This window comes from Sorangium sp. So ce119 (assembly GCF_051524405.1).
In the GTDB taxonomy this organism is placed as follows: Bacteria; Myxococcota_A; Polyangia; order Polyangiales; family Polyangiaceae; genus Sorangium; species Sorangium cellulosum_G.
Genome location: NZ_CP150310.1, coordinates 2,203,308 through 2,302,500, shown reverse-complemented (window position 1 = coordinate 2,302,500; position 99,193 = coordinate 2,203,308). Strand labels below are relative to the sequence as shown.

Below are 99,193 nucleotides of genomic sequence, written 5' to 3'. Positions count from 1 at the left end.
GATTTGACCGGGAACCGGCGGGGATGCGGGGATGGTGAGCAACGAGAAGCGGGCCGAGGGCCACGGCCGAACCGCTGCTCAGCGCAGCATCATCACGACCGCCCCCAGGACGGCGAAGACGATCAGGACGAGCAACTGCCGGACGGCGCGATGAGTGAGCCGCCGTCCGCCAGCCGTGTGCCTGCGTCCGCGGGCGACGGCGACCCCGGAGGCGGCCGTGATCAGCGCGACGGCGCAGGCCACGGCGACCGCCTGGGCCAGGAGGGCGCGATCGGGGTCCCGGACGCGCCACGCGAGCACGAGGATGGCCAGGCTCACGAGCGCGCCGAACGCGACCACCGCCGCGGCGAGCGGGGGCAGATGGGCCCGGGCCTGGAGGAGGGGGGCGTCCGGGTCCGGCTCCTGCGGGCGCCGCACGTCCCACCGATCGCGCCAGGAGAGCGCGAAGATGCCCCAGGCGATCGCGCCGATCGCCGCGCGGACCGGGTCGAGGCGCGACGGCTGGAGGGACGGCGACGCGAGCAGCCAGGTCAGCGTGGCGAGCGCCAGGAAGGCAGAGATGCCGAGGTGCCGCGCGAGGCGGCGGTGGGTCGCGGCGAGCAGCGGCGCAGCGGCGCCGCAGAGAAAGGCGAGCGTGGCGGCGATGCTGGCGGAAGTCGGCGCGCCGCGGCCGAAGGCGGCCGGCGCGACCGTGATCATCCACGCGACGATCGCCGCGAGCAGCGCCTGCGGAGCGCGGCCGGCGCCGAGACCCAGATCGAAGCGCCCTGCCCCGGGCTGCGCGGTCTCGGGGCCCTCCGAGCTCGACGGCCCCTCGACCCCGCGCGCCGGCCTCCCGCCGCGTCCGCCAGCGGCCGTGGCGGACGACTCCGCTTCGCGCGGAGCGCCGATCGAGATCGCACCGGGGGCGTCCGTGCTCATCGGCGAGCCGCTAGGCCAGGTTCCTCAGCAGGTTGCTGACGGGCAGCACCTCCTGCGCCGGCGCACGTGCGCCGGTGTCGTCGCCGCTCGCGCCCCCCTCCTCCCGGGCGACCTCGAGCCCGAGCCGCTTCCAGAGGCCCGTGTCGAACAGGTGGCTCGGACGCACGTTGCCGAGGGCGGCGAGCATGTTCTGCCGCGCCCCGGGGTGACGCGCGTCGAGCTCCGCGAGGAGCCGGCTCACCGCCTTGCGCTGGAGGTTCTCCTGAGATCCACACAGGTCGCACGGGATGATGGGGAAGCGCTCCTCCGCCGCGAACGCGGCGAGCTCGTCCTCGGCGCAGTAGATCAGCGGGCGGATCACGACGTTGTCGCCGTCATCGGAGACGAGCTTCGGCGGCATGGACTTGAGCTGGCCTGCGAAGATCAGGTTCAGCAGCAGCGTCGTCACGGCGTCGTCTCGGTGGTGGCCGAGGGCGATCTTCGAGCAGCCGAGCTCGCGCGCGATGCGGTAGATGATGCCGCGCCGCAGGCGGGAGCAGAGGGAGCAGTACGTCTTGTTCTCGGGGATCTTCTCGGTGACGATCGAGTAGGTGTCCTCGGAGATCATCCGGAACTCGTGGCCGCCCGCGGCCATGTAGTCCGCCAGGAGGTGTCCGGGGTAGCCAGGGTGCCCCTGGTCGATGTTGACCGCGATCACGCTGAACCGGACCGGCGCGCGGCGCGCGAGGTCCACGAGGAGCGCGTGCATCGCGTAGCTGTCCTTGCCCCCCGAGACAGCGCAGAGGATCCGATCGCCGTCGGCGATCATGTCGAAGTCGGTGATGGCGCGGCCCATGGCGCGCGCGAGCTTGCGGCGGAGTTGCACGATTTAACCGGTGAAGCCTTCGATGAGGCGGAGGAAGGTAAGCACGCCGTGGCCCGTCCCGCCCTTGGAGACGATGCCGTACGGCTTGCTCGCCATCGACGGGCCGGCGATGTCGACGTGGACCCAGGGGACATCGCCCACGAACTCGCGCAGGAACAGGGCCGCGGTGATGGCCCCTCCCCAGCGGTCGGCCGTGTGCTTGATGTCGGCCCAGTCGCTCTTCAGGCCCTCGCGGAGCTCCTCGACCAGCGGCATCTGCCACATCGACTCGCCGGTGGCCTTCGCGGCGCTCCGCACGCGCTCCGCGAGCTCCTCGCGGTTCGAGAAGAAGCCCGACACCGTCGGGCCGAGCGCCACCATGCAGGCGCCCGTGAGGGTGGCGTTGTCGACGATGAAGTCCGGCTTCAGCGCGCGCGCGTAAGCGAGGCAGTCCGCGAGGACGAGGCGCCCCTCCGCGTCGGTGTTGATGATCTCCACCGTCCTGCCGTCCAGGGAGCCGAAGATGTCTCCGGGGCGGTACGCCGCGCCATCGGGCATGTTCTCTGCAGAACCGATGATGCCGTGCACCTCGACGTTCGGCCTGGCGGCCGCGACGGCGGCCATCAGCGCGATCACGTTCGCGGCCCCGCCCATGTCCCCCTTCATCTCCTCCATGCCCGGAGCCGGCTTGATGCAGAGACCGCCGCTGTCGAAGGTCAGCCCCTTGCCCACGAAGACGAGCTTCCCCTTCGGCTTGCCGGAAGGAGTGTAGACCATGTGGATCAGCCGGGGCTCGCGCGCGCTCCCCTGCCCCACCGCCATGATGAGCTTCATGCCCCGCTTGATCAGCGCGGCCTTGTCGAACACCGTCACCTTGAGCCCGTGCTGCTTGCCGATGCCGGCGGCGACGCGCGCCAGGGCCTCGGGGTAGAGCTCGTTGGGCGGCTCGTTGACGAGATCGCGCGCGACGCAGATCGCCTCGCCGACCTGCTGGCCGAGCGCGACCGCGTCGCGCGCCGCCTTGCCCGGCTTGCCCTCGACGAGCACGGTGCCGCGCGAGAGCGCGAATTTGGGCACGCGATCGCCCGTGAAGTACCGGGTGAACCGGTAGGCCCCGAGCACGAGGCCCTCCGCGACGGACCGCTCCGCGCGCTCGACGCCGGGCGGCACCGCCACCGCGACGCTCTCGGCGCGCACGCCGTTCGCGAAGCGCGCGCCCTTCGCCGCGAGCACCCGGCACTCAACGTCGGTGACCTTGCCCGACCCGAGGCCGAGCAGCAGCACGCGGCCCGGCTTCAGCGCGCCGTTCGTCGCGAAGTCGATGCTCTGATCCTTCTTCCCCGTGAAGTCGTCCCGCTTGACCTGGTGGGCCACGTGCTCGCCCAGGGCCTCCACGAGCCTCGCGAGCACGCCCTCACCCGTCGAAGCGCCTTCCGGCACGCCGATGACGACGACGTCGACGGCGAGGCTCAGCGGGTCTGACGAGGCGAGGTTCACTTTGATCGGCATGCGGTCTCCTGAGCCCGGACGTGGAGGGTTTCCAGCGCGGCATCTAATCACGAAGGGCTAACCCCGTCGATGTGGACGATGCCCGCGAGCGGTCGGCCCGAGGCGCGGCAGGGAGAGCGCTTCCCACGCGACAGCGACGCGGCGCGCAGCGGCGCTCAGGTCCGCTCGGGCCTCGTCGTCGGCAGAAGGCTGGCGTGGGCGGGCGCCGCGGCCTCGACAGGCGCCATTGCGGCGGAGCGCCGAGGCGATGCCTCGCCGGACCAGGGCCCCCGCGTCCCCGCCCCGAACACCCGGTCGAGGGGCGTCAGCGCGCGGACCGGTAGATCTGGATCACGTCGGCGAGGAGCTTCAACGCCTCGGCGCGAGGACGCTGGAACGCGTTCCGCCCCATGATCGAACCGAAGGAGCCGCCCGCGGCCATCTCGCGCACGTCATCGAGCACGGCCTCGGTCGACCTCGACTCGCCGCCGGAGAAGATCACCACGCGTTTGCCGTTGAAGGTCGCCTGCACGACATGGCGGGTCCGGTCGGCGAGCGTCTGGATCGGGATGCTGTACTTCTCGTACATCTTCTTCGCCTCCTCCTGCTCGACATGAGCCGTCGGCGGCTTGACCTTGATGATGTGCGCGCCGAGCTGGGCCGCGATCGTCGCGGCATACGCGCAGACGTCGATGGCCGTCTCGCCCTGCTTGGACAGCCCGGCGCCGCGCGGATAGCTCCAGACGATGACGACCAGGCCCTTGCGCCTGGCCTCCAGGGTGATCTCGCGAAGGTCCTCGTACATGCGGTTCCTCGCGCCGGACCCGGGGTAGATCGTGTAGCCGACGCCGACGCAGCCGAGCCGGAGCGCGTCCTCGACCGAGCCGGTCACCGCCGAGATTGGCTGCTCCACCTTTGCCAGCGTGTCGCTGTTGTTGAGCTTCAGGATCAGCGGCACCTGGCCCGCGAACCTGGCCGCGCCCGCCTGCAGCGACCCGATCGGCGCCGCGTAGGCGCTGCACCCGGAGTCGATCGCGAGCTGAAAGTGGTAGTCGGGATCATAGGCCTCGGGGTTCGGAGCGAACGATCGCACAGGACCGTGCTCGAAGCCCTGATCCACGGGCAGGATCACCAGCTTGCCGGTGCCCGCGAGCGCTCCGTGGTCGAGCAACCGCACGAGGTTGGTCAGCGTGCCGGGGTTCTCGGAGGAGTACCAGGAGAGGATCTGCTCGACACGGGTCGTGAGCGCCATGAATCACTCCGTCGATGGTGTTGCAGTGAGGAACGCATGGCCCCCGAGGGCGCGAACCTGCCCCTCCCGATGCGCGCGTAGCAGCGCATACGGGCGGGCGAGCTCGGGCCGCATCGTCAGGAGTTGGACGAACGTGTCCAGCCAAACGCCCCCGAGGCCCGGTGCCCGGTGGATGTTGTACGGAGCCAGGGGATACGCAATTCTCGAAGCCGCGCCGGTCGGCTCTCGGGGGCAGCGGCAGCAGTCAGAGGCGCGAGCAGGCGGCGGGGCGGCGACGTCCATGGCCAACAACGCGGAGGGATCATGTCGCTCTCATCGGACCAACGGAACCTGAGCTGGAAGCCGCCGGAGGCCCAGTCACGGATCGGGATCACGCTCGAGACGTACATCCTCGAGGGAATGCTCGGGTTCCCCGCGGCGACGGGGGCGTTCACCTCGCTCCTGAACCAGTTCGGCCTGGCGGCGAAGCTCGTCACGTCCAAGGTCCGCCGGGCCGGCCTCGCCAATGTCCTCGGGTACACGGGACAGACCAACGTGCAGGGCGAGATCGTGCAGAAGCTCGACGAGGTCGCCAACGAGACGCTGCTCAGCGCGCTCGGGCGGCGCGGGCACTGCGCGGCCGTGGTCAGCGAGGAGCTCGGCGAGATGAGGCTCCTCTCCACGGACCCGCGCGCCAAGTACATCGTCGTCGTGGACCCGCTCGACGGCTCGTCCAACATCGACGTGAACATCTCGATCGGCACGATCTTCGGCGTGCTCCGCAAGAGCGACGCCAAGCTGGGCGCCGATCCCTCGGATTTCCTGCGCCCCGGCCGCGACCTCGTCGCGGCGGGCTACGTGCTCTACGGGTCGTCGACGCTGCTCGTCATCACGACCGGCCTCGGCGGCGTTCACGGGTTCACCTACGACCCGACCGTGGGTGAATTTTTCCTTTCCCACGAGAACATCCGTATCCCGGAGCGCGGCTCGACGTACTCCATCAACGAGGGCCACAGCGCGCGGTGGCCCGAGGAGGTGCGCCGCTGGAACGCCTGGATCAAGGAGGACAGCAAGCACGAGGGGAGGCCCTACGGCGCGCGGTACGTGGGATCGCTGGTCGCGGACGCGCACCGGACGCTCCTCAAGGGCGGCATCTTCGCCTACCCGGCCGATCGAGGCGGCCAGGGCAAGCTGCGGCTGCTCTACGAGGCGAACCCGTTCGCGTTCATCTTCGAGGCGGCCGGCGGCAAGGCGAGCACAGGGTCCCACCGCATCCTGGATCTGGTCCCGAAGTCGCTGCACGAGCGCGTGCCGCTCGTCCTCGGCTCGCCCCGCGACGTCGAGGACTACGAGCAGTTTCTGCGCGGCGAGCGCTGAGGCGGCGAGATCACGGCGCCGCCCCCTGCCCCGACGGGCCGCGGAGGGGGCGGCCCGCCGGTCAGACCCCCTGCGCGTCAGCGCCCCAGATCACCTTGTGGAGCTGGACCTGCACCCGGACGCGGAGGCCGTCGTCGAGCACCCACTGGACGAGATCTCTCGTCGAGAGCTTGCCCCAGACGCACGACGCGAGCAGCGTCACGCCGCGCACGTCGAGGCGCCGCTCGCGGATGGTGCCCCGCATCCACTCGTAGTCCGCCCGGTCGGCGAGCACGAACTTGATCTCGTCGCGCGGCGTGAGGTGGTCGAGGTTCGACCAGCGGTTCCGGTGGGACTCCCCCGAGCCGGGCGCCTTCAGGTCCATGATCTTGTGCACGCGCGGATCCACGCGCGAGACGTCGGCCTCGCCGCTGGTCTCGACGAGGACCGTGCGGCCGGCGTCGCAGAGCTCCGCGAGGAGCGGGAACGACGCGGGTTGCAGGAGCGGCTCTCCTCCGGTGAGCTCGACCAGCGGCGTGCCGAAGGCCAGCGCGCGCTCGAGGACGTCGCCGCGGCGGATCCGCTTGCCGCCGTGGAAGGCCTGCGTCGTGTCGCACCAGGTGCAGCGCAGGTTGCACCCGGTGAGCCGGACGAACGTGCATGGAAGCCCGGCGAACGTCGATTCGCCCTGCACGCTGGCGTAGATTTCGTGGACGACGAGGGTGTCTTCTTTCAAGGAAGCGACGCCTCCGAGGAGCCAGGTCGGCCTGGCAAGCTCCGCGCTGCCAGCGACCCGCGATGGGCGCAAGCTTTGGCCGCGCGGCGCGCGCAACGCAAGCGGCGCGAGGCGCTCAGCCGGAAGTGACGCTGACCTCGCCCGCCGCCACCGCCCGGAGGACGCCATCCGCGCCGCGGACCAGGAGGTGCCCCTCGGCGTCGATGCCCGCCGCGACGCCGGCCACGCCCGCCACCTCGACGCGGCGGTCGCGCAGCCAGTCCATGCGGTCGAGATCCTCGGCGAAGGGGGCGAGCCGCCCGGCCTCGAACCTCGCCGCCGCGTCGCCGATCGCCTGGAGCAGCTCCGCGGCGAGGACCTCGCGCGGGACGTCGTCGATCCCGAGCATCGCCAGCGACGTGGCCCGCGCCGAGAGCTCCGGCGGGAAGCGCGACGTGTGGACGTTCAGCCCGACGCCGACGATCACGCTGCTCACGGAGTCGCCGCGGAGCTGGGCCTCGACGAGGATGCCGGCCAGCTTGCGGCCCCCGACCAGCACGTCGTTCGGCCACTTGAGCCGCACCTCGGCCGGCGGGCCGCCGCCGGGCGCGCCGAGGCGCGCCGAGGACGCCAGCCGCCGCTCGACGACGGACGCCACGGCGAGCCCCATGACGAGGGCGATCGGCGCCACGCTGCTCGCCGGCAGGCTGGGGCGCAGCACCACCGAGAGGTAGAGGTTCTCCCCGGGCGGGGAGTGCCAGGAGCGCCCGCCGCGCCCGCGCCCCTGCGTCTGCGCGTCGGCGAGGAACGCAGCGCCGTGCGGCGCGCCGGCGGCGGCCGCGCTCCGCGCGTCGTCGTTCGTCGACGCGGTCTCCGCCGCCACGGCCAGCGGGCTGCCGAGCGACGCGCCGAGGCGCGAGAGCTCGCGCTCGATGGCCCGCGCGTCGAGCGGCCTCACAGCGAGAGATCCAGCGCGATGTCGGCCGCCCGCGCCGAGTGCGTCAGCGCCCCGACGCTGATGACGTCGATGCCCGCCGCCGCCAGCTCGGGGATGCGCTCCAGCGTGATGCCGCCGGAGACCTCCAGGAGAGGCCGGCCGCGCTGCGACGACCGCGCGCGCGCGGAGGCGGTCTTGACGTCGGCGAGCGTGAAGTTGTCGAGCATGATGATGTCCGCGCCCGCGGCCATCGCCTCGTCGAGCTCCTGGAGCGAGGCGACCTCGACCTCGACCTTCGTCGTGTGCGGGGCGCGCGCCCGCGCGCGGGCGATGGCCGTCGTGATGCCGCCCGCCGCGATGATGTGGTTGTCCTTGATCATCACCGCGCTCCCGAGGTTGTCTCGGTGGTTGTGCGCGCCGCCGACGCGCACCGCGTAGCGCTCCAGGGCGCGGAGGCCGGGCGTCGTCTTGCGGGTGTCGGTGATGCGCACGCCGGACCCGGCCGGGATCGCCGCGGCGTAGCGGCGCGCCTCGGAGGCCACGCCGCTCATCCGCTGCGCCAGGTTCAGCGCGGTCCGCTCCGCGCTGAGGAGCGTGCGCGCCGCGCCGCGCACCGTCCAGAGCACGGCGCCTGTGTCGACGGAGGTGCCGTCCGGGACGAGCACCTCGCCCTCCACCGCCGGATCCAGGCGCTCGAAGACGCGGAGGAACACGGCCCCCCCGCACGCGACGAGCGGCTTGCGCGCGACCGCCTTCGCGGTCGCGCGCGCGGAGGCCTCGACACAGGCCTCGGTGGTGAGATCGCCCCCCGCGAGATCTTCTTCCAGAGCGCGATCGATCAAGGCATCGAGCAACGGCGCAGCCAGCACAGGCATCTCCCTCAGCGCCGCCCCCTGGCGGCGCCCCCAGGTATACCCGCTCCAACGCGCGCGCATCGCGCCGTCGTACCGTCAAGGCCTCACAATGACGCACAGCGTTATGGCCAACCCCTGGGCCGGGGTTGCGACCTCGGCGGTATGGCTGCCCTGGACGGGACCCGGACGGGACGGATAGGGCTTGCGTCGCCGAAAAAACGGTGCCGATCGCGACCACCGCGACCTTGTGTCGCACAAATGGGGCTGACGTTCGTCTACCAGCCTGTGAGACTCTCCGAGCAACTCCAGCCCCAGCGCCCTCAACGGAGATCGATGCGTCCGCAGGCAGGCCAGGTCATCAACAACAAGTACCGACTCGTGCGCATCATCGGCGACGGCGGCATGGGGAGCGTCTACGAAGCCCGCCACGAGGTGCTGGGGACGACGGTCGCCCTCAAGTTTCTCCACCCCGAGCTGTCCCGCCGCTCGGGCCTGGTGCAGCGCTTCCTGCAGGAGGCGCGCGTCTCCGCGCAGATCCAGAGCGCGCACGTGGTCCGCGTGGTCGACGTCGACCAGACGACCTCCGGCCTGGCGTTCATCGTGATGGAGTACCTGGAGGGGAAGACGCTCCAGGCCCTCTACGAGGAGCTGTACCGGGCGGGCGTCCGGCTCGCGTACGCCGACGCGCTCGAGTACGCGATGCAGATGCTCGAGGGCGTCGAGGCCGCCCACCGCGCGGGCGTCGTCCACCGGGACCTCAAGCCGGACAACGTGATCATCACGAGGACGGCCAAGGGGGAGCCGCTCATCAAGCTGCTCGACTTCGGCATCGCCAAGCTGAAGGTCACGGGGGAGCTCGATCGCGGGCTCACGCGCCCCGGCGTGATCATGGGCACGCCCGAGTACATGGCCCCGGAGCAGGCGTACTCGGCGGACTCCGTGGACGCGCGCGCCGACATCTTCTCGCTGGGCGTCATCATCTTCGAGATGCTGGCCGGCCGCCGGCCCGTCGGCGGCGATGAGCCCCAGCAGATCGCGGGCGCCTACCTGTCGGGCCAGATATCGCGGCTCTCGGACCTCGCCCCCGAGATCGCGCCCGCCCTCTGCGCCGCCGTCCACCGCGCGATGGCGGCCTCGCCGCCCGATCGGTTCGCGACCACCGCCGAGTTCCGCAGCGCGCTCGAGCCGTTCGCCCGGGCCGCCCGCGCCCCCTCGGCGCTCACGCCCTCGCCCTCCGAGGTCAGCCTGGCGCGGTCGTCCGCGTCTGCCCTGCCGGCGGCCCTCGCGGCGCCCGGGGTGGCCTCGCCCTCCGCGCTGGCGCCCGCGACCAACCCGATGGGCGACGGCCGCATCAGCGCCGTGCCCAAGACGATCCCGCCGGAGGACGACGGGGCGCAGCGCGCCGTGAGCGGCCCCCCGGGAGCGCCCGGGGCCTCGACCCCCATGGGGGGCTTCTCGTCGGACGCCCGGGGCCCCTCCGCGTCGGCCCCGGGGTTCACGCCCAGGCCGGAACCCTCGTCGGGCCCGTACTTCGCCCAGGGGGGCTACCCTCCGGTCGGGCAGCCGGCGACGGTGAACGCCGCGCCGTACATGCCGCCGCACGGGATGCCCGGCGTGCCGGCCACGAGCCACGAGCCTGGGCCGTTCGACGTGTCGCCGCGCCCGGGCGGGACGGCGGTCGGAAACGCGCCTCCTTTCATGGGCCGGAGCTCGGCGGCGCCCGCGGGCGCGTTCAACGGCGGCCCGGCGCCCGGCTACGGAGGACCCTACGGCGGCGGCCCACAAGGGTACCTCCCCGGGACGGCGCCGATGGAGCCGCTGCCCGGGACCACGCACGGCGGCTCGGCGCACCGGGCGCAGCCGCCTCGGCGCGGGACGTCGGTGTTCACCATCCTGCTGCTCGCCACGGGGATCACCGGCGCCGTCGTGGGCGGCCTGTACATCGCCAACGAGGTCAACCGCGGGAGGCAGGCGGACGCGGTGCCCACCATGCCGACGCTCCAGCCGGCCATCACGGTCCCCTCGGATCCCGGCCCCGCCGTCACGACGCCGCCCGCCACGACGCCCCCCGCCGTGACGTCGCCCCCGGTCGAGCCGCCGCCGGTCGTCGCCAAGCCTCAGCCCAGGCCGCCCTCGACCTCGACCTCGAAGCCCCCGACGACGCCGAGCGCGACGGGGACACAGACACCGCCGACGCGCCCGAGCGGGACGACGATCATCCCCACGCTGCCGCCCCTCGTCATCCCCTCGACGTTCCCCCCGTTCCCGTTCCCTGGGTCGACCAGCGCACAGCCTCCGACCAGCCCGCCGACGACCACCACGCCGAACCCGCCGACGACCAGCCCGCCGACGACCACCACGCCCACCACGCCGTCCGAAAGGCCTCGACGACGCGTGATCATCGTACCGAACAACTGACTCGCCCGGCGCGCACGGTAGGATGCGATCCCGATGAGCAACCAGAATAGCGGTCCGCCGCCCGGATGGCCTGCGCCCCCGAGCGGCATGTACGGCCCTGGCAAGACCGTGCCCGGCGAGCCTCCGGTCGCAGGGCTCAACTCGCCTCAGGGCACCTTCCCCGTGTCTCCCGGCGCCGCGCCGCAGGACCCAGGAGCCGCAGGCGCGAGCGTCCCGCGAACCATCGTCGAGGGCGGGAGCAACAGCGCCCCGCCGCCCGGCGCGTACGGCGCTCCTCCGGGCGCTTACGGCGCTCCTCCGGGCGCTTACGGCGCAGGGCCGGCAGGTGGGGCCGGACCGTATGGCCCTGGTGCAACGGCGACGTACGACGGCCCCCCCGGAGCCGGGGGCGCTTACGGGCAACCGCCCCAGCCGCCCGCCGCCCCATTCGGCGGCTCGCCGTTCGGCGCACCCGGCGGACCCGGGGCTGCCGGCGCGCCGGGGTATCCTGCGGGGGGCGCTCACCAGATGCCGGGCGGCGCCCCGCCGTACGCGGCGCCGATGCCCGCGCGGCCTCGCCCGAAGAGCTCCGGCCTACCGCTCGCCTTGATCGGGCTCGGTGCGTTCGTGGTCTTCGGGGGCGGCGCGACCGCCTACTTCATGGCGCGCAGCGGCAGCTCGTCCGACGACGCCGCGCTGCCCGCGGTCGATGCGCCCCCGCCGACCCCCGTGTCGGTCGCCGGTGACGCGCCGCCGCCCCCGCCCGCGACCACCACGCCCGAGCCACCCCCGCCGGATCCGGTCCCCGTGGCAGCCCCGAAGCCGCCGCCGAAGACGCAACCCAAGCCGGCGTCGACGCCCAGCGCGGGCGCCACGACCACGCCTCCGGCGACCACGCCCACCGCGACCACGCCTCCGGTGACCCCGACGACGCCGTCCGCGACGACCCCCACGCCCTCCACGTCCTCGTCCGGCCGGCGGAGGATCGTGCTGCCCGGCAGGAACTGAGCGGATCCGCGCCGCCCGCGCCATCGCCGACAGCGGCGCGGCGGGCGCGATCCGGGCTCCCCCTGAGCCCGCTTGACATGGCGGTCAGGGTGAGCAGGTTCCGATGCCATGAGCAAATCCGGGATCGCCGCAGTCCTCTCGTTCCTTGTTCCGGGCGTTGGGCAGCTCTACAACGGCGCGTTTCTGCGCTGCATCTTCTGGCTGATCATCACGCCCGGCATGTGGATCGGCACGGGCGGTTGGCTCGGCTGGATCTGCCACCTGATCTCCGCGTACACCGCGTACCAGTACGCGAAACGCTCCGACGCCTGACCCGCGCCCCCGAGGCGAGCGCGCCCCCCGACGCGCTCGCTCAGGTCGCCTTCGCGAAGATCCTCTTCAGCACCTCGCCCGTCGCCGTCGCCTGACGCGCCACCTCGCGCGGGGTTCCCTCGGCCACGATACGTCCCCCGCCCGCGCCGCCCTCCGGGCCCAGCTCCACCACGTGATCCGCGCACGCGATGACCGCGGGGTGGTGCTCGATGATCACGAGCGTGTCGCCGCGCTCGACCAGGCGATCGAGCACGCGGACCAGCCGCGTCACGTCCGCCAGGTGCAGGCCGGTCGTGGGCTCGTCGAGCACGTAGAGCGTGGGCTTGGGGCGCGCGCCGGCCGTCAGCTCCGCCGCGAGCTTGAGCCGCTGGGCCTCGCCGCCCGAGAGCGTGTGCGAGCCCTGGCCGATGTGGAGGTAGCCGACGCCGAGATCGCACATGGTCGCGAGCGGCGCGCGGATCCGCGGGTGCGCCGCGAAGACCTCGACCGCCTCCTCGGCGGTGAGATCCAGGATCTCGCCGACGGACAGGCCGAGGTAGCGGACGTCGAGCGTCGCCGGCTCGAAGCGCGCGCCGCCGCACGCCTCACAGGGCGTGGTCACGTCGGGCAGGAACGACATCTCGTGCGCGATGACGCCCTGGCCCTCGCACGCGGGGCACCGCCCGCCGGAGGCCGTGTTGAAGGAGAACCGCGCCGGGCCGTAGCCGCGCACCTGCGCGTCGGGGCACGCGGCGTAGAGCTTGCGGACCTCGTCCCAGACGCCCAGGAACGTCGCCGGGACCGAGCGCGGCGTCCGCCCGATGGGCGACTGGTCGACGGCCACCGCCCGCAGGATGCTCTTCGGCAGCTTGAGGGCCTTGTGCGGGCCCGGCTCGGGCGCCTCGAGCTTCAGCGCGCGGCGCGCGGCGGGGTAGAGCACCTTCTGGATCAGCGTGCTCTTCCCCGAGCCCGACACCCCGGCGACCACCGTCATCCGGCCCGCGGGGATCCGGAGCGCGTCCCCCTGGAGGTTGTGCGCGCGCGCCCCGAGCAGCTCGATCTGCTCGCGCGCCGGAGGGCGCGCCGGGCGCGCGCTGAGCAGGGCGTCCTCGCCGGCGAGCGCGCGGGCCGTCGGTGAGTCGGGGTTCGCGAGCACCTCGCGCGCCGCGCCCGCCGCGACGATCCTGCCGCCCTTGCGCCCGCCCGAGGGGCCGAGGTCGATCAGGTGATCCGCGGCGCGGATCGTGTCGGCGTCGTGCTCCACCATGAGCACGGTGCTCCCCATGGCGGCGAGCCGCCGCAGGTTGTCGAGCAGCCGATCGGTGTCGCGCGGGTGCAGGCCGATCGTCGGCTCGTCGAGCACGTACAGCGCGCCGGTGAGGCCGCTGCCGAGCTGCGCCGCGAGGCGCAGGCGCTGCATCTCGCCGCCCGAGAGCGTGGACGCGCGCCGGTCGAGCGTCAGGTAGCCGAGGCCCACCTGGCAGACGAAGTCGAGCCGGCGGCAGAGCTCCTTGTGCGGCGCCTCGGCGATCAGCGCGCGATCGCCCGTGAAGCGCAGCCCCTTCGCCCACGCGGCCGCGGCGGCGACCGACCGGCCGGACGCCTGGTGGTACCGCTCGCCGGCGAGGCGCACGGCGCGCGGGATCGGCGCGAGGCGCGAGCCCCCGCAGGCCTCGCACGGATCGGGCGTCGCGAGCGCGTCGTCGTCGAAGTCCGAGGCGCCCGTCCCCTCGCACGCCTCGCAGCGGCCCTGCTTCGTGTTGAACGAGAACCAGCGCGGATCGAGCTCCGGGACGCCGACGCCGCAGCGCGGGCAGGTGCGCGTCGTGGAGAGGAGCTGCTCGCCGCCGCGGCCGCCGGCGAGCTTCACCGCCCCGCGCCCGAAGGCGAGGGCGCGATCGAAGAGCGCGCGATCGAGGCCGTCCATGCGCCCCTCGTACATCACGAGGTCGATCGAGTGCTCGCGGCGCTTGTCGAGGCGCGGCGGGCTGTCGGTCGCGCACGGCTCGCCGTCGGCGAGCGCGCGGGTGATGCCGGCGCGGGCGGCGGCGGTGAACACGTCGAGGTACGTCCCCTTGCGCGCCACGACCGCGGGCGCGAGGAGCGTCCGCGCGCCGCGCGTCGCGAGGAGCGCGCGGTAGACCTCGTCCGGCGAGCGCGCCTCGATCGGCACGTCGCAGTCCGGGCACCGCGCCTCGCCGACCTTGGCGTAGAGCAGCCGCAGGTAGTGCGCGATCTCGGTCACGGTCGCGACGGTCGAGTTGGCGCCGGAGCGCGTGGTGCGCTGCTCGAGCGCGATCGACGGCGGCACGCCGGTGACGCGGTCCACGTCCGGCCGCGGCAGCGTGGGGAGGAACTGGCGCGCGTAGGGGGTGAGCGTCTCGAGGAAGCGCCGCTGGCCCTCGGCGAAGACGACGTCAAAGGCGAGCGTGCTCTTGCCGGAGCCGCTCGGGCCCGTGACGACGACGATCTGGCCGTGCGGGATCACGGTCGAGACCTCGGCGAGGTTGTGCTCGCGCGCGCCCTCCACCTCGATCCGTCCCCGGTCGAGCGGCGCGCGCGCGGCGCCGTTACCGCCGCGCCTGGCGGGCTTCGGGGCGGCGGTCGCCGCGGCCGCCGCGCCGCGCCGAGGTCGCCGCGCTGCGCCCTCGCCGCGCTGCGCGAACCAGTCGGCGAGCGAGCTGCCGGTCCGCCCCGTCGTCCTGGCCACCTGCTCGGGCGTCCCTTCGGCCACGACGCGCCCGCCCTCGCTGCCCGCGCCCGGCCCGAGGTCGATGACCCAGTCGGCCGCCGCGATGACGTCGAGATCGTGATCGACGACGATCACCGAGGCGCCCTCGGCCACGAGCACGGAGAGCGCGGCGTTGAGGTGCTTTACCTCCTCCGGGTGCAGCCCGGCGCTCGGCTCGTCGAGGAGGAAGAGCGCGCCCGCGCACGGCTCGCCGAGCGCGCGCGCGATCTTGAGCCGCTGCGCCTCGCCGCCCGAGAGCGTCGAGAGCGGCTGGCCGAGCGTGAGGTAGCCGAGGCCGAGCTGCTTGAGCGGCGCGAGCGCCCGCCGGACGGCGGGCTCCCGCGCGAAGGCGTCGAACGCCTCGTCGATCGAGAGATCGAGCACGTCGGCGACCGAGCGGCCGTCGAGCTTCACCTCGAGCACCTCGTCGCGGAACCGCTTGCCCTTGCAGGTCGGGCAGGTCAGCGACACGTCGGCCAGGAACTGCATCTCGATCGTCTCGCTCCCCTCGCCCGAGCACGCCTCGCAGCGCCCGAGCGCGACGTTGAACGAGAAGTGGCCGGGCCCGAGGTCCCGCGCCGCTGCCTCCGGCTGCTCCGCGAAGAGCGCGCGGACGCGGTTCCAGGCGCCGGTGTAGGTCGCGGGGTTGCCCCGGGAGGTGCGCCCGAGCGGCGCCTGATCGACGAGCGTGATCGTGCGGATGTCGGCCGTGCCCTCGATGCGCCTGTACAGGCCGGGCGCCTCGACGTCCTTGTAGCCGCGCGCCCGCGCGACGTGCCGGTAGAGCACGTCATTCACCAGCGTGCTCTTGCCCGAGCCGCTCGGCCCCGTGATCGCCGCGACGACGCCGAGCGGGATGTCGACGGTGACGTCGCGGAGGTTGTTCTCGCGCGCGCCGTGGATCGAGATCTTGCCGGTCGGCGCGCGGCGCTCCGCGCGCGCCGCGACCAGCGGGCTGCGCGCGGCGAGCCCCTCGGGCGGGCCGTCGAAGGTGACGCGCCCGCCCTGCTTGCCCGCGCCGGGGCCCAGCTCGACGACGCGATCGCTCGCCCGGATGACGAGGGGCTCGTGCTCGATGACGAGCACGGCGTTGCCGCGGTCAGCGAGCTCGCGCATGGCCGCGATGAGCGGCGGGATGTCCGTCGGGTGCAGGCCGACGGTCGGCTCGTCGAGCACGAAGAGCGCGCCCGTCAGCGAGGTGCCGAGCGCCGCGGTGAGCGCGACGCGCTGCGCCTCGCCGCCCGAGAGCGTGCGCGCCTGGCGAGAGAGCGAGAGGTAGCCGAGCCCGACCCGCTCGAGGTAGCCGAGCCGCGCGATGAGCTCGCGGCGCGCCATCTCCCCCTGGCCGGTCTGGGGGCGCTCGGCCTCGAGCCGCGCGCGGGCGTCGCGGAGCTCTAGCTCGTGCCACGCGGCGAGATCGAGGCCGCCGACGCGGTAGAGGAGCGACTCGGGGGAGAGCCGCTTGCCGCTGCACGCGCCGCAGACGTCGTAGGTGCGGTAGCGCGCGAGCAGCACGCGGACGTGCATCTTGTAGGTGCGCGTCTCGAGCCAGCGGAACCAGGCCTTCACGCCGGGGTACTTCCCCTGGTTCCACGTGCCCTCGCCCTCGAGCACGAGCGCGCGCTGCGCCTCGGAGAGCTCGCGCCACGGCCGGTCGGTGCGGATCCCGTTCCGCTCGCAGAACGCGCGGAGCACCTTCCGCTCCCAGGTGGTCGAGCGGCCGTTCCAGGGGCGGATCGCGCCGCCCGCGATCGATTTGGCCGGGTCCGGGATCACCTTGTCGTAGTCGATGCCGAGGGTGCGGCCGAAGCCGCGGCACGAGGTGCACGCGCCGGTCGGGGACTGGTACGAGAACAGCCCCGGGCGCGGCGGATCGAAGGCGCGCGCGCACGAGGGACAGGCGAGCCCGCGCACGAGCCGGAGCCGCGTCGACCCCGCCCCGTTGCCGTTCGGCTCCTCGCTCTTGCGGTGCAGGTGGAGCGACGCGTCGCCGCCGCCGCCCTTCCACGCCTCCTCGATGGCGGCGCCGAGGCGCCGGCGCTCCCGGGGGGCGACGCGGACGCGATCGACGATGACCTCGACCTTGTCCGTGCCGCTCAGCGCCTCGGAGGGCGCCACGCTGTCGATGTCGCGCGCCTCCCCGCGGACGAGCAGGCGGCGGTAGCCGGCGGAGAGCAGCGACTCGCGCACGTCGAGGAAGCGCTCGGCGCCCGCGACGGGGATCGGGTACGTGACGAGCGCGGTCGCCCCCTCGTGCGCGCTCGCGGCGAGGTCGGCCGCGCGCGCGGGGTCGGTCCGCGCGGCGGGCGCGTCGCACGAGGGGCAGACGGGCACCGCCTCGCGCGCGAAGAGCGCGCAGAAGTACGGCTCGAGATCGGCCATGGTGGCGACGGTCGACCGCGAGCTCTTGACCGGCGCGCGGCGATCGACGGCGACGCCGGCCGCCACGGGCTCGAGCGCGTCGATCGGCGGCCGCTCGAGCCGCTCGAGGAACTGGCGCGCGTACGGGCTGAAGCTCTCGACGAACCTGCGTTGTCCTTCGGAGTAGAGCGTGTCGAGCGCGAGCGAGGATTTTCCGGCGCCGGACACGCCGGCGATGGCCACGAGCTCGCCGGGCCGGAAGTCGAGGTCGATGCCCTGGAGGTTGTGCGTGCGGGCGCCGCGGAGACAGATCGATTGCATAGAGGCGCGGAAGGGTGGGCCCCGCGGGGATGGCGTCCGGAGCGGACAGGCCCGCGTGAAACCGCGAGTGTTTAGCCCCCTTTCAGCCGAGCGTCCAAGCGTCGCGGACGATCGTGCGTGGGCGGCGCACCGGCGCACGCGCGCCGCGGCCTTGCGTTCTAGGGCGCGAAATTATCGCATGTCGTGCCGAGTCCGTGCGCTCACCGCACGCGAGCAAGGCGCACGTGCTCGTGTCTGTCCGGTTCGATCGGAACAGCGCGGGCAGCGAGCACTTGAACGACGCGGATCGCGAGGGCCTGGCGGACGAGAGCGGCTAGGCGCCGTTGACGAGGAGGACCGTGAGGTAGCCGTAGTCGTTGCTGACCCAGTTCGCGCTGAAGGTCTGGCCGCACATCCCGATGTTGTAGGTGCCCGCGGTGAGGCCGGTGATCACGGCGCTGAGCCCGAAGGACACGCGCGTGCGCGCCGGGACACGACCTCCCGTCATGCCGAGGCCGGCCACGCGCACCTCCTCGAGGACCGGGCCGGACGGCCCTGAGCGGTACCGCTGGTAGCACATGTACAGGTTGAGGTTGTCCGCCGGCAGGGTCTCCGCTCCCAGGTATCGATGGGCGGTCGCGTGGATCGCCTGGCTCGTCGACGAGATCTCGACCGAGGCCGTGGGCCCGAAGAAAGCGACAGGCATCCCGGCCGGCAGCGTGTCGTGCGGGCCGATCCCGTGGACCATCAATGACAGCACGACGCCTTGTGGCCCGGCCGGACCAGCGGGACCGGTCAGACCACGGGGCCCCTGCGCTCCCTGCGGCCCGGTGGGGCCCGCCGGGCCGACCGCGCCGTCGAGCCCAGGAGGTCCCTCCGGACCCATCAGACCTTCCGGCCCCGTCGGGCCGATCGGACCTGCTGGCCCCATCGGGCCGATCGGGCCCTCCGGCCCCCTCGGCCCCACCGGGCCGATCTGGCCCTCGGGTCCCATCGGGCCTTCTGGCCCCCTGGGCCCCGCGGCACCAGCGGGCCCGGTCGGGCCTTCCGGACCCCTCGGTCCGACCGGACCTGCCGGACCCATGGGCCCGGTCGGTCCCACCGGCCCGGCGGGCCCGATGGCTCCCGCTGGCCCTGCCGACCCCTCCGGGCCTTCCGGCCCCCTCGGCCCGACCGGGCCGGTGGCGCCGGCCGGCCCTGTCGGCCCCGCCTGGCCTGGCGCCCCTGCCGGCCCCGTCGCTCCGGTGGGGCCTTCCGGACCGGCCGGCCCCGCTGGCCCCTCCGGCCCCTGAAGCCCCGTCGGCGAGCCGACCCACTGCCCGTTCTCGTCGATCACCAGGGTGCCGTTCACCGCGACCCCGCTCTGGTCGATCAGCACCGTGCTGCCGTTCGAGGTGTTCACCGTGACCGAGCTCGGCGTGATGTCGCCGCTCACGTTGCCGGCGAGGAGCGCATACGGCACGCTCGCGACCGTCGCGCGCGGCTTCAGCTCGACGTCGTCGCCGACGGTGATGCCGAGGTAACGCTCGGCGCCGTCGAAGATCGCGCCCTGGAACGGGACGATCGAGCCGAGGCGCACCGAGAAGAAGCCGTCCTCGAACGTGATCGCATGGGCCTCGCTCCAGAGGGGCGTCGACGCATCGCGATCGTCGTAGAGGGCGAAGACGACCTCGATCGTCTCGTTGATGGGCGCGCCCTCCGCGTCGTAGAGCCGGCCCTGGTGGGTGATGGTCGACGGCACCGCCGCGGCCGCGGTCCCCGCGCCCGCGATCGCGCCCGCCGCCAGGGCGGAAGCCGTCATGTACCGCGCGATCGCCGATGCCCTCATCGCCTGGTCCTCTTCATGGCGAGCTCCCGTTGGCCCCGATGAGCCCGCCCTGCATCCGATATCGGGGTGATGTCGTCGTCTCCTGGTTCTGCGCCGGCTGGCCGAGCGTGAACACCATCCGGTAGCGCGCGCTCTTCGCGACCTCGCCGGCGGTCACCGTCTCGCTCGCCCCGATGGGCGCGCCCCCACCCTGCCCCTCGCCGCCGCTGCCCGAGCCCGCGGCCGCGTCGCGGCCGCCATCGCCGCCGGCCCCATCGCCGCTCGCGATCGGAGGATCCACCATCCCCGGGTCGGCGGCGCAGCTACACGCGGGGGTCGACGCAGCGATCACCACCGCTCCGAGCCAGGCGGAAAAGCGCAATCCGCGGTTCACTGAGTCCTCCGGCCCGACGGCGAGTCGTGCTCAAGATGCATTGGACGAGCGACGGCGATCGGCGTCAAGCGACGACCCCGCCGCCGCGCGGCAGCGGCGCCGCGCCCCGCGGGAGCGGCGCGCTCCGCCGGCCCGGCGGGGGCGCGGTGAGACGGTGGACAGGCGGCGGCGCGCGCGCTATGCGGCCGCGTGAGCCGCGCTGACAAAGAGAAGGAACGAGAGGGAGAGAAGCTCATCGTGCGCAACAAGCGCGCGACCTTCGACTACACGCTCGAGGACCGGTACGAGGCGGGGCTGGTCCTGCTCGGCAGCGAGGTGAAGATGCTCCGCGACGGCGCGGCCGAGCTGACGGACAGCTGGTGCGCCATCGAGAACGGCGAGGTGTTCCTGAAGGGGGTCAACATCCCCGTGATGCCCCAGGCGGCGTTCGGGCACGAGCCGAAGCGCGCGCGCAAGCTGCTGCTCCACGAGAGCGAGATCGAGGCGATCCGCAAGGGCGTGGAGCGCGAGGGCATGACGGTGATCGCGACCCGCCTCTACTTCAAGAACGGCCGCGTGAAGGTGGAGATCGCCCTCGCCAAGGGGAAGAAGACCGTCGACAAGCGCGAGAGCCTGAAGGAGAAGGACGCCGCGCGTGAAGCGCGCGCGGCCATCGAGCGGGCCCGCGGCGGAGGTGGGCGCGGCGCCCCGCCCCGCGCGGCGCGCAGCGAGAACCGCGCCCGCCCGCGGAGGCCGGAATGACGCCGCACCTCACCTGGTCCAAGGGCGGCGAGGCCGAGCTCATCGAGATCGACGGCGACCGTGTGCGGCTCCGCTCGACCGCATCCTCGGCCCCCGGCGCGCGCGTGGAGGGCTCGCTCTCGACCGGGACGGCGATCCGGGTGAAGGTGGCCCGCTGTCGCCTGCTCGCCCCCCACGCGCCGGACGATCCGACACCGGCCGAGCGCGTCTATGAGCTGGAAGGCCGGCTCATCGACGCGACGCGTGACGTCCGCGCCGAGCTCGCACGGCTCGTCGCCGACGAGCGTCCGAGCTGAGCTACTCCGCGGAGCGGCGGATGTTGCGGTGATCCACGGCGACATTTACGCTGGTTTCCATGAAAATTACGTCGCGCCCTCGTGTAATTCTGCGGCGCTGCTCGACGTATGATGTGGCGAAGATCCGCGACATCGTGCGCAGCGGCCTCGAGGAGCTGTCGCTCCGCCCGCACGGCCGGACGCTGATCAAGCCGAACGTCGTCGCCTCCGGCGCGCACTTCCCGCACGCCTATACGCGGCCCGAGTTCATCGAGGGGGTGATCGGCGCGCTCAAGGATCGCGACGACGGACGCGTGACCGAGCTCGCCGTGGGGGAGCGGTGCGGCATCACGCTCCCGACCCGCATGACGTACGAGGGCGGCGGCTACTACCCCATGTTCCGCCGAACCGGGGTCAAGCACTACCACTTCGAGGAAGAGCAGCAGGTCGAGATCCCGCTCACGCACGAGGGCCGGCTGCGCGATTACGTGTTCACGCCGGAGCCCGTCGCGAAGGCCGACTTCTTCGTGAACTGCCCCAAGTTCAAGTCGCACCCCTGGACCACGGTGACCTTCTCGATGAAGAACTACATCGGGATCCAGGACGATCGCCACCGCCTCATCGATCACGATCACCGGCTGAACGAGAAGGTCGCCGACCTCCAGTACATCGTGCAGCCGCAGTTCATCGCGATCGACGCCATCACCGCGGGCGAGGGCCGGATGCTCACGCCGTCGCCGTTCGATCTGGGCCTCATCATCATGGGGAACAACCAGGTCGCGTTCGACGCGGTCTGCTGTCAGATCATCGGCGTCGATCCGCGCAGCGTCGAGCACATCCGCCTGGCCTCGGAGCGCGGGTTCGGTCCGATGGATCTCGGCGAGATCGAGATCACGGGGGACGTGACGCTCGACGAGGCGCAGCAGAAGGCGAAGGGGTTCAAGGTGGGCCTCGTCCGCGTCGAGAAGTACTTCGAGGGCACCAACATCACGGCCTACGCGGGGTCGCCGCCCGAGCCCGAGCGCACCGACTACTGCTGGGGCGGCTGTCCGGGGGCGATCGAGGAGGCGATCGAGATCCTGCGCGAGTACGACAAGGAGTGCGACGCGAAGATGCCGCGGATGCACGTCGTGTTCGGCGCCTACGAGGGGCCCATCGACGCGAAGCCGGGCGAGAAGGTCGTCTTCATCGGCGACTGCGCGACGTACAAGGGCAAGATCGGCGATCAGCTCATCAGCATCGACAGCCTGTACCGCGAGCGGAGCGCGCGGGACCCGTACACCGCGAAGCACGATGACGTCCTCGCGAAGATGGTGAAGGTGACGACCAAGCTCGCGATGGCCCGCAACGAGACCGTCATCCGTCTCGAGGGCTGCCCCGTGAGCGTGGCGGAGCAGGTGCTCACGCTGGTCACGCTGGGCAAGACGAAGAACCCGTACTTCGCCGCCGATCAGGTGCTCGAGTTCAACAAGGCGTACGTCGCCTGGCGCGGGGCCTCGCTCGCGAAGCGGCTCTCCGGCAAGCCCTACCAGGTCCACGGGGCGTGCTCGCGCGGCGCGGCGGCCCCCGAGCTCCCGTCGGAGCCGCCTAGCCCGCCGGCCGCAGAGTGAGCCCGAAGAGGATCTCGAGCTCGTCGCGCACCTTGAACGCCCCGAGCGGCCCCTTGACCTCGCGCACGCCGAGCGCGGCCATCGAGAGCTGACAGCCCCCCGCCACCCCGACGGCACCCTCGCCGCGATCGCTCGCGGAGAGGCGGGTCGCCAGCGCGGCGCTCCCCGAGGCGATCTGGACGCGCACCTCGGCGCGATCCCGCGCGATCCCGGAGGCGCGGACCTCCACGACCTCGGTGCCCCGGAGCACCTCTTCCCGGATGCGCCGCTCGATGTCGCGACGATCTCCGTCCGAGAGCGCGTCCGGGTCGAGGCGGTCGCCGCGCAGGACCCCCGCCACACGGAGCCCGGCCGCGGGGATCGAGAGCTCGGCCGTCCAGGCGTCGCCGTCGAGCCGCGCCCGGCCGCGCAGCTCGGACGCGGCGATCTCGAGGTCGTGCGCCAGGCGCGCGAGCATCCCGACGGCGCGGGTGCGGATCGTCAGGCTGGACGCGGCGGGGTCGAGGTGCAGCTCGTTCAAGGGACGAAGCTCCTTGTCGCCAGGAGGCGGAAGACCGGAGTCAACTGCGAGACCGGAGGCATGCGGGAGACCGGAGAGAGCGCCGTCAGCGGCGCCTGGAGCGACGCGGTCCGTCGGGGACGAGCACGTAGCGGCTCGATGTGGGCTCGGGCTGCCGGAGGAGCTCGGCGCGGAGCAGCGCCTCGGCGAGCCGCGCCTCGATGACCTCGTCGGTGACGCCCGGCTCCAGGGTGACCACCGCGGCCTGGATGTCGCGCGCCAGCGCGTCGAACTCCGCGCTGTCGAAGGCGTAGATGTCGTCGGGGAACAGCAGCGCGAGCGGCTTTCGCTCCACGGCCGTGTTCGTCAGCGCCGCGAGATCGCTCTCGACGATGAGCATGACGCGGGCCCGCAAGCACATCCCCCTGCACCGGGCCGCCAGCTCCTCCGCCGAACCGACGAGCAGGACCGAACGAGGCGTGTTGACCGCCTTGGTGGCCTCGTCGTCGCCGTGAGTCATTCCTCGGAGAGTACGTGAACGCGCCGATGAAGGCATCCCCTTGCGGCATCGCGGAGGAGGTCAGGCGGCCGGTCGCGGCAGAGCTGGGCCGAGCGCCCCGCCGCCCCGGCACGCAGCGCTACTCCCTGCACCGAGCCGCGGCGGCGAGCGCCAGAAGGAGCGCGCTGAGCGCGAGCAGGCCAGCGCTCGCGGAGTGCCCGAGCCCGAGCGGCGAGGGCCCGCCGAGGAGGTTCATCGCGTTGCCCCGCGGCAAGAGCGCGCCCGCCACGCCGGCCGAGCCCCCGAGCAGGAAGTCGGCCACGAGCGGCACGAAGCGGCCGCGGCCGCGCCGCAGAAAGGTGGCGCCGAGCGAGAACCATCCGGCGTAGGCGGCGCCGGTGAGCGCGCCGATCCACCCACTGATGAGCACGTCTCGGACAAATGGCGCGGCGCCGGGACCGTGGGCGAGCGCGACGACGACGACGGCGAGCAACGCACCCACCACCGCGGACGACAGGAGCGCGGCGAGGGCGATGCCCAGCGCGACGTGGTGGGACGAGGCACCGAAGCGAGCCGCCGGCCAGGCGGCCTCGCGCAGCGCGGTCCGATCGGCGGCGTCGGCGGCGAGGGCGAAGATCGTGAGCGGCGTGACGAGGCGGAACGTCGCGAGCAGCGCCCGGTCCACGGCCCCGGAGGAGCCGAACGCGACCTCGATCACCGCGGCCGCGACCGCGAGCGCGACGCCGAGCCCGAGCGCCAGCAGCGGGCGCCGCGCGAAGAGGCGGCTCAGCGCCAGCTCCACGCCGAGCCGGACGGCCAGGAGCGCGGTCGCGCTCCGCTCGGGGCGCCCACCGCCGGGAGCCAGCGGCTGGACTGCAGCGCTCGGAGCGCGCTCACCGAGCATCGTGGGGTCCTGTCTCCTCGACGTGCGCCGCACCGTCGGCCAGCGATGGATCGGCCGCGGGCGGTCCGCCGGAAGCGCCGCCGTCGGGGGGCGATGGCAGCGCGCCGGCGGGCGACGGGCCAGAGGGCGGTGGGGCAGGCGGCGCCGGGCCGGGCGGCGCCGGCGCGCCGAACGCCGCCACGGCGACCGGCTCCTGGGGCGGCGCGCTGGGCGGAAGCGCGGCGCCGGGCGGCGGCGCGGCGTCGCCGACGGGCGCGCCGAACGGCCGGCGCGGGCGCACGGCGGCCAGGTGCAGCGCGGTCGCCGCCCTCACGTCGTGCATCGACGGCGCCGACGACGAGATCGCGGCGAGCGTGACGTCCTCCCGCGCGGCTGCATCCAGGATCGCGAGCGCCGCCGCCTCCCTGTCCGCGGTCCGGATCCGCAGCGTCGACGATGCGCCCGCCGGCCCCTGCTCCCACGATCCGGCGCGCACGGCGGGAGAGGCCGCGAGCGCCGCGACGAGCGCGCGAGCGCCGGGCGCGTCGGGCCCCCGCTCGTGGAGGAGCACGTGGAGCTCGACCTCGGGCCGCGCTGCGCCCGGCGCGGCCGGGATCGGGGCGCCGGCGAGGCGCTCGCCGTCGCCGGGCTCGGTCCGGGCGATGACGCCGCGATCGAGCACGTGGATGCGCTCGGCGAGGGCCCTCGCGTCGACGGTCGAGGACGTGATCAGCACGACACAGGCGCCGCCGTCCGAGAGCGCGCGGAGGCGCTCGCGGACCAGCTCCGGCGACGGCACGGCGACGTCGGCGAACGGCTCGAAGAGGCAGAGCAGCAGCGGCTGCGGCACGCCCAGGGCGAGCGACAGCTCGACGGACCGGGCCTCGGCGAAGCTCAGCGAAGCCGTGCGGCGGGCGAGGAGCGGCGCGACGCCGAGCGGATCGAGCAACGCCGCGGCGCTGCTCGGGGGCGCGCCGCGGGCGCGGAGCGCCACGGACATGGAGGACGCCACCGAGACGCCGTCGGGCAGCTCCGGGGCGACGGAGAGCACGCCGATCCGCGCCCGCGTGGCCGCGCTCCGGAACGGGTCGCGGCCCGCCACGAGGACGCGGCCCGCGAGGGGCGCGGCGCGCCCCGCGAGCAGCTCGGCGAGCGCCAGCGTCCCGTCCTCCGGCGCGCCGAGGACGGCGTGCACGCCCGGGCCGAGCGCCGCCGTCACGCCGAAGAGGCTCCCGCGGGGGCGCCCCGCCTCGCCGGCGCTGTCGCGCGCGCGCACGCCCTCGAGCACCACGATGGGCGCGCCGGGGCTCATCCGACCGGGCCCCCCGCCGAGCGGGCCGCGAACGTGAGGAACGCGCCGAGCGCGCCCGGGATCGACCACCGCGCGTCGCCGGCGAGATCGGCGAGCGCCCAGGGGATGAGGATCAGCGAGAGGAACAGGGCGCGCCCCCGCGGCCCGGCGACGCGGCCGCTCGCCGCGGCGAGGCCGCCGAGCGTCACGCCGGAGACGACGCCGAAGAGGACGAGCGCCGCGCCGAAGGCGAGGTGCTGCAAGGCGAGCAGCGCGGGGCCGGAGAGCAGCGCCGCGAGCACCGAGAGCGCGGCCAGCGGGAGCGCGATGACCCGCGCGACCTCGAGCATCGCGGCGAGGCTGCGCGCGCCGTGGAGCGACGCCCGCGAGATCCCGCGCGCGGCGGCGAGCGCCTCGATGCCGTCGCGGCGGTCGGCCGCGGGCCGATCGTGCGCCGCGGCGAGGGCGATGGGGCCAGCGGCCACCCACGCGAGCCCGCGCGCCGCGGACCCGAGCAGCCCCTCCAGCGACGTCGTCCCGTCGTCCAGCCGGAGCACGAGCGCCATGGCGCCGTACCCCAGCGAGATCAACGCGGCCATGGCGAGGCCGAGCCGCCCACCGCGCGCGCCGCGGAGCCGCGCACAGCCCAGCGCGACCGCGGCGCGCAGCGCCCTCCGGACCGCCGCGCCCCGCCGCCCGAGGTCGTCCGGGCGCCTGCTCGGCGCATCGCGCGGTTCGGGATCGTGCGGGCGGGTCATCGGGGAGGCGTACGGACGGTGCGCAGGCAGCGCGCGAGCTGAGCAGCGACGGGGCGCGCCGCTAGCGCTGCCCTTCCAGGCGCGCGGGCGCAAGGCCAATGTGCCATGGTCGAGCGCGCCCCCGGGATGTGGTTGCCGCCGCGGCCCGGCGCCACCCCCTCTGCGGCCCCGGAGCCCGGCGGCCTCGGCGATCGCCGCGACGCCGGGCGACTAGTCGTACGAGAGCCCGCGGCGGCCCTTGTGCTTGCGCTTGCGCTCCTTGTCGGCGACGCCGATCTTCCCCCACTCGTACGTGACGCGGCGACGGAAGGCGCCCAGCGCGTCGCCGCCATAGAGCAGGAGCTCGCGCGGGGAGTCCGTCTCCCCGAGCGTCGGCTCCCAGAGGTCGGACGGGACGAACGCGAGCAGCATCGGCGCGCTGAAGCGCATCCGGGCGATGATGAGCCCGCACGTCGCTCCGTCGCCCGGGCGCGCGCGCTTCGCGCGCTTGCCGCGCCCGCGCGCCTCCGTCTTCGCGCCGCCCGGGCGCGCGCAGCCGCCGCCGAGCACGAGCTCCTCGTTGCCGCGGGGGTGCCAGGTCCACGTGCGATCCACCTTGAACGCGTCCTCGGCCGGCACGGGCCCGGCTGCGGCGCGCACCTCCTCCGGCGCGAGCAGCGAGAGCTGCGCCGCGACGCGCGCGTCGACGAGCGACTCCAGCCGGAGCGGGCGATCGCGCGTCACCTGGAGCACCACCTCGAAGCTGTTCACCTCCCCGGCGCAGCAGCGCACGCCGACCTCGGGGCGGCGCGTGTCGGGCTTGACGCCGCGCCCGTGGGCGCAGCGCCCCACGAGATCGCCCGTCGGCCCGTTGCCCCCGCGCAGCGTGACGAGCCCCGGCTTGCTGCTGTCCCGCAGCCACTGGCTCGAGGTCCAGGTCCACACGCCGCCGTGGAGATCGTGCACGCCGAACCCGCTCACGCACCCGGCGTTCACCCCGTTGGGCGTCAGCACCCGGCTCTGCCCGGTCGCGCACGCAGAGGCCTTGTACGTGTCGCCGTACTCGTACGTGGTGTTCACCGGCCCCTTGCAGGCCCGCTCGATCTCGAGCTCCGTGCAGAGGCGCTTGCCCTGCGCCTCGCAGAGCGCGCGCGCCTCGTCCTGCGTGACGTTCGTGGTCGGGATCGCGCCGACCTCGTTGGGGTACGAGTAAAGGTCGATGTAGAAGCCGTGCATCACGACCTGCGCGCCCGCCATCTCCTCGTCGGCGATGCGCGGCAGCCGGTCCGGCGGCGTGCCCGCGATGAGCACGCCCTTCGGGATCCACGCCATGCCCGGGCGCGGCTCCGGCTCGTTCAGGCCCACGTCCCAGGGCGGCGCGGCGTCGAGATCGGCGTCCGTGCTCGGCGACGCGCCGCCGCGATCGCAGCCGAGAGAGGCAACGAGGAGCCCTGCGAGCGACACGGCGGCGGCGAAGGCCTTCCCCCTCGGCGCGCGGTCGGAGCGGTGCTCTCCAGGGACCACGAGCTCACTCGGGGTCGCGCTCGCGCAGGTTCAGCTCCTTCATCTTGAGCTGGAGACCCTTGCGCGAGATCTTGAGGAGCCGCGCGGCGTGCGTGACGTTGCCGTGCGTCTGCTTGAGGGCGCGCTCGATGAGATCGCGCTCGAGCTTGCTCATCGCCGCCTTGACCTGCTCCTTGAGCCCGTCGGGCGTCGACGGGGCGAGGGCAGGGTCCGCGATCGCGGCCACGAGCGGCAGCGACGCGCCGGTCGACGAGCTGGGGCCGCTGCGGATCTCCTCCGGCAGATCGTCGAGGCGGATGCGCGAGCCGTCGGCGAAGAGCAGCGCTCGCTCGACGACGTTCTCGAGCTCGCGGATGTTCCCCGGCCACCCGTGCGACGACAGGCGCTCGAGCGCCTCGGGCTCGATGCCCTCGATGCTCTTCTTCAGGCGCGCGTTGAACTTCGCGACGAAGTGGGCGCAGAGGTGGGGGATGTCGCTCCTCCGCTCCCGCAGCGCGGGGAGCGCGATCGGGACGACGTTGAGCCGGTAGAAGAGGTCCTCCCGGAAGGTGCCCGCCGCGATCTCCCGCTTCAGATCGCGGTTCGTGGCGGCGACGAGGCGGACGTCGACGTGGATGGTCTTGATGCCGCCGACCCGCTCGAACTCGCTCTCCTGGAGCACGCGCAGGAGCTTCACCTGCATCTCGGTCGGGATCTCGCCGATCTCGTCGAGGAAGAGCGTCCCGCCGGAGGCGAGCTCGAAGCGCCCCGGCTTGGACGCGACCGCGCCGGTGAAGGCGCCGCGCTCGTAGCCGAAGAGCTCCGACTCCATGAGATCCTTCGGGATGGCCGCGCAGTTGACCTTGATGAACGGCCGGTCGCGCCGGCTGGAGTTCTCGTGCAACGCCCGCGCGACGAGCTCCTTGCCGGTGCCGCTCTCGCCGCTGATGAGCACCGTCGTCGGCGTGTCGGCGACCCGCTCGAGGATCGCGTAGAGCTCCTGGATGGGCGGGCTCTCGCCGATGATGCCGAACCGGTCGGAGCCGCCGCGGGGCTGCGCCGCGGAGACGTCGCGCGTGGCGTCCGCGCTCGCGAGATCGCGGGTGCGGAGGGCCTTCTTCACGACGACGCGGACCTCGTTCTGATCGAACGGCTTCGTGATGTAGTCGAACGCGCCGGTCTTGAGCGCCTCGACGGCGTTGTCGACCGTCCCGTGGGCCGTGAGGAGCACGACCGGCCGCGAGGGGTCGTCGCGGAGCGCGGCGCGGAGCAGATCCATGCCGTCGACCTTGGGCATGCGGAGATCCGTGATCACCAGGTCGATGTGGTGCTCCTTCAGGAACGCGAGGCCTTCCTCGCCGTCCTCGGCGGTGTGGACCTCATAGCCATCCCGGCCGAGCTGGGCGCTGAGGACCCGCCGGAGGTTCGCCTCGTCATCCACGACGAGGATCTGCTTCTTTTCGGGGAGCATCACCGGGCGAGACTAGCAGAACCGGCCGCCTGGCAAGCGCCGTGACCGCCCGTGCAGCCGCGCCAGCGCCCCGAGCGCGCTTCGGCGCGCCGTGACGCCGCGCCAGCGCCCCGAGCGCGCTTCGGCGCGCCGTGACGCCGCGCCGACGTGCTGTACGGCGGCGAGCTTCCCCGGCGGTCGCCCGGCTCGGCCGCTCGGCCCGCCGGGCCGGCAGGGCGACCGCATTGCCTCGAAGTCCGCCCTGATTCCTTTTTCTCGCTGCCGGCGAGACGGATCAGTATGCTGCGCCCACTTCTCGTGGAGGGCGGCTCGGATGCGTGTGCTTCGGACTTGGCTGGTCGGTCTCGGCGCGGGGATGTTCCTCGCTGCGGGGTTGGCCCTAGCAGGAGATCCGGCCATCGAGTACCCCGAGTGCAACAGGACGGCGACGCCGGCCGACCTCGAAGGCGCCAAGGGCGCGCACAAGGCGGCGACGCAGTTCTACGAGCGGGCTGACTACGACCGCGCCATCCAGTACTGGAAGGACGCCTACCAGCTCGACTGCACGGCGCACGGCGTGCTCATCAACATCGCCAACGCCTACGAGAAGAAGGGCGACCGCGCCGAGGCGGTCACCGCGCTCGAGACGTACCTGGCCCGCACGCCGGACGCGAGCGACGCGCAGACGTTCCGGGACAAGATCCAGAACCTCAAGAACTCCATCCGGCCGACGCCGACGCCGACAGCGAGCGAGTCCGCGTCGGCGCCCGTGCCGCCCCCGCCGGTCCCCACCGCCTCGGCGGTCCCGAGCCACCCCGTGGAGGCGCCTCCGCCGCAGCCCCCGCACGGCTACGCGCCGTGGATCGCCACGGGCGCCGGCGTCGTCACGCTGCTCGTCGGCGGCATCCTCACCTCGAGCGGCTTCGCGGACATCAGCGCCGCCGAGGAGAGCTGTCCGACGCGGATCGACTGCGAGCCGGACGTGGCCGACCAGGGCAACCAGGGCCGCACGCAGGCGACCGTCGGCGGCGTGCTCCTCGGGCTGGGCGCAGCGGGCATCGCGGGTGGCCTCATCTGGGAGTTCGGGTTCAACCAGCCCCGGACGCCCTCCGGCCTGCTCGCGCCCGCCGCCAAGCTCCGTGTGACCCCGGTCGCCGGGCCGGGCACGGCTGGCATCGGCGTGTCCGGCCGCTTCTGACGGCAGGCTAGCTGGTGACCCGCTGCCGGCTCGGGCGCGGGAGCAACGTGAGCTGCCCTCCCGGCCTGCCGGGGCGCGCCGGCGCGGGCATGCAAGCAAGCGGGCGCCCGCCGGCGCATCGTTTACTCTTCCATCGTGCGTCTCAGCTCCTCCGCCCGCTTCCTCCTGACACGGTCCTGTCTGAACAGAGTTGCGATCCCCGGCGCGCTCGCGATCGCCGCGACGGCGGTGCTCGCCGACGCCGGCGAGAGCCCTGCCCCGGCGATCGCGCGGGTCGGCCGGCTCCTCGTGCCCGCGGCCCTTGCGGCGCCCAACCCGAGCGCCGCCTCCACGAGGGTGGCGATCCTCGCGACCTACCCGGGGGCAGCCCTGACCACGCTCCACATCGCCTCCCTCGGCGGGGCCAAGGCCGGGCCCGCGCTCGCCACGCTCCGGCACCTGAGCGACGCGGTCGTCCGCGCCCGCGTCGTGCCGCGGACGCCGATCGTCCTCGCGACCGCCGACACGAGCCCGTCCCGCGATCGCTCGTTCAACGCGAGCCTCTTCCGGATCGAGCCGCACGCGGCGCCCGTCGCGCTCTGCGACGGCGTGGTGCACGCGAGCCGCCCGCTGGTCACCGCCGGCGGGCGCGTCTTCGTCTCGCGCGGCGTCGCCGGACCGGAGCCGCCGCCCGACGGCGACCTCGCGCGGCTGCGGGTCGACGCGCTGACGATCGACGAGGTCGATCTCGCCACCGGCGCGACCCGCGCCGTGCACAGGCACACGGGCTACCTCGCCTTCCTCGCCGGGGCGTGGGACGACGAGCTCGTCGTCTATCGCGTCGCGCCGCGGTCGGCCGACATCGTCCTCGTGAATCCCGACACCGGCGCGACGCGCGTGATCGCCCCGTCGATCCCGCCGTTTGCACGCGATTTTTCCATCGACGCGGCGGCGGGCGCGCTCGTGTACCAGGGGCGGCACGAGGTCGACCCGGGCACGTGGGTCATCGAGCGGCTCGATCTGAAGACCGGCAAGCGCACCCGGATCGAGACGAGCGCGAGCAACGGCCTCGCCCCGCACGCCTGGCCGGGCGGCGGGCTCGCGTACACGCCGGATCGCAGGACCGGGCTCGTCCTGGTCGGCGCCCGCGCCGCGCTCCGCGGCCCGCTCGGCGCTGGCGTCGACGCCGTGCAGGCCGTCTCGCCGGACGCAGCGTGGGTGGCCGCGCTGCACACGAACCCGTCCGCGTTCCCCGTGCCGTTCGCGATCCACGCGGAGAGCGGCGAGGTCGCCGCGATCCCCGCGCCATCCGGCGCGCGCATCGCCGTCGCCGGCTTCACCACCGCGAAGGAGGAGCCGCGATGAGCCGCTGCCTCCTGAGCGCCGCGACGATCTCCGCGGCCGTGCTGCTCGCGCCGGCCGCCCGCGCGGCGTACTGCCCCTGCTACACCGCGTCGAGCGCCTACAACGATCGCGGCTGCGCGATCGACGCGGTGCCGGGGACCAACCCCTCGATCGCGGAGTGGAACGCCATCTTCGATCGCGTCTCGCGGGGCCCCGCGGTCTGGGGGGAGGCCGGCCCCGCGCCCTTCGATCTTCGCCAGGGCTGCGACGTGCCCGAGGCGCCGCGCGAGGTCCCAGCCACCTTCCCCTGCGAGCTGCTGAAGGCGATCGGCATGCAGGAGTCGGGATGGCAGCAGTTCTGCGCGCCGGACCGACCGATGGACCTGGCAGGGGTGAGCTCGCGGACGATCATCTCGTTCGATTGCGGCTACGGCGCCTCGCAGATCACGAGCGGCATGCGCAACGGCGACAGCCCGGATTTCGATCCGCGCCGCGTGGCCGCCGATCCGGCCTACAACGCGGCCACCGGCGCGCACATCCTGGCCATGAAGTGGAAGGCCACACGCTGCGTCGGCGACCGGCAGCCGTCGGTCATCGAGCACTGGTACAGCGCCCTGTGGGCCTACAACGGCCTGTCGTACGTCAACAACCCGAACAACCCGAACCACGACGCGGGCCGCGGCGTCTACGATCCGGCGATCGGCGGCGCCGCTCCGTACCAGGAGCGGGTGCTCGGCCGGATGGAGCACACCGGGGAGCGCTGGGAGCGGACCGAGGTCGCCTACCCGGCCCTGGGCGAGATCGGCGGCGACAGGAGCCCGAGCGCGCTCCCGGATCCGCGCTGCGCTTCGCCGACGGACTGCACGCGCACGCGGCCGCTCCATGTCACGCGCTGCGCTGACGAGGGCGGCGAGACGGGCGGCGGCGGCGCAGGCGGAGCCGGCGGTGCAGGTGGAAGCGGCGGTGAGGGCGGTGCTGGCGGTGCTGGCGGAACCGGCGGCGAGGGCGGAGCTGGCGGAACGAACGGCGACGCGGGAAGCGGGGCCGTCACCGCGGGGCAAGGGGGCGCCGGGGCCAACCCGGGTCACGAAGGCAACGACGACGAGACCACCTCGACGACGGTGGGCGTCTACGGCCGTTGCACCTGCGACGCGCCCGGGAGCGGCGCCGCGGCCGGCGCGGCGTCCTGGCTGGCGCTCGGCGCCGGCGCGCTCGCCGCGGCGTGGCGGCGGAGGCTTCCGGGGCGTCGCCGCGCCGACTAACCTCGCCGACCATGCCACCCCCGCCCGGATCCGAGCGCATCGCCGCGTGGGCTGCCCGGCGAGGCCTTGCGTTCACGCCGCGCCCCGACGAGGCCTGGTTCCGCCGCTGGGAGCCGTACGACACGATCGCGCCGCCCTCCGCTTACCTCTCCGCGTGCACGTGGACGGCGAACCCCGGGCACGCGGTGATCGTCGAGCCCTGGTACGCGGACGGCGAGGCCGAGCCGATCGAGCGGTCGCTGCTCGGCTTCGCGACGCACCCGGCGCTCCCGCGCCGCGCCGCGATGCGCGTGGGCGAGCACTTCCTCACGCGGGTCGCGTTCATCGAGAGCCCTCCCCCGCCCAGGGTCGCGCTCGGAGACGCGCTCTGGGACGCGCACGTGACGACCTTCGCCGCCTCCCCGAGCGACGCCGCCGCGGCCTTCCATCCGCGCCTGCGCAAGCTCCTCGCCCGCCGCGGCTTCCAGGGCCACCTCGAGCTGCGGCGCGGCGGGCTCGTGGTCCACTGCGCCGGCCTGCGGCCCGTCCCGGAGCACTACGAGAGGCTGCTCGGCGTGCTGCGCGAGATCGTCAACGCGGCGATCACGTGAGCGCGTGATCACCTGAACCGGCGCGAACCGGCGCGAACCGGCGTGAACCGACGCGACCACGCACGCTGACGTGACATGACGCGGCGCAACGCGCGGCGCGACGGCCGCCCCCGCCGGCCTGCCCTGTCGACGCGTCCGCCGCGCCGTTCTAGGCTCCCCGACCATGGCCAAGGTTCTGGTCGTCGAGGATGAGCCGGCGATCGCCGAGTCCATCGCCTACTTCCTGCGGCGCGACGGGTTCGCGGCCACCGTCGCCACCACGCTCGCGACCGCGGAGCGGGAGATCGACAAGGCGGACCTCATCATCCTCGACCTGATGCTCCCCGACGGCAGCGGCTTCGACCTCATCGGCCAGGTGCGGCGGAGCGCGGCGCGCGCCGCGATCATCGTCCTGTCGAGCCGCGACAGCGAGGCCGACCGCGTCGCCGCGCTCGAGACCGGCGCCGACGATTACGTCACCAAGCCGTTCTCGCCCCGGGAGATCGTGGCGCGCGTGCGGGCCGTCCTGCGCCGCGCCGCGCGGCCCGCGCTGACCAGCGACGCCCCCGCGCCGCTGCCGCTCGCGGTCGACGAGGCCACGCGGCGCGCGCACGTCAACGGCCAGAAGGTCGATCTCACCCGCGTCGAGTTCGATCTCCTCGCCTGCATGCTCGCCGCGCCGGGCCGGGTCTTCACGCGCGCGCAGCTCATCGACCGGGTCTGGGGCGACGGGTTCGCGATCACCGACCGGACCATCGACTCGCACGTGAAGGGGCTCCGGAAGAAGGTCGTCGAGGCCGGCGGCGACGCCGACCTCATCGAGACGGTGCGCGGCGTCGGCTACCGCGTCACGGACCGGCCGGGCCCCAGGGAAGGCGGAGACTGACCCATGCTGCGCCTCGTCGTCACCGCGGCGGCGGCGGTCTCGATCATCCTGCTCGTCGCGCTGTTCGCCTCGCGGCTCGTCCGCGCCCGGACGGCCGGCATGAGCATCCGGATGCAGATCTTCATCGCGCTCGGCGGCATCGTCGGCGCGTTCGCGTTCGGGCTCGGGCTGCTCGTCATCGATCGCATCGAGGCGCGCGCGACGCTGCTCGCCGAGGGCAGCGCGCGCGACGAGGCCGCCGCGTTCGCCGCCGTCGCCGCGATGGAGATGGAGGTCCGCGGCGTCGACCTCGCGGCCGTGCGCGCGCTCGACGGCGAGGCAGAGAGCCCCGCCGCGCAGAGCATCGCCCTGCTCGACCCGGAGGGCCGCGTGCTCCGGGCGCGCGGCGCCTCGCCGGGCGAGCCCGGGACGGTCTTCGTGACCGCGCCCATCGAGGTCCGCGGCCGGCGCGTCGGGAGCGTGCAGGTCGTCAAGCCGACCATCGTGGTGCAGCGCATGGTCGCCGACTTCGCCCCGCCGATCCTCGTGATCAGCACGGTGCTCGGCGCCGCGGCGGCGCTCTCGTCGTTCCTGATCGGCCGCACCATCGCGACGCCCATCGAGGCGCTCACCGAGTTCGCGGTGCGCGTGAGCGAGGGGGAGGTCCGCGCGGCGCCGCCGCCGGCCCAGGGCCGCGAGGTCCAGCGGCTGACGCGCGCGATCGACTCGATGCGCCGCCAGCTCGAGGGCCGCCCCTTCGTCGAGACGTTCGCCGCGGATCTCTCGCACGAGCTCAAGAACCCGGTCGCCGCGATCCGCGCCAGCGCCGAGGTGCTCGCCGAGGGGGCGCTCGACGACCCCGAGGAGGCGGCCCGCTTCGTCGCGCGCATCCGCGAGGCGATCACGCGCATCGAGGCGCTCCTCGGCGAGCTCCTGTCTCTCGCGCGCCTCGAGGCGCGCGGCGTGGAGCAGGCCGCGGTGGTCGACCTCGTCGCGATCGCGCAGAGCGCCGCGGCGCGGGCGCGCGAGCGCGGCAGCCGCGTCGAGCTCGACGCGCCGGGCTCGGCGGCCGTGCGCGGCGACGAGCAGTGGCTGTCGCGCGCGCTCGACAACCTGCTCGACAACGCGCGCACGCACGGCGACGTGGCCGCCCCGATCCGGATCGCGCTGTCCCGCGTGGGCGGACAGGTCGCGATCTCGATCCGTAACCGCGGCGAGATCGGGCGGCACGTCGCGGGCCGCCTGTTTCGCCGGTTCGTGACGACCCGCGCCGACCGGGGCGGCACCGGCCTCGGCCTCGCGATCGTCAAAGCGATCGCCGAGGCCCACAGCGGCTCGGCCGAGTGCACCCACCGCGGACCGCCCGAGGTCGAGTTCAAGATCTCGCTGCCGGGAGCCTGATCCGGCCACCTGAGCTCCCCCGCCTTCCCGCACCTCCCCGCGCTCATCCTGGTTTCCGGACGGTTTCCTCCATTTGACACCGCGCACGATCGGTGGTTGCGAAGGCGCGGCTGACGGTCGGGCGAGGCGATCTGCGTCGCGCGCGGCGCGTCGCGCGCGGCGCGTCACGCGTCGATTCCCTTGAGCTCTCCCGCGCCATCCTCCACAGAACCTCCACAATCGCATCACCGTCGTCCCCCCCACCGCGCCCATCCTCGGCGCACAGTGCGTCGTCCCCACCCAGGAAAGCCCATGACGTCCAGCACTCTCCCGAAGCACGTCGCGATCATCCTCGATGGCAATGGCCGCTGGGCAGCGGCTCGGGGCCTGCCCCGCATGCAGGGGCACCAGCACGGCGCGCAGGCCGTGCGCCTCTCGGTGCGCGCCTGCCGCGATCGGGGCATCCCGTACCTCACGCTCTACGCGTTCAGCGTCGCGAACTGGTCGCGGCCGAAGGACGAGATCGACGCGCTGATGCGCATCTGCCAGGAGTTCGCCGAGGGGGAGCACGACGAGCTGATCCGGCGCGGCATCGCGGTGCAGGTGGTCGGCGATCTCGAGGAGATCCCGACCCCGACGCGGCGCGCGATGGAGAAGCTCGTCGAGGACACCGCGGGGGGCACCGAGATGACCCTGGCGCTCGCGCTCAGCTACGGCGGCCGCCGCGACATGGCGAACGCGATGCGCGCGCTCGCCGTCCGCGCGCGGGCCGGGCTGGTCATCCCGGAGGAGATCAACGAGCACTCGCTGCGGAACTTCCTGACCACCAGCGCGATGCCGGATCCGGATCTCATCATCCGCACCGGCGGCGAGAAGCGCCTCAGCGACTTCCTGCTCTTCGAGGCCGCGTACGCGGAGCTGTTCTTCACGGACACGCTCTGGCCCGACTTCACCGAGGCGACCTTCGACGAGGCGGTCGCGACCTACAGCCGGCGACAGCGGCGGTACGGCCGGACCGGCGAGCAGGTCCGGCGCCTCGCGGCGTCGACCTGAACGGAGACGGCGGTGCCGCGGCGCTCTCGCGCGCGCCCCACGCCCGCGGCCCTCGTCACGCGTGCGCCACGCCGCGCGCGTGACGCTCGATTCCGGGGCCGCGATGCAGTACGAGAGATGCGCTTGTCGTCCCAAGCGCCCGTAGCTCAGCTGGATAGAGCAGCGGCCTTCTAAGCCGCGGGTCGCAGGTTCGAATCCTGCCGGGCGTGCCGAAACGTCCTCGGAGCGTCGCTTGACGGTGCCGCCTGCCGCGGACCACCATGTCCCTGGCGCATGAACAACAAGGTCGTGCTCGTGCTGGGCGGTCTGGTGCTGGGCGCGGCCTGTGCGCTCGCGACAGGGCGGGTGCGCGCGCAGGGGATCGCCCCGCCCGCGCCGAGCGCGCCGGCGCCCCGGTGGGAGCAGGACTGCGAGCAGACGCACGGCATCGAGGAGGCGCGCGCTGTCGCGAAGGCTCGAGGCGAGGGCGGCTGGGAGCTCGTGGCGCTCGACGCCGGCGTGATGTGCTTCAAGCGGCTGGCCCCGGCGCCGCCGAAGCCGGCCGAGCCCTGGCCGGGCTACTGACGGCGGGCGGATCGACGCCCGCGCGCGCTGCGCCTCCGCCCCTCCGCGCTCGGATCGCGCGCGCACGGGCGCGGGCGCTTCCCCATACCGCCTGCGCGCGCGCCGGTGTAAGCGGATCGGCATGAGCGGAGAGCCCCTGTCGGAGCGAGAGTTCGACGCCGTGGCCGATCGGTCGTTGCGCGCGCTGGATCGAGCGATCAACGAGATCCCCGACGGCGTGGAGGCCGATCTGCAGAGCGGCATCCTCACGCTGGAGTTCGAGGACGGCAGCAAGTACGTCGTCAACAGCCACCGCGCGGCGCGGCAGATCTGGATGGCCGCCGAGCGCGCGGCGTGGCACTTCGACTACCAGCCCTCCGAGGGCCGCTGGGTGGCGCAGCGGACCGGCGAGGAGCTCTGGAACACGGTCGATGCCGTGCTGTCCCGGAAGCTCGGCCGCGCCGTGAAGCTCGAGCGCTGAGCCGCTGCGGTCAGAGGGCGACGCGCATGCCGAGCCCTCCGAGCAGGCCCGTCACGGAGGCGCCGACCCTGAGGTCGAAGGCGACGCGATCCCACGGGCGGAGCGCGAGGCCGATCTCGGGCAGCAAGAGCCACGGGTAGACGACCGGCTTCAGGCCCTGCGGCCTGCCGCTGGGGCGGGTGAACCAGCTCGGCTCGACGTAGCCGGGGTAGTGGTCCGCGTCGTAGTCGAGCTGGTTGCAGTACCGGAAGCTCCCCGCCGGGTCGTTCGGCCCGCGGCACTTCTTGTAGCGGTACGGGTCCCCCGGCACGAAGGAGCTCGGGTCGCCGGGGACGGCGTCGGCCGGGTAAGCCTGCGTCCGGTAGAGGTCGCCAAGGAACGTCCAGCCCACGCCGATGCCCGCGCCGAGGCGGAAGGCGAACACCTCTTCACGATCGAGCGGGATGTTCCAGACCAGGCGGGCGCCCGCCTGGAGCGCCTGGAGATCGCTCTCGACGATCTCGTAATCGGTGTCGGGGTGTCCCTTCGGCTTGAAGGGCGTCTCTGGCATCTGGAAGCGCGCGTACGCGACCGAAAAGACGAGGTCGAACCGCCCCCCGAGCCTCGTGGAGAGCGCGATCTCTCCGCCGGGAACGAGGACGTTCCGCCCCCCTTCCCCGAGGAGCTGGAACGCGATCTGGGGGATGAAGAAGCCCTGGAAGCCGGCGCCGAGCCACACGTCGCGCTGCCTGCGCCGCGGAGGGGGCGTCGGCTCGGGCATCTCCACGGGGCGCTCCGCCACCTCGCCCGCGCCTGCCTTGCCCTCGGCCGCTTGCTCCGGCGGCTTCGTCGCCACCGGCTTCGGCGCCGGCTTCTTCTCCGGCGGCTTCGTCGCCACCGGCTTCGGCGCCGGCTTCTTCTCCGGCGGCTTCGTCGCCACCGGCTTCGGCGGCGGCTTCTTCTCCGGCGGCTTCGTCGCCACCGGCTTCGGCGGCGGCTTCTTCTCCGGCGGCTTCGTCGCGGCCGGCTTCGGCTTCAGACGCAGCTTGATCTCGCGCCGCTGCTTCTCCTTCAGCGTGATCTTCTGCGAGCTCTCCTCGTGGCCCTCGGCCCTGGCGACGACGACCAGCTGCACGCCCGGATCGAACCGTTGCGGCGTCGATGGATCGCCGATCGCCTCCCCGTTGATCTCGACCACGAGCCCCTCGTAGGGCTCGACCGGCTTCACCACGAGCGTCGGGATACGCGCGTCGATCTGAGCCGCCTTCTTCTTTGCAGATGTGATGGCGGCGACATCTCGCGCGCTGTACCCGGGCTCCTTCTTCTCGCTTGCGACGGTGTGGTAGATCTCGCTCGCCTTCAGCAGCTCGCCTTGCTTCGCGTAACAGTCGGCGAGCGGGACCGCAGAGCTCGGGCGATGCCGCTGGCTCTCGGCGGATTCGAGGAGCGGGATCGCCCTCTTGCAGAAGCCGCCCTTGGCCGCATTGATGCCCTGGTTCGCCTCCTTGTCGCCCGGCGCGGCGAGCGCCGAATGAGCGAAAAGCACGGCCAGGAGGCCCACGAGAGAAGCGATCGGAAGACGCAAGAGGCGCTCAGTCTACCACCTCGCCCGCTCGACGCGCGGGCCGGACGTGACGCGGACGCGGATGTCGCGAACGGCACGCCCTGACGAGGAGCGCGGAGCGCTGCCCACATTGGCTCCTGGCTTACCCGACAGCCACCTCGACGGAGCGAGCCGGTCCTGGACGGCCCGCCGAGCACCCACCCCGCAACGCGCCCGGAACGCGTCCAGAACGCGCCCCGAACGTCAGGGTACGACAGACGAAAAGCTCGACGCGCTCCGCTTTACACCTTCGACGCTGGACGAGAGCCCCTGTAAGCTCCCCCGGAATGGCTTCCGGCGCAGGTATCGAAGAACCGCACGGGCTGGGCGAGAGCACCAGCGCAGAGGGATCGGGCGGCGGCGTTTTGTCCGTGCCCGTGCGGCGTACATTGAAAGCAGGCGAGATCCCGAACACGCTGATCGAGTGCTCGCACTCGGTCGAGTGCGCGGGCTGTCCGCTCATCGCGGGCGATTACGCTGAGCAGCTCGGCACGAAGCGCGCGCGGGTCGTGTCCGCGGCGGCGCACTACCCGTCGCTCGAGCTGCTCCAGACGAGCCCGGTCATCCCGGCCGATCCGATCACCGGCTATCGCGGCCGAGCGAAGCTGATCGTCGCCCCCTCCGGCGCGATCGGGCTGTACGGCCGCACAGGGCATCACGAGGTCGTCGACATCCCGGGCTGCCGGGTCCTCGCCCCGGCGCTCGCCGCGGTGACCTCGCGGCTCCGCGAGCTGATCGCGTCGCCGCCGCCCGAGGTCCGGCCGCTGCTCCTGCCGTACGATCCGGCGCGGGGCGGCGTGCTCCGCGCGCTCGATCTGCGCGAGGTCCACCTCGCGCCGGGGACGCCGCTCTTCGCGGAGATGGGCGCGACCGAGGACAACCCGGCGTTCGTGCTGATCACGTTCGTCCTCCAGCGCGAGCGCGCGTGCACGCGCGACGAGCTGCGCGAGGCCGGCCGCGCGATCCGCCCGATGCTCCCCCGCGTCATCGGCGTCGCGGCGAACTTCCACGACGCGGAGGCGCCCCAGATCCTCGGCCCCGAGACGATCGTGCTCGACGGCGTCTCGCACGCGGAGGATCGGATCGGGCAGACCTACCACATCGCCGCGTTCGGCTCGTTCGTGCAGGCGCACCGGGCGCAGGCCGCGCGCGTGCACGCCCTCCTCTTGCGCGAGATCGCCTCGCTCGAGAACGACGGGCCCGTGATCGAGGGCGAGGCCGCGATGGGCCCGGCCTCCCGGCGCAAGGAGCCGCCGCGCATCCTCGACCTGTACGGCGGCTCGGGCGCGATCTCGCTCGCCCTGGCGCAGGGGGGCAACCGCGCGCTGATGGTCGAGTCGTTCGCGCCCGCGGCCTCGAACGCCCGCGCCGCGGCCGAGGCCCAGGGGCTGAGCCAGCGCGTCGAGGTGCGCACCGGCGACGTCGCGGAGATCGTCGCCTCCCTCGTCAACAGCTCGGAGAAGTTCGACGGCATCGTGGTGAACCCGCCGCGCCGCGGCGTCTCCCCGACGGCGCGCGAGGCGATCGCGCGGCTCGGCGCGCCGCTGCTCGTCTACGTCTCGTGCGACCCCGACACGCTCGCGCGCGACCTCGATCACTTCTGCCGGCTCGGGTACTCGTCGACGGAGCTCACGCCGCTCGACATGATCCCGCTCACGGAGGAGATCGAGACGATCGCCGCGCTCCGGCGGACGCCCCCGCCGGCGCCGAAGGTCATCTACGACGACGACGGCGTGCTGGTGGTCGAGAAGGGCCCGCACGAGCCGGTGGCCTCGCAGGCGGAGTACCTCGGCTCGCTGCTCACCCGCTGCGCCCGCATCCCGGGCGTCACCTCGACGCCCGTCATCGTGCACGCGCTCGACCCGGGCACGAGCGGCCTGGTCATGCTCGCGCGCAACGAGGAGGCGGCCGCGCGCTGGACCGAGGCGCTCACGAAGACGGGTCGCCTCATCTACCTGGCGGCGGCCAAGGGCGTCACCCCGGGCAAGGGCGCGATCACGCGCGACCTCCGGGAAGGCACGCGCACGTACACGGCGCGCACGCGGTACCGCCGCCTCGCGGTCGCGTCGGGCCACTCGATCCTCCGCGTCATCCCGGACGGCGGGCGCACGCACCAGATCCGGCGGCACCTCGCCGCGATCGGCCACCCGATCCTCGGCGACGAGCGCTACGGCCACGTGCCGACCAACCGGTACTTCGAGGAGAAGCACGGGCTCGATCGATCGTTCGTGCACCTCGTGCGCATCGAGATCGAGCACCCCCGCACCGGGGTGAAGATGATCATCGAGTCGACGCTGCCCGGCGATCTGCGGTCCGCGCTCGAGCGGTCGACCGGCCCCTCGGTCCTCCGCTTCCTCGAGCAGAAGCACGCGCTCGGCGAGCAGCGCGCCGTGGCCGTGACGAGCACCGCCACGGACGAGCCGGCGCCGAGCAGCAGGATGATCCCGCTGCGCACCGACGACTCCGAGTCCGCGCCGCCGCCCTCGATCCGCAGCCCCGGGCCCATCTCGATCCGCGTCCCGGATCTGGACGAGTCGCCCCGGACCATCCGGCACCCGATCATCTCGACCGGCGACGAGGACTGAGCGGCCGCACGGCTGTGCCCGCCTGCGGCACGGCGGCCGGCCGCGCCCGGCCCTGCCGGTGCGCTCTCGCGCCGGTCTTCCCCTCCCCGCTCCCCGCGACATCTCGCCCGCGCCGCGGCACCAGGCCCGCGGCGGAGCGTCGTGACCCCGGCACCACCGGCGGGGCGCGGGGCCTCGCGCTACGCCGAGGCGCGGGTCGGCTCGCGTGCCCGACCTGATCCCACCTTGGATCGATGAGCAGCGGGCGGATCTGGTAGGCTTGCCGGCGGCATGTCCACGTTTCCAGAAGACCGCCCTCGCATCCTCGTCGTGGACGACGAGAAGGTGATCCGCGACATGCTGGCCGACTTCCTCGGCATGGAGGGCTACTACGTCCGCACGGCGGAGGACGGCACCAGCGCGCTGAACGAGCTCACGAAGGGCCATTACGACCTCGTGATCAGCGACCTCAAGATGCCGCGGATGGGCGGCATCGCGCTGCTCGACGAGATCGGCAAGACGGCGCCGAACGCGCTCACGGTCATCATGACGGGCTTCGGCACCGTCGAGACCGCGATCGACGCGATGAAGCGGGGCGCCTACGACTACGTGCTCAAGCCGTTCAAGCTGGACGAGGTGGTGCACGTCGTCCAGCGCGGGATCGAGAAGCAGCGGATGGCCGCGGAGAACATCCGCCTGCGCGAGGCGGTGTCGCTCTACAAGGTGAGCGAGGCCATCGCGGCGAGCCTCTCGCTCGACCAGGTGCTCGAGACCGTCGCCGATAGCTGCCTGCACGAGGTGCGCGGCGATCTCATCTCGACGTGGCTCGACGACGGCGAGGGGAGCTTCTTCGAGCGGCAGCACCTCCGCGGCGCGTCGGTCCCCGCCGACGCCGACCTCGGCCGGCTCGACCCGACGCTCGTGCTCGAGCACTTCCGCCCGGACGCGCTGCTCCTCGAGCAGGGCATGAAGGGGCTCAGGTTCTTCGCGGCCGAGCCGGCGCTGCCGCTGCAGTCGCTGGTCGCGGTGCCGCTCCGGATCCAGAAGCGCCTCATGGGCTTCATCTCCGTCGCGTCGTTCACGCGGACGAAGCGCTTCGACGAGGGGCAGCGCAAGCTGCTCAGCATCATCGGGTCGCGCGCGGCGGCGGCCATCGAGAACGCGCGGCTCTACCAGGACCTCCAGGCGACGTTCCAGCAGACGATCGAGGGGCTCGCCAAGGCGATCGACAAGATGGATCGCTACACCGCGGGCCACTCGGATCGGGTCGCGATCTACGCGGTGATGCTGGCCGAGCGGCTCGGCCTCGGCCCGCACGAGATCGAGATCGTGCGGCAGAGCGCGCTCATGCACGACATCGGCAAGATCGGGTGCGTGCTCAACCTGAACAAGCCGGGCAAGCTCACGAACGACGAGTACGAGGTCTTCAAGCGGCACCCCGCCTACGGGCGCGACATCCTCGACCCGATCAAGTTCCTGCACCCGCTCATCCCCGGGGTGCACCTGCACCACGAGCGATGGGACGGGCGCGGCTACCCGCTCCGGATGCGGGGCAACGAGATCCCGATCATCGCGCGCATCATCTCGGTGGCCGACACGTACGACGCGATGACGAGCGACCGCTCGTACCGCAGGGCGCTCCCCCACGAGGTCGCGGTGGCCGAGATCGAGCGGTGCTCGGGCTCGCAGTTCGACCCCGAGGTCGCGGCCAGCTTCACGACGCACATCGAGGCGTACCGCGACGAGCGGCGCGCGCAGGGCGAGAAGATCCCCGAGTAGCCATGCCGACGACCTCGCTCCGCGACCTCCTGAAGCCCCCGCAGGACCCGGACGCCGCCCTGGCCGCGCCCGGGCCGAGGCGCGCGCGCGCCGCGTGGATCGGCCGGCGCCGCTACGCCCCGATCCACGACCTGCAGAAGCAGCTCATCGAGGCGCGCGCGGAGGGGCGGATCGGCGACACGATCCTGCTCCTGGAGCACGATCCGGTGATCACGCTCGGCCCGCGGGCGAACCCGGAGAACGTGCTGCTCGACTCCCGCGCGCTGAACGAGCGCGACATCGATCTCGTCGCGACCGGCCGCGGCGGCGACGTCACCTACCACGGGCCCGGCCAGCTCGTGTGCTACCCGCTGCTCGATCTGAGGCCCGACCGGTGCGACGTGCGCCGGTACGTGCGGTCGCTCGCGGAGGTGATGATCCTGCTCGCGCGCGAGCACCACGTCGAGGCCGGCGTGGTGGACGGGATGATCGGCGTCTGGGTCGATCGCGCGACGCCGCAGGAGTGGGGCGGCCCCGAGTGGGCGCGCGAGATCGCCAAGCTCGGCGCGATCGGCGTGCGCCTGTCGCGCTGGCTCACGATGCACGGCTTCGCGCTCAACATCGCGGTGGATCTCAAGGGGTTCGAGATGATCGTGCCCTGCGGCATCCGCGAGCACGGGGTGACGTCGCTCCACGAGCTGACCGGGCGCAGGCTCACCGTCGCCGAGGTCGCCCTCGCGAGCGCCCCGCAGCTCGCCCGTGGGCTCGACATCGAGGTCGGCCGCGTGGAGGATCTCTCCGGGGTCGCCGACCTCGCGGGCGCGCTCCTCGCCCCGGAGGCCGTCGCCGCCGAGGGCCGGAGCGCGCCCTGACCCACGCCGGCCGCCGCCGGCCATGCCTGGCGGCGCGAGGCTCACTGGCGCGATGCTCGGCGGCGGGCGCGCCGCGGCGGCGCGCGCGCTGCGGCGGCGGGCGCGCCGCGGCGGCGCGCGCGCTGCGGCGGCGCGGCCAGGCAAACGGTGTCGCTCGGCCGTGCCGTGGGCTAAAAGCCGTCGCGTGCGCGCGCAGCCCACGACTCCGCCCCGCCTGGGCGACGGGAGCTCCCCCCTCGGCCGCGGCGCCTCGGCGGCGCGCCCGCCGTGGCTACGGCCCCTCGCCGCCTCGCTCGCCGCGGCCGGCGCGGCGCTGCTCGCCCTCGCGCTCCTCGGCCCCGTCGCGATGGTCGCCTTCGGCAAGCGCAGCGCCGCCGCGTGCCTCGCGTCGATCGAGGCGCCGCGCGGCCCCGCGCTGCCCGACTGCCGCCCCGAGATCCGCTGGTTCGCGCTGCCGTCCCGGCTGCCGTGGACCGACGAGGCGGCGAGCGCGCACGCCGAGGAGCTCGGCGTGCGCGCCGCGGTCGCCGAGTACATCGACGCCGCCGTCGGCCGCCCGGCGCGCGCGGCGCTCGCCAGCGCGGCCGAGGCGCTCGGCACGACCGAGTCGATGGTCGCCGCCGGCTCCCGGCGCATCACCTTCGATGCGCTGGGGCCCGCCTGCGGCGCGCCGCGCCTCGGCCGCGAGGCGGCGAAGCTCGGCGACCGCCGCGCGCTCCTCGAGCGGGCGGACCGCTGGCCCGACTGGCACGTTCGCGTGCACGCCCTGCGCGCGGCGCTCACCGAGGGCGACCTGCCGCGCGCGCTCGCGATCGCGAGCGGCTACGCGGGGATGGATCCGCGCGACGAGGACCTGCGCACGACGACCGGCGCGATCCTCTGCCTGGGCAACAGCGCCGAGGCGAAGCGCGGCGTCGAGCTCCTGACGCTGAACCAGAACGACCGGGCGTCCAAGCGCCACGCGGGCATGGCGCGCAACTGGGGCGAGATCCGCGCCGTCCTCGTCGCCTGCGCGGCGCGGGCCGGCGTGGAGCCTCCGCCGACGCCCGAGGATCCGGAGGCCGGCGTGGCCGACGCCGTCGAGGCGCGGCTCGCGCAGCGCGCCCGCCTCGCCGCCGCCATCGCCGGCCCGGGCGCCGCCGAGGCGAAGCAGCGCGCGCTGCGGGCGATCCGGGACCTGCTCGGCTCCGCCGCCGCGCTCGCGCCGGAGGCCCGCAGGGACCTGCTCGCGGTCGTGCTGGCAGAGGACGACGCGATCGACGCGGCCGAAGCCGCCGCGCTCGCGCTGCCCGAGGCCGAGGGGGACGAGCCCGCGACCGGGGAGGAAGGCGCTGCGGCGATCGGAGCGGCGGGCGCCGCTCCGGCGGGCGTTGCGCCGGCGCTGCGGGCGGGCTCGCCGCTCGCGATCGACTGGCTGCCGGAGCGCGGGCTCGCGAGGCCCGCCGTCGCCGGGTCGCTCCGCGCGCGCGCCGCGGCGCGGGCCGCCGAGCTGGCCGTCGCCCCTCGGCTCTCGCCGCCGGAGCGCGACGCCCTGCGCGCCGCCGCCGGAGCCCTCGCGCTGGACGCCGCGCGCGAGCTCGCCCTCGAAGGCGACGCGCCGGCGGCGATCGACGCGCTGGATCGCCTCGGGGCGCTCGCCCCGGAGCTCGCACCGGAGCTCGCACCGGACGCGGCCCGCGCGCTCGCGCGGTCGAGCGCGTGGCTCCTGGCGGGCGATCGCGATCGCGCGCTCGACCTGATCGAGCGCGTCGACCTCGCCGCGGCGCCGCCGTCCCTCCGCGCCGCCGTGCTCCTGCAGCGCGCCGAGCTCCTCGCCTCGCGCGGGCGCCGGCTCGACGCCGCGCGCGCCGCCGTCCTCGCCGACGAGGAGTCCGCCGCGCGCTCCGGCCCTGCGCGCGGCGCGCCCGGCGCGCGCCCCGGGCTCGACCTGCTCGACGTCCGGGCGCGGTGGACGCGGCTCGCCCTCGCGCGTCCCCCGGAGGCCGCGCCGCTCCGGCAGGGCAGCCCGCCCGCGGCGCTGCCGGCGGATCCCTCCGCCGCGTGGCCGTGGGTCGGCTTCGCCAGCCTCGACGCGCCCTGGGCGCGCGCCGACCAGCCGGCGCTCTCGCGCGCCCTCGCCGCCTGGAGCGCCGCGCGCGACGCCCCGCCGACCACGCGCCGCGCGCTCCGCTACGCCGCCCTCCGCCGGCGCGGCGACGCGCCGCCCGCGCTCGTCCCGTACGCCGCGCTCGCCGCGCAGCTCCTCGGCGACGGCGAGGGCGACGTCGAGGTGTGGCTCGACGCCCTCCTCGCGATCGACGCCGCGCGCTTCTCGCTCCGGCACTACACGTTCGCCCGGGCCGAGGCGGCGCGATGGCGCGGCGACGACAGCAGCGCGGCCGCGTGGCAGCGCCGGCACGACGCCCTGCGCGCCGTGGCCGCCGACCCGACCCGGGCCGAGATCGCGCGCTACCTCGGCCTCTGAGCCGCGCCCCCTACAGCGCACCCCGGACGTACCCCCGCGGCGTGGCGTTTCGTCCCATGCCCAGAAAACATGGAGCTCGCGTCCTCGTACGGCTGGCGGTGGAGGTGCTCGGTTCCTACGCTACAGCCTGGCTCGCGACGGATCGCTCGCGGGGAGAGTCCTCATGTGTCCTCATTGCGGAAAGAACGCGCCCGTCATCCACCGCGGGCTCGCTGCGTATTGCACCGCGTGTGGCCGGGAGCGCCTGCCCTTCGCGGGCAAGTCGGTCAGCCTGGCGGGGAAGCCGTCCCGGTTCGGCGGGGCCGTCGCCGGCGCGCTCGGCTGGCTGGTCCTCATCGGCGGCACCGCGCTGGCGCTGCTCCTCGGCCTGGGCGCTGCCGCGCTGTTCCCCGGCTCGATCGCCGGCCTCGCGATCGGCCTGCCGATCGGGTTCGTCGCCCTCACGGTCGGCCTGCTCCTGCTCATCGGCGGGCGGAAGCTCTCGCGCTCCGGGGTGAAGGCCTCGCGCGACGCGCAGGTCCAGGCGATCTTCTCGCTCGCGTCGCACCGCCGCCGCCCGCTCACCGCGCAGGAGGTCGGCGTCGTGCTCGACCTGCCGGCCTCGGAGGCGGACGCCCTGCTCACCGAGCTCGCCAAGCAGCGCCCCGACGAGGTCGGCGTCGAGATCGGCGAGCGCGGCGACATCCTCTACACCTTCCCCGGCATCTCGGGGCAACCCGGCGTCCGCTTCCCCCAGCCCTCGCTCCGCGTCGATGCGCGCGACGGCGCGCCCGACCCCGCGGCGCGGATCTACGCGGAGGAGTTCGAGGAAGAGGACGCGGGGGTCTCCCGCGCGCCGCGCCGCGAGCAGCTCCGCTGAGGATTCCCGCGGCGCGCATGCTAGCCTCGCGCCGCGCGCGCACATCGAGAGCCCGGGGCGCGCGTCGCCACCTGCGACCCGCAGTTCGACGCGGGGCGCTCCGGGCCGTTCGCCGCCACCGACCATGAGATGCTCCCCTGCCGCCCCGCTCACCGCCGCCGCGCTCGCGCTCGTCGCGCTCCTCGCCCCCTCCCGCGCAGACGCCTTTGAACGGCAATGGCACGCCGGCGCCAGCGTCGGCTACGCGCTCCTCGCGGACGGCGGAACGTACCCCGGGATCGGCGGCAGCTTGCACCTCTCCTACGGCCTCACGGACGCCTTCAACGCGCTCGTCGAGCTCAACACCGCGTCGCACCCGGGCGGCGATCTCATGTTCCTCGGCGCGTCGGCCGGCGCCGCGTACGTCATCGACATCCTGCAGTGGGTCCCTTACGTCGGCCTCATGACCGGCGCGTACGACAGCGTGCGCCTCGCGCCCTGCGGCTCGTATGGCCGGCCGGGCTGCCACCGCGGCCAGTTCGGGGTCTCGATCCCGTTCGGCATCGACTACGCCTTCAACCGCGAGTTCGCCGCCGGCTTCGCCGGCAAGTACACGCTGCTCCTCCCCGGCGCGGGCGACGGTCCGGGGAGCTACTTCACCGCGTTCGCCCGCGCGGAGTTCCTCTGGGGCTACTAGCCCCGCGGCGCGCGACCGAGCCCGCCGACCGGAAGCCGCTCCTCGACCCGACGAACGCGCACTCGCGCGTGACGTCCTCCGGAGAGGACGCGCGCGGCGAGCACCACGTGCTCTCGCAGGACGGCGAGATCCACAGGTCCACCCGGCGCCGGTGACCCGGGCCGGCGCGCCGCGGAGCCCCGCGCGCGGCCCGGCGGCCAGGTGCGTCCCAGGCAAGCTTCCGGCGGAAAACGGCTGTCATTCCCGTGCCGTCTGGCGCGGGAAGCGTTTACAAAGAGCGGGCGCAGTCGTGCGAAGCCTCCGAGCAAGCCCGACGGAAGGAGCGGACCGTGGAACAGCTTTGGCAGCGCGTTTCTGAGGGCCGGCACACGGCCCTGCTGGACATCATCCCCGGAGAGCCTCCGTCTCACCTCGGGCTGCGCGTCCTGCGCGTGCGCTGCGATGTCCCCGAGGCGGCGCTGGGACCGCTGCACGAGGTGCGGACCAAGGTCGAGCGGCTCGTCGGCGGGGCGCCGCCGCTGCTCGATCAGGCGCGGAGCCGCGTCGTCTCGGGGCTCCGGCGCCGGCTCCTCGGCGACGTGCACGAGCGGATGGCCGACGCCGAGTTCATCGACGCCGTGAACCGGCTCGCGCAGCAGACCGATCGCCGGTGGGCCATCGTCTTCGACGCGGTGGAGCTCGCCGACCATGCCACGCTCGACGTCCTGCGGCGGGTCGTGTCCCGCCACGAGGCGCTCCGGGTCGCGCTCGTCCTGTCCTTCCGCCTGCACGCGCCGACCGGCCCCGCCGGCGAGCTGCTCGGCGCGGTGCGCGCCTCCTTCGGGGCCGACGCCATCCTCCGCCCGCCGGACGGCACGACCACGCTGACGAGCGTGACCGCGCCCCCGCCGCCGCCGCAGGTCGCGCTGCGCGAGCTCCCCGGCGAGGTGCTCCGGGTGCTCCGCGCCGGCGCGATCGTCGGCTCGGGGTTCGAGAGCGAGCTCGTCGCGGCGCTCCTGCGCGTCGACGCGGTCGACGTGCTCGAGGCGCTCCAGCGCGCCGCGGACGTGGGCGTCCCGCTCGAGGACCGCGGCGAGGGGCGCTTCCACCTCCCGCAGGAGACCGTCGTGGCGCTCCGCAGGTCGATCCTCCCCTCGCTCGCCCGCGTGTGGCACCGGCGGCTCGCGACGCTCCTCAGCGAGGACGTGCTCGAGCCGGACGCCCCGGCGCGTGAGCCGCCCGCCGCGGCCGCGGCTGACCCGAAGGGCCCTGGCGCCGCGCCGCCCGCGCAACCCGGCGCCTCGTCGACGCACATCGCCGCGTCGCCCGCGCACGCCGCCGCCTCGCCCGCGCACGCCGCCGCCTCGCCCGCGCACGCCGCCGCCTCGCCCGCGCACGCCGCCGCCTCGCCCGCGCACGCCGCCTCGCCCGCGCACGCCGCCGCGCCCGCGCACGCCGCCGCGCCGCCGACCCAGAGCGCGGCCGTCCTGATGTCGCCGGTGGAGCGGCACGTCCTCAGCGGGGCGAGCCTGAGCGCGGCGCGCGGCGACGACGCGGTCGCGCGGGCCGCCGCGGCGCTGGCGAAGCCCGGCGCAGCGCCGAGCCAGGCCGCGCCTGCGTCCACCACGGCGGTGCCCGCCATCGCGACGCCGCGCACGATCGCGGTGACGCCGTCGCCCGCAGCGGCATCGCCCGCGGCCACGTCGCCCGGCGCGACCGCCGGGGGGACGGCAGAGGGCAGCGGCGCACCGGCGATCGAGGAGCAGGACAAGGACCTCGAGCCCGGCCTCCCGGCCGCGCGCAGCGTGGCGCCGCGCGCGGCCGACACGCTGCGGCCGCCGCCGGCGATGGCCCATGCAGGCGCGAGCGGCGCGCCCACGAACAGCGCCCGCCGCGCGCCGCCGCGCGCCGCGCAGGAGCGTCCCACGCCGATCGCGCCCGCCGGGCCCGGCAACCCGCCGTGGCCTTACGCCGAGCTGTTCCACCGCAGCCCGGAGAGCCGCCGCCTCTCCGAGCCGCCCGAATCGGTCCGGTTCGACGCCCCGCCCGACTCGCTGGACGCGCCCATCCCCGGCCCAGTGCGCGTGCCCCCCGATCTCGCGCCCGCCGGCGGCGGCGCCTCCTTCGACGAGCCGATCCGCTCGGTGCGCGGCGCCTCGCTGCGCGTCCCGGCAGCGCTGTCCGATCGATCGCCCTCCGGCCCATCCCGCCCGCACCTGCCGTGGCCCGCCGCGGCCGACTCCGCGGCCCCGGCGCGCCTCGTCGACCCGGCGCGCGCCGCGGCCGGCTCCCTGCGCGCCGCGGCCCCGCTCGGCCTGTCCCTGCACCCGGCCCCGCCGGCGCCCGACCGCGCCGAGGCGGCGAGCGCTGCAGGCGCCGCGCTGCACGGCGCCGGACGCCGGGCCCGCGACGCGCGCGCGGCGGCCCACCTGACCGAGGCGGGCGAGCTGGAGGAAGCCGCGCGCCGCTACCGCGCGGCCGCGGCGGAGGCGGCGGCCATGGGCGCGTACGTCCAGGCGCTGAGCTACGGGCAGAAGGCGCTCGCGCTCCTCGACGGCATGCCGCCCACCCCCGCGCGCCGGCGGCTCCGCATCGGCGCGCTCGCCGGAATCGGCCGCGTGCAGTGGCAGGCGGCCGGCCCGGATCCGGCCTTCACGCTCGCGGGCGCCCTCGAGGTGCTCGACGCCGCGCGCGCGCTCCTCGCGCAGGGCGACCCGCCCGAGCTGCACGCCGAGCTCGCCGCGCTGATCGCGAGCGTCTGTTACGACATCGGCGACATGCGCTCGCTGGAGCGCGCGCTGGACGAGCTGACGACGGCGAGCCGGCTGCTGCTCGACGCCGGCGACGCGCTCGGCTCGGCCCGGCTGCTCAACGACCAGGCGGCTGTCTACGTGCGCATGGGCGATCCGGTCCGGGCGACGCACCTCTTGACCGAGTCGCGCCGGGTCTTCGAGGAGCGGGCCCGGCTCGATCCGGTGGCGCGCGTCGAGCTCGCGGAGACGGACCACCTCTTCGCGCGGATCCCGCTCCACGTCGCCGCCCGCCCCGGGCGCGAGTCCGACGCGCTCTCGATGGGGATCGACCACGCGCTCGCCGCGGAGCGCACCTACAAGCAGCTCGGGGACACCCGGGAGCTCGCCCGCGTCTGGGAGACGATCGGCCGGCTGGAGCTCCGCAAGGGTCGCCTCGATCGCGCGACGCAGCGCCTGACCGCGGCGATCGAGGCCGAGGAGGCGCTCGGCGATCTCATCGGCCTGGCCCGCTCGACGGCCGCGCTCGCGGAGGTGCTCTCGGCGAAGGGGCTGCACCGGGAGGCGCTGGCGGTGCTGGCCGAGTCGATGGCGATGAACCTGGAGAAGGGCTCGCCGCTCGGCCTCGCGTACAACCGCCGCGCGCTGAACGCGCTCGTCCCGAACATCTCGCTCCAGGGGGAGGAGGCCGAGATGCTGCGGAAGATCGCGTCGCAGCTCGCGGCGGCGGAGGCGGCCCTCGGCCGCCTGAAGCTCCCGGGCGAGCCCGACTGAGCCGGGCGCCCGCGCCGCGCGGCCTTTGACCTTGCCGGGGCGCGGCCGCTCCGGCGAAATGTCCCACATGTCGCCTTCCTCCAGGCAGCGCCGGCGCCGCGGCGGCGCGCTGCTCTCCCTCCTCGCCCTCCCGGCGGCGTGCGCGCCTGTCCCTTCAGCCTCGGCGCCGCCCGCGCCCATCCCAGCCGCGTCCGCGCGGCCGGCGCCGGCAGCCCCGACCGAGGCGCCGCGGCCTGCGCCCGCGCCCGAGAAGCCGGGGTACGAGGGGCACGGCGCGACCAGCGTTTCTCCCGAGATCCTCGCACGGTATGCGCCGCCTCCGCTCCCGGACGAGGTGTCGCGCCAGATCCAGGGGTTGCTCGACGTGCGCGCCCCCGGCGGCGGCGTCCTGGGGCCGGACGGCAAGGCGCTCTACTTCACCTGGACGATCACGGGGACGAGGCAGGTCTTCCGGCTCGACGGGCCGCTGCGTTTCCCGCTGCAGCTCACGGGCGGCGAGGATCCGACGGTGGTGGAGGACGTCACGCCGGACGGCGCGCACCTCGTCCTGTCGCGCGACCGCAAGGGTGAGGAGAACCCCGGGCTCTACCTCCAGGACGCGAAGGGCGGCCCGCTCCTCGCCATCCAGCACAAGTCTGGCGTGCAGACGCAGCTCCAGCTCGTCGCCGACGACGGGCGGCACGTCTACTACCGAGCCAACGACATCAGGAAGGACGCGTATGCCATCTACCGGTATGACATCGCGTCGAAGCAGCGAGAGCTCGTGTTCGATCGCGAGGGCATCTGGCGCGCCGTCGACGCCGCGCGCGACGGCCGCATGCTGCTGGCGAAGGACGTGGGCTCCAACATGAGCGAGCTTTACGAGTGGGCGCCGGGCGCGAAGGGCGCCGCGAAGCCCGATCCTGCGGCCGGCACGCTGACTCCGCTGTTCGGGCAGGGCGAGCGCGAGGACTACAAGGCCATGTACGGCGCGGCGCCCGGCGAGGTCATCGTCCTCACGCCGCGACTCGGGGAGTACCGCCGTCTCTACAGCTGGAAGGCGGGGAAGCTCACGCCGATCACGCCGGAGATCCCGTTCGACGTCAGCGCCTTCTCCATCGATCGGGCGAAGACGCGGATCCTCTACACGGTGAACGAGCGGGGTTACACGCGGCTCCGGGCGCTCGACGCGCGGACGCACCGCGAGGTCAAGCTGCCGGCGCTTCCGGCGGCCGATCATGTGGTGCCGCTCGCGACGACGCGGAACGGCCGGTACACGACGCTTCTCCTGGAGACCTCGAGGTCGCCTGCGACGGGCTATGTCCTCGACTGGACGACCGGCAAGCTGACCCAGTGGCACGCCCCGAGCATGCCCGAGATCGCGCCGGACGCGTTCGCGGCGGCCACGCTGGAGTCCTATCCGGCGCGCGACGGGGCGCAGATCCCGATGTTCGTTCGCCGCCCCGCGCGGTGCGAGCGGCCGTGTCCGGTCATCGTGCATTTCCACGGCGGCCCGGAGAGCCAGGTCAGGGCGGGGTTCAGCGCGCGGGCGCAGATCTTCGTCGACGCGGGGTTCGTGTTCGTCGAGCCGAACGTCCGCGGGAGCGACGGTTACGGCAAGACGTGGCTGCACGCCGACGACGGCGCGAAGCGGCTCGGCGTCATCACCGACATCGAGGACGCGGCGAAGTTCGTCCGGGCGACGTTCGGCCACGAGGGCCGGCCGCCCAAGGTCGGCATCTTCGGCGGAAGCTACGGCGGCTATTCCGCGCTGATCGGCATGACGATGTTCGCCGGGGCCTACGACGCGGGGGCGGCGGTCGTCGGCATGAGCAACCTGGTCACGTTCCTCCAGAACACGGCGCCTTATCGGCGCATCCTCCGGATCTCGGAGTACGGTGATCCGGACAAGGACCGGGAGGCGTTGATCAAGCTGTCGCCGATCACGTACCTGGACCAGGTGAAGGCGCCTCTGCTGATCGTGCAGGGGGTGACGGATCCGCGGGTGCCTGCCGGCGAGTCGGTGCAGATCCAGCGGGCGCTGGAGGCAAAGAAGATCCCGTCAGAGCTCATCTTGTTCCCCGACGAGGGGCACGGGGCGCAGAAGCGGGACAACCAGGTGCTCCAGTACGGGCACCTCGTTCGGTTCTTCCGGACGCACCTCGGGGGACGGTAAGGACCTTTGTTGTTCGGGAGCGCGGGCGGGCCGGGCCTCCGGGCTGCCCGGCCCGAGGTGAGAGGGGTCCGCGGAGGCGTGTCGGAGGCGGAGAGCGGTGATCAGGAGGGCGCGGGTGCGTCGGTCGGTGAACGCGGCGCTGGTGGGGTCGACCTGGTCACAACGCGGGTCGCGTCCGCCAGGTCCTCGAAGATCTCCGGCATCAAGGACACCTTGCCGTGGAGCCGGAGCACGCTCTCCACGAGGAGCTTCGCGGCACCGTAGATGTTGAGCCACTCGTCGCGCGCGGCCTTCATCTCGGGCGTGATGGCGCGGCGGGCGAGGCGGCGCTTGCGCACGCTCCTGAGGAGCGGATCGAGGGCCTCGCGGGAGCGCTGGAGCTCGGCCGCCCACGCCTCGTGATCCGGAAGCCGACGCTCGTTCTGCTCGACCACCTCGAGCGCGTGCGTCAGCGCCGCCGCGAGCTCCGCGGGGCGGCGACGGAGCACCGTGGCGAGCGTCTGGCCCTGGAGGAGGCTGCGGGCCAGCGCGGTCCCGCCGGGCCGCGACGCCGCGTGCTCGACCAGGCGACGCATCAGGTCGCGGGCCGCCGCGACCGGATCGACCTGACCCTTCTTCAGGGCGCGCGGCGCTGGCGGGGCCACGGCAGCGGCGATCGCCTTCCGCTTCGCCTCGCAGAGGGCCTCGGTCGCGGCGACGAGGCGCGCGGTGACGGCGCGCAGGGCCTGCTTGAAGCCCGCGTCGACCGGCACGACGAGCCGCTGGATCTGCGACGCGGTGAAGCGGCCATATTCCTGGATGTCGCGCTGGTAGATGGTGGGATCGGACATCGGAGCAACTCCACTGCGCGGGCGCGTTCAGGGCCTGTCGGAGACCGCCGCGTCCACCGGCCAGACACGCCGCCGAGCGCGGTGGCATGAGCAGCAGGCGGCCACAGCCGGTGCTCTCTACCTGACACGCGCGAGCGGAGGGAGGGAATTTTGCGCGCCATGGCGAGACGAAGCGCTTCGAGCTCTCCGGTTGGTGCCGGATGCCCGCAGGGTACAGGCACAGAACGACCACTGTCGATGCGTCCAGCACGAGCGGAGCTCCGTGCAGCGCCGCAGCTGCGCGGAGACCGCAGCATGGTGCCGCGCCGGTGCTCTGGAGCTCCGCAGCGCAGCCCGGCGCGTGGCGCCGCGCACCGTCGGTGCCGTGCGTTCTTGCGTCAAGACGCCAGCGCCATGATAACTGTCGCTGGCGTTGATGCGGGCAGTCGCCTGGAGAGCGCGGGAGCGGCGGCACGGCCGACAGCGATGATCACGAAACAGCTCAAGAGCCTGCTGATGATCCCGTCGCCCAACGCGCTGCGACCCCGGTCGCACGCGCTGCCCCCGGAGGCAGCAGCGAAGGCGCGCGCCGCCGAGGTGGGCGGCGCAGCGCGCCAGGAACCATCGGCGCCGCTCGATCCGGACGGGGCACCGCGCTCGCTCGGCGAGCTTGCCCCGAGCCGCGCGCCGGCAGTGCCGAGCTACCTGCGCGCCGCGCCGGCCGTGTCGGGCTCCGAGCTCGCTGCGCGCGAAGCGCCGGTGTCCAGGGCCTCGTCGATCTCCCTGGTGCCCGAGGGGATGAGGCACTTCACGCTGCAGGGGACCGCGGGCGCGTCGGACGCGCCGAGCGGCCCGGCGCTCCCGTTCACGGCGAGGGACGCCTCGACCTCCACGGCGCAACCGGAGGCGCTTCCCCCCGCGCCGAAGCCGGCGGATCCGACATCGCTGGTTCCGCCGGGCATGCGGGGGTTCGGGGATCTCCGTGGCACCCATCCCGTCTCCGGCGCCGCGTCCACCGCGCCCGTGCTGCCGTTCGGTCCCCCTGCCCCGCCGGCTCCCGCGACCCCGGCCGCAGAGACGGCCGTTGTGCCCCGAGGCATGCGCGGCTTCACCAGCCTGACCGGCACGCACCCGACGTCCGGAGCGCCCGCGCCGGCGGTAATGCCGTTCTCGTCCAGCGCCCCCGCCGCGCCTGCCGCTCCCTCGAGCCCGCCCGCGGTCCCGGCGCTCTCGCTGGAGCAGTACGCGTCCCTCTGCGCCGAGCTCGCCGCAGCTCCCGGCGACGCCGAGGCCCTCTTCGGCCGATACGGCCTCGGCCAGCCCGACGCGCGCCTCGCCGTGGACCGCTTCTGGCGCGATCGGCTCGCGCGCGACGAGGCGGCGCACCGGCGCTGGCAGGAGCTCTACTGGCAGCATCGAGCTCGCTCTTCCGCCGTCGGCAAGAGTCCGCACGAGCCCCGATGAACGCCGCGCCCGCCGGCGCGAACCTCGAGGAGACCCGACCATGGCCATCGACGTGAGCCTGACGTTCCCCGGATCCGGAGTCACCGGCTTCGAGGTCCATCAGTTCGAGTACAGGGATGCGCTCAACGAGCTCTTCGAGCTGACGCTCGAGGTGACGACCACCGATCCGGAGGTCGACCTCTCCGGCGTCGTGGGCGAGGAGATCGTCGTCGAGCTCAAGGGAGAGCCCTTCCTCAAGAGGGTGCACGGCATCGTGCGTCGCGTGCGGCAGCTCTCGGCGGAGCCCACCGGCGTGTCGCGCTACGAGCTCGTCGTGGTGCCCCCGCTCTGGCTCACCACGCGGGGCGCGGATCACCGCATCTTCCAGGACCTCACGGCGGACGACGTCGCCCGGGTCGTGGTGGGGGCGTACGGCGGCCGGATCCCGGCGCCGAGCTCGCTCATCGCCTCGCCGGACCGGCCGGCGCGCGAGTACCGCGTCCAGTACGGGGAGACCGACTTCGATTTCATGTTCCGCGCCCTCGCGGAAGAGGGCCTCATCTCTTATTTCGATCACGGGTCCGGGAGCAGCGACTGGGTGCTCACCGAGGACACGGCCTTCACCGACGACGGAGCGCCGCGGGTGCCGTTCGTGCCGCCCACGGGCGCCGGGATGAGCGCGGCGGAGCCGACGGTCTCGTTCATCGCGGTCACCTCGTCGATCGAGACGTCGATGGTCACGGTGCGCGACTACGACTTCAAGAAGCCGGAGTACGTGCTCGAGCAGCGTGCCGAGACCTCGCAGAAGGCCTTCGTCCGCGAGGCGACGCTCGAGCGGTACGAGTTCGCGACGAACAGGTTCACCGCCGCCTCCGAGAAGCGCGGCGAGGCGCTGGCCAGGCGGTACCTGGAGGAGGCCCGGTCGGAGAGGCGCACGTTCGAGTGCCACACGAGCTTCGCGCTCGGCGCTGGCGGCCGCTTCACGGTCGAGAAGCACCCGCGCGCCGACGTGAACGGCCAGCTCCTCGTGATCCGGTCGCGCTGCGCGGTGACGGAGGGGGCCGACGGGCGCCCGGTGCGGCGGCACGTCCTCGTCTGCGTGCCGGCGGAGGATCCTTGGCGCCCGGCGCGCCGGCCCAAGCCGCGCATCGTCGGCACGCAGACCGCCTTCGTCGTCGGCAACAAGGCCGGCGTGGACGAGATCGACGTCGACGAGCACGGCCGCGTCAAGGTCGAGTTCCGGTGGGATCGGCGCGACCAGCACGAGGGCAATCCGACCCGCTTCGTCCGCGTCTCGCAGGGCTGGGCGGGGCTCGACTACGGCATGGTGATGCTGCCGCGCGTGAACGAGGAGGTCATCATCGCCTACCTCGACGGCGACCCGGACGAGCCGGTCGTCGTCGGCCGCCTTCACAACGCGTGGAGCGTCGCGCCGCTGAAGCTGCCGGCCGAGAAGACGCGATCGATCTGGAAGAGCAAGACGTCGCCCGGGGGCGACGGGTTCAACCAGATCATGATGGAGGACAGGAAGGGCGAGGAGCTGCTCGAGCTCCACGCGCATCGCGACAACCTCGTCACGGTCGGCGCGACCCAGACGGTGGACGTGGGCGGCGACCAGAAGGTCCACGTCGCGGGTCAGCGGGAGGACCATGTCGAGGGCGCGGTCACGGAGAACTACGACACGTCCCTGACGACGACCGTCGGTGGGCCGCAGAAGACGACAGCGAAGGCCGTGACCGAGCGCTACGCCAGCCAGGACACCGAGATGGATGGCAAGAAGCACACGAAGGCGGGCGCGGTGGACGAGGACTTCAAGAGCCTCAAGACGACCGTCGAGGGGCTGCACGAGGACAAGTTCGGGACGATGAAGCTGGAGGGCGGGAACGTCGAGTGGCGGGTGGGGGCGCTCGACTGGGGGACGAAGGGGATCAAGTGGGAGCTCAGCGAGGGCGGCACCATCAAGGCGCCGAGCTTCGTGATCGACGCGCCGGAGTTCAAGGTCACCAATGCGGGGAGCCACAAGGAAACGAAAGGCTTCGTGGACACGCTGATCGCGAGCTGGAACGAGCGATCGATGTACAAATCGGCGTTCATCGGCCTCGACATGAAAGGCGTCGTCGTCGAGGTGAAGACATTCGGCAGGAGCATCAACATTGGAGCTCAGAAGATGGATGTAACCGGCATGAAGATCGACTTCGCCGGCTTCAAGATGCAGAACAACGCAGTCAACATGAAGAACGCCGGCACGGTAGTCGACAAGAATGCCGTTCGAACGATGCTCACGGGCATCTTCTCGATCGTATAGTCGTACGAGGTGGCCTGCACCTCGCGAGCAGGGCAAGCAAAGCTCCTACTCCAGCACGGAAGGCACCGCCTCGACGTGAACCCGATCTATTCTTCCTGGGATCATCCAAGCGCGGACCTTGCCGCCAGCACCGCCGAGCTCGGCGAACCGCTCTGCGCTGACGTGCCGCAGAACTGCACGTGACAGAACCACGTCCGGCTGATGCGGCTTCGTAATAAGCACACTGGCGGTGTGCCGCAAACGCCAAGGGCCAACCAGGCGGCCCACGAGTTCGTGCTCGGGGCGGCAGGTGGTTCGGTAAAGCCAGCGTCCTCGGAGCCACAGGGCACCGATGACGGTGATCGTCGTGAGGATGCAGGCGACGATGATTTCGACTCGCCAATCAAGAAAAGTGAGGAGGAGCCCCACAGGCCAGGGCAGTACCACCACGGCGATGAAGACGGCCCACGCCGCCGGCTCGGCAAATAGGTCGGATCGCGCCGGCCCCCGCCGCGGATCGTCCGCCACGTACACCGCGAGCCACCACCGCCTCTTCATACGCGGCGGGTGCAGCGCAGCCCAGACCGCGTCCGGCAACGCCACCCGCGCCGCGCAGTAGCCGCACGGCACGATCCGGCTCGACCCGTCCGCCACGAGCGGCCCGCCGCACTGGGTGCAGGCAACGTGAACCGGCTCGCGCGGCCGCTCCTCGGCCACCGCCGGCTCGTCGCTCACGAACCCGAGCACCGAGCTGTCCGCCGGCAGCCACGGCGGCTTCGGCAGGATCGCGCGCCCCGCCCCGCACGCCGCGCAGACGCAGCCCCCCTGCGGCGCGACGCGCATGGGCCGCTGGCAGCGCCGGCACGGCGGCGCGTCGTGCCCGCGTAGCCACTCGACGTGCGGCCCCGGCGGCGGACCGCCCTCCCCCCACTCCGGGCCGTGCCGCAGGTACGCGGGCGCGAACTGCACCACGTCCTTCTCGACGCCGCGCAGCGCCTCGTCCCAGACCGACGGCGGCAGCGCCGACTCCATCAGGCAGCTCGAGCAGCGGCACCGGTCGGTCAGCGTGTTGACCGCCATCGGCGCGCTGCAGTGGGGGCACGGGCTGAGGAGCTCGATGCCGGCAAACTCGACGGTCGCGGTGCTCATCCTGTCCTTGCGTCGACGGCGCGCTCGAACGCGTAGCGCGACTGTACACGAAGCGGCAGCGCGCAACGCGGCTCGGCGGCGCACACCGCAGGCTCGACCACGATCCCGACCTCAGCCCCCCTCGGCCCGCAGTCGCCGGGGAAGCCGCGACCAACCCGCTCCCTCGTTTCACAGCCCCGCCCACGTCGCGACCTCTCCGATCCGTCGAAATCATGCCGTGCGATAGGTCGCGACCTCTCCGATCCGTCGAAATCATGCGGTGCGTTGGGTCGCGACCTTTCCGATCCGTCGAAATCATGCCGTGTGATCGGTCGCGACCTCCGGGCGCGCTCGTCACGAGCGCCGGCCACGGTCGCGACCTCCCGGCCCCCTTCGGGCCATCCGCCCGGTGCCGCGCCGGCCCCGTCCCCGGCCGTGCGCCCCGGTACGCCCGGCCCCAGGGCCTCATCGCAGCCGCCGGCCGGGCGGCGGGACCTCGGCCAGCAGCAGCTCGCCCCCGCGCCCGCGGCGACGCGCCCCTCCTCTATCGCTTCGTCTAAGTATTTATCCGCCAGGATAGGCCACCCCAGCGTCCCCCGCCCGCTCCACACGGGTTCCCCAGGGAAACCCCGCCCGAGCCCGCCTGGCATCCTCCCTGCAATACCCCTCAGCGTCCACGCCAGAGTAGCTCAGCGGTCAGAGCACGAAACAACTCCGGACGGTGTTCTCCGGCGCGATGAGCGCCGGCAGTGAGCTCCGGGGTTACTTCCCTTCTCAGGACGAGGTCGCGGGTTCGAGTCCCGCCTCTGGCACAAGGGCGCAGCGCGGCAGTGAGCGTCACGGTTCCTTCGTTCCGATACGACAACCCCCGTGACCACCATCCTCCGCGCTGCGCCCTTCTTCTCGACCCCTCGCCGCGCGTGCGCCGAGGAAGGAGGCATCATCATGGCGTTCTTTCAGCAGCTCAAGCGCAAGGCCAAGCACGACAGCGCGTCGCACCTGAACTGGATGGGCGGCCGCTCCTTCGACATCGCCGATCCGCTGAAGCGCCTCCGCCTCGCGGCCTCGTCGTGCTTCTTCGGCGAGCCGATGTACTACCACCGCGAGCCGGCGGACCCGCGCCCGGTGAAGGCGAAGAAGAAGCACTCCGCCGATGGCGCGCGGCTCTCCGACGCCGACGTGAAGCGCCTGCGCGAGACGCTCGGCGCCGTCGACCCGGCCGAGTGGCGCAAGCTCTCGCCGGCGGCGCTGATCGAGAAGGCCATCGACGAGGCGCTCGCGGCCGATCCGGAGGCGACGCTCGCCGAGGCGGCGCGGCTGCGCGAGGAGGAGCACCTGCGCACGACGCCCCAGGTCATCCTGGTGCGCGCGGCGAACACCGCGTCCGTGCGCGGGACGGGCCTCGTGCGCCGCTTCGCGCCGCGCGTCCTCCAGCGCGCGGACGAGCCGGCGGTCGCGCTCGCGTACCAGCTCTACCGGTTCGGCAAGCCGGTGCCGAACGCGCTGAAGCGCGCGCTCCGCGACGCGCTCGAGCGCTTCGACGATCACGCCCTCGCGAAGTACCGGCTCGAGGGCAAGGGGAGCAAGACCGTGGACGTCGTGAACCTCGTTCACCCGAAGAGCCCGAGCGTGGACCGCCTCGCGAAGGGCGCGCTCCGCGCGACCGGCCGCACCTGGGAGTCGATCATCTCGTCGCGCGGCTCGAACCGCTGCGCGTGGCGCAAGGCGCTGCCGGTCATGGGCCACATGGCCCTGCTGCGCAACCTGCGCAACCTCATCGAGGCGGGCGTGCCGGCCGAGGCGTTCTTGCCGAAGCTCGTCGCGACGGCGGCGGAGGGCAAGCAGCTCCCCTTCCGGTACTACAGCGCCTACTGCGCGGTGAAGGACCGCGCGCCGGGCGCCGTGCTGGACGCCGTCGAGCAGTGCCTGCACCGCTCCCTCGGCCAGGCGCCGCACTTCCCTGGCCGGGTGATGGTGCTCTGCGACAACAGCGGCTCCGCGCAGAGCACGACCACGAGCAGCCTCGGGACCATGCGCGTCTCCACGATCGCGAACCTCACGGGCGTCGTGGCCGGGATGCGCGCGGACGACGGGCACCTCGGCGTGTTCGGCGACCGGCTGGAGAGCTTCGCCGTGCGCAAGAAGGAGAGCGTCTTCTCGCAGCTCGACCGCGCGGAGCAGATCGCCCGCACGATCGGCACGGCGACCGAGAACGGCGTGTGGCTCTTCTGGGATCGCGCCATCCGCGAGCGGCAGCGCTGGGACGCCGTGTTCGTGCTGAGCGACATGCAGGCCGGACACGGCGGCCTCTACGGCTCGCGCCCCAGGGACTACGCGGAGTTCGCCTGGAACGAGCGATACATCGACGTGGCGAAGCTCGTCGCAGCGTACCGCGCGCGCGTGCACCGCGACGTGCGCGTGTTCCTGGTGCAGGTCGCCGGATACCAGGACACGCTCGTGCCCGAGTTCTACGATCGCACGTACATCCTCGGCGGCTGGGGCGAGGGGCTGCTGCGCTTCGCCGCGGCGATGGCGCAGGCGTAGCGGCGCCCACCTGAAACTCCCGCCGGATTCCTGGCCACCGCATTGACGGATGCGAGCGGCTCGATGACAGTGGCGCCGCGACGCGGCCCCCAGCAACCACGATCCACAGCCAGCCCGGCGGCCTCGCATCCCCTCAGCGCCGAGGCCGCGGGCCTGCGCTCCGGCGGCGCGCCACCCCTCCTCATGAAGACGATCAAACCCCAGAAGCTCGGCCTCCTCCACCGGGTCTTCGAGGACGGCAGCGACTGCTATCTATCGGTCACGATCCTCGCCTTCTTCTCGCTCGGTCCGCCGGCAGCTCTCCTCTCGGAGATCGATCTCTGGAAGTTCACCGCGGCCGAGCTCGGCAAGGACGCCGTGCTCGACATGGGAATGCCCAAGCCGAGGGGAGAGCTCCTGATCTCCGGGCGGGCTTATCCGCGAGGGGGGCGGGCGCCGGCGTGCGCGGTGAGGGCGCGGCTCGGCGCGGTGGACAAGACGCTCTACGCCATCGGCGACCGGACGTGGCGGCGCGGCGCGCCCACCGACCCCGAGCCGTTCACCGAGATGCCGATCGTCTGGGAGCGCGCCTTCGGCGGGCCGGGGTTCGCGATGAACCCCGTTGGCAAGGGCGACCGGCCGGTGGAGACCGACACGGGAGAGCTCCACCCGCTTCCGAACATCGAGCTGCCGGAGACGCTGATCACGTCGCCGACCGATCAGCCTGCGCCAGCGGGCTTCGGGCCGATCGACCTCATGTGGCCGCAGCGCTTCGCCAGGATGGGCACCTACGACCAGAAATGGCTCAAGGAACGGTTCCCGGGCTTCGCCGAGGACACGGATCTCGGCATGTTCAACGCTGCTCCCGAAGACCAACAGATCCAGGGGTTCTTCCGCGGCGACGAGCCGATGGTGCTGGAGAACATGCACCCGGAGAGGCCCGTGATCGAGGCGGCGTTGCCGGGGATCGCGACGCGCGCGTTCATCAACCGGAAGGGCGGAGACGGCGAGAGCTTCAGCGAGGTGCCGATGCGCCTCGAGACAGTGCACCTCTTTCCGCACGCCGAGCGTGGGGTCCTCCTCTTCCGGGGCATCGCGCTGGTCGACGAGGACGACGCGGCCGACGTGCTGCACATCGTGATCGGCGCGGAGACGCTCGGCGAGCCCAGGCCGATGGAGCACTACCGCGACGTGCTGGCGCGGCGGCTCGACCCGAAAGCAGGGCACCTGGCCGCGCTGCGCGAGAGCGATCTCCTGCCGCCGCTCCCCTCGGGCGCGCGGCCGCCGCGCGACAGGTCCGATGTCGAGCGGCTCCTGGAGAGCGACGATCTCCTCCGGAAGAACATGCAGGGCGGCGCGCGGCGCAGGGCGGAGGCGAACCGCCGGCAGGCGCGCGCGACGGTCGTGGAGCTCGGGCTCGACCCGGCGCAGTTCGGCCTCGATCAGGCCGAGGAGCCCGCCGTCGAGGAAGCGCTGCCCGACATCGAGGACCTGGGACCTTTCGTCGAGGCGCTGGAGGCGCGCGCGGAGCGAGAGCGGGCCGAGGCGGAGGACCGCCGGGCCAGGGCCGAAGCCGAGGCGCGCGCGGCGTACGCGGCGGCCGGGATGGATTACGACGCGCTCCAGGAAGAGGCGATGAAGCAGGCCGCCGGTCCACCGAAGTTCTCGGCGAAGGCCGAACGCGAGCGGCTGGAAGATCTCGCGACGCTGCTCGCGAACGCCGGTTACCCGAACGCCGAGCTCGAGGCGACGCTCGCGGATCCCGCGTTGGATGAAAAGCTCGCGCAGATGGAGGCGCATGTGCTGGAGGGATACCGGCAGACCGCGCACTTCGGCCCCGCGGCCGGCAGGCTCGCCGGCGAGGCCGCGCGACACCTGCGCGACGAGGTGATCGAGGCGCACCGCGCGGGGCGCTCGCTCGCCGGGCGCGACCTGACCGGCGCGGATCTCTCCGGCCTCGATCTCCGCGGCGCGAGCCTCACCGGCGCGCTGCTCGAGGGCGCGAGCCTCGCGGGCGCCGACCTCCAGGACGCCAACCTCGAGCGGGCCGTCCTCGCGCACGCCGACCTCTGCGGCGCCGCGCTCCGGGGCGCGAAGCTCGAAGACGCGAACCTGGGGCTGGCGAAGCTCGGCGGCGCCGATCTCTCCGGCGCCGACCTGTCCGGCGCGGTGCTCTACCAGGCGGACCTCTCGGGAGCGTCGTTTCGCGGCGCGGAGCTCACCCTGGCGGATCTCTCCGAGGCCACGCTGCGCGACAACGACCTCTCCGATGCCCTGGCGCAGCTGCTCACGCTGCTCCGGGTCGACTTCGCAGGGTCGAGGCTCGCGGGCGCAGATCTCTCCAGGTCCACCTTCATCGAGTGCAAGCTCGCCGGCGTCGATCTCTCGGGCGCCCGGCTGATCTCGACTGCCTTCTTCTCCTCGGAGGGACGAGGCGCGGTGTTCCGCGGCGCGCACGCGGAGAACCTGCGCATGGTCAAGGAGTGCGCGTTCGACGGCGCCGACTTCCGCGGCGCCACGCTGAGCGGCGCGAACCTCCGGGGGGCGAGCCTCTCCGGCGTCGACTTCACCGAGGCGCGGATGAACGGCAGCGATCTCAGCGACTGCGACCTGCGCGGCGCCCGGATGGCCTGGATCGCGGCGAGGGAGGCGCGGTTCATCCGCGCCGACCTGTCGGACGCCGATCTGACCGGCGCCGATCTGATGCTGGGCGTCCTCCAGAAGGCGAGGCTCATGGGCGCCGATTTCACCCGGGCCAACCTGTTCCGCGCCGATCTCGCGAAGGTGTTCGGCGACGACCGGACGCGCTTCGACGAGGCGAACATGGACGAGGTGCGGTTCGTGCCGCGGAGGTCGCGTGGACAGGGCTGAGCTCATCGCGATGATCCAGGGCGGCGAGACGATCGCGGGCGCCTGCCTCGACGGGGAGGACCTCGGCGGCGCCGATCTCTCCGGCGGGCTCTTCGAGCAGGTGAGCTTCAAGGGGGCCCGGCTCGCGGGTGCCTCGTTCAAGGAGTCGATCCTCACCGCGTGCGACTTCACCGAGGCTGACCTGACCGGCGCCAACCTGCACCACGTGGCGATGCACCGGTGCGTGCTCGCCCGGGCGAAGCTGGCGCGCAGCACCTGGGCCGCGGCGCAGGTCGCCGAGTGCGATCTGTCGTTCGCCGATCTCTCGGAGGCGGATCTGATCATCGCCGCGTTCGCGAACGCTCGATTTGCAGGCGCGAGGCTCGCGCGCGCGAGCCTGGATCGCACCGTGCTCGTCGACGCGGACGTGACGCACCTCGATCTCTCGGGCGCTCGGTTGGAGTTCACGCACCTGATCAAGGCGGACATGACGACGGTCGGGCTGGTCGGGGCGCGCTGCCGGAGCGTCGTGTTCATCGGCGGCCGGTTCGCGGGGATGGACCTCTCGGGGCTCGACTTCACCCTGAGCCAGTTCACCGAGGCGGATCTCACCGGGGCGAACCTGACCGGCGCGAACCTCACGCAGTGCGGCTTCAAGGGCGCGAACCTCAGCGGCGCTCGGCTCGACGAGGCCAGGGCGGCCAACGCGATCTTCGTCGAGGCCAACCTGACGGACGCGAGCCTGCGCGGCGCGCTGCTCAGGCAGGCCATCTTCGTCGACGCCGAGCTCGCGGGCGCCGATCTGTCGAGGGCCACGCTGGATCAGAGCATCTGGCACCGGGCGCGCTGCGAGCGCGCCCGCTTCCCTGGCGCAGAGCTCACGTACGCCGACTTCTCCCACGCGGACGTCCGGGAGGCGGATTTCACGGGCGCCACGCTCTTCCGGGCGCGGTTTCACCGGACGCGAGACGAGCGCGCCGTCTTCACGAGCCGCGCGCTCGCCCTGGGCGATGACGAGCGGCTCGCCGAGGCGGAGACGTGGCAGGACAGGTTCCGAGGCAAGGCCGGCTGAGCCGGCGCGAGAGGCATGATGCGAAACAGCGTTGCGAGGAAGGTTGCGAGGCAGATCGAGCCCGAGGCCGCCTACCAGGAGGTCGGGCGCGTGGTGCGCGCGACGGACGGCGCGTTCCTGGTGGCCTCCGGCGCTGCCGAGATCGAGGCGCGTCGCGCCGTGAGCTGCATGGTGGAGCCCGAGACGGACGACGTGGTGCTCGTCTCGGTGCTGCCCGGGCGCGGCGCTTACATCCTCGCCGTGCTGGAGCGCCAGGGGAGCGACGTCAGCGTGGTGTTGGAGGGGGATCTGCACGTGAAGCTGCCCGGCGGCCGATTCGTCCTCGGCGCCGCCGAGGGCGTGACCTTCGCGTCCGCCAAGGAGGTCGGGGTGGTCGCCGGCGAGGTGAAGGTCAACGCGCGCCTGGGCAGCCTCTTCGTCGAGAGCCTGTCGTATCTCGGGACGGCGGTGCAGGTCGAGATCGAGAAGGCCAAGGTGAAGGCGGCGGCGTTCGACGCCTCGGTCGAGCGCGTGGTGGAGCGTGTGAAGCGGGCGTACCGCTTCGTCGAGGAGTTCGAGCAGCTCCGCGCGGAGCGCGTCGACTACGTGGCGAAGAAGAACATGAGCCTGCGCGGCGAGAACACGCTCGTGACGGCCGAGGAGCTGGTCAAGCTAGACGGCGCGCAGATCCACCTCGGCTGAGCAGAGCGGGAGAGCAGGAACGATGTTTGCCAATTCGCAGATGATGGGCATCGACATGGGGCTTCCGGACGTGTGCTTGACGCCCTCGCCCGCGCCGGTGCCCGTGCCCTATCCGAACATCGCCGTCGGGCCGATGGGCGTGCCCGCGGTGTACAACGTGCTCTTCATGGCCGCGCCGGCGCACAACCTGGCCACGACGATCCCGCTGACGAACGGGGACAACGCCGGCGTCGCGATGGGGGTCGCGTCGGGCACGGTCATGGGGCCGAGCCGCCACCTGACCGGGGCCTTCACGGTGCTGATCCGCGGGATGCCGGCGAGCAGGCTGACGAGCATGTCGCTCCAGAACAGCACGAACTGCCCGGGGATGCGCGTCTCGCCGAGCCAGGTCAAGGTGCTGATGCTGGCGCCGTGAGGGGTCGGCTCAGCACCCAGAGATACGCCCCGAGACGCGGCGTGATCGCGTCAGGGGCACATCAGCGCATCCGTGACACAATCCTCGCTCGGAGGATCGATGTCAGTGCACTTGTTCGCCGGCTGCAGGCCCCAGATACAGAAGTTGTTGTAAAGGAACCCATCGACTCGATTGAACACGACGTTCACATCCGAGTAGATCGGCCCCTTGTAACAGGCGCTCTGCGCGCCGCCGATGTAGTAAATCTTGTCTCCCACCTGCACCGGACCACCCTCGAGGTGGATATTCCCGTAGGCCCCGACGACGACCTCTTCACCCATCGAATCGGTGCGCAGGACCGGAGCGAACGCGCCCTCCAGCCGGACCTTCACGCCTCCCCACGCGTGGAAGAACTCCGTCGCGGTGGGCGAGCTGAGCTTCATCACCTCCTCGGCCGTGAGCACGTGGGGCTTCGGAGCTTCCACATGGCCCGTCCGCGTCACGCTCTTGATCCACTCGACCTGGTATTGCCCGACTGCGCTCTGGGCGACGAGCTCAGGGCTCGCGCCGCAGTCCTGGCGACAGGTATCCGCCGTCTCCGGCGGGTCGCTCTCGTCATTGCAGTCCAGATCGCCGCACGCATCGCTGCAGGACGAAGAGCTGAAGAACGTCGTCTCGCCGACGATATCGAGCACGTCCCCCGGCGCGACGTCGTCGGGGAACGGATCGCCCGCCGAGGCGTTCTCCAGACTCGGGCAGACGACACCGCCGTTCTCATCGGTCGAGGCTTCGCTCCGGGAGACGGCCAGGATACCCGAATTGGCCGCGGTCTCGGTGAGGTTGGGGCTGGACAGGAATACCCCCCAGAGACAGGCCCCGGACCGCGTATCGTCGATGAAGAACTTCTGGCTCATCGCCACGACGCCCTTCAGCTCGACGACCGTGTCCCTCGCCACCACCCCCGTGGTGATCTCCTCGATCGTCGCCACCCGCGCCGCCGGCGGATCCTCCGTCCCGCCCCCGCCAGCGCTCCCCGTCGTCGCCGTCGCCCCCGCGCCCTCGTCGCCCCGACGGCCGCCCTCTCCCGAGCTCGCCGACTCCGCCCCGCTGCCGCCCTCGCCGGTGGTCCGTCCCGACCCTCCCGACCACCCCGGCGGCCTGGTGTTCCCCTCGGGCTGGCAGCCGCCAGCGCCGATGGAAACCGCAACGGCGCAGAGCACGCCCAGCCCCAGCAGCCCAACATCCCTGCTACGCATGCGAACCTCCACGACGACAGAAGCGACGCCGTGCGCTCCTCAGGAGCGATCGCGACGCCATAACGCAACGCGCTGCGAGCAGCCTTCCCGACAGTGTCGGCGGCCGCTCACAGCGAGCGCATTACGACGGTAGCACAGTTCTCGTTACGCTTTGCCGCCGAGCCCGAAGCCATCGTGCAACGCGCGCACGGCGAGCTCAGCGTACTTCGTCGAGACCAGGCACGAGATCTTGATCTCGCTCGTGGAGATCGCCTGGATGTTGATCCCCTCCGCCGCGAGGAGCTGGAACATCCGCGCCGCCACGCCCGCGTGCGTGCGCATCCCGAGGCCGACGATCGACACCTTCACGATGTCCTCCTCGTACCGGATGCCCACCGCGCCCACGCCGCCGGCGATCTTCTCCATCACGAGCTTCGCCCGCGGGAGATCCGCCTTGCCGACCGTGAACGTCACGTCCGCCTTCACCTCGCCGGACGCGCCGCGCGCCTCCTGGCCGTAGCTCGGCGCGTTCTGGATGATCATGTCGACGCTGATGTTCTCCTCGGCCAGCGCGCCGAAGATCTGCGCCACCACGCCCGGCTTGTCGTCGACGCCGACCAGCATCACCCGCGCCTCGTTCCGGTCCAGGGCGACGCCCGTCACCGTCACGCTCTCAAGCGACTTGTCCTCGCCGACGACCCACGTGCCCGGCACGTCCGAGAACGACGACCGCACGTGCACCGGGACACCATACTTCATCGCAACCTCCACGCTCCGTATCTGAAGGACCTTCGCGCCCAGCGACGCGAGCTCCAGCATCTCTTCGTAGCTGATCCGCTCGATCTTCCGCGCCGTCTTGCAGATGTTCGGATCCGTCGTGTAAACGCCGTCGACGTCCGTGTAGATCTCGCACTCGGCGCCCACCGCCGCCGCGATCGCGACCGCGCTCGTGTCGCTGCCGCCGCGCCCCAGGGTCGTGATGTTCCCGGCGTCGTCCACGCCCTGAAAACCGGCGACGACCGCGATCTTCCCGCCGGAGAGCGCCTCGTGCAGCCGCTGCGCGTCGATCGCCTTGATCCGCGCCTTGGTATAGGCGCTGTCCGTCAGGATCTTGAGCTGGTGGCCAAGGAAGCTCCGCGCGTTGCCGCCCTGCGCCTGGATCGCGATGGCCATCAGCGCCGCCGAGACCTGCTCGCCGGTCGCCGCCAGCGCGTCCATCTCCCGCGCGTCAGGCACGGGCGCGATGTCCGACGCCAGCTTGAGCAGCCGGTTCGTCTCGCCGGCCATCGCGCTCACGATGACCACGACGTCATGACCGGCCCGCTGTGTTTCAAGCGCACGCGCGGCCGCCCGCTGGATGCGCTCGATGGACCCGACGGACGTGCCGCCGAACTTCTGGACGATGAGGCTCACGCGAGGTGTGGCCAACTAGTCCAACGTGGACGCCCGGGTCAAGAGGATTTTCGACATCACCGCGGACAGACGAACACAGCATGTCGCGGAAGAACCACCCCCTCCTCCACGGTCGAACCCGGGATAGCCCGAACATTCCACGCCCAGCGCAGGCCCGATCGCCGGGAATAAACCCCCGGACCCCGCCGCTTCGGGTCGGCGCTGTTGACAGAGATCCCCCCGTCGCTACGATGGCGCCGCCTTTCGCCTGGGTAATGGGCGATCCAGGGCGCCCCGACGGCGCGCCCGTCGGTCAGGGCGGGGGATCGCGAAGGCGAACCGCGGGGCAGGTCGCTCCGCGTCCAAGGAACCATCGAAGGAGGTCATTTTGGCTAGCGATGTGATGATCGAGGCGAGCTCGCTGACCAAGCGCTATGGGTCGCTGCGCGCGCTCGACAAGGTGAGCTTCGAGGTCCATCGCGGCGAGGTCGTCGGCTTCCTCGGACCGAACGGGGCCGGCAAGTCGACGACGATGCGCATCCTCACCTGCTTCATCTCGGCTTCGGCCGGGACGGCGCGGGTCCACGGGTACGACGTCTTCGACGAGCCGCTCGATGTGCGCCGCAAGCTCGGGTACCTGCCCCAGCGCGCCCCGCTTTACGGCGAGATGAACGTCTGGGAATACCTCTCCTTCGTCGCCGACATGCGCGGGCTCGATCAGTCGGTGTTCAAGAAGCGGATGAAGGGGATCGTCGAGGTGTGCGGCCTGGCCCAGGTGCTCGGCAAGGACATCGGCACCCTCTCCCACGGCTACCGCCAGCGCGTCGGCCTCGGGCAGGCGCTCGTCCACGACCCGCCGATCCTCATCCTCGACGAGCCGACGAGCGATCTCGACCCGAACGAGAAGGCGGAGGTCATCCGTTACATCAAGGAGATCGGCAAGGAGCGGACCATCCTGCTCTCCACCCACAACCTCTCCGAGGTCGAGGCCGCCTGCGCCCGCGCCATCATCGTCTCCAAGGGGCGCGTCGTCGCCGACGGCCCCCTCGACGAGATCCGCGCCAAGAGCGGCAAGGTCCGGTACGTCATCACCGTCCACGAGAAGCGGGTCTTCGAGGGCGGCGGGGCCGGCGCCCGCAAGCCCCCGACCGCCCAGGAGGTCCAGGAGGCGCTCTCCAGGCTGCCCGGCGTCACCAGCGTCACCGAGCTGCCGACCGACGACAGCGCCCACAGCTTCCAGCTGCTCGGCGCGCTCGGCGGGGACATCCGGCCCGAGCTCTTCCAGCTCATCGTGCAGAAGGGCTGGCTCCTCCTCGAGATGCGCCGCGACTCGCAGAGCCTCGAGGACGTCTTCAAGTCGCTCACGCGCGGCGACGAGCGCAAGGACCGCGGCCGCAAGCTGATCACCGACGACGAGGACGAGGACGAGGCGAACGCCGCGGCCGACGACGAGGAAGAAGACGACGACGAGGACAGCGCCGCCGACGAGGCCGCGAAGGACGACGACGACGGCGACGACGAGGAAGGCGCGGAGGACGAAGCGCCGGCCAAGAAGAAGGGCTGAACGGTATGAGCACCACCCTGACCATCGCGAAGCGGGAGTTCCGCTCCAACTTCGATTCCCCCCTGGCCTATGTCGTGATCTGCTTCGGGCTGATCGCGCTCGGCGTCATCTTCTTCTTCATGAACGGCGGCTTCTGGCAGGCGGACCGCGCCTCGCTGGTGCAGCTCTTCACGTGGGCGCCGGTAGGGCTCTCCTTCCTCATCGTGCCCGTCATCACGATGCGCCTCCTCGCCGAGGAGAAGCGCAGCGGCACGCTCGAGATGCTGATCACCCTCCCCGTGCAGGACCACGAGGTCGTCCTCGGCAAGTTCCTCGGCGCGTGGGGGCTCGTGCTCGTGCTCGTCTTCTCGACGATCCTCTACCCGATCCTGATGTTCTCGTGGCCCTGGCACCTCGGCGCGCTCGACACCGGGCCCGTGGCCTCGGGCTACATCGGCCTCGTGCTCTACAGCGCGGCGGCGGTCTCGATCGGCCTCCTCATCTCGTCGCTGACCGACAGCCAGGTGATCGCGTTCTTCATCACCTTCCTGGTGCTCGCGTTCCTGCACGGCGTGGACAACTTCTCTGACTACGCCCCGTCGTTCATCCGCGACGTCCTCTCCTTCATCAGCTTCGACACCCGCCTCGCGCCGTTCGCGCGCGGCATGGTGTCCACTCGAGACATCGTCTTCTTCCTCTCGGTCACCGCAGGCTGCCTCATGGCCTCGTTCAGGGCGCTCGAGCGCAGGAAGTGGGCGTAAGGACTACCATGGAACGGAAAGTCAAAGCCGCGACGCAAACAGGCGTCTACCTGGCCATCGTGGCCGCAATCCTCGTGGTGGCCAACGTCATCTCGCTGAGCGCCTACAAGCGCATCGACATGACGAAGAACGAGAGGTTCACCCTCTCGAAGGGCTCGGCGCACCTCGTCCGCGAGGGGCTGAAGCAGGATCTCCAGATCGACGTCTACGTCACCCGGGGGCTCCCGAAGCACGAGGCGTTCATCCAGGACCTCACCGACCTGATGAACGAGTACGAGCAGGCCTCGAACGGCAAGCTCCGCTACGCGATCATCGAGGCCAAGACGGACGAGCAGCGCGCCGCCGCGAAGGAGGCGGGCCTCCAGGAGGCCGCGTTCGGCGAGGGGAGCGAGACCGGCCAGGACCAGGCCACGATCACCCGCGGGTTCATGGGCATCGCCTTCAAGTACGGCAGCGAGAAGGAGGCGATCCCGATGCTCTCGCCCGACCAGGCGCAGGGCCTCGAGTTCTGGATCACGAACACCATCCGTGAGATCCGCGACAAGGCGGACGGCATCGACACCAAGATCGGGATCGTGACCGGCAAGGACGAGATCAAGGTCGGCGACGCGAACCTCGTCGCCGCGCAGGGCGGCCGCGGCGGCCCGTCGATGCGCGCGCTGCTCGAGCACCACTTCCCGTTCTACAAGTTCGAGGACGTCGACCTGAAGGGCGGCGACAGCGAGATCAACAAGGAGCTCGCCGGCCTCGTCATCACGCAGCCGGGCAAGGAGTTCACCGAGAAGGAGCTGCGCCGCATCGACCAGTTCCTGATGCTCGGCAACAAGGCGCTCGCCGTGTTCGCCGGCGCGGTGAACCTCAAGGCGTCCGACCCCGCCATGAAGGCGACGCTCAACACCTGGGGCCTCGAGAAGCTGCTCGACGGCTACGGCGTCGAGATGAAGAAGGAGGCGATCCTCGACTGGAGCCGCTCGATGGCCATCCCGGTGCAGACGCAGACGGGCCAGCTCATGTGGTTCCGCGCGCCGGGCATCCTCCAGCTCCAGGAGGACAGCCGCCTCGACGAGGACGAGCAGATCCTCGACTCGTCGTTCCCCGGCTTCTTCCGCCTGCCCGAGCTCGCCTTCCCCTTCCCGTCGACCCTGGTGCCGCACCCGGAGAAGCAGCCCGAGGCGACGATGAAGGTCGTCGCCCGCTCGACCCCGAAGACCACGATCGACACGTCCGAGAACATCGACATGAAGTTCTCGGCCGAGTGGAAGCCGAAGGGCGAGTACGCGCAGCGCGCGATCGCGGTGACGATCGAGGGCAAGCTCAAGAGCGCCTTCGGCGGCCAGGAGGGGCTCGGCATCTCGGCGCCCGCGGAGAGCGCGGACCGCGGCCGGATCCTCGTGCTCTCGGCGTCGCAGTTCCTCGCGAACCCGTTCGCCCGCTCGGGCAACCCGCCCCCCATGCCGCCGCAGATGCAGATGATGGGCGGGATGGGCGGCGACGAGGATCTCCAGATGCTCTCGCAGTCGTACGCGCAGAAGTACCTGACCGCCACCATCCTGGCGTTCAAGAACACGCTCGACTGGATGGCGGGGGACAGCACGCTGCTCGCCGCGACCGCGAAGATGTTCAGCGAGACCAACCTGACCTACGCGGACATCGAGAAGCCGAAGCAGGAGGCCACGGACGACGAGGCCACCCTGGCCAAGAAGGCCGAGGAGTACCGGGCGGAGCGGAAGACCGTGCAGCAGCGCGTGCAGTGGACGCTCACGATCCTGCCGGCGGCCCTCTTCGCCGTGTTCGGCCTCGTCCGGTGGCGGCGGCGCGAGAGCGCCCGCGAGAACATCACGCTCGACTGAGCCAGAGCCCCGTGGGGTGAAAGAGCCATGAAGACCGAGCACAAAATCTACATCGCCCTCGTCGTCCTCGCGCTCCTCGGCGTCGGCGTGTTCTTCACGCAGAAGAAAGAGAGAGCGGAGCGCGAGGCGCACTCGGTGACCGCCGCGTCGGCGGATCTGCCGAGCATCGGGGTGTCGAAGGACGAGATCGAGAAGATCACGAAGCTCTCGATCAAGAACGCCGACAAGTCCGACGTGACGCTCGAGAAGAAGGGCGACACGTGGGAGGTCACGAAGCCCGTGAGCGCCAAGGCGCACACGGCGAACGTGCGGAGCATCCTCGACAACCTGAAGGAGCTCAAGCTGAAGGAGGCGATCGACCGGACGACCGCCACCTACGGGCAGTACGAGCTCACGGAAGACAAGGCCGTCCACGTGGTCGCCTACAAGGGCGACGAGAAGGCGCTCGACGTCTACTTCGGCAAGAGCGGCTCGCGCGGGCAGATGGCGCGCGTCGAGGGGAAGGACGGCGTGTACGTCGCGGGTGGCTACTCGAGCTACCTCTACACGCGCGAGGCGAAGAACTGGCGCGAGAACTCGATCCTCAAGTTCGAGGACGAGAACGCGATCCAGGCCTCGGTCGAGAACAAGAACGGGCTGTTCAGCTTCTCGAAGAACGACGACAAGTGGACCGGCACGTTCGCGCCGCGCGACAAGGCCGGCAAGATCGGCGCGGCCTCCGCGAAGTGGGAGAAGTTCGACGAGGCCAAGGTGAAGGACCTGCTCCGCGCCTTCCAGGGCCTCGGCGCGGAGGACTTCGGCGACGGCAAGTCCGCCTCCGACACGGGGCTCGACGCGCCGACCACGAACGGCGGCATCGTCAAGCTCAAGCTGAAGGACAACGGCGGCGACTTCACCGTCAACGTCGGCAAGACCGCGAAGGGGCAGAGCCGCTACGCCACGAAGGAGGGCGGAGACGGCACCATCTACGTGATCTCGTCCTGGTCGGCGGACTGGGCCCTCGCGGAGCCGAAGAAGTTCGAGAAGACCGAGAAGAAGGACGACAAGAAGGGCGAGGACGCCCATGAAGACGAGGCCGCGGGCCACATGGACATGGGCGGCATGGAGTAGCCGGCGACATCGCGCATGAGATCGGGAGGCGCCGGGAGACCGGCGCCTCTCGCGTTTTGTGGACCAGGGCCGCGCGGCACGTATGCGCCGCGGAGAACCCGAGGCAACGCCCCGGCAGCCGTGGTAATCGGTCGCGCCGGTGCCGGCCCGCCCGCGTCAGCGCCCGGGCCAGAGACGGCGCCACGACGCCGGGAAGCGCCTTCGAGACCGCGCGAAGTTCGTTTCGCACCCAGGGTGCCATGTGACGAATATTCGACGCACTCTGCGCACGGTTTTTCGTCACTCAGGGCGAGCCTGCGCGGCGTCAGGGAGAGCCCGCGCCGCGAAATCAGGCTCGAATACTGGACTTCATTGTTTCCTGTTTGCCCTGGCCCGAATTTCGCTTATGGCTGCGCTCACTCCGGCCCGGGGCGTCCCTGTGGGACGGATCCCTACGTCCGGTCAGCGTGAGACGACAGACAGCCATGCGAACGTTCGTCGAAGTCCTCCAGCAAAATGCGGTGCACGCCGATCGAGCGGTCACGTTCGTTCGCAGCTCGGGGGAGGAGCGATCGGTCAGCTACGCCGAGCTCTGGCTCGAGGCGCAGCGCAGGGCGCACGCGCTCCGCAAGCTCGGGCTCCGCAAGGGTGACCGCGTCGCGCTCATCCTGACCGAGGCCGACGAGTTCGTCCTCACCTTCGTGGGAGCGCTCACGGCGGGCATCGTCGCCGTCCCGATGTATCCGCCGCAGTCGCTGGCGAAGCTCGAGGCGTACAGCGAGACGGTGCAGCACATCCTCGCGGCGTCCGGCGCGCGCGTGCTGGTCACGAACGAGCAGCTCAAGGAGATGATCGACGCGTACCTCGCCGCGAACGGCCACGTCGGGGCGCCCGGCGGGCAAGGGCTGAAGATCGTGGTCGAGCGCGACCTGCGCGAGGCCGATGGCTCCGACGCCCCGGGCGCGTCGGAGCCCTGGCAGGTGTCGCTCGACGATCTCGCGTTCCTGCAGTTCACGTCGGGGAGCACCTCGCGCCCGAAGGGCGTGATGGTGACCCACCGCAACCTGTCGGTGAACAGCCACGCGATCATGTTCGACGGGCTGCGGTCCACCCCGGAAGATCGCGGCGTGAGCTGGCTGCCCCTCTACCACGACATGGGGCTCATCGGCTTCGTCATCGCGCCGCTCTACGCGCTCGTGCCGGTGATGTTCCTGCCGACGACGGCGTTCATCCGCCGCCCTTCTCTCTGGCTCGACGCGATCCACAGGTTCCGCGGCACGATCACCTTCGCCCCGAACTTCGCCTTCGCGCTCGCGACCCGCGCCGTCACCGACACGCAGGCGGGGAGCTGGGATCTCTCCTGCCTGCGCGCGCTCGGGTGCGGCGCGGAGCCGATCCAGGCCGACGTGCTGCGCGCGTTCCTGGACCGCTTCGGCAAGCGGGGGCTCCGCCCGCAGAGCATCCTGCCCTCGTACGGCATGGCCGAGGCCACGCTGGCGATCACCTTCAGCGACCTCGAGGCCCCGCTCACCACCGACCGCGTGGACGCGAAGGCGATGCAGGCCGGGAAGGCGCGGCCCGCGAACGGCGGCGCCTCGCTGGAGCTCGTGTCCTGCGGTCGCCCCCTCCCCTGCTACGAGCTCATCATCGCCGGGCCGGACGGGGCGCCGCTCGGCGAGCGTGAGGTGGGCGAGATCTGGGTGCGCGGTCCGAGCGTGGCGGCCGGGTACTTCAACGAGCCGGAGCAGACGGAGGCCGCCTTCGGTGGGGGCTGGCTGCGGACGGGCGATCTCGGCTATACCGTCGCCGGCGAGGTGTACCTCTGCGGCCGCTCGAAGGATCTCATCATCCTGGGCGGCAAGAACTACTTCCCCCAGGACATCGAGCGCGTCGCGTCCTCCGTGGAGGGCGTGCGCGCCGGCCACTGCGTCGCGTTCTCGTGCCTCGGCGACTCGGGGGCCGAGCGGGCCGTGGTCGTCGCCGAGGCCAAGCGGAGCGTCGCCGGCGTGGCGCAGGCGATCACCCAGGCCGTGCGCGCCGAGCTCGGCGTCCAGCTCTCCGAGGTCGCGCTCATCAAGCGCGGGACGCTGGCGAAGACGTCGAGCGGCAAGGTCCGGCGCCGCGAGATGAAGCGGCGCTACGAGGCCGGCGAGCTCGAGGGCGCCTCGGAGCTCGACGAGGGCGTCCTGCCCTCTGCCCATGTCGACGCGGACCGCGCGAGCGGAGCGACGTCGCGAACCGAAGGGGGCCGCGCGGGCGGCGCCCCGGCACGTGTCGAAGGAGTCATCGATGGGATCCAGTAAGGCCGAGGTCGAGGTCAGCTACGACGTCTCGAACGAGTTCTTCAGGCTGTGGCTCGACGAGCGCATGAACTACACGAGCGCCGTGTACGAGTCCCCCGAGCAGTCGCTCGAGGCCGCGCAGCTCAACAAGCTCCGGATCCTGTCGGACTTCGCGAAGGTGACGCCCGAGAAGAAGGTCCTCGACATCGGCTGCGGCTGGGGCGCGGCGCTCGAGTACGTGGCCACCTCGCGCGGCGTGAAGCGCGCCGTCGGCGTCACCCTGTCCACCGCGCAGGCCGCGGAGGTGAACGCCCGCAAGATCCCGGGGGTCGAGGTGATCGGCGGCGACTTCCGGACCTTCACGACGGCCGAGCGGTTCGACAGCCTGATCTCGATCTGCATGATCGATCACCTGTGCTCGCCCGAGGAGGCGCGCCAGGGCAAGGCGATCGACATCTACCGGGCTTACTTCAAGAAGGCCTGGGAGCTCACGAACAAGGGCGCCTGGTTCGGCCTCCAGACGATCCTCCGCAACCGGACGCCGCGGATGACGCCCTGGGGCGGGCTCCCCGCCGGCACGCGGAAGGACCTCGAGGACATCTATTTCGTCACCAAGGAGATCTTCCCCGGGGGCTTGAACCCGCGGCTCGAGGACATCATCCAGGCGGCGAACCCCTACTGGGAGGTGATGCAGGTGAACACCCGGCGGGAGCACTACCAGCGCACCACCGCGGAGTGGCTACGCCGGCTCAGGCTGAACGAGAAGACCATCCGGTCGACGTGGGGGGACAAGGTCTTCGATGACTACGATCGTTACCTGTCGACGTGCGTGAACGCGTTCGACAAGCACTACAGCTCCCTCGCTCAATACGAGCTTCGCAGGATCGACTGAACCATGACGGACAAGACCAATCTGCTCGAGATGTTCAAGACGGTTGCCGCCCGCGTGGACAAGCGCGAGTTCCCCAATGTCACCGCGACGTCGGTGATCACGGAGCTCGGCATCGACTCGCTCTCGATGATGCAGATCGTCGGAGAGATGGAGACGGAGCTCGGGATCATGATTCCGGACGAGGATCTGGTCGAGCTCATCACCGTGGGCGACCTCTGCAAGAAGGTCGGGGAGCGGCTGGAGGCGAGCGCATGAGCAGGCTGGAGGAGAAGATCTTCCGGGAGTACATGGCCTTCTTCGAGAAGGCGGAGCGCGAGCGCCGCTGGAACCTCTTCCAGGACATCCCCTGGGAGCGGGTGAACAAGGAGGCGAGCGAGGAGCTCGCGCTCTGCGCGGAGACGTTCTGCTCGGTCGAGATGTACCTGCCCGACTACGTGGCGAACGGCATCAACCTCGTGCGGAGCTACTTCGGCCAGGCGTGGTTCCAGGCGAACTGGGCCTACGAGGAGTCGAAGCACTCGCTCACGCTGATGCAGTATCTCCTCCGCTCCGGCAAGCGGACCGAGGAGCAGCTCACCGACCTGCAGAACCAGCTCTTCGCGAAGCAGTGGAACCTCCCGTTCCACACGCCGCGGCAGATGACGTTCTACGGCTGCGTTCAGGAGATGGCGACGTTCGTCATCTACGTGAAGCACCGGGAGCGGGCGGCGGCGGAGAACGACGAGTGCCTGCGGACGATCTACGACTACATCGCCCGCGACGAGATCGCCCACTGCCGCTTCTACCAGAGCGTCATCAAGGTGCTGCTCGAGGAGGACCGGGAGGGGACGCTCGCGGACATGGCGCACGTGTTCGCCAACTTCGAGATGCCGGGCGTCGGGATCGTCCCCGACTACGACTCGCGCATCCTGAAGATGCGCGAGGCCGGCATCGACCGGAACGTGTTCATCCAGAAGGTCTACATGCCGATCCTGAAGTACCTCGGGGTGGGCCGGCACGAGATGCTCGCCGCCCAGCGCGCCGCGATCGACCTGCGCCGCAGCGGGGATCGTCGCCGCGACACGTCGATCGAGGGCCTCGCGGGCGCCCCCGCCGTGAAGGACGCTCCGCAGGCGCTCTCCGCCTGAACCTCTCTCCCCTGGCCTCCCCTCTCCCACAAGAACGAGCACCCCGATGCGAAGGCGGGTCGTCGTGACCGGGATCGGCGCCGTCTGCCCGCTGGGCAACGACGCCGCGACCACCTGGCAGAACCTCCTCGCCGGCAAATCCGGCGTGGACTACATCCGCGACTTCCCCGTCGACAAGCTCCGCAGCGACATCGCCGCCAGCGTGAAGGGCTTCGACGTGGGGCAGTACCTGTCGCCCAAGGAAGCGAGCATCTACGGCCGGGTGACCCACCTGAGCCTCGCGGCGGCCGTGGAGGCGCTGCGCGAGGCGGGCATCGCGCCGGTCCAGCGCGCCACCGCGGCGGACGACGAGGCGGCGGAGAGCGCCGGCGCAGCGTCGCCGGCCGCCGTCGCGGCGCCGGCGACCGGCGGCCTCGATCGCACGCGCGTCGGGTGCCTGATGTCGACCGGGATGGGCTCCGTCGATATCTTCGAGGAGCAGGTCGCCCGCAGCGCGGCGCGCGGGCCGAGGGCGGTGTCGCCCTTCTTCATCCCGGGCGTCATGCCGAACGGCGCCGCGGCGCTCATCTCCATGCGCTACGGGCTCATGGGGCCGTCGTACAACCTCGCGAGTGCGTGCGCGACGGGCACGCACTCGATCGCGACCTCGGCCCTCATGATCGAGGCGGGGGAGGCCGACGTGATGGTCGCCGGGGGCGCCGAGGCCGCGACGCGGCTCAACACCGTCGCGGGGTTCGGCAACGCGAAGGCGCTCGCCCGCGCGGTCGACGGCGATCCGACGCGCGCGAGCCGCCCGTTCGACCGGCGCCGCCAGGGCTTCGTGATGGGCGAGGGCGCGGGCGCGCTCGTGCTCGAGGAGGAGCAGCACGCGCTGGCGCGCGGCGCGAGGCCGCTCGCCTACGTGGCCGGCTTCGGGATGACCACGGACGCGGAGCACCTCACGCGTCCGCACTCCGCCGGGCTCGGGCTCGCGCTCGCGCTGGAGCGCGCCCTCGCGCGTGCGGGCGCCGCGCCGGAGGCGATCGGCTACATCAACCCGCACGCGACCTCGACGCCGCAGGGCGACGCCGCGGAGGTGCTCGCGCTGCGGCGCGTGTTCGGCGATCGGCTCGCGCGCATCCCGATCTCGGCGACCAAGTCGATGATGGGGCACCTGCTCGGCGGCGCCGGCGCCGTGGAGACGATCGCGGTCGTGTGCTCTCTCCGCGATCAGCTCCTGCACCCGTCGATCAACGTGGATGAGCTCGATCCGGGCTGCTCCCTGGACGTCGTGCGGGAGCGGCGCGGGGTCGACGTGCGGTACGCGGTGAAGTCCTCGGCGGGCTTCGGCGGGCACAACTGCGCGCTCGTGCTGGAGCGGGCGTAGGCGCCCCGGCGCCCTCCAGGCCACCGCTGGCGGTCCCCTCCGCCCGGCGCTAGGTGGGCGCCATGGCAGCCCACACGAACCGGCTCGCGAGCGAGTCGTCGCCGTACCTCCTGCAGCACGCGCACAACCCGGTCGAGTGGTACCCGTGGGGGGCCGAGGCGCTCGACCTCGCCCGGAGCGAGGACAGGCCGATCCTCCTGTCCATCGGCTACGCCGCCTGCCACTGGTGCCACGTGATGGAGCGCGAGTCGTTCGAGGACGAGGCGATCGCCCGGCGCATGAACGAGCTCTTCGTGAACATCAAGGTCGACCGGGAAGAGCGGCCCGACCTCGATCACATCTACCAGCTCGTCGTGCAGCTCATGGGCCGGAGCGGCGGCTGGCCGCTCACGGTGTTCCTCACCCCTGATCAGCGGCCCTTCTTCGCGGGCACGTACTTCCCGCCGAAGGACAAGTTCGGCATGCCCGGCTTCCCGAAGGTCCTCGACGCGGTCGCCGACGCCTACAGGAGCCGGCGCGACGAGGTCGAGCTCCAGGCGCAGGAGATCACCCAGGCCATCGAGCGCACGCAGCGCGCGCCGGGGCGAACCGCAGCGCCGGCGAGCGCCGACAGCGCCGCCACGATGGACCTGCTCCGACGCGCGTCGCGGCAGCTCCTCGCGCGCTTCGACAACCACCACGGCGGGATCGGCACGCGGCCGAAGTTCCCGAACACGATGTCGCTCGACGTGCTGCTCCGCCGCGGCGCGCTGGAGGGCGATCGCGTCGCGGCCGACAGCGTCGAGCTCGCGCTCGACCGGATGCGCGACGGCGGGATCTGGGACCACCTGCGCGGCGGCTTCCACCGCTACTCCACGGACGAGCGCTGGCTCGTGCCGCACTTCGAGAAGATGCTCTACGACAACGCGCTCCTCCTGCGCCTCTACGTCGACGGCTTCCGCGCATTCAAGAAGCCGATCTACGCCGAGACGGCGCGCGAGCTCGTCGGTTATCTGTTCGCCGAGATGCGCGACCCGGAGGGCGGGTTCTACGCATCGCAGGACGCCGACTCCGAGGGGAGCGAGGGCAAGTTCTTCGTGTGGACGCTCGACGATGTGCGCGCGGCGGTCGGCGAGGATCAGCTCGCGTACGACGTGGCCCGCCTCGTCTTCGGCATCACCGAGGAGGGCAACTTCGAGCACTCCGGCGCGACGGTGCTGTCGCAGCACCGCACGGTGGAGCAGGCCGCGGCCGTCCTCGACGCGGGCGCGGGCGCCGGGACGCACCTCGAGCGGTGCCGCGAGGCGCTCGCGCGCGCCAGGACCACGATGCTCGCCGCGCGCGAGGCGAGGCCCCGGCCGGCGCGCGACGACAAGGTGCTCGCGAGCTGGAACGGGCTGCTCATCGGCGCGCTCGCCGATGCGGGCCGCGCGCTGGATGAGCCCGCCTGGGTCGACGCCGCGGCGCGCGCGTTCGCGCTGTTCGAGCGGAAGCTCCTGCGCGACGGCCGGGTCGGCCGGTACCTCAAGGACGGCGCGCCCGGCGGCGCGAGGGCCGAGCGCGGCGGCGCCGGCGCGGCCGCGCTCGACGTGCGGCCGGGGTTCCTCGACGACCAGGCGTACCTCGGGAACGCGGCGCTCGACCTGTACGAGGCGACCTCCGATCCGCGCTACGTCGGCGTCGCGCGCGCGATCGCCGACGCGATGATCGCGCGCCACTGGGACGAGGCCGCGCGCGGGTTCTTCTTCACGCCGGACGACGGCGACGCGCTGATCGCGCGCACGCAGGACATCTACGACCAGGCCGCGCCGTCGGCCGTCTCGATGGCGGCGCAGCTCTGCCTGCGCCTCGCCGAGATCGCCGACGAGCGCTACCTCTCCCCGGCGGAGCGGCAGCTCGAGGCGCTCGCGCCGGCCGCGCTCGAGAACCCGTTCGGGCTCGGCCAGACCGTGTGCGTGCTCGACCGCGTGGCGCGCGGCAGCGTGACGGTCGTCGTGGTCGGCGAGGCGGGCTCTGCAGCGGCCGGCGACCTCACCCGCGAGGCGTTCAAGGCCTACCTGCCGAACCGGGCGGTCGTCGTCGTGGATCCGGCGCGCCCGGAGAGCGCCGCGGCGGTGAAGGTCGTCGCCGAGGGGAAGCCGGCGCGCCCCGGCCAGGCCGTGGCCTACGTCTGCCGCGGGCGAGCATGCTCGGCCCCTGTCACGGAGCCGGCCGAGCTCAGGGCTCTGCTGGGGTAGTGCGGCACGCGCGGAGCTCGCACGGCCCGCGGTCCGGGATGCGCTTGCACGAGCACCCGGACACCGGGCCCGGCGCGTGGGTCTGAGCGCACCCGCGCCCCACGCCCTCGGCGCGGGCCTCGCTCGGCGCGCAGATCTCCACATCGAGCTTCGCGTCGTCGTCGAAGTCCGTGACGAAGGTGCAATCGCACTGGTAGGGCGCCCCCTGCTCGGGGCGGCACGCGCACGAGAGGACCGCGAACAGCAGAGCTCCCGCGCGCGCCGCCCCGCCCCGGCACCTACGGCGTGACCGTGCCGCCACTGCTGCCGCCGGCGTTGTTGCCGCCCGCCTTGTTGCCGCCGGTGTTGCTCTCCCGGATGTGGAACTCGACGCGGCGGTTCTTCTGGCGCCCGGCCTCGGTGTCGTTGGTCTCGATCGGCCGTCTCGGCCCGAAGCCTGCCGCCGTGAGGCGGGCCGGGTCGATGCCGCCCCGCTCGATCAGGTAGGTCCTCACCGAGTGGGCGCGGTCGTTCGAGAGCTTCTCGTTGAGCTGGTCGGAGCCGCGGTTGTCCGTGTGGCCCTCGATCGCGACGAGCGTGATCTCCGGGTTCACCTTGAGCAGCCGGACGACCTCGTCGAGGATGCCATAGCTGTTCTGCAGGATCCTCGCGCTGCCGGTCGCGAACTGCACCTGCTTCAGGATCTGGATCTCGCTCGACCCGGTGATCCGGCGGATGAACTGCGGGCAGCCGTTCTTCGCCGGCTCGGGGCTGGGCTCGCCCGGCTCCTTCGGGCAGGCGTCCTTCGCGTCCGCGATGCTGTCCTCGTCGGCGTCGTCCTCCGGGCAGCCGTCGGCGTCGTTGATCTTGTCGAAGTCCTCGGGCTGATCCGGGCACTTGTCGCTGGTGTCGGGGATGCCGTCGCCGTCGCGATCGGGCAGCGCCGGGCAGCCGTCGCTCGGGTTCGGCATCTTGCCGTCCTCGGGATCGGTCGGGCAGAGGTCGATGTCGTCCGGGTAGCCGTCCTTGTCCGTGTCCGCGGAGCGCGGCGGGGGCGCCTGGAAGCGCCTGCCGGGCGACATGGGCTCGACGTCCGAGATGCCGAACGCGTAGCCGATGACGCCGACCAGCCGGAAATCCGGCGCATAGCCGCCGCTGAGCCGCGTCCCGCCGCCGACCCCGAGCCACCCCTTCTTCTTCTCGTCGAGGGCGAGACGCCCCTCGGCCATCCACTCGAGCGGGGTGTTGTCTCCGGTGAACGTCGTGCCCCGGCCGAGGCCGGTGGACCCGAAGATCTGCGCGCCGAGCCGCATCGTCCCGTTCCGCAGCGGCACGAAGCCGCCGACCCCCCAGCGCCACTCGTTCGACACGTTGAATTCGTTGAGCGAGGCGAACGGGCGGAACTGCACCCCGGTGTTGAGCACGAAGAACATCGACTTGAGGTCGATCTCGCCCGAGACCCCGACCAGCGCGCTCGTGCTCTTGTCGCCGGAGAACGAGTAGGCGTGCCCCGTCGGCACCCACGCCGCCGCGTTGACGCCCAGCTTGAAGGAGCGGTCGTCGGAGCGGTACAGGATGGCCCGCGCGTCGAGCCGCATGTCCATGATCGCGGCCGCGGACGGGCTCGCCGCGTCCTGCGCGCCGCCGACGTCCGAGTCGTTCGTCTGGTTGCTCGTCTGGAATCCGACGAACGGCAGCCCCACCTGGACGCTGAAGCGGTCGAGGAACTCGACGCCTCCGTTGAGGTACCCGATGAACTGCGAGGACACCGGCGCGCCATGTTCCCTGCTGAACCGCTCCGCGGAGCGCTCGTCGTTCAGCATGTTCTCGACCCGGAAGGGGTTGAGGCCGAAGCCCAGCCCGAACTGCCCGAAGAAGCGCGTCTGCGGCGCCACCTGCGGCCGCCAGAGCGCGATCGAGTCGTCGGGAGCGCCGGCCATGTAGAGCCGGTCCAGGTAGAACGTTCTGGTCTGTGCGCTGGCAGGGAGCGCGCCCAGGAACAACGCTCCCGCCGCAGCAGCGCCCAGCGCGCGTCGCCTGACGCTCCGCGCAGTCACGTGCTGCTTCTCCCCCCTGTGTCCTCCGGTGCGCGCCAAATTCCCTCCTGTGACCCGTCTAGAACGGCCATCGCGGTCGCTCGGAGGCTACACGCTAACCCAGGTACCTAGAAAGGTGAGAGAGAACGGCGAAACGGGGCCACGCCGCGTCGTCTGGTGTTGACCTGAGCCGAATGCCGTGCTTTCTTGCGCGCCCGCTTGACGTGCGGCCAGGTTGCCGCCGTTCGCGGTCCAGAACGCCAAGGGACCACCAGCCATGAAGCGCACCTACCAGCCCCATAACACCCGCCGCGCCCGGACCCACGGCTTCCGTGCGCGAATGGCGACCGCCGGCGGTCGCAAGGTCATCAACAATCGCCGCCGCAAGGGCCGCGCCCGGCTCGCGCCCACCATCTACAAGAAGTAACGCGGCGTGGCGACGCCAGCGCGCCCGCGCTCGTCGGCGTCCGCTTCTTTCCCGCGCGCGAGGCGCATCCGCAAGCGGGCTGATTTCGTCCGCATCCAGAACGGCGGGCACCGCGTCACGACCCGCCACCTGCTGATCCTCGTCGCGGCCCCTATCGGCGCGACGCCTCGCGGCGCGGCCCGTCGCGGCAAGGAGCGCGGCGCCGCGCTCGACGAGAGCGGCGCCGCCGCTGTGCCGCTCTCGCCGGGCGGGGCGTCCCGCCTGGGCCTCGTCGCCTCGCGCAAGGTCGGCGGCGCCGTGGCCCGCAACCGCGCGAAGCGCCTGCTCAGGGAGGCGTTCCGGAGGTTTCCGGAGCTGTTCCCGGACCGCGTCGATATCGTGGTGATCCTGCGCACCGGCGCCGGCTCGCTCGGCCTCGAGGACGTCCTCGCGGAGCTGCGCAGCGTGGTCCCGGTTGTCCGCCGCCGGGCGCGGGACGCGCTCGCCGCCTCGCCGCCGATCGCCCCCGCGACGCGCGGCGCGGACGAGCGCGCCGCGGGGGATCCGGCGCCACCGGCCCGAGGATGATGCCGCGCAGCCTTGCGCCGTGGTGCGCCGAGCCCCAAGCTCCGTGCTCTCCCACGGGTCACCGCATGCTGGCGAAGCTCCTCCTCGCGCTGATCCGCGCCTACCAGATGACGCTCTCCAAGGTCATCGTGGCGTTGATGGGACCGGTCTGCCGGTTCGAGCCTTCCTGCTCACGCTATGCAGCGGCCTGCATCCTGGGGCATGGAGCGCTGCGGGGGAGCTTGCTTTCGCTCAGACGACTGTGTAGGTGTCACCCGTTTCATCCGGGCGGGTTCGACCCTCCTCCTCCACCTCGTCTTCGCCGTGGTGCGGCGGCCGAGACGCCGCCGCAACGGGACGCTGACCGGCGGGATGCGGCACGCTGTTCGTCTACTGGCACGGAGCTCGCCTCGCCTCCCCGGCAGGCGGACCTCAGCGGCCGGGTCAATCTCATGGACTGATCCCGCTCGACCGTCGACTCGGCCCCGACGGCGCGGCGCCCGACACGTCACGGAGCGAAGCCCATCTGGAGCGACCCTGGGCAGCCTCGTGAGGAGTCACGAGATTCCAGCAGCCAGAGCCAGGGGCGCGGATCGAGATCCTGGGACCGACGAAGGACTTCATGGAACGCAGCAATATCGCCAAATGGCTGTTCCTCGGCCTCGCCATCTTCCTGTTCATCCAGTACGGCAAGCCGCTCCTCTTCGGCAGCGCCGAGGTGCAGTTCCAGCCGCTCGACGTCAACGACAGCACGGCCCCCGCGGAGCGCGCCCCCGCAGAGGCCTGCGTCGTCGAGGGACCTCGGTTCAAGGCCGAGCTGTCCACGCGGGGCGGGTCGGTGCGGCACCTCTGGATGACCGACCCGAAGTACACGACCGGGAACGGCGAGCGCCAGCCGATGGACCTGGTCACCACGTCGCTCGAGTCGCGGATGCCCCTCAGGACGGACCTGCGCCTGCCCGGCGGCAGCGCGCCGCAGGTGCCGTTCGATGATCTGGACTGGAAGCTCTCGGCGCAGGACGGCAAGAGCTGCACCTTCACCTACGCCGACGACACGACGCGGCTGACCAAGGTCGTCGCCACCACGGGCCGCCCCTTCGAGCTCTCGCTGCAGGTGACGGTCGAGAACCTCGCGCAGGAGCCGCGCAATCACCGGTTCGCCGTCGAGCAGACCGCGTGGCGCACGCAGAAGGAGACCGAGGGCCACCTCGGCCTGATCTCGGAGTGGATCACCGAGACGGTCGCCGCGACCGACCAGACGACCGAGCGCCAGCACCCCGACGCCTTCGAGCCGAAGGACTTCAAGGACCCGGAGTTCACCCCCGAGCGCTGGCGCCGCACGCCGGGGAGCGCGCGCTTCGTCGCGGTCTCCAGCAGCTACTTCAGCAAGATCGCGATCCCGCAGGAAGGGCCCGGGCAGCCGGTGGCCGAGACGCAGATCGAGGAGATCTGGGACACGGCGAAGCACCCGCAGAAGGGCAACGATCCGAGCTTCGGGCACGTCTACCGCGCGCGGCTCGCCTATCCGGAGCACGAGCTCGCGCCCGGCGGCGCGGTGACCTACAAGGTCCTCTCCTTCACCGGCCCGAAGGAGCGCGATCTGCTCGCCGGCGTGGGCCACGATGCGAGCGAGGTCATCAACCTCGGCTGGTTCTCGCCGATCGCGAAGATCCTCGTCTCGTACCTCTACGTCCTCTACGGCGCCGTCGGGAGCTGGGGCTGGGCGATCTGCCTGCTCACGATCACCGTCCGGCTCCTGCTCTTCCCGCTGAGCATCCAGCAGATCAAGAGCGCCGCGGCGATGCGCAAGCTCAAGCCGGAGATGGACGAGATCAACGCGAGGTACAAGGACGACGCCACCCAGCGCGGCCTCGCGATGCAGGAGCTCTGGCGCAAGAACAAGGTCGCGAACCCGGTCATCGGCTGCTTCCCGATGCTGCTCCAGATGCCGGTGTGGTTCGCCCTCTACACCGCGCTCCAGACGGCCGTCGAGCTCTACCACACCCCGTTCGGCCCCGTGATCCCGGACCTGTCCGCCCCGGGGAAGTACTTCATCATCCCCATCGTCCTCGGCGCGTCGAGCTTCATCCAGCAGAAGCTCATGCCCCCGCAGGGCGACCCGGCGCAGCAGAAGATGATGCTGTACCTGATGCCCGGCATCTTCACCGCAATGATGCTCTTCCTCCCGGCCGGCCTCGGCGTTTACATGCTGACGAACACCTGGCTCGGCATCGGTCAGCAGTTGCTCGTCGAGCGGTACCTGAAGGCGCGGGACGAACGGGCCGGCGGCATCGTGGTGCGCGAGGTCGCGACCGCGGAGCCCCAATCCGCGATGAAGAAGACTCCCGGCGACGACGACAAGTCGGCGCCTGCTCTCGGAAAGGGAAAAGCACGTGTCCGTGGATAGTGAAGCTGCCGAAAGGGGAATCGACGCGGCGGACGTCGATGTCGATGCAGAGGCGCAGGGCGCCGGCGACGCGGCCGAGTTCGTGGAGGACGGGCGCGCCGACATCGCGCTCGACTTCGTCATCGATGTGCTCGCGGCGATGGGGATGGACTGCACCGTCGACCTCCTCGAGAACGAAGAGGAAGATCCGCCCGAGGAGATCCGCCTCGAGATCGAGGGGAAGGACGCGGGCCGCGTGATCGGCAAGAAGGGGCAGACGCTCTCGGCGCTGCAGTTCCTCGCCAACCGCGTGATCAACCGGCCCGGCAAGAAGCGGCGCCACGTGATCATCGACGCCGAGGGCTACCGGCAGCGCCGGGAGGACACGCTCTCTTCCATGGCGCGCCGGCTGGGCAAGCAGGCGGTCGAGGAGGGCAAGATCATTACCTTCGAGCCGATGAACCCGCAGGACCGCCGCGTCGTCCACCTCGCCCTGGCGAAGTTCCCCGGCGTCGTCACGAAGAGCGACGGCGAGGGAGAAGCCCGCCGCGTGCAGATCATCCCCGTCCGTCGCTGAGCCCGTCGCCAACACAGAACGCGGCGCGCATCCGCGCTGTTGCCGCCGTTGACACCGGATCGCCCGCATGCATAATGCCGCACCTCTCCGGTACCCCCCGGGGAGGTGCGCGAGCCTGCGCTCGCGTCCATGCTCCCGGAACCGCAACCGGGCAGCATCTGCGTTCATGGCGTGAAGCCCACGGCCGCGCGCGGCCTCCGCTCCGCCGGACGCAGCCCATGAACGGCGGCGGCCCTGCCCCCTTGAGCAGGGGACCGCGAAGACGGATCCCCGACCCTTTGAAGGATTGACCGACCATGCAGACCTCGAACATCCTCGCGAAGATCGAAGCTCCTATGTTCCGCGAGGGGATCCCGGATTTCCGGGTCGGCGACACGGTGCGCGTCCACTACCGGATCGTCGAGGGTGAGAAGGAGCGCATCCAGGTGTTCCAGGGCGTCGTGCTGAAGCGACACCGCGCCGGGGTCCGGAGCACCTTCACCGTGCGCAAGGTGAGCTTCACGGTCGGCGTCGAGCGCATCTTCCTCCTCCACAGCCCCCGCATCGACAAGGTCGAGGTCGTCTCGCGCGGCGTGGTCCGCCGCTCGCGCCTCTTCTACCTGCGCAACCTCGCCGGCAAGGCCGCCCGCGTTCGCGACGCGAAGGACTGATCCGCCCCGGCCGGCGTCCCGGCCGCTCGAACAGAGCGCCCCGCAGATCCGGCTGCCAGGCGGGCAGCCGTCCTCTTGCTCCGCGCGTGCAGCTTCACCGGCGCGTCGCCGCAGCCCCTGCGCGACGCGATGCGCGCTCGCGCGCCGGCCGCATTGTCGGCCGTCAGCAAGGATTCCCGCATACTTCTTCTTGATCCTCGGCCGAGCGCCCACGGTATGCTCGCGGCGGCGGCGCCCGGGGCGCCGCGAAACCCGAGAAGGATCACCATGCTCTGTCCGCGTTGCGGTGCGCCCGCGACCCCCGCCGATAAGTTCTGCGCTGTCTGCGCCTCGCCGCTCGCCCCGTCCGGGCCCGGTGCGTTTGGAGCGCCGCCTCCTCCGCCCCCGCCCCCTCCGCCCCCGTTTCCTGCTCAGGGCTTCGGCTCGCCCCCCGAGCCTCCTCCCAACTTCGGCTCGCCGAGCGGCGGTTTTGGTCCGCCCCCGCCGGCGCCGTTCGGGGCTCCTCCCGGTTCGCCTCCCGGCTTCCCGCCGCCGCCCGAGGGCGGCGGTTCCAGCTTCGGTCCGCCTCCGCCCTTCGGGGCGCAGCCCGGCGGCTACGGCGCGCCCCAGCCGCCGCCTCCGCTGCCGCTGAAGCCGCCGCCCTTCCCGCCGGAGCCGCCGGTGTTCGGCGCGCCGGGCGGCAGCTACGGCTCGTCGCCGGGCTACCCGGAGCAGCAAGGCGGCTACCCCGGGGCCCCGCGGCCGGGCTTCGGTCCGCCCCCGCAGCAGCAGGGCGCGCGCTGCGTGCAGGGGCACGCGATCCCGGCGGGCGGCTCGTTCTGCATGGAGGGAGGCCACCCGATCGCCCTCGACGGCATCCAGATGAGCGGCGATGCCTTCAACCAGACCGCCTACCCGCCCAACCAGGGCGGGCCGTCCGCGCCCCCGCCCATGATGCAGCCAGGCGGCCTCGGCGGAGGCTATGGCGAGCCGCCGCCCCCGCCTCCACCGCCGCCCCACCAGGGCATGCCGCTGCCGGCGCCGCCGCCGCCGTACATGTCCGCGCCGCCCGCGGTGCACCAGCACGCGTCGGCGCCGCCGAGGGCCGGGAGCATCGGGCAGGAGCGCCGCCCCCTCGCGGGCTTCCTCGTGAGCTTCCAGGACGACCCGCTCGGCAAGTTCTGGCCGCTCTGGCACGGCAAGAACGTCGTCGGCCGCGCAGAGACAGGGCAGAAGGTCGACATCGAGATAGCTCACGGGACGACCTCGACGCATCACGCGACGCTCGAGATCGACGGCGGTCGCGTCGTCCTCGCCGACCTCGGCTCCACCAACGGGACGTTCCACAACGAAGAGGCGATCGGCTTCCAGGGCCGACGCGAGCTGCGCGATGGCGACAAGATCCGCTTCGGCGGCTACAGCGTCATCCTGTTCAGCGTGGCCGCGCGCGCTTGACGGGCCCCATCGCACGAGGAGAGCCGTTGCCCAGCCCGGCCCCCTTTCCCCGCGACGTTCGACCGGCACCTGGCGCCCCTGCCAGGCTGCGTGAAAACCAACCGGATAGCCGCCGCCAGCGCGCGGTGGCCGCCCCGCTCGCGCGGGGAGCGCTCCTCTGCTCCCTCGCGCTCGCTGGAGATCCCCACGCATGACTCCCTCTCATGACGCGACTCGCCCGATCCAGTCCATGAGCGCCCCCGCCCGTCGCGGGGGGCGCGGGGGCAGAGCCCTGCTCTGCGCCCCGCTCCTCGCGCTCGCGGCCGCCGTCCTCGCGCTCCTCGCCGGCCCGGGCCGAGCCGAGGCCGCCCCCGAGGCGCACCTGCTCCGCGTCGACCCGCGCGCGAGCACCGTGGACGGCTCGCCCGTGCTCACGACCGTGCTCGAGGTCGTGCAGAACAAGCGCCTCAGCGACATCACCCGCAACTGCGCCGCGCTCACGGGCGACGCGAACCTCGACTGCGTCGCCGACGCGATCGAGCAGCCGTCGGCGCTCTACTCGTCCTTCGATTTCCCCGAGAAGAACGCGATCTTCTCCGTCACGGTCGACGGGACGGACCTGCCGGCGAAGTTCGAGTCGAAGGCGCGGTGGGGCGACAGCGCCGGCCAGCCGGGCGTCGGGACGGCGTGGCTCATCCTGATCGACGCCGCGTCGAGCATGGGCTCCCGCTTCGACGAGGCGAAGGCGGTCGCGAGCGCGTTCGTCAACGCGATGCAGCCGAACGACATCGTCGACGTGATCTTCTTCAACGATCGCGGCGTCGTCGAGGACTCGAAGTGGGTCAGCAACAAGCAGACGGCGGCGCAGGCCATCGGCGGCGTCACGCGCACCTACCCGACGCAGGGCCGCACGCGCCCGCTCTTCACGATCATCAAGAACGCCGCGACCGACGCGTTCAAGGAGCTCGGCAACGCCGGCCAGGGGGTCCCGGTGCCGATGCACCAGGCGATGGTGGTGCTCTCGAACGGCTCCGCCGGCGCGGATCCGAGCTCGACCGCGGCGGCGTCGAACCTCCTGCGGGACTACCTGACGAAGGGGCGGTTCCCCGAGAACAACGACGTCCTGCCGAAGACGCCGGTGCCCGTCATCTCGATCTGGTTCCCGAGCCGGCTCGTCGAGGAGTTCACGGCGAACGCCCGCGAGTTCATGGAGGGGATGGCGAACACCGAGATCGGCGGCTTCTTCAGCGTGGTGCGCGACGGCCAGCAGCGGCGCGCGGCCAACATCGTCAACGCGATCCGCACCCGCTTCAACAAGATGCACATCGTGAAGTGGCGGGTCTCGTGCGTCGCGCCGAGCATCACCCAGACGTTCAAGCTGGCGTTCATCAACACGGATCCGCCGATCGCGGGCGACGCCACGTTCCAGAACGTCCCCGTCGGCATCGATCCCACCGCGTGGCCGCTCGACATCGACCGGGAGGCGACCGATCGCGCCGCGAAGAAGGACCCGCTCTACCCGGGCGGCACGGTGAAGATCTTCGGCAACTTCTGCTGGGGCGGCAACACGCAGCGGGCCGAGATCTACATGGTCCCGAAGAACCAGGCCGCGCCGCAGTCGCTGCAGGGCGGGAACCTCGAGGACGCGAAGAAGGCCCAGCGGACGCTGATCGAGGGCGGGATGCGCGGCAAGGCGGTCACCGCCGGCGACAGCGTCGTCGAGTTCGAGCTCCCGGACACGGACAAGTTCCTCGTGGGCAAGGGCGACCAGATGACGGGGCGCCTCATCGTCTACGACAACCAGGCGCGACGGACGAGCGCGGTCACGGCCGACAAGATCCTCACGCTGAAGGCGAAGGAGGCGCCGCTGCCGTACCTGCTCATCGGCGGCGTGACCTTCGGCGGCGTGGTCATCGTGCTGCTGCTCGTGTCGATCTTCCGCGGCGGCGGCGGCCGTCGCCGCGGCGCGGTGGCGGCGGCGCCGCCGCGACCCATCGTGGCGGGCGGCGGGCCTGCCGCGCCGCCGTACGCGCCCGCGCCGCCTCCCCCGGGCGACTTCGGGTACGGCGGCGGGCCGATGATGCCGCTCCCGGGCGGGGCCAGCCGGGCGACGCTCTCGGGTCCGGCGGGCATCTTCACCGTCCATCCCGGCGTCGAGGTGCGCGCGGGCCGTGACGGCGCCACGTGCATGATCGCGCTCTCGGAGCCCCGCGTCTCCGGCACCCACGCGAGCTTGAAGCTCGAGGCCGGCCAGCTCTTCGTGCGGGATGAGGGGTCCAACAACGGGACGTACGTGAACGGCCAGCGCACCGCCGCGGCCGTGTGGACGCCCGTGCCGCCCGGCGCGTCCTTGCGGTTCGGCCCCGTCGAGTTCAGCGTCCGTTTGGAGTAGCGTGTCCGAGGCTCGGCCTCACGGCCCGAGCGACGCTCCCCCATGATGCCCCCGACCGAGTCCTCCCTTCACCTCACGATCGAGTTCGCCCAGGCCAGCGATGCGGGTCGGGATCCGAACAAGCAGATCAACGAGGATGCGTGCGGTTACGCCGAGACCAAGTTCGGTCACCTCTGTGTCCTGTGCGACGGCATGGGCGGGCACTACGGAGGGAGCGAGGCGAGCCGCACCGCGATCAAGACGATCTTCGAGGTGATCGAGCAGACGCCGCCCACGGTGGATCCGAGGGCGGCGCTCAAGGCCGCGATCGAGGAGGCGGGGCGCCGCGTCTACCAGCTCGGCGGGCCGGCGGACAACCGCGTCCGGCCCGGGTCGACCGTCGTGGCGATGGTCCTCCACGACGGCGGCGTCGACATCGCGCACGTGGGCGACAGCCGCGCGTACGTGATCCGGAGCAACCAGATCTACCCCCTCACGCGCGACCACTCGATGGTGCAGGGGATGGTCGACGCGGGCATGATCACGGAGGCGCAGGCGATCGGCCACCCCGACGCGAACAAGATCACGCGCGCCCTCGGGATGAAGCCGGAGGTGGAGGTCGAGGTCCGACCCGAGCCGATGGAGCTGTACCCGGGCGACGTGCTGATCCAGTCGAGCGACGGCCTCACCGACCTCGTGCTCAGCGGGGACATCCTCGGGTGCACGCGACAGGCGCTCGCGTCGGGCTCGGTCGAGCACGCGTGCAGGATGCTCGTCCAGCTCGCGAACCACCGCGGCGGTCACGACAACATCACCGTGCAGATGGCCCGGGTCATCGAGACCGGCGGTCGCTCGCTGACGATCGCGCAGGGGCCGCCGGGCGCAGGTGCCGGGGGCGACGAGCCGCGCCCCTCGGGTCCTCAGGAGACCCTGGCGATGACGCAGCCCGAGGGGACCGCGGGCGGCGCGCCGGGCCCCGCGGAGGCGCCGCCTGCCCGCGCGCACGCGGTCGGCGCGCCGCGCGCGCCGGCTCCGCCAGCCGCCGCGAGCACGCCCATGCCGGGCCTCGCGGCCACCGCCGCCAGCACGCCCCACGCGCCGGCTCCGCCGGCCGCCGCGAGCACGCCCGTGCCGGGCCTCGCGGCCACCGCCGCCAGCACGCCCGTGCCGGGCCTCGCGGCCACCGCCGCCAGCACGCCCGTGCCGGGCCTCGCGGCCACCGCCGCCAGCACGCCCGTGCCGGGCCTCGCGGTCGCGGGCAGCGCGCCCGCGCGGCGTCCGGCGTCGACCAGCAACGCTGCCACCGTGGTCCCGACGGGCAGCGGCAGCACGCCTGCGCCGAGCAGCGATGCGATCACCGTGGTCCCGACGGGCAGCGACCGCAAACCCGCCGCGGTTCCGCAGGCTGCCAGCGGCGCGCCGCAGCTCCATCCGACGACCATCGACAGCGCGACCGCCGTTCCGGCCATCCGTCCGACGGTCACCGACGACCTGCCCCCCGCGGTCTCGCAGGCTGCCAGCAGCGCGCCGAAGCTCCATCCGACCACCATCGACAGCGAGGCTGCGGTCGTCGCGACGGTCACCGACAACCTGCCCCCGGTGGCCCCGCAGGCTGCGAGCGGCGCGCCGAAGCTCCGCCCGACCATCGACAGCGCGCCCGCCGTGCACCCGACGGCCACCGACAGCGCGCCCGCCGTGAGCCCGACAGCCATGGACGCCGCTCTGGCGCTGCCCCCGACCGTGCCGGGAGCGCCTCCGCCGAACGCGCCCGACGCGCCCGCCGTGCTGTCTCCCCTGCCCCTGAGCGCCCCCGCCGTCCCCGCGCCGCCTCCGGGGGCCCAGGGCGCAGCGCCTCACCCGGCCCCCTTCGGCGCGCCACCGCACCCGGGCGCTGCCCCCTACGGCGCGGCGCCTCACCCGGGCCCCTTCGGCGTGGCGCCGCATCCGGGCGCTGCCCCCTACGGCGCGCCACCGCCCCCAGGCGCGGCCCCCTACGGCGCGGCGCCTCCCCCAGGCGCCGTCTTCGGCGCGCCACCGCCCCCAGGCGCTGCTCCCTACGGCGCGGCGCCTCCCCCAGGCCCGCCGGCTCCACCCGGCGCGCCCTACGGCGCGGCGCCTCACCCGGGCGCCGCCTTCGGCGCGCCCCCTCCACCTGGCGCTCCTTACGGCGCAGCCCCTCACCCCGGCCCCTTCGGCGCGGCACCTCACCCCGGCCCCTTCGGCGCGGCACCTCACCCCGGCTCCTTCGGCCCGGCACCTCACGCGAGCGCCGCCCAGGACGCTCCGCCGGTGTCGGTCGGCTTCTCGGGACACCACGCGCCGGCACCGGGCGTTCCCCCTGCCGCCGCCCCGCACCATCACCTCGCGCCCGCCCCGCCCAACGCGCACGGCTACGGCGCGCCCGCGCCCAGCTTCTCTGGACCCGTGTCGTCGTCCGCGTCGCCGAGCGTCCCGACCACCGTGCGCGCCCCGCGCGGCGCCACCATCGCCGCCATCGCCGCGATCTCGGCCGTGATTCTCGTGCTGCTCGCCGTCCTGCTCTGGCAGCTCACCGCCGGCTGAGCGCGACGACGGAACGGCGCCCCACGCGCGCCGTGCGCTCGAGCACGCCCGACAACGTCTCACGACGCTCGATGAAGACGGACGAGCGCCGCACGGCGATCTCGGCCGCGGAATGCAATTGAAGAAGGACCATATTCCGGATTAGCCTAGCTCTCCGGAGGTTCCTCCATGCCTGGAGACCAAGAGCTCGAGTGCGGACACGACATGGACGGCACACCTGCGGACATGGAAGACGAGCCCGAGTCGGCCCGCACGCTCTCCCTCGAGGAGGCCCGCGCCGGCTTCATGCTCCTCGATCTGTGATGCGCTGAGCCGCCCGGCTCCCACCCGTCACGACGCTCCGCTCTAGAAGCTCTGTTCGCCCAGCAGGCGAAACCCTCCCGCCGAGCCCCGCGCACCGCGCTGCGCCCACGAGACAGGCGCTCCTCGCTTCGTCCTCGCCACGTTCCTGGGCATCTCTCCTTCCCGCGCGCCTGCGGACGCTCCGGCACATTCCCACGCACGACCGCGAACGACGACGCGCCTCTTTCCTTGCTCTCCCCAACGGCCTGTGGTGAAACCGGGCCCGCATGATCCCGGGGCTAGGCAAACAAAGCATCACGATCGGCAGCGCTCCCACCTGCGATGTGGTGCTCGTCGCTCCCGGCGTCCTGCCCGAGCACGCGCGCATCATCAACCAGGGCGGCGGCAAGCTGATCTTCGTCTGCGGGCAAGGTCCCGCCGCGGCGAACGGACGGACGCTCGCGCCGGGAGAGCAGCTCCCGTTCGACTTCCGCACCCAGTTCGTCGTCGCGCAGGCGCCCGTACCGCTCAACCATCCGGCGATCACGCTGATGATGGCGTCGCCCGGCACGCTCGCGCCCGCGCCCGGCCAGGTCGTGATCGGGCGAGACCCCGGGCGCGCGTCCCTCGTGCTCCAGCACCCGAGCGTCTCGAGCCAGCACGCGACCGTCACGCTCGATCGCATGATGGTCATCGACCACAACTCGACGAGCGGCACGTACGTGAGCGCGCAGCGCATCGCGCCCGGCACGCCGACGCCCATCGATCCGCAAGGCGCAGTCGCCTTCGGGCCCGTCCCGGTCCAGGTCAGCCTGCTCATCCAGCTCGCCCAGGCGGCCCGGATGTCGGCGCTGCCCGCCGCGCCCGGCGCGAGCGCCCTGCCGCCGCAGCCCTCCCCGGCCGGCTACGCGCCGCAACAGCCCTCCCCCGCCGGCTACGCGCCGCCGCCGCAGCCGCAGCAGCCCGCCGGCGGCTATCCGTCGCAGCAGCCCCCCGCCGGCGGCTACGCGTCGCAGCCCGCGCCCGCCGCGTCGTCCCTGCCTGCCGCCGCGGGCGCGCCCGGCAAGAAGAACAAGACCGTCCTCGGCCAGCTCGACTTCTCCGGCGGCGGGTCGAACGTCAAGAAGATCGGGCGAACCCCCGACAACGACATCGTGCTCGCTCACCCCCAGGTGTCGAGCCACCACGCCCTCCTGCACTCGATCAGCGGGCAGCTCTACGTCGAGGATCGCGGCAGCGCCAACGGCACCTACGTCCGCGGCAACCGCATCGCGCCCGGCCAGAAGATCGCCGTCCAGAGCGGCGAGAAGATCTACATCGGGCCCATGCCCCTCCAGATCGAGATGGGGGGCGCGGGCGCCGTCGAGGTCGTCCAGGAGGAGTACTCCGCCGATCGCTGGGCAGGCCGCCCGCTCTACGAGATCGAGGCGTGGAGCCTCTCGCTCCAGGTCCCCGACCGCGACAACCCCCAGGAGCAGAAGACGCTCCTCGACAACGTGTCGTTCAAGGCGCTGCCGGGCGACATGATCGCGCTCATGGGGCCGTCGGGCGCCGGCAAGACGACGCTCCTGCTCACCCTGAACGGCTACCTGCCGCCCACGAGCGGCGTCGTCCGCATCAACGGCGAGGACCTCTACAACATCTACGACACGCTCCGCGGCTCCATCGGCTACGTGCCGCAGGACGACCTCGTCCACCCGGAGCTCACCGTCTTCGAGGCCGTCCGCTACAGCGCGAAGTTCCGCCTCCCGCCCGACTACACCGAGGCCGAGATCGACGCGCGCGTCGAGCAGACCATCAAGGATCTCGGCCTCGAGGGCGTCAAGAACCTCCAGATCGGCAAGCCCGAGAACAAGATCCTCTCGGGCGGCCAGCGCAAGCGCGTCAACATCGCGCTCGAGCTCGTCACCGACCCCGTCATCCTCTTCCTCGACGAGCCGACCTCGGGCCTCGCCGCCGACGACACGACCGCGCTGATCACCTTGCTGCACGACCTCACGAAGGCGACCGGCAAGACGATCATCATGACGATCCACCAGCCGGCGAAGGACGAGTTCGAGAAGTTCAGCCACGCGCTCATCCTCGGCTACGGCGGCATCCCGACGTTCTTCGGGCCGACCCGGCCCGACGCGTACCGCTTCTTCGGGAGCTGGAAGGAGCGGCACGGCCAGCCCAACGACGTCGACAACCCGCGCGACATGTTCGAGATGCTCGCGCTCCGGGAGCGGCCCATCTTCGACCAGCTCCGCGCGCGCGACCCGAACGTCTCGCGCGGCGAGGCCCGGAAGCTCGCGGCCATCGAGTGGCGCAAGGAGTTCTTCAACGACGCCAACGCGACGTACCGGCGCATGTACTCCGGCCGGCGGGAGATCGGCACCGGGCAGGGGCAGCGCGGCATCCCGGCCGGCCGCGCCACGACGAAGGGGCAGCTCGGCCTGCTCCTGTCGCGCTACTTCAAGGTGAAGAAGCGCGACATCGGCGGCACCCTGATCATGCTGCTCCAGGCCCCGATCATCGGCATCCTGCTCGCCATCGTCTTCGGCGGGCAGGAGAAGGCGATCCCGGCCTGGTGCCTCGGCGCGCTCCAGGAGCTCGGCCGACGCGCCGGCGGCGCGGACCAGAGCGCCGACGTCCTCAAGGGCATGGAGGTCACCACCGACCACACCGCGGCGATCTTCTTCCTCGTCGTCGCCGCGGTCTGGTTCGGCACCTCGAACGCGGCGCGCGAGATCGTCAGCGAGCGGGCCATCTACCTCCGCGAGCGCATGGTCAACCTGGGGCTCGTCAACTACGTGCT

General features: G+C 72.5%; 75 protein-coding genes and 2 tRNA genes (1 of these 77 running past the window's edge). 54 read left to right on the top strand and 23 right to left on the bottom strand.

Annotation, left to right across the window (positions count from 1 at the left end; all coding sequences use genetic code 11):
• Positions 1 to 78 precede the first annotated feature (78 nt).
• From WME76_RS09005 to WME76_RS08990, 4 genes are all read right to left on the bottom strand, one after another.
• Positions 79 to 921: a hypothetical protein gene (locus WME76_RS09005; RefSeq protein ID WP_437959753.1), complete on the bottom strand. Its 843-nt coding sequence runs from the start codon at positions 919 to 921 to the stop codon at positions 79 to 81.
• A 10-nt stretch (positions 922 to 931) separates the two neighbouring features.
• A complete protein-coding gene (gene ttcA / locus WME76_RS09000) occupies positions 932 to 1,786 on the bottom strand; it encodes a tRNA 2-thiocytidine(32) synthetase TtcA (RefSeq protein WP_437959752.1) in 855 nt (284 codons plus the stop codon).
• Between the two features lie 3 nt (positions 1,787 to 1,789).
• On the bottom strand, positions 1,790 to 3,274 hold the full coding sequence (locus WME76_RS08995) for a leucyl aminopeptidase (RefSeq protein ID WP_437959751.1): 1,485 nt from the start codon (positions 3,272 to 3,274) through the stop codon (positions 1,790 to 1,792).
• A gap of 304 nt (positions 3,275 to 3,578) precedes the next feature.
• Positions 3,579 to 4,505 (bottom strand): class I fructose-bisphosphate aldolase, encoded by a 927-nt coding sequence (locus WME76_RS08990; protein WP_437959750.1) that lies wholly within the window; start codon positions 4,503 to 4,505, stop codon positions 3,579 to 3,581.
• A 303-nt stretch (positions 4,506 to 4,808) separates the two neighbouring features.
• On the opposite strand from WME76_RS08990, the gene fbp reads away from it, so the two are divergent.
• Positions 4,809 to 5,861, top strand: a complete 1,053-nt coding sequence (gene fbp / locus WME76_RS08985) for a class 1 fructose-bisphosphatase (protein WP_437959749.1) — start codon at positions 4,809 to 4,811, stop codon at positions 5,859 to 5,861.
• 61 nt (positions 5,862 to 5,922) lie between these two features.
• On the opposite strand, the gene WME76_RS08980 is transcribed toward fbp, so the two are convergent.
• The 3 genes from WME76_RS08980 to nadC all read right to left on the bottom strand — a co-directional run bounded on the left by WME76_RS08980 (position 5,923) and on the right by nadC (position 8,361).
• A complete protein-coding gene (locus WME76_RS08980; protein WP_437959748.1) occupies positions 5,923 to 6,576 on the bottom strand; it encodes a radical SAM protein in 654 nt (217 codons plus the stop codon).
• A gap of 115 nt (positions 6,577 to 6,691) precedes the next feature.
• Positions 6,692 to 7,513, bottom strand: a complete 822-nt coding sequence (locus WME76_RS08975) for a biotin--[acetyl-CoA-carboxylase] ligase (protein ID WP_437959747.1) — start codon at positions 7,511 to 7,513, stop codon at positions 6,692 to 6,694.
• The gene (nadC, locus tag WME76_RS08970; RefSeq protein WP_437962094.1) at positions 7,510 to 8,361 is read right to left on the bottom strand and encodes a carboxylating nicotinate-nucleotide diphosphorylase; all 852 of its coding nucleotides are present in this window, start codon (positions 8,359 to 8,361) and stop codon (positions 7,510 to 7,512) included. Before nadC ends, WME76_RS08975 begins: the two co-directional genes overlap by 4 nt.
• A gap of 318 nt (positions 8,362 to 8,679) precedes the next feature.
• On the opposite strand from nadC, the gene WME76_RS08965 reads away from it, so the two are divergent.
• From WME76_RS08965 to WME76_RS08955, 3 genes are all read left to right on the top strand, one after another.
• Positions 8,680 to 10,764 carry a protein kinase domain-containing protein gene (locus WME76_RS08965; protein WP_437959746.1) on the top strand — a complete coding sequence of 695 codons (2,085 nt, stop codon included), beginning with the start codon at positions 8,680 to 8,682 and terminating at the stop codon, positions 10,762 to 10,764.
• A gap of 33 nt (positions 10,765 to 10,797) precedes the next feature.
• Positions 10,798 to 11,751 (top strand): hypothetical protein, encoded by a 954-nt coding sequence (locus WME76_RS08960; protein WP_437959745.1) that lies wholly within the window; start codon positions 10,798 to 10,800, stop codon positions 11,749 to 11,751.
• 108 nt (positions 11,752 to 11,859) lie between these two features.
• Positions 11,860 to 12,063, top strand: coding sequence for a hypothetical protein (locus tag WME76_RS08955; protein WP_437959744.1), 204 nt, complete (start codon positions 11,860 to 11,862; stop codon positions 12,061 to 12,063).
• Between the two features lie 40 nt (positions 12,064 to 12,103).
• Here WME76_RS08955 and uvrA read toward each other — a convergent pair whose 3' ends face one another.
• The 3 genes from uvrA to WME76_RS08940 form a co-directional block, all read right to left on the bottom strand.
• Positions 12,104 to 17,455, bottom strand: a complete 5,352-nt coding sequence (gene uvrA, locus WME76_RS08950; RefSeq protein ID WP_437959743.1) for an excinuclease ABC subunit UvrA — start codon at positions 17,453 to 17,455, stop codon at positions 12,104 to 12,106.
• A 313-nt stretch (positions 17,456 to 17,768) separates the two neighbouring features.
• A complete protein-coding gene (locus WME76_RS08945; RefSeq protein ID WP_437959742.1) occupies positions 17,769 to 19,262 on the bottom strand; it encodes a collagen-like protein in 1,494 nt (497 codons plus the stop codon).
• A gap of 13 nt (positions 19,263 to 19,275) precedes the next feature.
• Positions 19,276 to 19,593 carry a hypothetical protein gene (locus WME76_RS08940; RefSeq protein ID WP_437959741.1) on the bottom strand — a complete coding sequence of 106 codons (318 nt, stop codon included), beginning with the start codon at positions 19,591 to 19,593 and terminating at the stop codon, positions 19,276 to 19,278.
• A 231-nt stretch (positions 19,594 to 19,824) separates the two neighbouring features.
• Here WME76_RS08940 and smpB point away from each other — a divergent pair, with 231 nt between their 5' ends.
• The 3 genes from smpB to WME76_RS08925 all read left to right on the top strand — a co-directional run bounded on the left by smpB (position 19,825) and on the right by WME76_RS08925 (position 22,261).
• Entirely contained in the window at positions 19,825 to 20,376 is a 552-nt protein-coding gene (gene smpB, locus WME76_RS08935) for an SsrA-binding protein SmpB (RefSeq protein WP_433935731.1), read from the top strand.
• On the top strand, positions 20,373 to 20,672 hold the full coding sequence (locus WME76_RS08930; protein ID WP_437959740.1) for a hypothetical protein: 300 nt from the start codon (positions 20,373 to 20,375) through the stop codon (positions 20,670 to 20,672). The genes smpB and WME76_RS08930 overlap by 4 nt, the downstream gene beginning before the upstream one ends.
• 113 nt (positions 20,673 to 20,785) lie before the next feature.
• Entirely contained in the window at positions 20,786 to 22,261 is a 1,476-nt protein-coding gene (locus WME76_RS08925) for a DUF362 domain-containing protein (protein ID WP_437959739.1), read from the top strand.
• Here the strand turns inward: WME76_RS08925 and WME76_RS08920 are convergent.
• From WME76_RS08920 to WME76_RS08890, 7 genes are all read right to left on the bottom strand, one after another.
• A complete protein-coding gene (locus WME76_RS08920; protein ID WP_437959738.1) occupies positions 22,239 to 22,781 on the bottom strand; it encodes a hypothetical protein in 543 nt (180 codons plus the stop codon). The genes WME76_RS08925 and WME76_RS08920 overlap by 23 nt on opposite strands.
• A gap of 85 nt (positions 22,782 to 22,866) precedes the next feature.
• Positions 22,867 to 23,280, bottom strand: a complete 414-nt coding sequence (locus tag WME76_RS08915) for a hypothetical protein (protein ID WP_437959737.1) — start codon at positions 23,278 to 23,280, stop codon at positions 22,867 to 22,869.
• 118 nt (positions 23,281 to 23,398) lie between these two features.
• The gene (locus tag WME76_RS08910; RefSeq protein ID WP_437959736.1) at positions 23,399 to 24,163 is read right to left on the bottom strand and encodes a hypothetical protein; all 765 of its coding nucleotides are present in this window, start codon (positions 24,161 to 24,163) and stop codon (positions 23,399 to 23,401) included.
• A complete protein-coding gene (locus tag WME76_RS08905) occupies positions 24,153 to 25,454 on the bottom strand; it encodes an ABC transporter ATP-binding protein (protein ID WP_437959735.1) in 1,302 nt (433 codons plus the stop codon). Before WME76_RS08905 ends, WME76_RS08910 begins: the two co-directional genes overlap by 11 nt.
• Entirely contained in the window at positions 25,451 to 26,191 is a 741-nt protein-coding gene (locus WME76_RS08900) for a hypothetical protein (RefSeq protein WP_437959734.1), read from the bottom strand. The genes WME76_RS08905 and WME76_RS08900 overlap by 4 nt, the downstream gene beginning before the upstream one ends.
• Before the next feature lie 210 nt (positions 26,192 to 26,401).
• Positions 26,402 to 27,634, bottom strand: a complete 1,233-nt coding sequence (locus WME76_RS08895) for a formylglycine-generating enzyme family protein (RefSeq protein ID WP_437959733.1) — start codon at positions 27,632 to 27,634, stop codon at positions 26,402 to 26,404.
• A gap of 64 nt (positions 27,635 to 27,698) precedes the next feature.
• Positions 27,699 to 29,144 carry a sigma-54-dependent transcriptional regulator gene (locus tag WME76_RS08890; protein ID WP_437962093.1) on the bottom strand — a complete coding sequence of 482 codons (1,446 nt, stop codon included), beginning with the start codon at positions 29,142 to 29,144 and terminating at the stop codon, positions 27,699 to 27,701.
• A 373-nt stretch (positions 29,145 to 29,517) separates the two neighbouring features.
• On the opposite strand from WME76_RS08890, the gene WME76_RS08885 reads away from it, so the two are divergent.
• From WME76_RS08885 to cyaY, 10 genes are all read left to right on the top strand, one after another.
• Positions 29,518 to 30,321, top strand: coding sequence for a tetratricopeptide repeat protein (locus WME76_RS08885; RefSeq protein WP_437959732.1), 804 nt, complete (start codon positions 29,518 to 29,520; stop codon positions 30,319 to 30,321).
• A 135-nt stretch (positions 30,322 to 30,456) separates the two neighbouring features.
• A complete protein-coding gene (locus tag WME76_RS08880; protein ID WP_437959731.1) occupies positions 30,457 to 31,665 on the top strand; it encodes a hypothetical protein in 1,209 nt (402 codons plus the stop codon).
• Positions 31,662 to 32,906: a hypothetical protein gene (locus tag WME76_RS08875; protein WP_437959730.1), complete on the top strand. Its 1,245-nt coding sequence runs from the start codon at positions 31,662 to 31,664 to the stop codon at positions 32,904 to 32,906. Before WME76_RS08880 ends, WME76_RS08875 begins: the two co-directional genes overlap by 4 nt.
• A gap of 11 nt (positions 32,907 to 32,917) precedes the next feature.
• Complete coding sequence (locus WME76_RS08870) at positions 32,918 to 33,496, top strand: hypothetical protein (protein WP_437959729.1); 579 nt, start codon at positions 32,918 to 32,920, stop codon at positions 33,494 to 33,496.
• A gap of 163 nt (positions 33,497 to 33,659) precedes the next feature.
• Entirely contained in the window at positions 33,660 to 34,361 is a 702-nt protein-coding gene (locus tag WME76_RS08865) for a winged helix-turn-helix domain-containing protein (RefSeq protein ID WP_433935718.1), read from the top strand.
• 3 nt (positions 34,362 to 34,364) lie between these two features.
• Positions 34,365 to 35,741 (top strand): histidine kinase dimerization/phospho-acceptor domain-containing protein, encoded by a 1,377-nt coding sequence (locus WME76_RS08860; RefSeq protein ID WP_437959728.1) that lies wholly within the window; start codon positions 34,365 to 34,367, stop codon positions 35,739 to 35,741.
• Between the two features lie 291 nt (positions 35,742 to 36,032).
• Complete coding sequence (gene uppS, locus WME76_RS08855) at positions 36,033 to 36,773, top strand: polyprenyl diphosphate synthase (RefSeq protein WP_437959727.1); 741 nt, start codon at positions 36,033 to 36,035, stop codon at positions 36,771 to 36,773.
• 135 nt (positions 36,774 to 36,908) lie between these two features.
• A tRNA-Arg gene (locus WME76_RS08850) sits at positions 36,909 to 36,982 on the top strand.
• Between the two features lie 64 nt (positions 36,983 to 37,046).
• Entirely contained in the window at positions 37,047 to 37,337 is a 291-nt protein-coding gene (locus WME76_RS08845) for a hypothetical protein (protein ID WP_437959726.1), read from the top strand.
• A gap of 121 nt (positions 37,338 to 37,458) precedes the next feature.
• Positions 37,459 to 37,797, top strand: a complete 339-nt coding sequence (gene cyaY / locus WME76_RS08840) for an iron donor protein CyaY (protein ID WP_061617110.1) — start codon at positions 37,459 to 37,461, stop codon at positions 37,795 to 37,797.
• 10 nt (positions 37,798 to 37,807) lie between these two features.
• Here the strand turns inward: cyaY and WME76_RS08835 are convergent, their stop codons facing one another.
• The gene (locus WME76_RS08835; protein WP_437959725.1) at positions 37,808 to 39,322 is read right to left on the bottom strand and encodes a hypothetical protein; all 1,515 of its coding nucleotides are present in this window, start codon (positions 39,320 to 39,322) and stop codon (positions 37,808 to 37,810) included.
• Positions 39,323 to 39,768: 446 nt separating this feature from the next.
• On the opposite strand from WME76_RS08835, the gene WME76_RS08830 reads away from it, so the two are divergent.
• The 8 genes from WME76_RS08830 (at position 39,769) to WME76_RS08795 (ending at position 54,230) form a co-directional block, all read left to right on the top strand.
• Entirely contained in the window at positions 39,769 to 41,964 is a 2,196-nt protein-coding gene (locus tag WME76_RS08830; protein ID WP_437959724.1) for a pseudouridine synthase, read from the top strand.
• A gap of 270 nt (positions 41,965 to 42,234) precedes the next feature.
• On the top strand, positions 42,235 to 43,722 hold the full coding sequence (locus WME76_RS08825; RefSeq protein WP_437959723.1) for an HD domain-containing phosphohydrolase: 1,488 nt from the start codon (positions 42,235 to 42,237) through the stop codon (positions 43,720 to 43,722).
• A 2-nt stretch (positions 43,723 to 43,724) separates the two neighbouring features.
• Positions 43,725 to 44,573, top strand: a complete 849-nt coding sequence (gene lipB, locus WME76_RS08820) for a lipoyl(octanoyl) transferase LipB (protein ID WP_437959722.1) — start codon at positions 43,725 to 43,727, stop codon at positions 44,571 to 44,573.
• A 184-nt stretch (positions 44,574 to 44,757) separates the two neighbouring features.
• Positions 44,758 to 47,037 (top strand): hypothetical protein, encoded by a 2,280-nt coding sequence (locus WME76_RS08815; protein WP_437959721.1) that lies wholly within the window; start codon positions 44,758 to 44,760, stop codon positions 47,035 to 47,037.
• A 163-nt stretch (positions 47,038 to 47,200) separates the two neighbouring features.
• Positions 47,201 to 47,896, top strand: a complete 696-nt coding sequence (locus WME76_RS08810) for a hypothetical protein (RefSeq protein WP_437959720.1) — start codon at positions 47,201 to 47,203, stop codon at positions 47,894 to 47,896.
• Between the two features lie 124 nt (positions 47,897 to 48,020).
• Complete coding sequence (locus WME76_RS08805; RefSeq protein ID WP_061617968.1) at positions 48,021 to 48,572, top strand: hypothetical protein; 552 nt, start codon at positions 48,021 to 48,023, stop codon at positions 48,570 to 48,572.
• Between the two features lie 329 nt (positions 48,573 to 48,901).
• Entirely contained in the window at positions 48,902 to 52,075 is a 3,174-nt protein-coding gene (locus tag WME76_RS08800; RefSeq protein WP_437959719.1) for a hypothetical protein, read from the top strand.
• Between the two features lie 67 nt (positions 52,076 to 52,142).
• On the top strand, positions 52,143 to 54,230 hold the full coding sequence (locus tag WME76_RS08795) for a S9 family peptidase (RefSeq protein WP_437959718.1): 2,088 nt from the start codon (positions 52,143 to 52,145) through the stop codon (positions 54,228 to 54,230).
• A gap of 101 nt (positions 54,231 to 54,331) precedes the next feature.
• Here the strand turns inward: WME76_RS08795 and WME76_RS08790 are convergent, their stop codons facing one another.
• Positions 54,332 to 55,060: a hypothetical protein gene (locus tag WME76_RS08790; RefSeq protein ID WP_437959717.1), complete on the bottom strand. Its 729-nt coding sequence runs from the start codon at positions 55,058 to 55,060 to the stop codon at positions 54,332 to 54,334.
• Positions 55,061 to 55,525: 465 nt separating this feature from the next.
• On the opposite strand from WME76_RS08790, the gene WME76_RS08785 reads away from it, so the two are divergent.
• Together WME76_RS08785 and WME76_RS08780 are read left to right on the top strand one after the other, a co-directional pair.
• Complete coding sequence (locus WME76_RS08785; RefSeq protein WP_437959716.1) at positions 55,526 to 56,503, top strand: hypothetical protein; 978 nt, start codon at positions 55,526 to 55,528, stop codon at positions 56,501 to 56,503.
• Between the two features lie 40 nt (positions 56,504 to 56,543).
• Positions 56,544 to 58,787 carry a type VI secretion system Vgr family protein gene (locus WME76_RS08780; protein ID WP_437959715.1) on the top strand — a complete coding sequence of 748 codons (2,244 nt, stop codon included), beginning with the start codon at positions 56,544 to 56,546 and terminating at the stop codon, positions 58,785 to 58,787.
• Positions 58,788 to 58,832: 45 nt separating this feature from the next.
• Here the strand turns inward: WME76_RS08780 and WME76_RS08775 are convergent, their stop codons facing one another.
• On the bottom strand, positions 58,833 to 59,915 hold the full coding sequence (locus WME76_RS08775; protein WP_437959714.1) for a hypothetical protein: 1,083 nt from the start codon (positions 59,913 to 59,915) through the stop codon (positions 58,833 to 58,835).
• Between the two features lie 657 nt (positions 59,916 to 60,572).
• On the opposite strand from WME76_RS08775, the gene WME76_RS08770 reads away from it, so the two are divergent.
• From WME76_RS08770 to WME76_RS08745, 6 genes are all read left to right on the top strand, one after another.
• Positions 60,573 to 60,706, top strand: a tRNA-OTHER gene (locus WME76_RS08770).
• Between the two features lie 58 nt (positions 60,707 to 60,764).
• Positions 60,765 to 62,438 (top strand): TROVE domain-containing protein, encoded by a 1,674-nt coding sequence (locus WME76_RS08765; protein WP_437959713.1) that lies wholly within the window; start codon positions 60,765 to 60,767, stop codon positions 62,436 to 62,438.
• A 183-nt stretch (positions 62,439 to 62,621) separates the two neighbouring features.
• Positions 62,622 to 65,288 carry a DUF2169 family type VI secretion system accessory protein gene (locus WME76_RS08760; protein WP_437959712.1) on the top strand — a complete coding sequence of 889 codons (2,667 nt, stop codon included), beginning with the start codon at positions 62,622 to 62,624 and terminating at the stop codon, positions 65,286 to 65,288.
• Positions 65,275 to 66,339, top strand: a complete 1,065-nt coding sequence (locus WME76_RS08755) for a pentapeptide repeat-containing protein (protein ID WP_437959711.1) — start codon at positions 65,275 to 65,277, stop codon at positions 66,337 to 66,339. The genes WME76_RS08760 and WME76_RS08755 overlap by 14 nt, the downstream gene beginning before the upstream one ends.
• Before the next feature lie 15 nt (positions 66,340 to 66,354).
• Positions 66,355 to 67,020 carry a DUF3540 domain-containing protein gene (locus WME76_RS08750; protein ID WP_437959710.1) on the top strand — a complete coding sequence of 222 codons (666 nt, stop codon included), beginning with the start codon at positions 66,355 to 66,357 and terminating at the stop codon, positions 67,018 to 67,020.
• Positions 67,021 to 67,042: 22 nt separating this feature from the next.
• Entirely contained in the window at positions 67,043 to 67,435 is a 393-nt protein-coding gene (locus WME76_RS08745; RefSeq protein ID WP_437959709.1) for a DUF4150 domain-containing protein, read from the top strand.
• A gap of 50 nt (positions 67,436 to 67,485) precedes the next feature.
• Here the strand turns inward: WME76_RS08745 and WME76_RS08740 are convergent, their stop codons facing one another.
• Positions 67,486 to 68,670: a hypothetical protein gene (locus tag WME76_RS08740; RefSeq protein WP_437959708.1), complete on the bottom strand. Its 1,185-nt coding sequence runs from the start codon at positions 68,668 to 68,670 to the stop codon at positions 67,486 to 67,488.
• Between the two features lie 144 nt (positions 68,671 to 68,814).
• Complete coding sequence (locus tag WME76_RS08735) at positions 68,815 to 70,062, bottom strand: aspartate kinase (RefSeq protein WP_437962092.1); 1,248 nt, start codon at positions 70,060 to 70,062, stop codon at positions 68,815 to 68,817.
• Positions 70,063 to 70,429: 367 nt separating this feature from the next.
• Here WME76_RS08735 and WME76_RS08730 point away from each other — a divergent pair, with 367 nt between their 5' ends.
• The 10 genes from WME76_RS08730 (at position 70,430) to WME76_RS08685 (ending at position 83,167) form a co-directional block, all read left to right on the top strand.
• Positions 70,430 to 71,605, top strand: a complete 1,176-nt coding sequence (locus WME76_RS08730; protein ID WP_437959707.1) for an ATP-binding cassette domain-containing protein — start codon at positions 70,430 to 70,432, stop codon at positions 71,603 to 71,605.
• 5 nt (positions 71,606 to 71,610) lie between these two features.
• Complete coding sequence (locus WME76_RS08725) at positions 71,611 to 72,345, top strand: ABC transporter permease (protein ID WP_061605784.1); 735 nt, start codon at positions 71,611 to 71,613, stop codon at positions 72,343 to 72,345.
• An 8-nt stretch (positions 72,346 to 72,353) separates the two neighbouring features.
• Positions 72,354 to 74,195 carry a GldG family protein gene (locus WME76_RS08720; RefSeq protein WP_437959706.1) on the top strand — a complete coding sequence of 614 codons (1,842 nt, stop codon included), beginning with the start codon at positions 72,354 to 72,356 and terminating at the stop codon, positions 74,193 to 74,195.
• Between the two features lie 27 nt (positions 74,196 to 74,222).
• Positions 74,223 to 75,305 carry a DUF4340 domain-containing protein gene (locus tag WME76_RS08715; protein ID WP_437959705.1) on the top strand — a complete coding sequence of 361 codons (1,083 nt, stop codon included), beginning with the start codon at positions 74,223 to 74,225 and terminating at the stop codon, positions 75,303 to 75,305.
• 464 nt (positions 75,306 to 75,769) lie between these two features.
• Positions 75,770 to 77,587, top strand: a complete 1,818-nt coding sequence (locus tag WME76_RS08710) for a fatty acyl-AMP ligase (RefSeq protein ID WP_437959704.1) — start codon at positions 75,770 to 75,772, stop codon at positions 77,585 to 77,587.
• Complete coding sequence (locus tag WME76_RS08705; RefSeq protein ID WP_061605780.1) at positions 77,574 to 78,458, top strand: class I SAM-dependent methyltransferase; 885 nt, start codon at positions 77,574 to 77,576, stop codon at positions 78,456 to 78,458. The genes WME76_RS08710 and WME76_RS08705 overlap by 14 nt, the downstream gene beginning before the upstream one ends.
• A 3-nt stretch (positions 78,459 to 78,461) precedes the next feature.
• Positions 78,462 to 78,713, top strand: coding sequence for an acyl carrier protein (locus tag WME76_RS08700; RefSeq protein WP_437959703.1), 252 nt, complete (start codon positions 78,462 to 78,464; stop codon positions 78,711 to 78,713).
• A complete protein-coding gene (locus WME76_RS08695; RefSeq protein WP_437959702.1) occupies positions 78,710 to 79,585 on the top strand; it encodes an acyl-ACP desaturase in 876 nt (291 codons plus the stop codon). The genes WME76_RS08700 and WME76_RS08695 overlap by 4 nt, the downstream gene beginning before the upstream one ends.
• 46 nt (positions 79,586 to 79,631) lie before the next feature.
• Positions 79,632 to 80,951: a beta-ketoacyl-[acyl-carrier-protein] synthase family protein gene (locus WME76_RS08690; protein WP_437959701.1), complete on the top strand. Its 1,320-nt coding sequence runs from the start codon at positions 79,632 to 79,634 to the stop codon at positions 80,949 to 80,951.
• Between the two features lie 62 nt (positions 80,952 to 81,013).
• Positions 81,014 to 83,167 (top strand): thioredoxin domain-containing protein, encoded by a 2,154-nt coding sequence (locus WME76_RS08685; RefSeq protein WP_437959700.1) that lies wholly within the window; start codon positions 81,014 to 81,016, stop codon positions 83,165 to 83,167.
• A 278-nt stretch (positions 83,168 to 83,445) separates the two neighbouring features.
• Here the strand turns inward: WME76_RS08685 and WME76_RS08680 are convergent, their stop codons facing one another.
• Positions 83,446 to 85,203 (bottom strand): OmpA family protein, encoded by a 1,758-nt coding sequence (locus WME76_RS08680; RefSeq protein WP_437959699.1) that lies wholly within the window; start codon positions 85,201 to 85,203, stop codon positions 83,446 to 83,448.
• 256 nt (positions 85,204 to 85,459) lie between these two features.
• On the opposite strand from WME76_RS08680, the gene rpmH reads away from it, so the two are divergent.
• The 11 genes from rpmH to WME76_RS08625 all read left to right on the top strand — a co-directional run.
• Complete coding sequence (gene rpmH, locus WME76_RS08675) at positions 85,460 to 85,609, top strand: 50S ribosomal protein L34 (protein ID WP_012235155.1); 150 nt, start codon at positions 85,460 to 85,462, stop codon at positions 85,607 to 85,609.
• A 6-nt stretch (positions 85,610 to 85,615) separates the two neighbouring features.
• Positions 85,616 to 86,176 carry a ribonuclease P protein component gene (rnpA, locus tag WME76_RS08670; protein ID WP_437959698.1) on the top strand — a complete coding sequence of 187 codons (561 nt, stop codon included), beginning with the start codon at positions 85,616 to 85,618 and terminating at the stop codon, positions 86,174 to 86,176.
• Positions 86,173 to 86,616 carry a membrane protein insertion efficiency factor YidD gene (gene yidD / locus WME76_RS08665; protein WP_437959697.1) on the top strand — a complete coding sequence of 148 codons (444 nt, stop codon included), beginning with the start codon at positions 86,173 to 86,175 and terminating at the stop codon, positions 86,614 to 86,616. Before rnpA ends, yidD begins: the two co-directional genes overlap by 4 nt.
• 161 nt (positions 86,617 to 86,777) lie before the next feature.
• Positions 86,778 to 88,562 carry a membrane protein insertase YidC gene (gene yidC / locus WME76_RS08660; protein ID WP_437959696.1) on the top strand — a complete coding sequence of 595 codons (1,785 nt, stop codon included), beginning with the start codon at positions 86,778 to 86,780 and terminating at the stop codon, positions 88,560 to 88,562.
• A complete protein-coding gene (locus WME76_RS08655) occupies positions 88,555 to 89,118 on the top strand; it encodes a protein jag (RefSeq protein ID WP_233561023.1) in 564 nt (187 codons plus the stop codon). The genes yidC and WME76_RS08655 overlap by 8 nt, the downstream gene beginning before the upstream one ends.
• Before the next feature lie 296 nt (positions 89,119 to 89,414).
• The gene (gene rplS, locus WME76_RS08650; protein ID WP_061620205.1) at positions 89,415 to 89,768 is read left to right on the top strand and encodes a 50S ribosomal protein L19; all 354 of its coding nucleotides are present in this window, start codon (positions 89,415 to 89,417) and stop codon (positions 89,766 to 89,768) included.
• A gap of 267 nt (positions 89,769 to 90,035) precedes the next feature.
• A complete protein-coding gene (locus WME76_RS08645; protein ID WP_437959695.1) occupies positions 90,036 to 91,202 on the top strand; it encodes an FHA domain-containing protein in 1,167 nt (388 codons plus the stop codon).
• Between the two features lie 229 nt (positions 91,203 to 91,431).
• Entirely contained in the window at positions 91,432 to 93,573 is a 2,142-nt protein-coding gene (locus WME76_RS08640; protein WP_437959694.1) for an FHA domain-containing protein, read from the top strand.
• Positions 93,574 to 93,615: 42 nt separating this feature from the next.
• Positions 93,616 to 96,114, top strand: a complete 2,499-nt coding sequence (locus WME76_RS08635) for a protein phosphatase 2C domain-containing protein (RefSeq protein WP_437959693.1) — start codon at positions 93,616 to 93,618, stop codon at positions 96,112 to 96,114.
• 168 nt (positions 96,115 to 96,282) lie between these two features.
• Positions 96,283 to 96,417, top strand: a complete 135-nt coding sequence (locus tag WME76_RS08630; protein ID WP_437959692.1) for a hypothetical protein — start codon at positions 96,283 to 96,285, stop codon at positions 96,415 to 96,417.
• A gap of 266 nt (positions 96,418 to 96,683) precedes the next feature.
• Positions 96,684 to 99,193, top strand: partial view of an FHA domain-containing protein gene (locus tag WME76_RS08625; protein WP_437959691.1) — the 5' portion only. 586 nt of this gene lie beyond the right edge of the window; only the first 2,510 of its 3,096 coding nucleotides appear in the window; its start codon is at positions 96,684 to 96,686; its stop codon lies beyond the right edge, outside the window.

Excerpts from the sequence above, each read along its gene's own strand:
- WME76_RS09005 (WP_437959753.1), bottom strand. The coding sequence starts at position 921 with ATGAGCACGGACGCCCCCGGTGCGATCTCGATCGGCGCTCCGCGCGAA.
- WME76_RS08995 (WP_437959751.1), bottom strand. The coding sequence starts at position 3,274 with ATGCCGATCAAAGTGAACCTCGCCTCGTCAGACCCGCTGAGCCTCGCC.
- WME76_RS08990 (WP_437959750.1), bottom strand. The coding sequence starts at position 4,505 with ATGGCGCTCACGACCCGTGTCGAGCAGATCCTCTCCTGGTACTCCTCC.
- fbp (WP_437959749.1), top strand. The coding sequence starts at position 4,809 with ATGTCGCTCTCATCGGACCAACGGAACCTGAGCTGGAAGCCGCCGGAG.
- WME76_RS08965 (WP_437959746.1), top strand. The coding sequence starts at position 8,680 with ATGCGTCCGCAGGCAGGCCAGGTCATCAACAACAAGTACCGACTCGTG.
- WME76_RS08960 (WP_437959745.1), top strand. The coding sequence starts at position 10,798 with ATGAGCAACCAGAATAGCGGTCCGCCGCCCGGATGGCCTGCGCCCCCG.
- WME76_RS08955 (WP_437959744.1), top strand. The coding sequence starts at position 11,860 with ATGAGCAAATCCGGGATCGCCGCAGTCCTCTCGTTCCTTGTTCCGGGC.
- uvrA (WP_437959743.1), bottom strand. The coding sequence starts at position 17,455 with ATGCAATCGATCTGTCTCCGCGGCGCCCGCACGCACAACCTCCAGGGC.
- WME76_RS08945 (WP_437959742.1), bottom strand. The coding sequence starts at position 19,262 with ATGAGGGCATCGGCGATCGCGCGGTACATGACGGCTTCCGCCCTGGCG.
- WME76_RS08930 (WP_437959740.1), top strand. The coding sequence starts at position 20,373 with ATGACGCCGCACCTCACCTGGTCCAAGGGCGGCGAGGCCGAGCTCATC.
- WME76_RS08915 (WP_437959737.1), bottom strand. The coding sequence starts at position 23,280 with ATGACTCACGGCGACGACGAGGCCACCAAGGCGGTCAACACGCCTCGT.
- WME76_RS08910 (WP_437959736.1), bottom strand. The coding sequence starts at position 24,163 with ATGCTCGGTGAGCGCGCTCCGAGCGCTGCAGTCCAGCCGCTGGCTCCC.
- WME76_RS08905 (WP_437959735.1), bottom strand. The coding sequence starts at position 25,454 with ATGAGCCCCGGCGCGCCCATCGTGGTGCTCGAGGGCGTGCGCGCGCGC.
- WME76_RS08900 (WP_437959734.1), bottom strand. The coding sequence starts at position 26,191 with ATGACCCGCCCGCACGATCCCGAACCGCGCGATGCGCCGAGCAGGCGC.
- WME76_RS08890 (WP_437962093.1), bottom strand. The coding sequence starts at position 29,144 with ATGCTCCCCGAAAAGAAGCAGATCCTCGTCGTGGATGACGAGGCGAAC.
- WME76_RS08875 (WP_437959730.1), top strand. The coding sequence starts at position 31,662 with ATGAGCCGCTGCCTCCTGAGCGCCGCGACGATCTCCGCGGCCGTGCTG.
- WME76_RS08870 (WP_437959729.1), top strand. The coding sequence starts at position 32,918 with ATGCCACCCCCGCCCGGATCCGAGCGCATCGCCGCGTGGGCTGCCCGG.
- WME76_RS08865 (WP_433935718.1), top strand. The coding sequence starts at position 33,660 with ATGGCCAAGGTTCTGGTCGTCGAGGATGAGCCGGCGATCGCCGAGTCC.
- WME76_RS08860 (WP_437959728.1), top strand. The coding sequence starts at position 34,365 with ATGCTGCGCCTCGTCGTCACCGCGGCGGCGGCGGTCTCGATCATCCTG.
- uppS (WP_437959727.1), top strand. The coding sequence starts at position 36,033 with ATGACGTCCAGCACTCTCCCGAAGCACGTCGCGATCATCCTCGATGGC.
- WME76_RS08845 (WP_437959726.1), top strand. The coding sequence starts at position 37,047 with ATGAACAACAAGGTCGTGCTCGTGCTGGGCGGTCTGGTGCTGGGCGCG.
- cyaY (WP_061617110.1), top strand. The coding sequence starts at position 37,459 with ATGAGCGGAGAGCCCCTGTCGGAGCGAGAGTTCGACGCCGTGGCCGAT.
- WME76_RS08825 (WP_437959723.1), top strand. The coding sequence starts at position 42,235 with ATGTCCACGTTTCCAGAAGACCGCCCTCGCATCCTCGTCGTGGACGAC.
- lipB (WP_437959722.1), top strand. The coding sequence starts at position 43,725 with ATGCCGACGACCTCGCTCCGCGACCTCCTGAAGCCCCCGCAGGACCCG.
- WME76_RS08810 (WP_437959720.1), top strand. The coding sequence starts at position 47,201 with ATGTGTCCTCATTGCGGAAAGAACGCGCCCGTCATCCACCGCGGGCTC.
- WME76_RS08805 (WP_061617968.1), top strand. The coding sequence starts at position 48,021 with ATGAGATGCTCCCCTGCCGCCCCGCTCACCGCCGCCGCGCTCGCGCTC.
- WME76_RS08795 (WP_437959718.1), top strand. The coding sequence starts at position 52,143 with ATGTCGCCTTCCTCCAGGCAGCGCCGGCGCCGCGGCGGCGCGCTGCTC.
- WME76_RS08790 (WP_437959717.1), bottom strand. The coding sequence starts at position 55,060 with ATGTCCGATCCCACCATCTACCAGCGCGACATCCAGGAATATGGCCGC.
- WME76_RS08785 (WP_437959716.1), top strand. The coding sequence starts at position 55,526 with ATGATCACGAAACAGCTCAAGAGCCTGCTGATGATCCCGTCGCCCAAC.
- WME76_RS08780 (WP_437959715.1), top strand. The coding sequence starts at position 56,544 with ATGGCCATCGACGTGAGCCTGACGTTCCCCGGATCCGGAGTCACCGGC.
- WME76_RS08775 (WP_437959714.1), bottom strand. The coding sequence starts at position 59,915 with ATGAGCACCGCGACCGTCGAGTTTGCCGGCATCGAGCTCCTCAGCCCG.
- WME76_RS08760 (WP_437959712.1), top strand. The coding sequence starts at position 62,622 with ATGAAGACGATCAAACCCCAGAAGCTCGGCCTCCTCCACCGGGTCTTC.
- WME76_RS08750 (WP_437959710.1), top strand. The coding sequence starts at position 66,355 with ATGATGCGAAACAGCGTTGCGAGGAAGGTTGCGAGGCAGATCGAGCCC.
- WME76_RS08745 (WP_437959709.1), top strand. The coding sequence starts at position 67,043 with ATGTTTGCCAATTCGCAGATGATGGGCATCGACATGGGGCTTCCGGAC.
- WME76_RS08740 (WP_437959708.1), bottom strand. The coding sequence starts at position 68,670 with ATGCGTAGCAGGGATGTTGGGCTGCTGGGGCTGGGCGTGCTCTGCGCC.
- WME76_RS08725 (WP_061605784.1), top strand. The coding sequence starts at position 71,611 with ATGAGCACCACCCTGACCATCGCGAAGCGGGAGTTCCGCTCCAACTTC.
- WME76_RS08720 (WP_437959706.1), top strand. The coding sequence starts at position 72,354 with ATGGAACGGAAAGTCAAAGCCGCGACGCAAACAGGCGTCTACCTGGCC.
- WME76_RS08715 (WP_437959705.1), top strand. The coding sequence starts at position 74,223 with ATGAAGACCGAGCACAAAATCTACATCGCCCTCGTCGTCCTCGCGCTC.
- WME76_RS08710 (WP_437959704.1), top strand. The coding sequence starts at position 75,770 with ATGCGAACGTTCGTCGAAGTCCTCCAGCAAAATGCGGTGCACGCCGAT.
- WME76_RS08705 (WP_061605780.1), top strand. The coding sequence starts at position 77,574 with ATGGGATCCAGTAAGGCCGAGGTCGAGGTCAGCTACGACGTCTCGAAC.
- WME76_RS08700 (WP_437959703.1), top strand. The coding sequence starts at position 78,462 with ATGACGGACAAGACCAATCTGCTCGAGATGTTCAAGACGGTTGCCGCC.
- WME76_RS08695 (WP_437959702.1), top strand. The coding sequence starts at position 78,710 with ATGAGCAGGCTGGAGGAGAAGATCTTCCGGGAGTACATGGCCTTCTTC.
- WME76_RS08690 (WP_437959701.1), top strand. The coding sequence starts at position 79,632 with ATGCGAAGGCGGGTCGTCGTGACCGGGATCGGCGCCGTCTGCCCGCTG.
- WME76_RS08685 (WP_437959700.1), top strand. The coding sequence starts at position 81,014 with ATGGCAGCCCACACGAACCGGCTCGCGAGCGAGTCGTCGCCGTACCTC.
- rpmH (WP_012235155.1), top strand. The coding sequence starts at position 85,460 with ATGAAGCGCACCTACCAGCCCCATAACACCCGCCGCGCCCGGACCCAC.
- yidD (WP_437959697.1), top strand. The coding sequence starts at position 86,173 with ATGATGCCGCGCAGCCTTGCGCCGTGGTGCGCCGAGCCCCAAGCTCCG.
- yidC (WP_437959696.1), top strand. The coding sequence starts at position 86,778 with ATGGAACGCAGCAATATCGCCAAATGGCTGTTCCTCGGCCTCGCCATC.
- rplS (WP_061620205.1), top strand. The coding sequence starts at position 89,415 with ATGCAGACCTCGAACATCCTCGCGAAGATCGAAGCTCCTATGTTCCGC.
- WME76_RS08645 (WP_437959695.1), top strand. The coding sequence starts at position 90,036 with ATGCTCTGTCCGCGTTGCGGTGCGCCCGCGACCCCCGCCGATAAGTTC.
- WME76_RS08640 (WP_437959694.1), top strand. The coding sequence starts at position 91,432 with ATGAGCGCCCCCGCCCGTCGCGGGGGGCGCGGGGGCAGAGCCCTGCTC.
- WME76_RS08635 (WP_437959693.1), top strand. The coding sequence starts at position 93,616 with ATGATGCCCCCGACCGAGTCCTCCCTTCACCTCACGATCGAGTTCGCC.
- WME76_RS08630 (WP_437959692.1), top strand. The coding sequence starts at position 96,283 with ATGCCTGGAGACCAAGAGCTCGAGTGCGGACACGACATGGACGGCACA.